Source organism: Nonomuraea sp. NPDC003754 (genome assembly GCF_053605785.1).
This window is the reverse complement of the sequence record NZ_JBSGJX010000008.1, coordinates 1-113,727: the sequence shown is the minus strand read 5'-3', so window position 1 is coordinate 113,727 and position 113,727 is coordinate 1. Positions and strand designations below refer to the sequence as shown.

The window sequence follows — 113,727 nt, the reverse complement described above, 5'->3', positions numbered from 1 at the left end:
GCTCATGCATGGCGCCCTGCAGGCCGGCGGCGGATGGGCCGCGTTCGCCCACCGGCCGATCCGCGTGGCCGACCTGCCCGATCAGGCCATCGTCGGCAGCCTCTCCCGGGCTCTGGCCCTCGGCCGTGCCATGCTGGCCCTGCCGGAGCGGGCGCCCCGAGCCCCGGCCCTGGGCGGGCACCTGCACGGAGCCGGGCGCGTCGTCGAGGTGGTCAGGTCGGCAGCCGGCGGCGGCAGGGTGACGATCCTCGACGACGACGGCGCGGTGTTGCGCGTGGAGATGGAGAACGAATACCAGGTCGTCTTCGCCGACGGCGTGCCCGTCGCCACGACGCCGGATGTGATCTGCCTGCTCGAAGCGAGGACGGGCCGTCCCCTGGCCTGCGACGAGATACGGCAGGGCCCACGCGTCGAGGTGCTCCAGCTGCCCGGCCCTGCCTTCTGGCGGCGCCCCGACCGGCTACCGCAGGTCGGGCCGGCCGCCTTCGGCATCGACGTGCCGCCGCGCCTCCTGCGAGGCCGGCGGCCATGAACCCGGCTGTGAACCCCGCTATGAACCCGCCATGAACCCGGCCATGAACATCGCCGGCCTCCTGGACCGAGCCGAGCTGACCGTTCTCGGCGGGCCGGCCACGCCAGGACGGCAGGTGACCGGCATCCGCATGACGGTGGCCGCGGCCGGCACCGGCGACCTGGTCGTCCTGCTCGATCCCGACCGGACCAGCTGGCGGCTGGACGCCGAGCTCAGCAAGGCCGTCGAGGCGGGCGCCGCGGCACTGATGGTGCCGGGGACCGATCCGCTGCCGAGCAGCACCGTCCTGCTCGCCGAGCGGCTGGCCACGCCGGTGCTCGGCTGCCCGGGCGACCCGCTGGAGACCGCCGTACGGCTGGCCGTACAGATCGCCTCCTCCGACGTGGATGTGGCCAGGCGGGTGCTCGCCGCGCACCAGGCGCTCGACATCGGCACTCCCACCCTGGAGGAGATGCGCCGGCTGGCCGGCACCGTGGTGCGGGCGGAGATCACAGTGCTGGCCAGGGACGGCGCCCTGCTGCTCGGCCCGCCCATCGGCGAGCAGGTCCGCGTGTCGCTGCCGGTACGGCAGCGGCTGGCGGACGGCGGCGTCGCCGTACCGGTGCTCGCGCCCGACGCGCGCAGCGCGGAGTTGTGGCTCGTCGTGGCAGGGACGGCCGGCGCCGAGGAGGTGCTCGCCGTGGCCGCGGCCGCCGCCCAGCGGTCGCTGGCCCTGCGCAGGCTGGAGCTGGAACGCGACGCCAGACGCAGCTCCGCCCTGCTCGGCGAGCTGCTGCAGGCCGGCGACGACCCCGGGCCCTCCCTGCGGCGGCGGGCGGCGGAAGCTGGCTGGCGGCTGGACGGCTGGCACACCGGCATCCGTATCGACGTGAGCCGTCCCGTCGACGTGGTGACCCTGACCGGCGACATCGTCGCCACCCTGTCGGCGGAGTCCGTCGAAGCCGTCGTCGTCGCCGAGGACGGCGGCTGGGTCGCATGGGTGAGCACCGACGTCGAGCCGGACGCCGACGCGGTGAACCGGCTGGCCCTCCTGGTACGCCAGGCCCAGCGCCGCATGGCCGACCTGGACCCGCTCGTCGGCATGGCCCGCCCGCACCACGGCCCCGGCGGCATCGCGCGCAGCCTGTCGGAGGCGCGTGACGCCGCCCGGCTGGCCGCCGCCCGCGCCGAGACAGGCAAGTTCGTCCACGTCGACCGGCTCGGACTGGCCCAGCTGCTGCTGGCCTGGACCAGGACCGACACCTTCGTCCCCGCGGCCAGATCCCTGCTCGCCGCGCTGGCCGCCGAACCCGGCGACCTCACCAGAACGCTGACCGTGTACCTGGACACCGAGTCGTCCCTCATCGACACGGCGGCCGTGCTCGGCGTTCACCGCAACACCGTCACCCGCAGGATCGACAAGATCGAGCGGCTGCTCGGCGTCGACCTCGCCGATGCCGACACCCGCCTGGCCCTCCATCTGGCCTGCCGTGTCGCCGCCTCGTGACGTCGCCGGTCCTTACCCGGCGGGCTCCCCGCGCCCGCCCTGACCGGCGAGGACCGTCAGGGACTCCTTCACGTAGTAGAGCAGAGGGCGCGCGCCCATCGAGGTGCCACTGCTCCAGCGAGCCGAAGTAGACGCCGAACCAGTAGGCCCTGGCGGTGACACGGGCCCTGGCCGGGCTCTCCCCCTGGCTCGCAGCACCTCGGCCAGGCGCTCGGCCGCGTTGTCGAGCGAGCCGTAGACGGCGGCCCGCACGGCCGGCAGCCTACTCGCTGGCATTCTTCGACCGCCACCTGAAAGGCGCTCCCGCCCCACTCCTGGACGCGCCGCCCGGACAGCACTACCCCGGCGTGCGCTTCGAAAGCCGCGCGTGAACCTACGACCGCGCGGCCGCGCACAGCCTTACAAGGGAAGAACTCATGGCCCTCTCCCTCGATCATCCTGGGTGCGCGCCGGAGGGCGTGGCCGGGGACGGCACCGCCCCGGCCACGCGGACGGCCTCTCCCGGCGCCAGCGTCGCGCCCCGCTGGAACGCCGCGGCGAACGCCGCCTCGCCCAGGATGGCGGTCGCCGCCGCGGTGATCCGGTCGACATCACCGCGCTCGGCCTCGGGCAACGGGGCGCCGACGCTCCGGCGCGCCGCGTCCGCCGCGCCGAGCAGCAGCGCCGCGCGCCCGGCCGCGACACCGTCCGCGGCATCGTCAGCGGGGATGCCCGTCGGCAGCGCCGCGGCTCCCGCCAGCCCCTCGAAGGACAGGGCGAGGGCCCGCGGCTCGCCGAGGGAGGCGGCGATCTCCAGGCCACGCAGGTGGCAGGCGGTCGCCTCGGCCGCGTCGCCACGGAGTTCGGCGGTGAAGCCGAGCTCGGCGAGCACCAGATGCTCCCCGATCTGCGAGGACGGGTACTCGTCGCGCAGGCGGACGAGGTAGGACCGCGCCGCGTCCAGGTCGCCCGAGCGGCGCGCCCCGAGCGCGAGCCCCATGAGAGCGTGGACCTCGCCGTAGAGGTGTCCCTGCTCGACGGCCAGTTGCCGGGCCCGCTCGTGCAGGTCGTGGGCCCGGTCCCACTCGTGGGAGAGCAACGCCAGCCGGCCCAGCCCGGAGTGCCGGGCGGAGACCTCGCCCGCCAGGTCCAGCTCCTGCGCGATGCGCAGCCCGTCGTACTGCAGGCGCGCGGCCTCGGCGTAGTCACCCCTGATCTCGGCCAGCGTGGACAGCGGAGTGACCGCCTGCAGCTCGCCCCAGCGGTCGCCGAGCTCGCGGAAGGTCGCGGCGCTGCGCAGGCCGTCGGCCTCGACGCCGTCGAGGTCGCCGCCCACCAGCGCGTGCATGGCGCGCAGCCCGAGCACGGCGGCGCCGCCCCACCGGTCACCGGTGACGGCGAACAGGTCGAGCGCCCGTGCGTTGACCTTCTCGCCGGCCGCGGGGTCACCGGCGTGGAACAGGGCGTAGGCGTACAGCCAGACCGCGCGGCCGCGCCGTACCGGGTCCTCGATCGCCGCCTCGTCAGGTGCCGGTGCCGCGGGCCGCCCGCCGGTCAGCAGTGTGAAAGCGTGCTGCGCCAGGTGGAGCTCGGCGGCGTCGGGCGCGACGGCGAGAACGGGCGCCAGGGTGCGGTGCCCCTCGCCCAGCCGTCCGCGCAGCAGCCACCACCACGACAGCGCGGTGGCGAGACGGACGGCCCGGCTGCTTCCCTCGCCCGCCGCGGCCTGCCGTACCGCCTCTTCCAGCGCCGCGCGCAGGTTGGCGGCCTCGGCGTCGAGGCGGCCGAGCCATGCCCGCTGCCCGGCGTCGCGCAGCCGCGGCTCGGCCCGTTCGGCCAGGTCGAGGTAGTGCCGCAGGTGCCGGTCGCGCACCTCGGCGGTCTCGTCCGTCTCGGCCAGGCGGTCGCGCGCGTAGGCGGCCACCGACTCCAGGAGCCGGTAGCGAGGGCCCGCGGGACCGTCGGCCCTCACGACGAGTGACCGGTCGACGAGCCGGAGCACCAGCTCGACAACGTCTTCGGGGGCCACGCCGGCCCCTGCGCAGACCGCCTCGGCGGCGTCCAGGTCGCAGCCGTCGCTGTGCACGGCCAGGCGGCTGAGCACCGTGCGTTCCGGCGCGCTCAGCAGCTCCCAGCTCCAGTCGATCACCGCCCGCAGGGTCTGCTGCCGCGCCGGCAGGCCGTGCTGCCCGGAGGCGAGCAACCGGAAGCGGTGCTCCAGGCGTGCCGCCAGCTCCCGCACGCCGAGGCCGCGGACCCGGGTGGCGGCCAGTTCGAGGGCGAGCGGGATGCCGTCGAGCCGGCGGCAGATCTCCGACACGGGCTCGCGGGTGTCCTCACCCAGCGAGAAGCCGGGGTCGGCGGCGGTGGCCCGTTCCGCGAACAGCCGTACGGCGTCGGCGGGCGGGAGCGGTTCGACGACGAACACGGCCTCGCCGGGCAGGCCGAGCGGTTCCCGGCTGGTGGCAAGGACGCGCAGGCCGGGCGCGGCGCCGAGCAGCGCGTGCGCGAGGGCGGCCACCGGCTCGACGATGTGCTCGCAGTTGTCCAGGACGAGCAGGATCCGCCGGTCACGCAGGGCGGCGGCCAGCCGGTAGACGACGCGGTCGGCGGCCTGGACGGCGGCCGGCTGGATGACGGCTGGTTGGACGGCGGCGGCCTGGTCAGGGGCGGCCTGGTCAGGGGCGGGCGCGGCGGGCTGGTCGGCGGGCGCGGCGTCCGCGCCCGGCCCGGAGCCCGGCGGTGTGTCGTCCCTCACGCCGAGCACGTCGGCGACCAGCTGAGCGACGTCGGCCACGCCGCCGTGCTGCGCGGCGAGCTCGACCAGCCACACCCCATCGGGCGTGGCCGATCCGAGCCTGGTCCCGGCCGCCACCGCGAGCCGGGTCTTGCCGACTCCTCCTGGCCCGGTGAGGGTGACCAGGCGGGCGCCGCCGAGCAGCTCGCCGACCTCGTCCAGGGATCGCTCGCGACCGATCAGGGCGGTGAGCGGGGTGGGCAGGTTCGAGCCCGGGCGGGCCTCCCCCGCCACGGCAGGACTCACGGCGTCCGTGGGCTGCCGGTCCGGTGCCGGAGCGGGCGAAGCCTCGACACTCGGTGCCGACGCGCGCACATCGTCCCCGCCCCCAGCCGGGGACAGCAAGGCGGACCGGGCCCGGGCCGGGGACAGCCAGGAATCCCGGGCCTGCTCCGGGATCAGCGAGGCATCCTGACGCAGGATCGCACGGTGGAGCGCGGCCAGCTCGGGGCCCGGGTCGAGGCCGAGCTCGTCGGCCAGGCGGTCGCGCAGGTCGGCGTACGAGGCCAGTGCCTCGCTCTGGCGACCGGCCAGGTACAGAGCGCGCAGCTGGACGGCGCGCAGCCGTTCCCGCAACGGATGGCGGGCCACCAGGTCGGCGAGCTCGCCGGTCAGCAGGATGTGCTCGCCGGACTCCAGGCGGGCCTCGGCCTGCTCCTCCAGGACGGCCAGCCGCTGCTCGGCCAGGCGTTGCGCCGCCGTACGCGCGAACTCCTCGTCGGCGACGTCGGCGTAGGCCGGCCCGCGCCACAGCCGGAGCGCCTCGGTGAGCAGCGCGGCCCGCGCGCGGGCGTCGCCGGCCGAGCGGGCCGCGGCCACCAGGGAGCCGAACCGGTCGGCGTCGACCTCGTCGGTGCCGGGGTCGAGACGCAGCCGGTAGCCGGCCGCCTGGTGCTCGACGCGGTCGCGGCCGATGGCGCGGCGCAGCTGGGAGACCTTGGCCTGGAGGGCGTTGGCGGGGTTGCCCGGCAGGTCGTCGCCCCACAGGTCGTCGATGAGCCGGTCGGCCGAGACCGGCCGCCCCTCGTGGACGAGCAGATCGGCGAGCAGCGCCCTGACCTTCGCCTCGGGCACCCTCACCGGGTTGCCCGCGCCGTCCCACACCGTCAGGGGACCCAGAACACCGAACCGCATGGCTTGCACCGTACACATCGCTGATGGGCGGGGCGTCAGCGGACCGTCAGCGGCTCCGAAGCGCGGGCGAGCACAGTGATCCCTGTCAAGGACATCAGTACCGGATGGAAGGCACGATCATGGTTGACGCAGAGCAGACCCACCGCCTGTTGGAACCCGCCCGCCTCGGCGCGCTGAGCCTGCCCAACCGGCTGGTGATGGCGCCGATGACACGCACCAGAGCCGGAGCCGACGGCGTGCCGGGGCCGCTGATGGCCACCTACTACGCGCAACGCGCCTCCGCCGGGTTGATCATCGCCGAGGCCGCCACGCCGAACGCGGTGGGCAGGACCTATCCCAACATTCCGGCGATCTACGACGACGCGCACGTGGCCGGATGGCGGAACGTCACCGGCACCGTACGGGCCGCCGGTGGCCGGATGTTCCTGCAGCTGCAGCACGGCGGCCGGATCGGCCACCCCGACACCACCGGGCTGACGCCGGTCGCGCCGTCGCCGGTCCCGATGCCCGGCACGATCTTCACGCCCGGCGGGCACCAGGCCACCGTGGTGCCGCGGGAGATGACCGCGGACGAGATCCGCGCCACCGTCGCCGACTTCGCCGCCGCCGCCCGCAAGGCCGTCGAGGCGGGGTTCGAGGGGGTGGAGGTGCACGGCGCCAACGGCTACCTGATCCACCAGTTCCTGTCCGCGGCGACCAACCACCGCACCGACGGCTACGGCGGCTCGGTGGCCGGCCGCATCCGGTTCGCGGTCGAGGTGGTGCGGGCCGTCGCCGAGGCGATCGGCCCCGAGCGGGTCGGCCTGCGCGTCTCCCCCGGCGTCACCGCCAACGGCATGCACGAGGACGACGCCGACATCGAGGCCGTCTACCCCGCGCTGATCGGCGCGCTGGCCGACGCCGGACTGGCCTACCTGCACGTCGTCTTCGCCGACCCCGGCCGGCCGCTCTTCCACCAGCTCCGCCAGGCCTGGCCGGGCGCGCTCATCGCCAACCCGATGCTGCCGTGGCCCGGCCCGCTCCCGGCCGACGGCGGCCGGCGGGAAGCCGAGCGGCTGCTGGCCGCCGGAGCCGACCTCGTCTCGCTCGGCCGGGCCTTCCTGGCGAACCCCGACCTGGTCGAACGGCTGCGCGCCGGGGCGCCGCTCAACCCGCTGCGCGACAACCTCATGTACGTCGGAGGGGAGACCGGATACACCGACTACCCGGCACTGGCCGACACCCGCCCAGTCCTGCCGGAGCCGGCCGCCGCCTGATCATCCGCCCGGTCGGGAGCAACCCGGGTCCCGACCGGGCGGGATCGGTCCGGGGGTCCAACCGGCCTTCGGGTCCGGCATGGATCTGGCCCTGGGGAAGCGGTCCGCGGTCGGGGGGCCGCGAGTGGGCGCGGTGAGCGCCTTCTCGGTCTGCCGCCGGCAGGCCGCCTCGGCGAGCGTGGACGGACGCTTCACAGGTGAGTCGGCGCTGAGCGTCTCCGACGAGGCTGTGCCGCATGCGAGAGATCAGCGCGATCATGCAGGCTGCAGCCGCCCTGCAAGCGACACCTGATCAACTATCGGCGTCGGAACGGACAAGGCCGGCCCACCAGGCTCCGCCCTTCAGCGTGAGGAAGAACGATGGCATCGATCGTCTTCGGGACACTCGCCGTCATTGCATTGATCGTGGGCGTGGTGCTGTTCCTCGTGCTGCGGCGGAAGCCGCACACCCGGGTCGGGGCGTACGTCAGCGCGGCGTTCCTCCTCCTGGGCGCGGGGGTGCTCGCCATGGGCTCCATCTCGTTCGCGAGCCTGGAATCCGCTGCGCTGCAGACCTTCACGCCGGAGGAGCGCGCGGCGGCGGTGCCGTGCAACGCGGCGGTCCTGGGGGCCGAGGAGACGTCCAACAAGCTCAACGGACGCTACATCTGGCTGTTGCGGCTCCGCGTGACCCCTCAGGCCGGCAGCCCGTACGAGATCGAGCGCACTGCCCGGCTCACCCCGTCCATGGGGGAACGCCTGGAACGGGGCAACGTCGTGCTTTCCTGCCTGGTTTCCCCCACCGACCCCACCCGGATCGAGATCTCGGCCCTGGCCTGAGCCGTCGTAGGCGCGTAGCTTCTTGCATCTCACTCGCAAGACCGTGACCAAGGGGACTGACCAGGTCGCTTTCAAGGTGCTGCGAGCTCGGGAACCGTCACCGTATCCCGGCTGGACTCGGTGATCTCCTGGAGTTCATGCGGACTGAGGGGCTCTGAGACTCAACCCGGGGATGTTCAGTGTCTGTTGGGTAGTTCTGAGCCTTGGGTTCGTGGGAATCGGCGGGATAGGCCAACCAAGGAGACCGTAAGATGCAGGCGACCGACAAGCCACGCCACCACAGCCTCCACGTGGACGGGCTCGAGGTCTTCTACCGAGAGGCCGGCGCGGCGGACAAGCCCTGCGTACTGCTGCTGCACGGCTTCCCGAGCTCCTCGCACACCTTCCGGCACGTGCTCTCGCCGCTGGCCGAGGTGAGCCGGGTCATCGCCCCGGACCTGCCGGGCTTCGGGTTCTCCGCGGCGCCCGGCGTCGATGAGTACGAGTACACGTTCGCCAACCTGGCCGACACCGTCGAGGCGTTCCTGGAGCAGATCGGCGTCGACGAGTTCTTCGTCTACCTGCACGACTTCGGCGCCCCGGTCGGCTACCACCTCGCCACCCGGCGTCCCGAGCGCATCCTCGGGCTCATCGTGCAGAACGGCAACGCCCACGAGGACGGCCTGGGTAGCCAGTGGGACAGCACACGGGCCTTCTGGGCTGATCCTTCGGAGGCCAACCGTGCCCGGCTGCCCGAGTGGCTGAACTTCGAGGGCACCCGCGAGCAGTACCTGGGCGGGCTGCCGGAGCGGGTGCGCGACCTTCACCCGCCGGAGACGTGGCACCTGGACTGGGAGCGGATGTCGCGGCCGGGCAACATTGAAGCCCAGTTCCAGCTGTTCTGCGACTACGCCAGTCACGTCGCCCGCTTCGGCGAGCTGGCCGACTACCACCGGACCCGCCAGCCACCGTGTCTGCTGCTCTGGGGCCGCCACGACCCGTTCTTCGACCTGTCCGAGATCATGGGCTACGCGCGAACGCTCGACCGGCTCGAGATGCACGTCTACGACGCCGGCCACCTCCTGCTCGAGACCCACGCGCCCGAGTGCGCCGCGGCAATGGGGGCCTTCATCACCGATGTCACCGCCGAGCGCGCCATGGCTGACGGCATCGCCAGTCGTCGACGCTGACGTACGGCCGGGGACCACACGGTCATGTGCGGCATGCGTGCGCATCCGCTCCGGTGTCGGCGAGGCCGCCACCACAAGCATCCGGACCGCGTACGCACGTTACCTGCCACACCACGCTTCGTCGGCGGCCGGGGCGGGGCGCCGGGAGCGTTCGTGCCCGTGGGCCCTTGCGCGTCGCAGCCGGCGCAGTAGACGTCGCGTCGTCAGACGCGAGCATCGGCATGCCGGCTTGCTCAGTACAGCAGATCTGTGTGGCGGGGTCCCTCTCGTGATCTACGTCATGAGCCGTTCGGGCATGCCCCTCCGCCAGGGTCCGGCCACGTCAGCGGCTTGCGCTTCATCGTTATGGCTTCAGGCTTCTGCTGCCCACGATCGGGTGGCCAGGCCAAGCGAAAAGATCCAGCATTGACGGCGCAGCTCGTGTCAAGATGCTCCGCATGTCGAGTCGCGCACTGAGTTTCGGAGTGATGGCAGAAGCATACGAACAGTTCCGGCCGGGATATCCCGTGGAGGTTTTCCACAGAGTGATGGCATACGCGGCTCAGCCGGTTCGGACTGCCCTCGAAATCGGCGCCGGGACAGGTAAAGCCACCCGCCTGTTTGCTCAACAAGGAGTCACGGTCACCGCGACCGAGCCTGATGGGGCCATGCTCGCCGAGTTGCGTAAGCACGTACCGGCAAACGTCAGGACCGTGCAAGCCCTGTTCGAGGACTTGCGGCCGGGCGAGAGGTACGGACTGGTTTATGCGGCAGCGGCGCTGCATTGGACAAAACCGGAGGGGCGGTGGTCGCGCATGGCGGCGCTCCTGGAGCCTGGTGGCGTTTTTGCTTCGTTCGGCGGGCCGGTCCAGCTGGCTGACCCGGCTGTGGAGGAAGCTGTTCGCGTGGCACGGTCACCGTTTTTGGCGAGCGACGAGATTCCGTCTCCGGATGGGACGCCTCCGGAGCATGACATGCAGTGGCGGGGTACGGAGCTCCAGCGGTCGGAGTGGTTCGCTGATGTTCAGCAGTCCGTGGTCGAGCGGCGCCTGACGATGAGTGCTCGCGAGTACGTCGGCTATCTCTCGACGGTCTCGGCTTACCTCATGTTGCCGGCCTTGGAGCAAGAGCAGGTGTTCGGCCGGATCATGCAGGTTCTGCCCGCGACGGTGGAGATCACCGCCGACATCACCGTCCATGTCGCGCGCCGGCGCCGCGAACAGTAGTGCATCGCGTACTCCACCGCGTCCAGGAGGCTGCGCTCGGCGTTGGTCGACTCCGAGCCGATCGACTCGATCAGCGCGAACCCTCAGATCTCACCGACCCGTGATCAAGCCCGTGGCCCGTTTCTGCCGCATTCAGGTGGCACCCGTTGCCGGCCCCCATGCCGTGGTTGCGGATGGTAGGACTACTGCGCAGCGACCCTGCCAACGCGTCGACCGCCGCGATCACCGTGGTTCCCGGGGCGCCGTCAACCAACGTGACACCAGCCGCCATATAGGACCTGACCTGGGGAAGAAGCTTCCCGCGTCCAGCCCGGCGATTGTCCGTTGAGAGATCGCCTCATCGGACCCCGGCCGCATTACACTCACGTCCATGACCGCGACCATGATCGAGTTGGACGACGGTGCACAGCTACGTACGTGGACCGCGGGCTCGGTGATTCCGCAGAGATTTCCCGTGGTCATGGTGCACGGCGGTCCAGGGGTCCCCGACTATCTCGCCCCGGTCGCCGGCATCATCGACGACCTGTGCCTGGTCCACCGCTACGACCAGCGCGGCACCGGCGGCTCGTCCTGGCAGGGAGAGCACACGATCGTCCGCCACGTTCACGACTTGGCGCTGTTGCTCGATGCGTGGAAACACGACCGGGTCGTTCTGCTGGGGCATTCGTTCGGAACCAATATGGCCGGCTACTTCTTGCTGGCCCATCCCGAGCGCGTGGCCGGACTGATTCAGATCGCCGGGCCCTTCCTGGATCCATGGCGGGAAGCCGACCGAGCAGCACAGCGAGCACGACGCACTGACGAGCAGCAGACCAGGCTCGACGAACTCGATGCGATCGAATCGCGCACAGACGCCGAGGAGATCGAGTACCTCACGCTGTCGTGGTTCACCGACCACGCCGACCGAACGCGGGCATGGGATTGGGCGCTGGCATCAGCCCATACGCTGCGGCCCGTCAACTACGCGATGAACACCCAGCTCAACGCAGCGAAGAAAGCCGACCCGCTCGAATCACACGTGGACGAGCTTCGCGAGCACCTGCCGCCCGGCGCGGTGATCATCGGCGGGGCCGGCGACAGTCGCCCTGCTGATGCCCTGCGGCGTCTCGGAACACGCCTCAACTGCGAGGTCATCATCGTCCCGAACGCGGGGCACCATCCATGGCTGGAAGCACCAGACCAGTTCGGTGCGGCGCTCCGCGCTGCAGTGGAGAGGCAGACCCAAAGGGCCGGCTGACGGGTCAACGATCCCCTATGACGGACACCCTCCCGGCCCTCGACTCGGATCCACGTGTCGTACCAGTCACGGTCCAGGGTGTGGGCCCGACCCGTGGAGGTCAGACAGGCCAGTCCTGGCCGGTGCCACCGGCCGGGTCGCCAGGAGAACCAGCGTGCCGGAAGGACATCCTCCAGTCTCGCCCAATGCGACCAGATGGAACACACCGACCGACCTGAAAGAATCACCCTCACCGACTTCAGCGTGACGTGAGCAGACCGTTACTCAACAAGGCGGCGATTTCGACGCGCTCGGCCACGGCAAACGCGCCGTACGGCTGTGCCGCCCGAGACTGGTGGGCCAAAATGGCCCGCATGCCTACCGTGCCGGAAAATCACGTTGAGACCGCACATCCGTCCCGATTCAACGACTACGACAGAATCGCCGAGGGGTACACGGCCGAGAACGAGACCAGCCTCCTGAACGCGTACTACGAGCGGCCCGCGATGCTGGAGCTCGCCGGGGACGTGACCGGCCGGCGCATCCTCGACGCCGGCTGCGGCTCGGGCCCCCTGTTCCACGCGCTACGCGATCGAGGCGCCATCGTGACCGGCGTCGACGCGAGCGCCGGGATGCTAGAGCTGGCCCGGCGGCGGCTGGGCGCCGACGCGGACCTGCGGGTCGCCGACCTGGCCAGCCCACTGCCCTTCCCCGACGACGCGTTCGACGACGTCATCGCGTCCCTGGTGCTGCACTACCTGGAAGACTGGGGAGCGACACTGGCCGAGCTGCGACGCGTGCTGAGGCCTGGTGGCAGGCTCCTCGTCTCGGTCGAGCATCCTTTCGCCATCGCCCTCATGCGTCACTCGGCGGGCGACAAGATCCACTATTTCGAGACCCGTAACCGGACCGAAGAATGGACCATGGGTGGGCAGACCGCGCAGATGCGCTTCTGGGACCGGCCGCTGCACGCGATGACCGACGCCTTCACCGCGGCCGGCTTTCGCGTCAGCGTCATCAGCGAACCGCCGCCCGTGCCGGAAGCACGCGATGTGTTCCCCGAATTTCGCGAGTTCGCGGGCACGAGGATCCTGGCCTTCTTGTTCTTCGTTCTGGAAGCCGGCTAACGGCGCCTCGTAACAATCAATTGTGGTGACTTGGCGTTTCAGCAGGCGATTCCCGCCAACTGAAGCGCTCAGTCACAGCGATCAGCTCGGCCCGCTCGTGTCCCGCGCGGTCTACGGCCACCGCCTCACCCGACTCTCGCTCCGACCAAGAACGCGCGGTGCTCATCCCGAAGCGGACTTCGAGGAGTATGTGCAACTGAAGCGGGAGCGCGAGACCACCGCCGGCCGCGGTGAGATCGAGATGACGGTCCACACCTCCCCTAACTACGCCGATCGCGGGTTGGACGACACCCACCAGTGAAGCGCCCTGTCCATTTCACCCCCGGAGCCAAGGACGCCCTGCGCCTGGCGGTGCTGGTCCTGCGCGCGTCGATCGTCGATGTGCTGCCGAACTTGGCCGACGACCCGATGCCGCCGGGCGCCGTCCCTGACGCCGACATTGGTCACGCCCGCCTTCCGGGCGATCTACTCGTACGGCCCAGACCTGGAGTACGTGTCGGTCTGGGTCCCGCACATTCGACACCTGACCTGAGATCAGGGTGGGTTGAGAGCCCGGTGAGGTGGCCTGCCGGCGGGATTGGGGGGCTGGCAACGCCCTTGTCACCAGCCTCAAACGGGCGATCTTTGCCGAGGTTCCCAGCCGCGGCGCCGTGGCCAGCTTTCTGCTGCTGATGGCCGAGCGGTTCGCCCGCAAGCGCCTGCACGTGGTGGCCTACGCGGAGGGCAAGGACACCTCCGGCACACTTCCAACTGGCGAGCCAGTTGAGGCAGCGGCCCGTGGCGGAGCTGGTCACGAATGTGCTGAAGCCGCTACCCCGTCCTGTAACTGAAGAAGCATCAGCCAGGGATTGGCCGTTCGTCACTGAGCTGAGCGGCCAAGATATCGGCGCAGGGCTTCTCGCCCACCTGGAACGAAGGGCCCTCGATTGACCACCTTCCACAGTTCGAGCTCCGTGAGCCAGGCATGCCAAGCGATCTCGGACGGATCTGGAGCCAATGGCTCGGCGATCAAGGCCTCGTGCACCCCGAACCAGACAGGGCTGATCCCGTCCTGGCACAGGAACTTGAACAAAAAGCGGACCGGGACGCCGGCGCCCAGTTCCTCGACCAGTTCGCGGGCCGCCGCGTCCTCATACGATTCCCCTACGCCCGCGGCGCCGCCGACCATCACGTCATAGTGGCCGGGAAAGCGAACATGCCCCTCAGCTCGGCGCAGCACGAGGATCCGCCCCATCGGATCGCGGCAGATCGTCGTCGCGATCCGATGCATCCACCGCCGACGCACCGCCTCCGCGCGCTCCACGACTTCCAGCACGCGGTCCTGTTCATCCACCCGCTCGATCAGCTCACCCATGCAGCAGACGGTCGCAGACGCCACTGACAACCTCACCCGGTAGCCCACCCAGATGACCCCGTATCTGGGTGCGGTGGTACTCGATCGTGCTCCCCTCATACAACCCAGCTCCGCCGCGCCGCGCTTGCCTGATACGAGGAGCATCTCCTCCTCGAGAATCGTCCAGTGCTCGACCTGGTCGTCAATGCCTAACGGCATGCGCTCCAGGGCAGGTGATCCACTACAGCGGATGGACCATTACACACCGCAGCATCAAGCATGATCATCCGCGTTTGGGGCTGGTGACACAGCCGTTAACGGCACCCCGGATTGTGTCTCGCGTTCCGCACCCGACCCCACGCCGAAGGCCTCAGGAAGCGTTGCGGTACAGGTCCCGTCTCTCGTTCAACTGCTGGAGGCCGGCCGACTGGTAGGTGGCGACGGCGCCGACGTTGGAGCTCGGGCAGCACACGATCACGCTGGACGAACCCAACTCCTGGAGTGCGCGTGCCGCGGCGACCGTGATCGCTCGACCGTAACCGTGACCGCGGTGTGCCCGGTGCACCCCCATCGGCTCGATCAGCCCTGGCTTGCCCTCACCCGCCGACCACACCGTCACGGCCGCCACCGCCTCGCCCTGCTCATCGCGAACGGCGAGGCACCGCGCGTCGGCATACGGCGCACCTGCCGCCATCGCGTGCCAGCGCTCGTCGGTGAACGTCGACCCGTCGAACGACGCCCGCAGGACCGCGGCCCACTCGTGCGCCTGTTCCGGCCCGATCACCTCGACGCGAACGCCGGGATCCGCCACAGGCGCGCCGAGGTCACGCCGAAGTAGTGTCCACGGCTCGCCACTCCTCCAGCCGTCCTTGAACAGCAGGTCATGGACCAGCGCACCCATCGGCGCCTCGACGTACACCCTGCCCTCGAGGAGCACACCGCGTTCAGGCGCCGACACGTCGTCGACCACCTGCTGCGCCAACTCCTCGTCCCGCAACGCCTCCGGCGCGAACGCCAACCTCAGCAACTCCGCACCATCCAGCAGCCCGACCGCCAGAACCTCCCCGGCCCGACTCCAGGTCCGCGTAGCCTCCGCAGTCCGCTCCACACCGAACCGCCAGAACCACCCCACATCCCCCGGATGCAACTGCATGGGCCCTCCGTCGTACTGCCACTCCCCCAACACCCGCACCACGTCGCCGAGCCCGTCGACCCCCGGCCTACCCATCTCGATCGCCATCTCTCGATCACACACCACCCCACCGGCCCGCCGCACCCGCTTTTCCCGCCGGCAGTCAGTCATCGGCGTCGCCGTGATCACGTACTCACCTGCCGCTGACCTGCTCGAACGCGCTCGGTTGCGGCCGGTGACACGTTTTTGACGGCACATGCCTACCCGGAAACGACCACGGTGGAGCGGCAGGAGTGCAGTGCCTCAACGAGTGTGCATCGGGTCGGTCATCTCGTGCCGGCAGTTCCGTTCCGGGTCCTGCCCAGGTGTGGCGGGTCGACGTACAGCAGGCTGCCGCGAGGGAACACGATCACCGCCCGGCTGCGCGGATCCAACCCGCTCCGCCGACACCGCCCCGGCCGGCACCGTCGCGCTGCCATCCTGTCGCCGGTGATCGGCAGGAGACAAAATCGATTGTGGCGCTGCCCGGTGAACCACTAGCGTGCGGCAAGCACAATCGGACTCGTCGTGGGGACTGTCGCGTGACGCCGCCTGCTCTCGCTGCCTGACATCTTCTTCTGCGCTTTCTCACCGACCTCGCGGTCGGTCTCGCCGGGCTGCTCTGAATTCTGAGTCGCCCTGGCTGCTCAGCGTTCTGTGTCAGGTCTTAGAGAGATCATGTCTTCACAATCCCATAGAGATCATTTCGTGCTGCCCTGGTCCGTGCGGAGGACTCGGCTGCCGCTGCTCGCCATGCGTTGCCTGGACTGCCGCGCGGAGGCGGCCACCGTCGGCGAGGGCAGGTTCCGGATCAACGCCAACGGCAAGCTGCTTGACGTGTGGCTGCTCGTCCGATGTGTCTGCTGCGATCGGACCTCGAAGATCACAGTCCATGAGCGGGTGCCGGTCCGATCGGTGGATCCGGCCAGGCTGTGCGCCTTCGAGAACAACGATCAGGAGCTCGTCGCGCACGCGCTCCTGGACCCCGCGGTCGCACGGCGCAACCGGTTCACCCTCGACTGGCGTGGCGCGTGGCAGCTGGAGTCATCGGCCGTCGATGCGGCTTGGCCGTACCGGGTGGACGTCGGTTTCCTCGATCCCGTGCCCGTCCGCCCGGAGCGGCTGATCGCCCAGGGGCTCGGGATCAGCAGGGGCGAGGTCGAGCGCCGGATCAAGTGCGATCTCCCCCTCAACCGCACAACGAGCACGGGTTTCTCGTTCGTCGTTATGCCGGCTGCATAGGGTCGGGAGGAATGGCGGGACCGAGGTTACGACTGGCGGTGCGGTGCTTCTGCTTGCCGTCACGACGACCGCCTCGGTCCCCGCTCGAAGCGTCTCCCGCGCGGAACCGGCCGTACGCAGCCGGATTCGATCGGGATGCTCTGGCCTGGCGGACCGGCGGGTCGCCGGGCCGAAGGACCGGAGCACGGCGCGGTCAGTAGGAGTCCGGTCTGGGGATATGGATGCCGGCGGCGCGGAGCTTGGTCTCGACGAGCGCGACCCCCCGGGCCGCGGCCGATCCCTGCTCCTCGCCGTGGAGGGCGATCAGCTTGTACCGGGTCGCGGCCTCGGTACGGGCTTGCAGGCCGGTCACGATCTTCAGATGTGCGGGATTGGCGAGGAAGTGGTCGGCAACGGCGGTGGCGAGCTCGGCGATGCGCGGGTCGTCCGGTTCCCAGGCCGAGGCTTCGGCGGCGCGCTTGATCAAGGCGACGAACCGGGTGTCTTGCAGGGCGTGCTCGACATGGGTCAGGTAGTCGTCGAAGCCCTCTGGGACCAGGGCCCTGGCCAGCACCCAGCCCTCCCTGGTGGCCGCCACCTCGTCAGCGGGGAAACCGAGGCCGGACAGCCGTTCCAGCAGCGCCACAGCGCGGTCGGGCAGCAGGGCCCGGTCGCCGTCAGCGAGCCGGTGCAGCGTGTCCCGCCTCGTGATCAACTCCTCGATCCGTTCGGTGAGTTGCCGCTCGATGTCGGCGAGCGCGGCGGCGAACAGCGCGGCGTCGGCGTCGAGCAGGGGCCCGATCTCGGCCAGCGGCACCCCGGCGGCGGCCAGCGTCCGGACCTGCACCAGCCGCAGCAACTCGGCCGATCCGTACCGCCGGTAGCCGGAGCTGTCGCGTTCGGGCTCCGTGACCAGGCCGAGCTTGTGGTAGTGCCGCACCGTCTTCACCGTGACGCCGACGAATGCCGCCGCCTGCCCGATCGTGACTCCGTTCATCATCTGCTCAGCCTGCCTTGTGCTCGAGCCCGGCCACGAATTCGTCCACCACGGCCGGGCATGTGGACTCGTCGAGCTCGGCGTGGCCCGGTTCGCGTTCTACCTGATGCACGACCGGAAGGGGGGCGACCCGCGAGGCGTACGGTCACAGGTGTTCAGCCCGTCGGCTGGGCCGGATCGGCCTGCCCGCCACAGAACACCTCGTTGACGAGCTTCTGTCGGGCGTTCTGGAACGCTGTTGCCACGGACAGGTCGGCGTCGTCCACACAGTTCAGCGCGGCGGTCAGGGTCTTGCTGCCGTCGGGCGTGCTGTACATCAGCGTCGCGTGGCCGGCCATGCCGCCGTTGTGGGTGATGACGGTGCCGCCGCGGTCCGTTTGCTGGACGAACACCCCCAAGCCATAACCCATGTCCGGAATGACCGTGGGGTACGGCGCGCACATCTCGGCCAGCAGCTCGGCCGGCAGGAGCTTGCCGCCCATCAGCGAGGAGATGAACGTGTGCAGGTCCCGGGTGGTCGAGATCATGTCACCGCCGGTGGAGATCCAGGAGGGGTTGTGGCGGGTGACGTCGACCGTCTGCTGCCGGCCGGCGTCCTCGTACCGGTAGTAGGCGTGGGCGTGCGGCTCGGGGATCTCCGGCGAGGCGTCCGGCACCACGGTGCCCGACAGCCCGAGCGGCCCCAGGATCGACCGCTGCATCTCGTCGGCGAGCGAGCGGCCGGTGACCTTCTCGATCAGCAACCTGGCCAGCACGTAGTTGGTGTTGGAGTAGCTCCAGCCCGTCCCCGGCTCGAACCGCGCCGGCTTGGACAACGCCAGCCGTACCAGCTTCTCCGGCCGGTAGGTCTTGAACCGGTTGTCCGCCCACTCGTTGCCGGTGGTGCTGTAGGGGATGGGGATCCCCGGCGCGACCGTCCCGTCGTCGTAGACCTCGCCGCTGAAGTTGAACACCCCGCTGGTGTGCTGCAACAGCATCCGCACCGTGATCCGCCGGTCCAGCCCGAACTCGGGCAGATAGTCGGCCGCCGGGATGTCCAGCCCGAGCTTGCCCTCGGCCACCAGTCGCAGCACCAGGGTCGCGGTGAAGGTCTTGGTGTTGCTGCCGATCCGGACGTGTCCGTTGATCGGCGGCTTGGCCGTCCCGCCCAGCTCGGCCACCCCGGCGCTGCCGACCCACTCCCCTCGCTCATCGTGCACGCGCAGGGACACCCCGACGAAACCGGAGTCGACGATCTCTTCAATCGCCTTCTGCAGCTCCGGACGATCCTGCCCGGCAGCCGCCTCCTGCATGACCTCGCTGTCGGCAGCGGCTAGCATGGCGGCGTCGAGGGCTTCGGTGATCTTGCGGGCCATCTCGGCGGTGGTGGGGCTCGGCCGGCTCTGGCGAACCTGGGCGGTTTCGACAGCGACGAGGACGGTGCTGCGGAAGTTGTCGGCCTCGGCCGGATCCTGCTTCTTCAGCAGGTTCATGGCCGCGGTCAGGGCCGGCAGCACGCGGTCGGCGATCTCGGCCACGGACTTGCCGCCCAGGTCCTTGCCGTTGGGGTACTCGGCGAGCACGTGCCCGACCAGGCCGGTGGCCGAGCCTAGCGCGATGCTGCCGTTGGTCGCGATCGTGTGGGGCTTGCCGGCGGCACCGGCGGCGGCCATCAGCGACACGGCACCGTACGCGGCAGTCCGCAGGATGCTCTTGTCCTGATCGGAAAGGATGATCGTCATGGTGGTTTGCTCCGTCGAATCTGTCATCGTGGCGGCGTCGTGCCGCTGCGGCGAGCTTCCACCCTGACCCAAGGTCAACCTCAACCGTGATCTGTCTCACAATGTCCGCCGATCGCAGTATCACCCCCGGTTATGGGCAGCGGTCGTCTAGCTACCGGCGGATACGAGTCGGCGTCCCTCATCGGCGTGTTGAGCGTTCTGGATGACGGCGCCCACGCAGCAGCTCGCCGCTGAGTAGGGCCACGCAGGACCCGACGGTCAGCAGCCCGCCGGCGAGGAAGGTGCCCCGTACATCGGCGAGCGGCAGGACCAGTCCCCCAAGCGCGGCACCCGCCGCTATCCCGGCGTTGTAGGCGCCGGAGTTCGCCGCCAGGGCGATGTCCGTACGGCCCGGCGCGCAGTGCAGCATCGCGTTCTGCGTGGTCATGAACACCGGCCCGAGCGCACCGCCCATCAATACCAGGAACACCACCGCCGCCACCGGATGAGCGCCGAACGCGTACAGGCCGAGCATGCCCACCGCCTGCGTGGCCACGGCGGTGGCCAGCGCGGTCTGCGGAAAGCGGTCCAGGAACGCCCCGGTGATGCTCACCCCGGCCAGGCACGCGACGCCGAAAACCACGAACAGGGCACTCACCGCGCGGGGGGAGAACCCGCTCACGTCGCCAAGGAACGTGACGATGTAGGTGTATCCCGTGAACGCCCCGGTGGCGGACAAGGTCCCGGCCGCCAGCACCGTCCTGAACCGCCGCACGTCGGGACTGCTCGCGTAGGCGGCGGGCTCTTCTTCCGGACGCGAAGTCGGCAGCAGAACGGCGATCGTCACCAGACAGACGAGCCCCAGAGCCGCCAGCGTGGCGATGGGTACCTGCCAGTTGCTCTGCTGGCCCAGCCAGGTCCCAGCGGGAACGCCAAGCACGAGGGCCAGCGAACCAGCCACGGACAGCGCCCCGACCACACGCCCCCGGACCTTGGGCGCGAACAGGCCCACCGCGACCGGCCCCATCACGGCCCAGAACAGCGCCTGGGCGAGCGCGGTCAGCAGCCGCGCGCCGAGGAGCAACCAGTACGAGGTGGCCAGCGCCGCAATGAGACTGGACACCACGAGTGCGGCCAGCAGTCCTGTGAGCACATGACGTCGGGGCACGGCCCGCACGACGTGGGCAATCGGCACAGATGCGACGGCGACCGTCACGCCGTAACCGGTGACCAGGAGACCGACCGCCGACAGGGACACCCGTAGGTCCTCGGAGATGAGTTCCAGGAGGCCGACCGGCAGGTTCTCCGCGGTGTTGAAGGTGAGGGCGGCCAGCATCAGGGCCCCGAGTACCGCCAGCCTGTGCCATGGAGCCGGTTGCCGCGTGATCGTCGTGTCTGTTGCTGTCCTCGCGCGTTGTACTTGCTCAGTGGCACCGTCCATGCAGGGACCTCACCAGGCGCACCAGCGCCGCCGCAACTGGATTCATCCTCGAAACTCTCGCGGCAAGTATCAGAGCCGTCGTGAGTTCGCGTCTCCTGCGATTCGCGACGGTTTGAGATCAAGACAATCTCTGAACCGCGGCTACGCCGTCCTGCGGCCCGTTTCTGCCGTATTCCGGTGGCACCCGTACCGGAGGTGTTTGAGGGGCCGTCGCTCAGCTGAACTGCCGGCCGGTGCTTCCGTGGGGCGGTGGCGGCACCGGCCGGTCAGGGAGGAGCGTCAGGTGGCGAGGGTGGCCACCGGCTCCAGGTCATAGGTGCGGGCGTAGCCGTTCTCGGTGCCCACGAGCAGGTCCACCACGTCGAAGTAGCGGTCCCAGAAGGGGGTCTCGCGCAGTGCGTCGATCAGCAGCCGGTAGGCGTCGTGGTCGTCCGCCTCCCAGACCCAGATGTCGGTGACCCGCGCCGAATAGAACTCCGTGTCGTAGAAGCGGGAGCGGACGCGGCGGGTGCGGGCCTCGATCACCGGGACGACGTGGGTGGTGAAGGCCTGGACGCGTTCGGCCACAGTCATCGCCAGCCACTCGGGCGTTGTCTTGACCAGCATGAACGCTGTGACCGGCGGCTCGGTTCGGTCAGTGGGCATCGACTGCCTCCGGCGTGGCGAGGACGGCGGGCCTGAGAGTCTGCGCGCACCACTGCGCGAATCCGGTGGCCGGGCCCGCCTGCGGCGAGCGGTCGACGCCCGAGTCCAGGCCCTGGTCCTTGGCGCGCTTCATGTCGACGATGCCCTCGACGAACGCCTCGTTGAGGCCGTAGCCGAGCAGGGTGGACCGGAGCTCGTCGAGCGGCTGGCGCTGGTAGCGGACCGGACGGCCCAGCTCCTCGGTCATGATGCGGGCCAGGTCGTTGGGCGACAGGTCCTGCGGGCCGAGCACCGGAACACTGCCGACGCCGGTCCAGGAGCGGTCCAGCAGCAGCCCGGCCGCCGCCGCGGCGATGTCGGCGACGGCCACCAGCGGGGCCGGACGGTCCGCGGCGACGGTGTCGGTGAAGACGCCGTTCTCGCGGATCGAGTCGGCCTCCTCCAGCAGGTTCTCGAAGAAGGACGGGCTGGCCAGGGCGCGGTAGGCGACGCCGGAGCCGGCGATCAGGTCGTCCATGGCCAGGGAGGCGGTGACCAGCCCGGCCTGGGCGGCCTGCGGGGTGCCGCGGCCGAGCGCCGAGACGCCGACGACATGGCCGACGCCGTGGGCGGCGAACGCCCGCGCGGCCGGGCGGGTGAAGCCGCTGAACGCCTCGTCTGGCGCGGCCGAGGCGTCCGGCGGTACCAGCCAGAAAACGGCGTCGGCCCCGGTGAAGGCGCGCTCGACGGTCGCGGCGTCGCCGTGCGAGCCGGTGACCACCTCGACCCGTCCGCGCACGGCCTCGGGGAGCCGGGCAGGATCGCGGACCACGACGCGCAACTCCTCTCCGCGTGCGGGCGCGGCCTCGACCAGCAGCGACAGCAGCCGCCGGCCGATGTTCCCGGTGGGGGCGGTAATGACGATCATGAAAACCTCGCGGTGTGTGTCGGGTCGATACAGCCTCTTGATCGTGCAGACCCGAACCGCATTGCCACAATGGGAACTTCAGCATCCAATCATTGCCCGAAACGGAATCATGCAGGTGAGCAGCCCATCCCCGAACCTCGACGCCAACCTCGCCGTCGCCCTCGACGCCCTGCTGACCGAGCAGAGCGTCACCCGTGCCGCCGCGCGGCTGCAGACCTCCCCCGCGGCGATGAGCCGCACCCTGGCCCGGCTGCGCCGGGTGCTCCAGGACCCGCTACTGGTGCGGGCAGGACAGGCCATGGTGCCTACACCCCGCGCCGAGGCGCTGCGGGACGAGGCCGCCGCGGTGGTGCGCCGGCTGGAGTCATTGCTCACCCCGAGCGGCGGGATCGACCCCGCCGCACTTCGGCGCACCTTCACCGTCCAGACCTCGGACCTGGTCGGCGCGGCGCTGGCGCCGGGTCTGCTCGGGCTGGCCCGGCGCCGGGCGCCGGGCGTCTCGCTGCGGGTGCTGGCCGAGGAGTGGGAGGCGGGCCCCGCGCTGCGCGAGGGCCGAGTCGATCTGGAGATCGGGGCCATCGACCACGTCGACCCGGAGACCCGGGTCGAGGAGCTGGTCACGCTGCGGATGGCGGCCGGCGTCAGGGCCGGGCACCCGCTCACCGAAGGAACCCTGACGCCCGCCAGGCTGGCCGCGGCCGAGCACGTGGCGGTCAGCCGCCGGGGACGCTTCACCGGCCCGCTTGACGCGGCCTTGGCCGAGCAAGGGCTCAGCCGGCGGGTCAGCGCCGTCCTGCCCGGACATCTGGCGGCGATGGCGCTGGCCGCAGTCGGCGACGTGGTCTGCCTGGTGCCGACCGCGCTCCCGGGCGAGCCCCCTTCACCACTCGGCGACGCGGCACACGCGCTGGGACTGCGCCTGCTGGAAATCCCGCTGCCGCTGCCGCCACTGACGATCGGCATGGCCTGGCACCCGCGCCACACCGCCGACGGGGCCCACCAGTGGCTGCGTGGCGCCGTGCGCCGGGTACTCCGTCCGGCCCGGGAGGAACAGGGTGTCGTGGCGTAGCCGGCGGGGCGGGCAAGAGGCGTCAAGGGGGAGGCCGCCCTCCTCGGTGTCCAGTTCGATGGAGGGAGGCGCATGAGCCCGGTGGACAGTGCCCCGGCGACGTCGTCCAGCGTCATCGGGGCAGCGGCATTCCCCGCTGCCATGTGGTGGCGAAGAAGGTGTCGTCGGGAATCAGCAGCGGCAGTGCCTGTTCCGTTTGTGAGTGTCAATTAACGGATGTGTTCCAGTAGCGCAGCAGCCGGGCGTAGCAGGGGGAGGCTGTGCGCAGCTCTTCGTGGGTGCCCCACTGCACCTGCGCGTCGTCAATGACGATGACCATGTCGGCGCGCAGTGCCGAGCTGAGGCGATGGGCTATGACGATGAGCGTTCCCCCGCGCTTGGCGAAGGCGTCTTCGGCTTGCTCCTCGGCCGCTGAGTCGAGATGGTTGGTGGCCTCGTCGAGGATGACCATGCGGGCGGCGCTCGCATGGGCTCGGGTCAGCGCGATGAGCTGCCGCTCCCCCTCCGACAGCCGGCTCGGCTCAAGGGCTGCGTCCAGACCGCCAAGCCGTTCGATGAGCGCGGCGGCGCCCACAGCCTCGGCCGACCGCGTCAGCGTGGTGGTGCTCGCCTGCGGCGCCAGATAGGCCAGGTTCTCCCGGACCGTTCCGGTGAAGATGTAGGCGTCCTGCGGCACCAGGGTGATCGCCTGGGAGAGCTCGGCGCCATCGAGGCGTTGTATGGGCTGCTCGCCGAGCAGAACCGCGCCGGCGCTGGGCCGCGACAGACCGCACATGAGCCGGGCCAGGGTCGACTTTCCGACACCGCTCGGCCCGACGATGGCGACGTGACGGCCGAAGGGCACCGTGACGCTCAGATCACAGACGATGGGCTCGGCGACACGACCGTAGGTGAAGGCGATCCGCTCCAGCCGCAGATCCGGTTCAGCTGGTACGGCGACGCCACGGCATGAGGTGACCTCGTCGACGCGGGTCGCCTCGCGCAGGCGGCGCACGGTGATGAGCAGGGGCAGGCCGACGGAGTTGGCGTTCTGGACCGTGGCGCGCAGCATGGGCAGCAGATGGGCGAAGATGTAGGTCGCCACGCCCAGCAGCACGCCCGTCTGCATCCCGCCGGTGGCGTGCTGCCAAGCCGCCAACCCCACCAGGGCCAGCAGGGGCAGGTAGCCGCCGATGGCGAGAACGGCGGCGCGCACCGTGCCGCTCCTGGACAGGCCCCGAGTGGCGCCGGCCAGCCGTTCGACGGCCGCGTACATCCGTTCGGCCGCGAGCGGCTGCGCCCCGCAGGCGAGGATGTCGCGCAGCCCTAGCAGGAGCGCGGCGGACTCCTGCGCGACCTCCTCGTTGGCCGTGATCGTCGCCGCCTGCCGGGCCGCCAGAGTCCGCAGCGAGGCGATGAGCAGTAACAAGGCGGCGGTCACCGGGACCGCCGTGGCCAGGGCCAGCACGGGCTTGAGCGCGGTCAGGCCGATCAGGACCGCGCCCGTGATGAGGACCGTGTCCCTGACCGCGAGAACGGCTGCCCCGGTCAAGGCGCACACCGCATCCACCTGCGAGGTGATCTGGGCGATCGCCGAGTGCCGGGTCTTGCCCGGTTCACGCACCGCCTTGCTCACGGTCGCGCGGACGACGCGGCGGACCAGGTCTACCCGGATCGGCTCGACAAGATCGGCAAGCCGTTCGTTGATCCGCCGGGCCGTGATGGCGCGCACGGCGAGAGCCGCGCCGAGGGCGGCGATCCACACCAGCCCGACGTCCCGGCGTCCGGACAGGAAGCCGCGATCCAGCGCCATGGTGACGCAGATTCCCGACAGCAGGACGGGCAGGCTGTCGAGCGCGGACCAGGCCAAGAGGGCAGCGGTGTTCCGGTTGCGCAGAAACGGGCCGATCATGCTCTGTCCTCCGGCGTCCTGAACAGCTGCCGGTAGTGGGCCTCGGCCCACAGATCACGGTGCGTGCCGACGGCGTGGACCGTACCGTCCTGCAGCCAGACGACCAGGTCGGCCGCTGCCGCGGCAGCGGGGCGGTGGGCGATGACCAGGCGGGTCTTGCCGGCGAAGGCGGTTCGCAGCGCGTCCGACACCGCGGCTTCTGTCGCGGTGTCGAGGCTGGAAGTGGCCTCGTCGAGGATGACGATGGGGCTGTCGTGAACAATGGCGCGGGCGACGCCGAGGCGTTGGGTTTCGCCTGCGGAAAGCACCAGCCCTGTCAGCGGCGTGGCGTAGCCGTCCGGTAGGCGCCGGATGAATCCCGCCGCGCAGGCGGCCTCGGCCGCACGCGCGATCTGGGCGGGGCTTGCGTGCGGTCGTCCCAGCGCCAAGGCCTGGCCGATGGTGTCGCCGACCAGCTCCGGCTGCTCGAAGGCGTAGGCGGCGTCACCGGGCAGGACGGGCTGTCCGCGAAAGGTGACACTTCCCTCATCCGGTACGAGCAGCCCTCCGGCGACTCGGGCGAGCGCCGACTTGCCCGACCCGGACCGGCCCACGATCGCGACCGTGCTGCCCACGGGCACGGCGAGATCGAGGCCGTCGAGCACCCGGCGGCCCTCGTCCAGCACGATGATCCCGTTGAGGAGGAGTGCCTGTGGTGCGGTGGTGAGCGGCGTGCGGGACCGCGGCCGGGCAGTGTCGAGCACCTGTGAGATACGGTCTGCGGCGCTGCGGACATGGCTGAGGTAGGTCACCGCGGAGAGCTGATGCACCGCGTTGATGCCCAGCGTGACGTAGGCGACGGCCGCGACCATGTCGCCGGGCCGCAGCCATCCGGCGGCGATCCCGAGACCGGTCAGCGCCAGCATGGCGACCTGGGCGGCCGCGGTCAGCAGGCTCAGAGCCTGGCCGACGCTCCCCTGTGTGCGCCAGTTCGCGCGGCCTGCCGCGGTCAGCTCAGGCAGTGAGGCGAGGATGCGGTCGACCTCTCTGGCCTGGGTGCCGCTGGCCTCGATCGTCCGTGCGCCGGTGAGCGTCTCGCTGAGTCTGGCCGAGATGCGCCCCTGCGCGCTCTGGTAGTCGGCCGAGGTCCTGCCGACCGCCTTCGTCCCCCGGCGCAGGACATAGATCGCACCGGCTGCGGCGGTAAGGAAGACAAGCGCGCCGAAGGGGACCACCAGCCACAACGCGATGGCCGCGCCGGCCGCGGTGACGGCGGTGAGAGCTACCGTGACCGCGGTGAAGGAGCCGTCGGCGGCGGCCGACGCCCCGCCCACCATCCTGGCCGCCAGATCTCCCGCGGCCCAGCGCCGGGTGACGGGCAGGCCTACGGCGAGTATGTGATCGACCATGCTGCGCCGCAGCCAGGCCCCTGATCTGGCGACCGAGGCGTTCTTGGTGGAACTCGTCACGACGGTGGCACACAGGTCGAGGGCGGCCAGGCAGGCCAGTTGCACGATCGCAGGCGCGGGGCTGCCGCCTCGCGCTATCGCATCGACGATGGAGCTGAGCGTGGCGGGCAGCGCCAGGGCGACGATGATCCCTGTTGCCGCCGCGATCGCGAAGACGGCCGTGTCGCGGCGGGCGGCCCGTGCCGATCCCCAAAGCAGGCGCCGGGTTCCTGTTGAACCGATCATTGATTTTCCGAATCGAGCGCTGGTTATGCGCGAAGGCGCGGGCCTGGGCCCGCGCCTCCGCTGGATCACACAGGGATCAGATGGTCCACGGACGGCTACCGTTGATGAGGGTAGCGGTGACGCAGGGACGCTGTCCGTGCGCGGACGACCCCTGCTCCTGCGGGAGACGCTGCAGGGCTTCCAGCTTGATGTCGTTGCTCATCGTTTCTCCTATGAAGTAGCTGTTAGGAAGCAGCTGTTAGATGGTGTGCGGGCGGCTGCTGTTGAGGATGGTGGCGCTGCCGCAGGGACGCTGTCCGTGCGCGGACGACCCCTGCTCCTGCGGGAGACGCTGCAGGGCTTCCAGCTTGATGTCGTTGCTCATCGTTTCTCCTATGAAGCAGCTGTTAGATGGTGTGCGGGCGGCTGCTGTCGGACACGCAGGCCCAGTTGATGCACGCCTCCCGGGCGTCGGTCGAAGGCCCCTGCTCGTCTCGCATCCGCTGCGGAGCGGTCAGAGTCTGGGGAGCGGTCATAGTGGTTCCACCTCCTTCCGGTGGGAGAAGGATCGGCACGGCTGTCGCCGTGGGTCAGTGAGGCCCGTCCGGCATGAACGGGCGCGCTCCCCCGTGTCGCAGGCGAAGAAGGAAGCTCAGGGATCCGGCGAGTCCGCCGGCGTAGCCGGCGCTCACCTGACGGCCGGAGGCGTCCCCGATCAGGTGGCGTCCATCTCGTTCGACGGAGCGTACGGCCAGCCCGGTGGCGTGTTCACCGGCCCACGCGCGGTACTTCTCCTCCTCCAGGACGTCGGCGAGATCAAGGAGGAAGTGTCCCTCCGCCGCCAGCCCGTGGCAGGCCCCCGGACAGGAACGCGCGGTGTCTTCTCGCACGGCGACGGCGGCTTTTCGCGCGAGATCGAGATAGACGTCCCGGCCGGTGGCACGCCACAGGCGCAGGAGAAAGGTCCCGATGCCGGAGGAACCGTGGCACCAGTTGGGCAGGCGCCGATCTTGGCGGTCCAGCCGGTCGCTCCACCAGGCCGCCTCGCCGTCGATCTGGGCGGTGGTCACGAGCAGGTCGGCCGCGGCGACCGCGGTCTCCAGATAGTCGGGCCGGTTCCAGGCCGCCGCGGCCGCGACGAGAAAGGCCCCGACTCCCGCGTTGCCGTGCGCGAACCCCAGATAGGAGCCCTTCTCCAGTTCCGAGGCGACATCGACCGTGAGCGGCCAGCAGACCGCATCCTTGATCGGCTGGGCCGACTCGACCAGGCCGTCGGCGAGGATCTGGCCACGGTGCGAGAGCTCGGCCTGACCCGTTCTTCGCCACAGGTGGACCAACGCCAGTCCGCCGCCGGCCAGGCCGTGCACCACATCGGGAATGGGCCAGCGCATGGGCAGGCGGCGCGCGAGCCGTAGCGCTCTGTCGGCGACCCGCTGGTCACCGACGACGGTGGCCACCTCCCACGCGGTCCAGGCGACGCCCGCGTGACCCACGTACAGGCCGGGGATGACGCGCGAGACCGTGTCCAGGTAGCGATCGAGCCAGCGACAGCCGTGGCGCATCGCCTCCAGCAGCCGCCCTTGGTCCACTTCCACCTGATCGCGCACAGCCCAGGCGGCGGCGAGAGCGGACAGGCCGCCGCCGGCTCCCCACTGCACGAGAGCGGGGTCGGCGTGGTCCAGCCCGGGTTCGGCCGGCCACAGCCACGACTCGCGCGGGGCCATCGTGTCCAGCAGATGCTCCAGCGAGGAGCGAATCATCGCGTCGGCATCGGGAGGCGTGGCCGACGCCGGAGCCTCCCGCGCCGCGGACGCGTTCAGGAAGCGGCGTGCACGGTTCAAGGACCAGCGCGCTGCGGGATCGTCCTTCATGAGCCCGCAGATCAACGGAGCGAGAAGGCCGGCGGAGGGATGCCACGACGCCGCCTGCTTCAGCCAAGCCGCCATCCGGCCGTCTGTCGGACGGTCATCGGCGACCAGGAGGGGATCTTGCCCCAACGCGGCGAACGCCAGCACCGCGCCCAGGCCGAACAGGTCCCCGGCCTGGTCAGCGGGAGGTGGAACCTCACCCGCGGTCTCCGGAGCGGCGTAACCGGGCGTGCCGAGCCGCACCGCCTCACTGCCTGCTACGGTCGCCGCCTCCAGATCGATGAGACGCAACTCCCCCGCGTCACTGAGCAGCACGTTGGCGGGAGTCAGATCGCGGATCACCACACCCGCACGGTGGATCTCGGCCACCAGCTCGACAGCGGCGCGAGCCACCTCGACCACACGTTCGTCCGGCAGCCGCGCGCCCTTGGCCCCCGCCACCCAGTCCTGGAGTGATCGCCAGGGGATCTCTTCCTCGACGAGGAAAAGGTGATCCTCCAGCTCGAACATCTCCACGAACCGTGGGACGAGTCCCGACGGAGTCAGCCTGGTGAGCATCTCGGCTTCGTTGCGAAGCAGGTCGCGTACGTCGCCGTGAACGTTGGCATCGATGTGCGGACGGCCCTGCTTGATGATCACTCGCTGACCGGTGTCCTCGGCGACCGCCCGGAAGACGCCACCTTTGTTGGAATGCCGGATGGCCCCGGTGACGCGATAGCGACCGATCAACGGCTCGACGTCGGCCACGACCTCCTCCCGCGCCACCACCGGATCCCGCGCCCACGGCGGAGGCGCGAACCACGCCACCCGGAGGTCCGGAACCAGCGACCCGTCCGGAGCGACGAGCATGTCGCGATGGACGCCGTTGTCGCCGAGCATGCGCACGCTGGCGAACGAGCCGTAGCGGTACTGCACGATGCCATCGCGGTACCGGCGATCGGAAAGGATCTGCGGCCCGGGCAGCCCTCTGGTCGCCTGATGAAGGATCTCAAGAAGACGGACGAACTGCTCGTCGTCGTCCGGGTACGCCGTGATGAACTTCCCGCTGAACGCGCGATCGTTCTCCCTCGACAACGACCGGGCGAGCCGGTCAGGAGAGACCACGAACTTGAACGGGCACGATTCTCCGACCAGCACTCCGGCCGCGGCCTCCAGCACTGCCACCGCGTTGTCGGCCCGCGCGGACACGTGGATTTTCCAGCCCTGCAGCCGATTCAGGTGACCGGAGGGCTCGACCTGGCACCAGTAATCGCCCCCTATCACCTCCCAATCACGACGTCCAGCTCCGACCAGAGCCTTTTCGACAATCCGCCCGTACTCCGAGGACTGCAATTCCCTCATCGCCTCCACCTTCGCGCCCGCTGATCAGCGGCACGTCGACGAAGCTAGGGACCGTCAATTGACGTGTGATGGACGATCCGGCGATGGAAAGTAAATGCTTACACGAGCCGTGCGCGACCTCGGTCTCGGTAAGGCAGTCGAGACCATCCAGGCGCTGGGCGCACACGGGAGATGAACCGGCTCGGCGGGCGTAAGGTGCCCGCCGGGGGCGCCGGCCGGCTTCGTGCCCGCGAAGTATGCCGACTATCTGACCCAGGCCATCATTGCGGCCGCCCGTCGGCTGAACGACGCTCGCGGGCGGCCAAGCCTGTGCGAAGCCGCCCGGGAGATCAACATTCGTCCGTGAACCGGCAGAGCTGTTTCATAAGCGACCGTTATCTTGAGCCGCTGATCGTTGCGGAGCCTCTGACCTGGGCGGCCTCGTTGGAGACGGTGTCCGCAACGAGGCCTCAGTCGGTCTCAGGAGCGCCGGTCAGCAGGGGCCGATCGTTACCGAAGAGCGGCGCGCGGGAGCCGGTGCCGGAGCGATGGGATGGCCTGGGCGCGATCGGTGGTGAACCTGATCTGCTGTGTCGGGACGCCGACCGCGCGGATGGCGCTGACCTGGCGGGCCCACCTGCTCAGCGACGAACTCGAACACCCGCCGGCGGAATGAGCCGACCCAGGACGGTGATCCGGCGTCGATCGCGCCGCAATCTCGTCGATGGACGCATCGGGTGACCTCAGCGATCGCAAAAAGGTCGGGAGAGCACGAGATCGGCGTCCACTCGGCGCAACCCGTCGAAACCCCAGGTGTTGACGCCCTCCAGGTCGACCTCGTCGTAGATGCGAACTGCAAGGTCGCGCAGCGAGCGGGCGAGCCGGGCGTACTCGAGGTGGGTGAGGTCGAGTCCCTCCGCGCCGTAGGCGCGCAGGAAGCGCACAGGGTCCGGCCCGCACAAGGCGGCGAACACATCGTGCTCGCGCGGCGCCAGCATCGCGCGACCCCAGTCGAGCAGCGTCGCGATGCGACCGTCGCGGTCAACGAGGACGTTGTGAGGGAACAGGTCGTGGTGGCACACGACGTGGGGCACGTCGATCGCGCGTGCCCGTTCGATCACCGCTTCGAGCCGGTCGACGTTGGCCATGACCTCGTCGCGGCGGTCGACGATCCAAGGGTGGTCGTGCCGGTCGCGCAGCACCTCGATGCACCACTCGTCCATATCGGTGCAGGACAGGACGAGGTCGGTGATCTCGTGCACGGCGCGCATCGCCCGCGCGATCGCGTCGGCGTCGTTCCACGTTCCCTGGCGGCCGTCGACGAACGGGAACAGCGCGTAGCGCCGGCCGTGATGCTCGGAGGTGTACGAGCCGTCAAGTGCTCGCTCCGCCGCAGGAACGGGGATGCCCCGAGCTGCCAACTCAGCGGTCAGCGCCAGAGCGGCGTCGCTGTCGGGCTGCTGACGCCAAAGTTTCATGAACCAGCGCCCGTCGGTGAACGCATCCGCTTCGAACCCGCCCGGATGCGGCCGCAACTCGCCCACCTCGACACCGAAGGCGTCGCGGACCTGAGTCGTCGTCGGCGGTCGCACTTCGCTCCACATCGACCCAGGACGTTACCGCTGCCGAGGGCAGCCGGTCGACGTCTTTTTGCGAGCACCGGCTCGACGCGGCCTGCCTGTGTTGAACGCCCGGCCCGTCGCGCGCAGCCCCGCCAGGTACGCGCAGACCTCGACATGTAGGTCCAGGTCCTCATCGACCATCACCCACGACACCGACTCGTCGGCGGCCACCGCCCGCTCAGGCCGGTAGTAGCGAGGCAGTACACCTGACATGACTGACATCCTGCTGCCGTTCACCGCCTACTGCGACGGCGACCTCGCCGAGATCATCGCCGTCCCCATCCGGGCCTTCCTCGCCGACCTCGGCGCGCCCGTCGGCCGCCACCCGCAAACGCGAGCGGGTCGCGATCGTCTGGGCTATCGCTCTACTTTGCCTTTCGCCGTGGGAGTTCCCGGCCGTCCGTACTTGATGCGATGGATGCCGGCCGCTAACGCCACGCCCCGTTCCCATTCACTTCGAGTCCCACAGCCATTGTTGGTGCCAACGGCTGTACCGCCGTTCCTCGAGGCCGTCAACGAAGCCTGAGCTCGGCCGTCACTGCTCGTTCACGCAGTTGGGCTGCCTCCGCTCGCACCGCCTCCAACTCGGCACGGAGGTCCATGATCCGCGCCTGCTCGAGCCGCAGTTCCAGACGTAGCTGATCCCGCTCCTCCGCCAGCGCGCCGCCCTGCTGCGCCGCCGCCACCGCGAGGTCCCGGTCGCGCTCGGCCGCCTTGACCGCCGCGTCCCGCTCCTTCCGGACTGCCGCGATCGTCAGGCCGCGCTCCCTTTCCACCGCCTGGATCCGCGCCTCGGCCTCGGCCGCCAGCCTGGCGTTCGCCTCTCCCGCCTGAGCCGCGCGCGCCTCGGCGGCCTCGGCACGCTCGACCGCCCGCCGCCGCTCGGCCTCCACACGCTCGGCGATGCGATCACGTTCGGCCTCCGCCGCCGCGGCCCGTGCCTGCGCTGCCGCGACGTCCCGCTCGGCTCGCTCCCGCGCCTTCGCGGCCTGGACAGCGTCTGCTCTGGCGGCGTCACGTTCCGCCCGTGCGGCCGTGACCGCTCGTTCCGCCTCTTCTTGGGCGTGCCGTACGGCGAGCTCGGCCCGCTCCACGTCCTGCTGAGACGCGCTGACCTGTGCCTTCGCTTCCTCCCGAGCCTTCTTGACCTGGGCCTTCGCCTCAGCCCGGGCCGTCTCGACCTGTGCCCGCGCTTCCTCCTGGGCCTCCGTGGCCCGCGTCTGTTCCTCGCGCACCATCGCCTCAGCCGCTTCTACGCGCTCGGCCAGTTCTCTGGCCGCCTGGTCGCGCGCCTGCTCGGCCTGCTCCGCCCGCTGTTCCGCCGCGGCCGCCGCCTGCCTGGCCACACGTTCGGTCGTCGCCGCCTCCCGCAATGCGGCCAGTGCCTGCTCGCGCGCGGTCTCCGCGTCGGCCAGCGCCGTGTCGCGCTCGGCCTGCGCTTCCTCGGCCACCTGACGCATCTCCGCGGTCTGCTTGCGTGCGTGCTCGGCCGCTTCCCTTGCCAGCCGTACCTGCTCGAAGGCCTGCTCCCGCTCGGTCCGCGCGATGGCCACCCTGGTGTGCGCCTCGGCCTGCACGGCGCTCAGCTTCGCCTCCACACCCGCCGGGCTCAGCTCCTCGGCCAGCGCCCGTGCCAGCGGCTCGATAGCGGCCGCCAGCCCGGTCTCCATGCGTTCGTACAGCTGTTCGGCCCTGGCCAGCGCGCCCTCAAGACCGGGGGTGGCTCGGCGGAGCTCGCGTTCACGCTTGGCCGCCGCCTGGCAGTCGGTGCCCGCACAGTACGCCCGGGGACGGCCTCTCCCCTTGCGCTGCTCGATCGGCGCCCCACAGTGCACACAAGGCGTCACGACTGTCGTCTCCGCTGTCACGGAAACAGCTTAGCATTATTGGTTTTCTAGAAAATATAAATCAGAAAATGAGGTCTGTTGTGTTCGATGGTCGCGACGAAACTTGCGAGAAGTGCAGTTCCCGCAGGGAAGGGGCGGCCTACTCGACGCGTTGGGCCGCGACCTCGTCGACATGCGAGGGCCCCCACCTCGAGGCCCGGCGCTCGGGTCGCCGTCACCAGGGGCAAAGTAGCTCTGTGCAATCGTGGTTCGAATGGCTCGCAGTATGGAAAGCCAGTTTGAGACGGGGGCAATGTAACTGAGCGTTGCGTCTCAGGTCCGCTACGTCGCGATCACGGCTCGGGCATGCCGATCGGTAGTCGGGCGGTTACAAACCATGCTTCTCCTGCCCCTCCGTTGGAGATCGGGAGAAAGGGTGCGGGCGGGCATGCGACGTGACTGGGAGTTAGAGGACCTGATCGAGTGCTGGACGCTGGATGAGGAGGAGTTCGCGCCACTGGCGAACAAGTCCGGGGCGACGCGGCTCGGCTTCGGTCTGATGCTGAAGTTCTTCGAGCTGGAAGCGAGGTTCCCTCGCCGGGAGGACGTGCCTCGCCCGGCGGTGGAGTTCATGGCGGGGCAGGTGAAGGTCGACGCGCAGGCCCACCAGATGCTGCGCCGCTTCACCCGCGGCGGCCCCAAGCACCCCACCTACCGGGCGATCGAGGAACTCGGCCGGGTGATCCGCACCATCTTCATCTGCGACTACCTCGCCGCCGAAGAACTGCGCCGCGAGATCCACGAAGGCCTGAACGTGGTGGAGAACTGGAACTCCGCCAACAAGGACCTCTTCTACGGAAAGGCCGGCGACCTGACCGGCGACGACCGCGAAAGCGTCGAAGTGTCCGCCCTCGCACTCCACCTGGTCCAGGCACCGCGATCGTCTACTTGAACACCCGCATGGTGCAGATCGTCCTGGCCGAACCGGCGTGGGCCAAGAAGCTCACCGATGCCGACCGGCGCGGCCTTTCGGCCCTGTTCTGGACCCATCTGAACCTGTACGGCAAGTTCGAGCTCGACATGAGCAAACGGCTTGACCTCGGCCCCGACCTGGACACCCCAGACCCCGCCAGCCCGGCCCGAGAGCCGGGTCCGGAGTTGGAGGCGGGCCAGGGCGCCTGACCACGCGAGCGGAGCCGCCACTGAGAAGAGGGCTGCAGCCGGGCCGTCTGCGTCGCTGGACGCGTTCACCGCTCGGGTAGATCGGCCAGCTCCTGGATCACCTTGGCCACGGTTGCGGTCTCGCTGGTCGTTTCGAGGATCCGCCGCGCCTCTTCCAAAGCCTGGCGTGCTTCCTCGAAGCGGCCAGTCTTGGTCAACGCGACTCCCAGGTTGCGGTGCGCACGCCCCAGGACCACGGCGATGGGGTGCGCGCTCAGCTCAGGCAGCGCTTGCTGGAAGGCGTCGATCGCCTCGTCCCATCGTTCCGTCTCGGCGTAGGCCCTTCCCATGTCGTGCAGCGTCACGCCGATGCTGTAGGCCACGATCGACGGATCGCCGCCGTAGCCGGGCTCCCGTAGGGTGGCCAGGCAAGCCCGGCCCTGCTCCAGCACCTCTTCCATCCGCCCCAGCCGGCCCAGCGACACCATGACGGTGGTCGCGGCCTGTGGGTAGCCCTCCGGGTCTCCAGCCCGGCGCAGAAGGTCTGCGCTCTGGCGGGCGTATTCCAGCGCGCTTTCCTGCCTGGTCGGCTCCAGCTGCTCGGCCCACGCGGCGTAGAGCAGGGCCCAGCCCTGCTGGCGTTCGTCGCCCGCGGCCCGCGCCAGCTCCACTGCCCGCAACGCGGCCGTCCGCCCCTCCGCTTCGCGGGCTTCGCAGAAGATCAGCGCCCACGACAGGTAGCCGAGGTGCACCGATTCCTGGAGCTGGTCGCCCATGGCCCGCGCCGCGCCGGAGGACAATTCGAAGATCTCGCGCCAGTGGCCCCAGGACATCCACTGGTCGGAGAACCAGTGCATGGATTCGGCCACTTCGACGACCGTCGCGTGCTCGCCCTGATGGGCCGCCGAGCGCAACGCCTCCAGCCAGGCCGTCCCTTCCTCCCGCAGCCAGTTGCCAGCCTCCTCCCGGCTGCCGAGCTCGATGAGGGAACGCCAGCCGGGAGGGGGCGCGCCGTACCCCGGCTCGAACCAGCGTCCCGCCACGACCGCCATGTCCAGCAGCCAGCTCTCCATACGCCGTCGCGCGCCGTGCTGCGCCTCGATCGACTCCTCCTTGGCCAGCTGTGCGCGGGCGTACAGGCGGACCAGGTCGTGGAAGCGGTAGCGGGCGATGTACGGCGACTGCAGCAGGCCCAGCTCGACCAGCTCCTCCAGCGCGTCCTCGGCCTCCTCCGGCTCCGTCTCGCTCAAGATCGCGGTCAGCGCCACCCCGAAGTCCGGCGCCGCGGCGAGCGCCAGGCGACGGAAGACCAGGCGGGCCGTACCGGACAGCTGCTCGTAGGAGAGCGCGAACGCCGCGGCGACGGCCAGGTCGCCGGCCGCCAGGGACTCCAGCCGTCGTTCCTCGTCGTCCAGCCGTCCGGCCAGCTGGCTGGGCGTCCACCCGGGCCGGCTCTGCAGGCGGTTGCCGACGATGCGCACAGCCAGCGGCAGACGGCCGGAGAGCTCGGCCAGCCTGGCCAGGCCGGTCGCGTCCGACCCGGAACGTTCCTCGCCCACGATCGCGCGCAGCAGGCCGACCGTCTCCTCGCCGGACAGCGGAGCCAGCGGGATCTGCCGCACGCCCTCCAGCCCGGCGAGGGTCCTGCGGCTGGTGACGATGGCCATCGCGGCGCCGTCCGGCGGCAGCAGCGGGCGGACCTGGCTCTCGTGGGCGACGTTGTCGAGGACGATCAGGCAGCTGCGCTCGCGCAGCAGCGCCCGGTAGTGCCCCGCCCGCTCCTCCTCCTCGCCCGGGATCGCGTTCTCCGGGACGCCGAGAGCCTTGAGCAGCCGCGACAGCGCCACCGCGGGAGGCAGGGGCGTGGCGTCCATGCCGCGCAGGTCGAGGTAGTAGCGGCCGTCGGGGAACAGGCCGGCCAGCTGCCCGGCGGCGTGCACGGCCAGGGCAGTCTTGCCGATGCCGCCGGTGCCGGAGACGGTGGCGATGCTCGCGGCCGGGGCGCCAGCCTGCTCGGCCAGACGGCGCAACTGGAGCAGTTCGGCGGCTCGTCCAGTGAAGTCGCCCACGCCGCGCGGCAGCTCGCACGAACCCGGCGCGGGACCCGTCGGCCTCGGACGGCCCGCCTTCGCGGCGTCGGTCAGCGCCGTCCGCCGCTCGCCGTCGAGCTTGAGCGCGTCGGCCAGAGCATCCACCGTGCGCCGTTGCGGGCCGCGGCTGTGGCCGCGCTCCATGTCGCTGATCGCCCGCGCGCTCACGCCCGACACAGCGGAAAGCTCTTCGAGCGTCAGCTCTGCCTCTTGCCGCAGCCGCCGTAAGAGCAGACCGAACTCACTGACCATGCATCCTCCCCACTGACGATGAATCTACGGCTTGCGCCAGTTGTGGATCAACGTGTCCGGATCGTGGATCCGCGCTACTTCTGCATGCGGTTCTGCATGGTCGCCCCACGGCCACGCGACTTGGATGAAGACCACAAAGCCCACGTCAACCAAGGAATCCGACATGCCTTACGTGACCACCAGCGACGGAGCCTCGATCTTCTACAAGGACTGGGGAACCGGCGGCTCGCCGGTCCTGCTCAGCCACGGCTGGCCGCTCAACTCCGACGCCTGGGAAGCAGCCGCCCTTTTCCTCGCCGAGCACGGGCACCGCGCCATCGCCCACGACCGGCGCGGGCACGGCCGCTCGGCGCAGACCTGGCACGGCAACGAGATGGACACCTACGCCGACGACCTGGCCTGCCTGATCGAGCAGCTCGACCTGCGCGACCTCACCTTGGTCGGGCACTCGACCGGGGGCGGGGAGGTCGCCCACTACCTCGGCCGGCACGGCAGCGACCGCGTCTCGAAGCTGGTGCTGGTGTCGGCCGTGCCGCCGCTGATGCTGCGCAGCGAGGACAACCCCGAGGGTCTGCCGATCGAGGTGTTCGACGCGATCCGCGCGGGCGAGGTCGCGAACCGGTCGCAGCTCTACCGTGACCTGGCCGACGGCCCGTTCTTCGGGCACAACCGCAGGCAGGACGTCCCTCAGGGCTTCCGGGACGCGTTCTGGCTGCAGAGCATGGCGTGCGGGCACCGGGGCGCGTACGAGTGCATCGCGGCCTTCTCCGCCACCGACTTCCGGCCGGACCTGGCCAAGATCGACGTTCCCACCCTGGTCATTCACGGTGACGACGACCAGATCGTGCCGTTCGAGGTCGGGGGCAAGCGCTCGGTCGACATGATCAACGGCGCCGTCCTGAAGGTGTACGAGGGCAGCGGGCACGCCCTGCCCGACACCGACCGCGACCGCCTGCACGCCGACCTGCTCGCCTTCGTGAACTCCTGAGGAGCATTGCGTGACCCTCCTACGCCGGGCCGGCCGCCTGCTGGGCGCCCTCGTCACGAGCTGTGCCCTGATCCTCGGCCTGGGCGGAGCGACCGTCTCCGCCTCCGCGGCCCCCGCCAAGCCGACCGTGGTCCTGGTGCACGGGGCGTTCGCCGACGCCTCGGGCTTCAACCAGGTCATCGGCCTGCTGCAGCGGGCCGGCTTCCCCGTCATCGCCCCGGCCAACCCGCTCAGGGACACCGCCGGTGACGCGGCCTACATCTCCAGCGTCCTCGACACCATCACCGGGCCGGTCATCCTCGCCGCCCACTCCTACGGCGGCATCGTCATCACCAACGCCGCCCGCGGGCACGACAATGTCAAAGCCCTGGTCTACCTCGGCGCCTTCGCACCCGACGAGGGCGAGAGCGCGCTGCAACTGGCCCAGCAATTCCCCGGCAGCGAACTCGGCACAGCCCTGATCACGCGGAAGTACCCGGTGCCGGGCCGTACCGAACTCGGGACGGACGGCTACATCGACCCCGCCAAGTTCCGCGCGGTCTTCGCCGCCGACCTGCCCGAGTCCACCACCCGGCTGATGGCCGCCACCCAACGGCCCGGCAGCGTCGAAGGCCTGTCGGGACCCAGCGCCGCACCCGCCTGGAAGACCATCCCGTCCTGGTACCTGATCCCGGCCCAGGACAAGGTCATCCCGGCCGCCGCCCAGCGCTTCATGGCCAAGCGCGCCGGCAGCAAGGTCACCGAGATCAACTCCTCGCACGTGGTCATGATGTCCCACCCCGCCGCCGCCACGGCCGTCATCCTCGCCGCCTACTCCGCCACCCGCTAGGAGCAGCCGATGAAGCCCGACACGATCGTCCTGATCCATGGCTTCTGGGTCACCCCGCGCAGCTGGGAGAACTGGATCGCCCACTACGAGGCCAAGGGGTTCAGGGTGCTCGCCCCCGCCTACCCCGGCTTCGAGGTCGAGGTCGAAGCGCTCAACGCCGACCCCACGCCCATCGAGCGGGTCACCGTCCCGCAGATCATCGACTCCCTGGAGAAGCTCGTCAGCGGCCTGGAGCGGCCGCCGATCCTCATGGGACACTCCGCCGGCGGCGTGTTCACCCAGATCCTGCTCGACCACGGCTACGGCACGGCCGGCGTGGCGGTCAACTCCGCCCCGACCGAGGGGGTGAAGGTCATCCCGCTCTCGCAGGTCAAGGCCACCTTCCCGATGCTCAGGAACCCGGCCAACCGGCACAAGGCCGTCGGCCTCGACTACGAGCACTGGCGCTACGCCTTCACCAACACCTTCCCCGAGAGCGAGGCGCGGGCCGCCTACGAGCGCTACCACATCCCGGCCTCCGGCCACATCTTCTGGGGCAGCGCCCTGGCCAACATCCACCCCGGCAAGGACGACACCTACGTCGACTACCACAACAACGACCGCAAGCCGCTGCTGTTCATCTCCGGTGAGCACGACAACCTCATGCCGCCGAAGATCCAGCGCTCCAACGCCAAGCACTACAAGGCGCCGGACACGATCACCGAAGTGGCCGAGTTCCCCGGCCGCTCCCACCTGATCCCCGCCCAGCAGGGCTGGGACGAGGTCGCCGACCACGCCCTGAACTGGGCGCTCAGGCACGCCGGCTAAGGCGAGCAGGTCCGGCGTGACGGCACAGCCACGCCGGACCTCACTACCCGGCAAAAGCCCACGACAAGGCACGGACATGACACAGCTGAACCTGCACTGGGCCGAGTCGGCGGCGTGCGGCGCCCAGGATCCGGACGTGTTCTTCCCGCTGGACTGGAAGACCGTCCCGGCGGCACAGACCGCAGAAATCCGCCGGATCTGCACCTCCTGCCCCGTCAGGCTCCCGTGCCTGGAATGGGCGGTGACCACAGGCGAACCGGACGGCATGTGGGCCGCAACCACCCCGGCCGACCGCCGCCGCATGCGGGCCGCCCAAAGGCCGGCATCTCCCTCAGCGCGCCCACCCTCACGGGCCCATCCACAGAGCTGACCGCACGGGAACCGCACTGCAGAGGAAGCGATGAACCTCGTTCCAGGCGGCACCCTTCTCCCCGCTACCGGCTTGCTGGCCCTGATCGGCACCACACCACACAAGGAAGCGGTCACGTGACGAACGTCCACTTCACCCATATCGGCGGGCCGACCGTGCTCATCGAGTTCGGCGGCTGGCACCTGCTCACCGATCCCACCTTCGACGCTCCCGGGCAGACCTACTCCTTCGGGTGGGGCACCTCCTCACGCAAACTCACCGGACCAGCCGTGAGCGCCGCCGATCTGCCACCCATCGACGCCATCCTGCTCACCCACGTCCACCACGGCGACAACCTCGACCACGGCGGCCGGGCCCTGCTGCCGGACGCGGGAACCGTGGTGACCACCCGGTCGGGAGCCCATGCCCTCCCGGTGGCGGCTCGCGGCCTGCTCGCCGGCGAATCGACCCGCCTGGAAGCGCCCGGCCGCCCGCCCATCGACATCCTGGCCACACCCTGCCGGCACGGGCCGCCGCTGAGCCGCCCGATCACCGGCGAGGTGATCGGATTCGCCCTGACCTGGCCAGGCCAGGCCCACGGCCCGCTCTGGATCACCGGCGACACCGTCGACCATCGGGCGCTGCGCCGGGCCGCCGCCGCGATCCGGCCCAGCACGGTGCTGCTCCATCTGGGCGGCGTCGGCTTCCCGCTGACCGGGCCGTTGCGGTACAGCATGACCGGGCGCCAGGCCGTACGGCTGTGCCGGACCTTTACCCCGCGCACGGTGCTGCCGGTCCATTACGAGGGCTGGGCGCACTTCCGGCAGGGCCGCGACGGCGTCGAGCGCGACCTGGCGCGAGCTCCGGAACAGATCAGGGGCCTGTTCCGGTGGCTCCCGCGAGGTGCGGCAGCACAGTTCCAGATCTGACCCATCGGGTTGAGCGGGCGTCGGGCTCCTGCTTAACCCGAAGCCGTTGGCGTGAGCCGACGAACTGGGGGTGTCAGGTCGGCGTGCCCTCGTTGTCTGCGAGGATGCGGTAGACGCTGGCCACGGAGGGGTTGTTGCCTTTGTTCTTGCCCGTGGGGATGATCAGCTTGGACGCGATGTCGGGCACCGCCACACCGCGTTCGCGTAGCGTTCGCGCGTAGGCGATCATGTCGTCGTCGAAGACCTTGGGGCGGCCTCCGTGGCGGCCGCCCTCGCGGGCCGAGGCCTGGCCCTCCAGCGATTTCTCGCGCACGTACTCGCGCTCGGACTCGGCCATGCCAGCGAAGAAAGCGAACAGTGCGGCGCCGTGCCCGGACGGGTTGTAGATGCCCTGCAGCGGGCCGGTGAGCAGCTCCAGTTCGATGTCGTAGTGGCGTAGGTCTTCGGCGATGGTGAGCAGTTCGGCGGCGCCGCGTCCGAGGCGTTTCATCTCGTGCACGGTGAGGATCACGCGCTGGTGCGGGACGGCTTGCTTGATGGTGCGGGCGTACTGCTGCGCCTTGGCGAATTCGGGCCGTACCTTGATCCGGGTGCTGATCCTCTCGGAGAAGACCGGGTCGCATCCGGCGTCGGCCAGGGCGTCTAGCTGACTCTGGAGTTCCTGCTGGGCGGTGCTGCAGCGGGCGTAGCCGACGCGGGCCGGCTTCGTGGCGGCTTGCGGCGCCGGGGCGTGGATCGCCGCGCCTGCCGCCCAGCTACGACCGGGGCCGCGATCGGCCGGAGTGCGTACCTCGAGTTCGGCGCGTAGCTGGGGCGCCAGGGTGAAGCGCGAGGTGTGGTACTTCGGGGCGACCTTGCCGCCCCGGGTCCGGCAGGGGCTGCCCGCCGCAGCGGCGCACATCGGGCAGGCGAAGGCTTCGACGGCGGCGGCCGCCGACCCGAGAAGGGGCCCTCGACATCGAGGGTGTGTCCGACCCGACCCATCCGGCCTGACGAACGGCCCGGTGTCAGCGGCTTCACCGCTCAGAAATCCTCCGCCACGTCGTCTGTTCTGGTGTCCCCTCGCCACCTGCGGAAGGATTGACGACCATGACCGACGCCAGACTGCTAGGCGACGACGAAGCCGCGTTCATCGCGGCGGCCCGCTCACATGACGCAGCACAGTTCGCGCTCATCACGGAGCGCTACCGGCGTGAGCTGCAGGTGCACTGCTACCGGATGCTCGCGAACTACGAGGACGCCCAGGACATGACGCAGGAGACGTTCCTGCGGGCGTGGAACAAGCGGGAGTCGTTCAAGGGCCACGCTGCGCTGCGGACCTGGCTGTACCGGATTGCGACGAACGCCTGCCTCGACTTCCTGGACAAGCGCAACGACCGCACACCCGTGCCTGCCGAGCTGCCGGGAGCGGGCTCGGAAGTGCACTACCTGCAGCCCTACCCGGACCGGATGCTCCCGGAGGACCCGCAGGAATCGGTGGTGGCGCGGGAGACGATCGAGCTGGCGTTCATCGTCGCCGTCCAGCACCTGCCGCCGCGGCAGCGGGCGGTGTTCATCGTGCGCGACGTCCTCGGCTGGCCGGCGTCGAAGGCCGCCGACGCCCTCGAGCTGACCGTCGCATCGGTGACCAGCGCATTGCAGCGGGCGCGCGTGACGATGCGCGAGCAGCTGCCCGACCGCCGCCTCGACTGGCGGCGCCCAGCCACGCACGAGCTGTCGGATGACGAGCGCGACGTGGTGAAGTCGTACATCGACGCCCATGAGCGCAACGACCTCGACGGGCTGATGGCCCTGCTGCGCGACGACCTGCGCTTCGCGATGCTGCCCGACCCGGGCACCTTGATCGTCACGGCCAAGGACGCGGTGGACGGCTGGGTCTCCAGTGGGCTCTTCCAGTGCGGCTACGACGACTGGCGCTGCATCGCCACGACGGTCAACCGCATGCCTGCCGCCGCGCTGTACCTCCGCACCCCCGACGACCCGGAATACCGTTTGTTCACCATCGCGGTCCTGCACATCGTCGACGGGAAGATCGCCGAGCTCACCGGATTCGACGCCACCGACAAACCATGGCTGGGCCTGCCCGCGACGCTGTGATCAGGCAAGTCCCCATCGTCGACGAGTCCTGCGCACGGGCCGGCCTTACCGAAGTCACCGCGGAATGAGCACCCCGACCAGCTGAACACCAACGCGGCAACGTGAACACCACCGCCCCGCCGGCGTTGCCGGCGGGGCATCTTCATGCCCGAAGAACATCGTCACGATCAACGGCGCCGTCGTCCTCCTCTTCAGCGAGTCGGTCAACAACTCACTCGGAACGCAAGGAAGCGCCGGGAGAAGGTTCCCTCATCGCCGCGTCTCGTATCGGGTCAGCATCACGCCGCCGGGAAATGTCCGCGTCTCGACCAGGTTCAGGTTCACCCAGCTGTCCAGCGCGGTGAAGAACGGCGTGCCGCCGCCCACCAGGACCGGCACGGTGACCAGCGCGTACTCGTCGATCAGCCCGGCCCGCATGGCCGCCCCGGCGAGCGTCGCGCCGCCGATGTCCATCGGGCCGCCGTCCTCGGCCTTGAGCCGGGCGATCTCGGCGACCGCGTCGCCGGTGACCAGGCGGGTGTTCCAGTCGACCTTGTCGATCGTCGATGAGAACACCACCTTCGGCATGTCCCGCCAGAGGCGCGCGAACGCGATCTCCGCCGGGGTGGCGTTGGGCCGCTGGTCGCCGGTCGGCCAGTGGGAGCTCATCATCTCCCACAGCTTGCGCCCGTACAGCGACAGATCGCTCGCCCGCATCTGGTCATACCACCACTGGAACAGCTCGGCGCTCGGCGATGAGTCCGGCCCCTCTCCCCCACCCCAGCCGATGTCGTCGCCGGTCGCGGCGATGTAGCCGTCCAGGGTCACGTTCATGCCGAAGATCAGTTTCCGCATCCTGCCAGCCTCCTGTGAGTCGATCTCACACGTACAGACGGGCGCGGTGCGGAAACCTAATCGGTGCGCGATCTGCGTCCGCGGGTAGCACTCGCGTTCCTGACTCAGCACCCGGCGTACTCGGCGGGCTCGAGACCGCCGACCGGATCTCGATTTCACCCTCGCGAACGCCTGGTCACACAGCTCACAGCGCCGGGCCCTCTCACCGCGCTGGAGATCGCCAAGCAGTTCCCGACGCTGGGCATCTCGCTCGGCGACCAGCGGCCGCAAGATCCGCGAGTACCTACCTCTCTACCAGCGCCGACGCATGTGCCCAAGGCCTGGACCGAGGCGATCACCGATGCCGCCAGCGGCCGGATCGAGCGCATCCCGTACGAGTTGTGCGTGCTGATCGCGTTGCGTGAGGCTTTGCGCCGCCGGGAGGTCTACGTTGAGGGCGCGGGCCGCTGGCGCAACCTAGATGAGGACCTGCCCGGCGGACACCCGCGACGTGCACTACGCCGCGCTGGCCAGAAGGAGAACTGGAACGGCGCCAACGACAAGATCTTCTACGGCAAGGAAAGGCGTGCTCACCGGCCCCGACCGCGAGCACGCCGTGGTCTCCATGCTGGCGCAGTCCTGCCTGGTCTACGTCAACACCCTGCTGCTGCAGGCGTGCTGGCCGACCCGGCCTGGGCCGAGCGGCTCACGGCAGAGGACCGGCGCGGCCTATCGCCGCTGTTCTGGTCGCACATCAACTCCTAGGGCTGCTTCCACCTCGACATGGCCAAGCGTCTGGACCTGTCCGGCGTCGCCTGAAAGCAGCTTCTGGTCCCCCTGTCCCTCGTCACCGCCCGAGCGCCCGCCACCACGACCCTTTGACGGCTTTGCCGCGGTAGACGACGTCGTGACGGCGCGCCGCCACCCACGCGGTGACGGCCTGCTCAACCTTGTCGCGCGGGCGCCTCGTCGTAGGCACCGCCGAAGCTGCGGCTCTCCCAGAGCCATCTGTCCCCGCCGGGATGGGCGGTCAGGCCCCCGTTGCCGGTCCCGGTGACGAATTGGGACAGGTAGCCGCCGTCCTTGGCAGCCTGTCGAGGACCGCCAGCTCGCCACCAGGGTTGAGCGTCACACGCAGGCCGGGATCGACCGGGCCGTCACGTGGCTGAGGGCGCGTGCGTGTGCCGTACCCGACATGTCTGTCGTGATCATGACCCGTCGGACGCGTGCAGGATGAAGGCCAGCACATCGGCGAGCAGTGCCTGCTCCTGGTCTCTGGTCGAGCCGGCGCCATGCCAGCCGTGCTCCTCGACGCGCATCAGCACCGGCCGGCCGGAGGCCGTGGCTGCCTGCAGGCGAGCAGCCAGCTTCGCCGGCTGCCACGGCGGCACCCGCGCGTCGCGCAGGCCGGCGGTCAGCAGCACCGCCGGGTACGGCACGCCGTCGTGAACCCGCAGGTAGGCGTCGATGATCAGAAGGGCACGCAGGCCCTCCTCGGTGGTGATGCTGCCGAACTCGGGCACGTTGATCGGCCCGCTCTCGGTGAACTCGTTGCGCGTGGCGTTCACCGTCGGCACGTGCATCGCCATGGCCGCCCACAGATCGGGGCGGCGCACCAGCGCGCCGCCGGTGGGGATGCCGCCGCTGCTGGCGCCCTCGGCGGCCAGCCGTCCCGGGCGGGTGTAGCCGAGGGCGATGAGATGTTCGGCGCAGTCGATGAAGTCCGTGATGGTGGCCTCCTTGCGCTCGCCGCGCCCGGCCTCGTGCCATTCGCGGCCGTAGGTGCCGCCGCCGCGCAGGTGGGCGACGGCGTAGACGCCGCCGCGCTCGTACCAGGCGAGCATCTCGGGACGGAACTCCGGCAGGTCGATGAACCCGTGGGAGCCGTAGCCGGTGAGCACGGTCGGGTTGTCGCCGTCCAGCTCCAGGTCCTTGTGGTGGATGACGGTGAGCGGGATCGGCGTCCCGTCCTGCGCGGGCGCGTACAGGGTGCGGGCGTGCACGTCGCCGAAGTCCACCGGTGAGCGGGGCGCCAGCCCGGTGTCCTGGAGGGACTGGCCGTCGTAGCGGTAGAGCCGTGGCGCGTCGGTCCAGCCGGCCACCAGCAGCAGGGCTTCGGGCCGCGTCGGGTGGGTGGTCCACTCCAGGATGGTGCCGTCCACTGGCATCGGGAGGTCGGCGGGCTCGCCGCCGGAGAGGGGCGCGTGCCGTATCCGGCTGACGCCGCCGTCGAGATCGCGCACCAGCAGCCGGTCGCCCACCACCCGCACCGTCTCCACCGCCCGCTCACCCGCGGGCACGACCACCCGGGCTCGGGACAGATCTGGTACGGCAAGCGGAACGGCCAGCACGCGGGAGCGCGGCGCGTCCCGGTGGGAGACCAGGTAGAGGGTGTCGTGGCTGGTGGCGAAGGCGGTCACGCCGTCCGCTGCGCCCGCGACCGTCCGCCACGGGCAGGCGTCCGGGTCGGCCAGCCCGGCGCGCGGCGCCACGTATATCGTGCAGTCGCTCAGCTGCTCGCTGGTCCAGGGCCAGGGACTGAGCGCGCCGTGGGAGATGATCGCCAGCATCCACTCGCCGTGCGGCGGCACCACCAGGAAGGGCCGGTCCTGCGGGGTCAGCTCGATGTGGGGATTGAGTCCGCGGGCCAGCACCACCGTGTCCTGCGCCGGGTCGGCGCCCAGCTGATGCAGGAAGGAGCGGCTGTCTAAGCGGTTCTGCTCCACGTAGCGGTGATAGACGAACGACCGGCTGTCCTCCAGCCAGCTCAGGAAGGCGAAACGCGTCGTGGGCGGGATCGTCTCCTGGAGGACTCCGGAGTCGGCGTCGATCACGTGGATGGAGCTGTCCTCCGACCCGGAGTCGGAGACGGCGCAGGCGACGTGGCGGCCGTCGGGGGATGGCACGTACCAGTCGATGGCGTGGTGCCCGTCGCCGGGCACCGTGCCGGGGTCGAACAGGACCCTGCTCGCTCCGTCGGCCTCGGCCACCGTCAGCACCGGCACGCGGGCGTCCGGCTCGCGCACCAGGGCGAAGACCTTGTCGGCTGCCATCGCGAGGCCGAAGTACTGCGTGAGCGCGCTGCCCAGTTCGCGCATCCGGGTCAGCAGGCCGGCGCGGTGCGGCAGGGCGTCCAGGTGCTCGCGGGCGTGCCTGGCCTGGCCGTCCAGCCAGTGCTGGAACTCCTCGCCTTCGGTTTCCATCCACCGGTAGGGGTCCTCGAGTGTGATGCCGTGGAGGGTCTCGCGCACGACGTCCACCCGGGCGATCGGGGGTTCGGTGATGTCGCTCATATGCGCATGATCATATGCCGGAGATCCAGTGACTTATCGGACATTGGATCGCGCGCCCCTCCGCCGGGCTCGCCTGACTGCCTGGCTGCGGAGGGGATGTCGCACTCGCCAACCTCTCAACAAACGGCCGTCGACGGTTATTGAAGGGGTTTTTGACGGCCCCAGCGCCGCTTCCGAGGTCGACTTCATGATCTACAAAAAACGCTGCGAGTTACTTTGCCCCTCGCCGTAGCTTCGGGAGCACTGGGCCCTTTTGTATGAAACGCGCGGATGCCTGCGCCGATGCACCCCGCGGTGCTCTTCCGCCGTCTCCCGGTCGCCACTCGGAGGCTAACCCTCCTCGCAGGCCGACCCTGGCGCCAGAGCACCGCGGTAGATGCTGCCTCCAGCCTTCCGATGGTCAGTCGCTGCTGGCCGTTCCGATCCTTCTCACGGACCTTTTCGGTTGCTCAGGCGACATCAGTTGGCGGGCTTGCCGAACCAGCGGGAGAGATGGTCGTCCAGGTCCTGCTGATCGTCGCCGATCCAGGCGACGTGGCCGTCAGGGCGTAGCAGGACGCACGGGACATCCAGTTCCGCAGTGTGATCCGCGAGGTAATCGACCCGGTCTGACCAGCCGCCGACGGTCAGACGTTCGGTGCGGTCCAGCAGCAGGCCGCGGCCGCGGTGCAGCAGACCGTAGAGGTGGCCCTGTTTCACGTCGATGTCGGGCAGGCGGCGGCCGAGCAGGTCGGGGCCTTCGCCGAAGTCGTAGCGGATGCCGATCGCGGTGATCTTCTCGATCAGATGGCGGTTCACCTCGTCGAAGTCCATCAGTTCGGTGAGCAGCCTGCGTACGGCCTGCGGGCCCGGTTCGGTGGACAGCAGTTCCATCTGGGCGCGGGTGTTGTCCAGCACGTCCTCGGCGACCGGATGACGTTCGGCCTGGTAGGTGTCCAGCAGTGTTTCCGGGGCCCAGCCGCGGATCTGTGCGGCCAGTTTCCAGCCGAGGTTGAATGCGTCCTGAACGCCCAGATTGAGGCCCTGTCCGCCGATGGGTGGATGGATGTGTGCCGCATCGCCGGCCAGTAGCACCCGCCCGACCCGATAACGTTCGGCCAGCCGGGTGGCATCCCCGAAGCGGGACATCCAGCGCGGGGAGTGCACGCCGAAATCGGTTCCGGCGATGGTGCGCAACTGTTGTTTGAAATCCTCGAGGGTGGGCGGTTCCGCGCGATCGCCGACTCCCGCGGCGGGGACTACGACGCTGTAGACCCCTTCGCCGAAGGGCCGAAGCCACAATCGCTGATGGGTCTCGCGGATTTCGGTCACCTTGGCGGCGATCTCCTCGTGCGGCACACCCACTTCCATCTCGCCCATCAGCGTGTCGGTCCGCGAGGGCTCGCCGGGGAAGCCGACACCGAGCAGTTTGCGCACCGTACTGCGCGCGCCGTCACAGCCGACGAGAAAGCGTGAACGCAGCTGTTCCCCGTCGGCCAGCTCGACGGTCACACCCTCGTCGTCCTGCTCGAAACCGGCCACCGCACAACCGCGCCGGACCTGCGCACCCAGTTCGATCGCGTGTTCTTCAAGCAGACGTTCGATGACCGGCTGCGGGATACCCAGCAGATAGGCGTACGCGGAATCCAGGCTCTCGGGCGCGGGTTTGTTGATGGCGGCGAAGAAGCCACCGGCCGGACGCTGTCTTCCATGCTGGAGAATGCGCTCCAGCAGTCCGCGCATCGCCATCAGCTCGAGACTGCGAATATGCAGACCGACTATGCGGACGAACGACGCAGGTTCGGTTTCCTTTTCCAGAACGAGTACCCGCACATCGTGCAGCCGCAGTTCGGCGGCCAGCATCGCACCGGTCGGCCCGCACCCGGCAATGATCACATCGAACGTGAGGGGCGCGCGATCGGCGCCGGAGGCCGGCGACCAGAGAACTCCGGGGACGTCGCCCACCGTGGAGTCACGCTCGGCCCTGTCGTTCGACGACAGCTCGGCGGTGAATTGCGAAGAGTTCATAGGTGTTGCCTTTCAGGAGTGCCTTGGTGGCGAGGCGCTCCCGGCGACACCTACCTCAATCGCCCGACCGTGACGGGAAGAGGGAGCACCCACATCGATACAGCGTTCATGGGTCTCACCTCCTCGGGCGGCGTCACGATCAACTGCAAGCTACAAGCCCGAGCATCATCCCGTCCAATCCTTTCCCAGCCACGTGATCACGACTCCAAACGGGCTCGTGCGGCTGCAGGGCGAATCCGGCGTGGCGGCCCGGCTGGTCCCGGTCACGGTAGACGGTCTGATCCTGGCTGCCCCCATCCCGCCCCCCGGACGCGATGATCGAGCGAACAGGACGACGGCGGCCTGGCCCTGATGGTCAGGCTGCGAGGTCGAGGCTGCGGCCCATGTCGATGTCGATGGTGCCGTAGAGGTTGGCCTTGGACCAGAACAGCAGCGACCATCTGGTCGTACTGCTGGGCGATGATCTCCCCGTCGATCGGCTTGTCGGCGACCATGCCGGTCAGGCAGGACGGGACCTGGTCGTCGGCGTCGGCTTTCACCCACCAGCCACATCCACCCGTCCGCAACGGTCATGACCCGCAAGCGCGATCTCTCACTCGGCTACCTGACAGCTGGGGACACGTTCGGGAGCGGAGGCCCCTTGCGGCGGGGAGTTCACGGATGCCGGTGGCGGAGTGCTCGTTGCTCGGCGGCGTCGAGTGCGGGTGTGAGGGGTGCGAGCGTGGTGCGAAGGAGCTCCGGGAGCGAGCTGGACGGCACGACGAGTCCGCTGGTTGTGGAGGACGCGGCAGTCGTCTGCAGCCATTGCTCGAGCGCCACGCGAACGGCGGCGGCCACGCTCGCGGCGAGCACACGGGCGGTGTGCGGGTCGGTGTCGCCGAGGCGTTCGGCGATCGCGTCGGTGAGGGGATGTTCGATCGCGGTGGTGGTTTCGACGAACGCGTCGCGCAGCGCGGGGCGGGTGGTGATCAGCAGCAGCGCGTCCCGGCCGGGCTCGCCTGGGGCGGTGTACTGATCCACGATCGCCTCGACGACGGCGTCCGCGAGGCCGACGCCATCGGGCCGGTCGGCCACTGCCGCCGCGACCCGCGCTTCCCGTTCGCTGGTGACGGCGGCGACGATCGCCTGCTCCCGGCTGGAGAAGTAGTTGTTGTACGTCCTCGGCGAGACGCCGGCGGCCTCGGCGATGTCATCGACGCGCACGTTGTCCGGTCCACGCTCAAGAGCCAGCCGCAGTGCCGCCGCGCTCAATGCCTCTCGGGTGGCCTGCTTCTTCTGCTCGCGCAACCCCGTTCGTCGTGTCGTCACGGTATCAGCATAACGTGGGTGCGTGCACGCAAATTTGCGTGTACGCACTTTTGTGCCTAACCTGGCGGCCTCACTCCGTCAGGAAGGACCCAGAACGATGAGGGCCAAGGGCATCAGCTACGACACCGGCTTCGTCAAGAACGGAGCGATCTCCCGGAAGCACTTCGACCCGGACGAGGTCAAGCGCGAGTTGCGCATCATCCGCGACGACCTGCACTGCACCGCGGTCCGTGTCATGGGCGGTGACGCCGATCGGATCGAGCTGGCGGCGGCACACGCCGCCGAGCTGGGCCTGGAGGTCTGGTTCTCCCCCTATCCCCTCGAACTGACCGCCGATGAGATGTTGTCGCTGTTCGCGGACTGTGCCGAACGCGCGGAGCGGCTGAGGCGGCGGGGAGCCGAGGTGGTGTTCGTCACCGGTGCCGAGCTGAGCCTGATGAATCCGGGGTTCCTGCCCGGAGACAGCACCGACGAGCGGGTCGCGTCGCTGAGACAGCCGGATCGCGTGCGGGAGCAGATCGGCGAGGTCAGCGCACGTGTCAACGAATTCCTCGGCACAGCCGTGGCACTGGTCCGCGAGCGCTTCGGCGGCAGGGTGACCTACGCCTCCGTGCCGCTTGAGCGCGTCGACTGGGCGCTCTTCGACATCATGTCCGTGGATCTGTATCGGTCGGCCGAGATCGCCGACCGTTTCGCCGAAGGCGTCCGTGGCCTGGTCGCGCAGGGCAAGCCGGTCGCGATCACCGAGTTCGGCGCGGCCTGCTACCAGGGTGCCGGTGACAGGGGCGCTCTCGGTCTGGAGATCGTCGAGTACGACGAAGCCGGCCCTGTCCGGTTGAACGGTGAGTACGCCCGGGACGAGGACGGGCAGGCCAGGCATGTGCGTGAGCTGCTGGAGGCATTCGACGCCGGCGGCGTCGACAGCACGTTCGTGTTCACCTTCGCGCTGTACGACCATGTGCACCGCCCCGACGGCGCTCCCCGCGACGACCTGGACCTGGCCAGTTACGGCATCGTCAAGGTCTACGAGGACCGGCTCGGAGCCGCCTACCCCGACATGCCCTGGGAACCCAAGGCCGCCTTCACCACCCTCGCTGAGTACTACCGCGGCTGACCACGTCCCAAAGACCGCAACCCGGAGCGAGCCGCACCGGCACCGCCCACGGCCCTGCGCTTCAGCGCTCCATCCGTCCCGTCCCCTTCCGTACGAATCAAGGAGAACACGTGATCACAGATGTCGTCATCGCCGGCGGCGGCCCGAACGGGCTGATGCTGGCCTGCGAACTGAGCCTGGCAGGGGCCCGGCCGGTCGTGCTGGAGCGGCTGGTTGAGCCCAGCGAGGAACCGAAGGCGAACGGATTGCTCGGCCAGGTGGTGAAAATGCTCGACCACCGGGGGCTGCATGAACGTCTCAGTGGCAGCCCACAACCTCCGCAGCCGAACTCCGGCTACTTCATGTTCGGCGCGATGGGCCTGGACCTGAGCCTGCTGCAGGGCAGCCCCGTCTATGCCCTGGCGGTGCCGCAGCGACGCATAGTGCAGGTCCTGCAGGAGCGCGCCATCGAACTTGGCGTGGAAATCCGGCGAGGACACGCGGTCGTCGGCCTGTCGCAGGACGACGACGCGGTGACCATCGACGTCGCGAGCCCGGGCGAGGCCTACCAATTGCGGGCCCGGTACCTCGTCGGCGCGGACGGCGCACACAGCACCACGCGCAAGCTCTCCGGCATCGCATTCCCCGGCATCACCTACGACCGGATGACCGTCCGCTCAGCGCACGCGACGGTCCCGGCGGACTGGGTCGATCCCGCGACCGGTGCGCTGAACGTGCCCGGCCACGGCGCTGTTCTGCCGTTCCTGCCCCACCGCACCGAACACGGAGGGTTCTCCTACGCGCCGATGCCCGGCCACCCACCGCTGGTCAGCACCACAGAGTGGGACCGGCCCGAGACCGACGCCCCAATGAGCCTCGACGAGTTGCGGGCGAGCATCCGCCGCGTGCTCGGCGTCGACGTGCCGCTCGGTCCACCCGACGGCGCAGGGCCGCACGTGCTGCGCCGGCTGGCCGGCGGGAACACCCGAATCGCCGAACGGTTCGCCGACGGCCGAGTGTTCCTGATCGGTGACGCCGCGCACGTGTACGCCGCCACGGGAGGTGGTCCAGGGCTCAACCTCGGCCTGCAGGACGCGGTCAATCTCGGCTGGAAACTCGCCGCCGAGATCCGGGGAAGCGCCCCGTCCGGACTGCTGAACAGTTACGAGACAGAGCGGCGATCGGCCGCCCAGCGCATGGTGCTGAACGCGCAGGCACAGGCGGCCCTGATCGCCCCAGGCGGCGATGTCACCGGACTGCGCGAGGTGTTCACCGAACTGCTCCGCGACCCGGACACCGTGCAGCGCCTGGCCGAACTCACCGCGGGCGCCGACGTCCGCTACGACATGGGCGAACGCGAGGCGCACCCTTTGACCGGCCGGTTCGCCCCGAACATGGAGCTGCACACTCCGACCGGGCCGGTCCGGCTGGCCGAGCTGACCAGAACCGCACGCCCTCTGCTGCTCGACCTGACCGAAGATGCGTCACTGGCGGAGACACTTGCCCTACGGCACGACCAGGTCGATATCGTCACGGCGCGCTCCCAGACCCCCGCGCCCACCGCCCTGCTCCTTCGACCGGACTGCTACGTGGCCTGGGCATCTGCATCCCCCCGGCCCGATCCCATGGAGATCGAAACACTCCGGGCAGCCTTGCAGCGGTGGTTCGGAGTCGTCGAACCCGCCCACACCTGAAGTCGTACGCGCTGACTCGGGCACGTACGTGGGCAGTCCCACGTTCGTTCTCCTGCTCACACAGACCGAGCCGTGAGCTTGGTGGCGGTCCGCGCCGTGCGCGGGCCGCCCCCGCCCACGCCTCCTCCACCTGGCGGCGCAGGGCCAGTCAGGGCGTCAGCCCCAGCTCGCGCAGTTGCGCCGGCCGCAGCGGCCGCCATCCGCTGGTGTCGAGCTTGACGTGGCAGCGGCCGGCCAGGGGCGCACCGACCTGCTCACCCGTGGCCAGACCCGCCGCGACCTGCGCCTTTCACGGCGACTCGAAGCCGTGTCAGCGCGATGTCAGGTCCGTGTTAGGTCGCGGGGCCACCATTCTCGGCATGGATACAGCAATGCAGCCCCCGGCCGACACCCAAGGCGCCCAGCCGAGAGGCTTCGTCGCGAAGCTCCTCGCCGACCGTCACTCCGTCCCGTTCTCCATCGCACTGCACCTGGTGCCCGGCGCGGTCATCGTCGCCGTGTACGCGTTCATCGCCGCCCCCCTGGTCCGGGCGATAGGCTTCCCGATCTTCCTGGCCTGGGCCATCGCCCTCGCGGTTGTGCTCTTCCCGCTCCAGCTGTTCCTGCTGTGGCTGGGCAAGAAGCAGACCGGCCGCTTCACGATGAAGGGCGTCGTCCACTACCGCGACAAGCCGGTCTCGCGCGGCAAGGTCTTCTGGCTCGGGGCCGCGTGCCTCGTGTGGATGACCGTGGTCGCGCTCTCGCTGACCGCGCTGGACAACATCGTCTACGACTGGTTCTTCACCTGGGTGGACTACCAGGGCGCCGGCCCCGACGGCACCGCCTACCTCCAGGGCTACTCGCAGGAGCTCGTGCTCACCACGCTGCTCATCTGCGCACCGTTCACCGGCTTCACCCTGCCCCTGCTCGAGGAGTACTACTTCCGCGGCTTCCTGCTGCCCCGCCTCCCGCAGCTCGGCAAGTGGGCCCCGTTCTTCAACACCTTCTTCTTCTCGGTGTACCACTTCTGGGCCCCTTGGACGGTCCTGTCGAAGCTCGTCTTCCTCTACCCGGGCGTCTGGCTCGCCTGGAAGAAGCAGGACATCCGCATCTCGATCGCCATGCACCCCGGCTCGGCGCTGCTGATGACCGTGGTCGGCGTCATCGCCCTCGCCTCCGGCGCCTACTCGATGTAAGACCGCCCGGAACGAGGGGCGCCGTCCGCCGGGAGGGCTGGATGCGTCGATCCGGAGCGGGCCGCAAGCGCGCCGAGCAGGTCGACCCTCGGCTGCCCGCGGTGCTGGATGCGCTGGTGGAGCCGGTCACTCGGGGCGATCCGGAGTCGCCGCTGCGCTGGACGGCGTTGTCTTGAACACGCTCGCCACCGAGTTGACCTGCCAGGGGCAACCGGTCAGCAGGCCCGCGCCGACGGCCTCGCCGGGGCCGCGACCGGCCAAGCTGCTTCACATCGGCGTCGCCCTGGCCGTCACCCTCCTCGCCGGCGGACTGCAGGTCGGCGCCCTGGCCTGGATCGGCCTGCCGCCCAGGCTCGACGAACTCACCACCGGCAACCTGCTGGAGATCATCAAGATTGCCCGTGCCGTGGTCGGCGGCGCTGTCGCCTACCGCAAACAGCGCCTGGCCGAGGAGGACAACCACCAGGCCCGCGACAGGCGGTCTTCGGCCTGCTGGACCGCTGCGGTGAGAGCGTCCGCGTGGACGTCGGGGAGGCTCCTGGCCCCGAGACTTGCGACGGCGAGCACGCCCGAAGAACGACAAGCACCTGTTCGCCGCTCTTGATGCCGCATTGCTGGCCGCCGTCGTCGGCCTTACCCTGAGGGCCCTACCACCCGCTCTGGCCGTAGAGCCCGATCACGTCTCATGAACGGCTCACCGTCGTCCGGCCGGAGCGCTGTCCTTGTCGCAGGTGGTGGCGCCGTCGGGCAGGATGCCGTCCACCAGATACCGGTTGACGGTGGCGTCCACGCAGGCGTTGCCCGCCGCGAGGTAGGCGCCGTGGCGGAAGGCGCCGCGCAGGGTGACCATGCGGGAGCCGGTCAGCGCTCGGTGCATGGCCCGCTGGCCGGGGTGGGGGGTGACGGGGTCGCCGTCGGCGCCGACGATCAGCATCGGGGTGTCGTTGCCGATCGTGGTAGGCGCCTCCACCGGTGTGGTCGGCCAGAAGGCGCAGGGGCTGATGTTGCGGGTCATCGGCCCGAACAGCGGCTCGCCGGCACGGTGGGCCTGGATCGCGCGGAAATAGGTCTCCAGGTCGCGAGAGGCGGCCCGGTCGGCGCAGAGGATCGAGGTTCCCGCCCGGTCCTCGGCCGTCCCCGAGCCGGTGAACAGGCCGTCGAGGGTCTCCTTCAGCGAGGCCGGGACGGCAGTGACCGCCTCTCCACGGGCGGCGTCGGCCAGCACCCGAACCTCCGCGGCGAAGCCGGCGTACGCCCTTGCGCTGTCGTCGTAGAGGCGGATGAACAGCAGATAGGGGACGTGGTGGGCGTCGATCCGGTACCCGCCGACCCGCAGCGGGCGCCGGGTGGCGGCCTGGTTGACGCGCTCCACAGTGGCCAGGACCTCGGCCTCGGTGGCGCCCAGGCCGTACTCGGCGTCGTGAGCGGCGGCCCATGAGGCCCAGTGCTTCAGTGCGGCGGTGATCGCCGGGCCGTTCTCGGACAGTAGATCGGGACCGTAGACGTCCGGATCGACCGCGCTGTCCAGCACGACCCGGTCGGCCCGGCCGCCGAACATCTGCGTGTAGACGGCGCCCAGGTAGGTGCCGTAGGAATAGCCGAGGTAGGACAGCTTGGACTCGCCGAGGGCGGCGCGGATGACGTCCATGTCGCGGGCGGTGTTGCGGGTGCTGGCGTACGGCAGCAGCCCACGGTTGCCTTGGACGCACCCGACCGCCAGCTTCTTCATGAGGACCACGCTCTCGTTGAAGGTGCGGCGGGTCGGGCCCGCCGAGCGGGTGGGGGTGTCGGTCGTCCACCGGCAGTGGATCGGCGTGCTACGGCCCACGAAGCGAGGATCCATCCCGATCAGGTCGTAGCGGGCCGCGACGGCGGGCATGAACGTGCCGAGGAGCGCGCGTTGCAGCCCGCGCCCGCCCGGACCACCGGGATTGATCAGCATGACGCCCCGGCGCCTAGCGGGGTCGGTTGCTTTGATTCGTGAGATCGCCACCGAGATGGTCCGCCCCTGGGGCCTGCGGTAGTCCAGCGGGACGGTGATCTCGGCGCACCGGGCGCCCGCCGCGTCCAGCTCCTCGCCGGTCTCGTCGTTCGGTCCGGTCTTACAGCCGTGCCAGTTGATCATCTGGTGCTGAAACCGGGCCAGTACGTCGGTCCCGGCGTCACCCGCGACGCTTGCCGATGCTTGGCCGGTGACCGCCATCCCCGCCAGCAGAGTCGCGCTCGTGGCGACGGCCGCGGCGATCTTTCGTGCACGCACAGGAAGCTCCTTTGTCCGGATGATCTCGTCACCCGACGCTAGGGTTCCGCGCGGTTGATCTTGATCGGCCATATGGCCGACCGGGATCGACCATACGGACATTCCCTCGTCGCCTCCGGCAGGAGGCGTTCGTCGAAGGGCTCTCAACGGAGGACACGTGATGGCGTCCTGCTGCTTCACGCTGCCTGACAGCGCCCTTTCATGCGGGCCTTCTCGTCCCGACGCCGGGCGTTGATGCACGTCACGCACGGTCACACAGCTCCGTGGGCGAGCGGGGTTTCGGTCCGGGTACGGCGGGATGGTGAGGCGCCGGTCCGGAGATGGGCCGCACGTGATGCTGGACGCCGAAGACTTCCGCACGCCGTTCCTGCCCGGCTGGACGACGCCGTCCGGCGACCACGCACCTTGCCGTGCTGCGAGTTCGACACCCCAACCGGGGTGGACGCCAAGTACGCCGAGCTGGTCGAGGCCGGCCATCGCGGGATCGCCGAGCCGTTCGATGGGTTCTGGGGATGCGCCACGCCACGGTGGCCGACCCGGACAGCGGCGGCGCCGGCCTGTACGCCGTGCTTCCGGCCAGCTGAGCCCAGGGCTCCTCGACTGGTTTGGCCGCAGCCCGTGATCAGGTTCGTCCTCCGGGGCGCACGTCGAGGTTCCGCTCGCGCCCGTCCCCGGCCGGACGGGGTCAGGCGGGCGGGTCGGCGTAGACGCCGTGCAGCATGCCGGTGGCCTGGCCGACCTCGATGAGGTGCCCGTCCGGGTCGCGCATGTAGCAGCGGATCTCGGCCTTGCGGTCGATCGGCTCGGTGAGGAACCGGGCGCCGAGCGACGTCGCGTGCGTGTGGAAGGCGGCGATGTCGGCGACGCGGACGTTCATGAACGCGGTCACCGGGTCGCCGGGCTCGGGCGCCCGCAGCGTGACGTCCGGTTTGTCCGGGGTAGGCCCGCCGCCGGGGTTCATGATGATCCACGTGTTGGCGACCTTCACGATCGCCGGGTTCTCGTCAAGCACGACCTCGCCGCCCAGGACGTCCGCGTAGAACGCGCGCGAGCGGGCCACGTCCCGGACGGTCAGGAAGTGCGTGACCACGAGCCCTTCGACGGGCGCGGGCAGCTGTTCGCGGTCGACCATGCTCATCCCCTCACAGGCTGTGGTGCGCTTGGTGCGCCCGGCGGGCGGGGTCGCTCTCCAGGGCGTCCCGGTCCCAGCGGGCGAGTTCGGCGGTGGCCTCGCTGCAAGGTGGCGCGCATCTTGTGCCAGTTGGCCACGCGCAGCCGCGGCCGGACCTGCCGTCCCATCGCCGTCCCCCTCGGCCGATCGGTCGTGCGCCGTTCTCACGCAAGGGGGTCATGCCCGGCCGGACGGGGGGTTAGTCGGGCAGCGAACGTCACATATCGACCGGCCCCGCTCGGCGCCTTCGCGGCGGTGAGGTGCGAGAGCGCCATCAGCCGGCGGTCGAGCTGGTACGGCCTGCGGCCGAGCGCTGGTTCTTCTCCCAGCGGTGGTGAATCACCAGGCTCTTCCCGGAGTCGCGGGTGATGGGTGCCGATCCGGTGTCGAGCAGGTCGCCGATGTTGCAGATGAACGTCGATCCGGCTGCGCGGTGTGCACCTGGAGACCGCCGTTGCCGTCCAGGAGCGGCAGCGTGCCGTGGTCGGTGTGCTCCTTTGACGCGCCCGGGCGATGCCGGTCATGTGCCCAGGTAACGCGGCACCCCTGTCGCATTAACGACATGGCAGACAAACGGCAGGTCTGCGCACTGGCGGGCAGGACCCGCCATCGCCACTCTCGTGATCACTAGTTGTTGATACGAGAGGTTCACCCCCCATGCACTGGTCCGCACATGTGGCGGCGGTGGGAATATCCGCCGCCGCCCTGCTGAGCTCTCCATCACCGGCGACGGCACAGCCTGCCGCCTCCGGCGTCCACCGCGTCACGTTGATCACCGGTGACGTGGTGACCGTCAGGCAGGCGGAACAGGGCAGGACCGCGGTAGAGGTGAAGCCGGGGCCCGGCCGTGAGCGGATGGGTTTCCACACCACCGAGGAGGACGGCGAGCTGCGGGTTCTGCCGGTCGACATGGTGCCCTACCTGGCGGCCAAGCGGCTGGACCCGAGCCTGTTCTCCGTGACCGACCTGATCGAGCAGGGCTACGACGACGCGACGACGGACAAGCTGCCGCTGCTCTTCGTCTACGACGCCATGGCCACCAGGACCGCGGCTCCGCTGGAGAGCGTCAACGGGCGGGCCGTGTCGGCGGACAAGCGCACGATCGGCCGGCTGTGGAAGTCTCTGGACGGTGAGCGGGCGAGCCTGGCCCAGGGCGTGGCGAAGATCTGGCTCGACGCCAAGGTCAAGGTCTCGCTCGATCACAGCGTGCCGCAGGTGGGCGCGCCCGAAGCGTGGCAGGCCGGGTTCGACGGCAAGGGCGTCAAGGTCGCCGTCCTCGACACCGGAGTCGATGCGGCCCACCAGGATCTCGCGGGCCGGGTGACGCGGACCAAGGTGTTCACCGGCGACCCGGACGTGAACGACGCTCACGGGCACGGCACCCATGTGGCCGCCACCATCGCGGGCGGGGTCGGTAAGAAGGGCGTCGCCCCGGGCGCGGAGCTGATCATCGGAAAGGTGCTCGGAGACGACGGGTCCGGCACTCTTTCCGGCGTCATCGAGGGCATGGAATGGGCCGCCGCCGAGGGAGCGTCGGTGATCAACATGAGCCTCGGCGGTGACGTCACCGACGGCACCGATCCGCTCAGCGTCGCCGTCGACAATCTCACCGAGCGGACCGGCGCGCTCTTCGTGGTCGCGGCCGGCAACGACGGCACGGCCTACTCCGTGGGCAGCCCCGGAGCGGCCACCTCCGCGCTGACCGTCGGGGCCGTGGACGGCAAGGACGCCATCGCGGACTTCTCCAGCAGGGGTCCGCGACTGGACGACGCGCCCAAGCCGGACCTCACGGCGCCTGGCGTGGGCATCGTCGCTGCCAGGGCGACGGGGACGGGGATGGGCCAGCCCGTCGACGAGCAGTACACGGCCGCGTCCGGCACCTCCATGGCGACCCCCCACGTGGCGGGGGCCGCCGCGATCCTCAAGCAGCGCCATCCCGAGTGGAAGGCGGCGCAGATCAAGGACGCCCTGGTGGGCTCGGCCAGGACGGTGGACGGCCAGCAGGTCGACGACGCGGGCGGGGGCAGGCTCGACGTGGCGCGCGCCCTGCGGCAGGGCGTGACGGCCACGGGCGTGGTCAACCTCGGCAGGCACGAGAAGGGTGAGGGGACAGGCACGGCCGAGGGCACGATCACCTACACCAACGGCACGGCGGCGCCGGTGACGCTGGAGCTCTCCAGCACCCTCACGGGCGCCGTGCTCAGCGCGCGGAACGTCACCGTCGCCGCCGGCGGCACCGCCGAGGTCCAGGTCCGGGTGGATCTGGCCAAGCTGCCCTTCGGCAGGTACGGCGGGCACGTCACCGCGACCGCGGGAACCGAGAGCGTGCACACGACGCTGGCGCTCACCTGGAAGGGACCACAGCACACGGTCCGCTTCACCGCCGTGGACGCGGCCGGCAAGCCCACCGGCACCGACACGCTGTCGATGTTCGGCGCGTCGCAGCAGGACGACGTCTTCACCTGGGTGCCCGAGCAGGGTCTGACCGTGGAGGTCTCCGAGGGCACGTACATGACGCAGGCGATCAACCTCGCGAACGGGTGGGGCCGCATGCACCCGCGCGACGGGCTCGTCGTCATTCCGGAGCTCAAGGTCGACCGTGACCTGGAGGTGGTCCTCGACTACCGCAGGACCAGCCCCGTCACCGTCAAGGTGAGCGAGCCGGTGGAGCAGGTGGGCATCTTCACCTACTTCACCCACCGTGCCTTCGGCTCGCGCAAGATCTCCCAGGGCGTCATGAACTTCGACGTCGTCGAGGGGCTCAACGTCTCGCCCACCCAGCCGGTCAGCGAGGGCACGTTCGAGTTCGCCTCCCGCTGGCAGTTGGTCGCGCCGAAGATCTCCGCGCGGGTGGCGGGCTCCGCGTACCCGATGGGCTTTCTGGGCGGCTCGCCCGGCGTGGAGGGCCGTCACCTGTGGCGGCTCGCGGAGGGGGCGGGCGCCGCTCGGGGCAAGGTCGCCGTGATGGGCGATCCGTCAGTGGCATGGGAAGACGCCGCTCAGGCGGCGGTGAAGGCCGGGGCGGTCGCGGCGATCATCGTGATGACTCCCGATGACGCGCTCGGGCGTGGCTGGAACCCGGTCCAGGTCTCACTGCCCATCCCGGTCATGCTGATCGCCAACGATCATGGCCAACGGCTGCTCGAACGGGTCAGGAAGGGCCACGCCCTGCTGGACATCAGCGGGACGATGGCGTCGCCGTACCTCTATGACGTCATGCAGGTCTCCAGCGGGCACGTGCCGGACGAGATCGTGCACGAGGTGAGCAACCGCAACACCGCACGGGTGGATACGAAATATCAGGACACGGGCGGTTTCGGGTGGGCCAAGGAGCAGCGGTTCGGCTGGCGGCCCTGGCAGGCCTACTCCCTGGGCAACCAGATGGAGACGCAGCGGATCGTGCGGACGCCGTTGCGGCGGGCCGAGTACATCAGCGCGGACGGCTCCTTGTGGCAGCACATCGTCAACCACCAGTTCACCTGGGACGACATGAACCGGTTGCGCGACGGGCTGACCGAGCCGCCCCGCACCTACCAGCCCGGTCAGCAGGTCAGCGAGAGCTGGCACGCGCCCGTCGTACGGCCCGCCATCCCGGACTGGCTGGCCCCCTCCACCCGCACGGGCGACACCCTGGAGATCCGCGTCCCCGAGTTCGTCGACGCCTCCGGCCACGCCTCCCGCGCAGGGGTCGACAACGACAGCGCCTCGGCCAGGTTCCTGAGAGACGGCAAGCTCGTGGAGGAACGCGACGCCGCGTGGGGCGCCTTCCCCGCCGTGCCGCAGGAGGCCGAGTACCGCCTGGAGCTGTCCACCAAGCGAACCTCCGAGGAATGGACGCGGGCGATCGCGACCGAGACGGCCTGGACGTTCAGGTCGAAGCAGGGCCAGCAGGTGCTGCCGCTGCTGCAGGTCGACTACGACGTACGGCCCGGCCTGCTCGGCTTCGCCGTACGGCACCAGAAGGGCGTGAGCGGGCTGACCGCCAAGGACCTGCGGCTGGAGCTGTCCTACGACGACGGCGTGACCTGGCGCAGGCAGCCCGTTCTCACCCTCGGCCATGGTCGCTACAGCGCGGTCGTCCTTCGCCCGCATCCGTCGCTTCGCGTCACCGCCACCGACTCCGGCGGAAACCAGGTCACGCAGACGGTGATCAGGGCCTACTGACCTTCACAGCCAGTTCTCACGGGCAGCGTGCCAGGCCAGCTGCATTCTGGTCTGGGCGCCCGCCTGCTCCATCAGGTGGGTGATCCGGCGCTGGACGGTCCGCTGCGACACCTTCAGCTGCGTGGCGATCGACTTGTCGGGCACGCCCGCCACCAGCAACGACAGCAGGTAGAGGTGATCGGAGTCGAGCGGGCTGCCTGGCGTGGTGAGACTGACGGGGGTGGCCCGCTCCCAGAGGCTCTCGAACAGCGCCTTGAGCGCGTCCAGCAGGCTGCTCGGCCTGATCAGCGCCGCGGTGAGCTGGGTCAGCCCGCCGGTGTGCTGGATCAGCGGGAGCACGCCCAGCTCGCCGTCCGCGACGATCATCCGCACCGGCAGGGTGGGCAGGGCGCGCGCCTGCTCACCCAGCTTGATCCCCTCGGCGAGGTTGACCAGCATGCCTGGCTCCTCGAGCAGGGCGCGTTCGTACACGACGCGGTAGCCCACCCCACGTCGCAGCGCGGCCAGTTCCTCGGTGTTCTCCTGCGAGGTCATCGCCACGTGCCCGGCCCGGCAGAGGCAGACGACCTCGTGACGGGCGTTGTCCTGCAGCAGCCGCAGCTGCTCGCGCAGCGCCGTCCTGCTGGTGATCACCTCGACCAGCTGGGCGGCCTCGCGACGCCGCGCATGGGCCAGGTACTCCCCGGTGAGCTGCTCCACGGCCTGCCTGGCCCGGTCCACCTCCTCCTGCCGCCTGTGCAGCCGGGCCGCGAGCGCCACGTCCGGCGCGACGGCGCAGAACCTGTCGTGCTCTCCAGGTACGGCGCGCGCCAGGCCCTTGGCGAGCAGGGAGCCGAGCACCCGCCGCGCCGCTCCGCTCTCGACGCCGAGCTCTTCCGCCAGCTCGGCGGGCTCGACCCCGGCGGTCCTGACCAGGAGCCGGTAGGCGGCCTCCTCCTCGGCGCTCAGCCCCGCGGCGCTCAGCACGTCGCTCGGGAGACCCGGCGCGCGCCCGCCAGGCCGACATGAGCCACCGCACACCTGACGCCGCGCAGGTCGAACGCCGTCAGCTCCTCGCGCGGGAACACCCTTCGGGTCGGGTTCCGCCGGTTGGCCGGCAGCGGGATGCCGCATCCTGTCACATCGGGCTCCTCGAATCGCCAGGAGTCGCCGCGTGGCGGCATCGGGATGGACACGATCGGGCGGTCGGCCCCGGCCCGCGTCTCGAGGAGAAGCGGGTGCGCGGGGGACGTGCGAGGCCACCGGCTCGCCGGGGCGCCCAGGCGGGAAGCACGCCAGGACTCGCGTCAGCCCACTTCACCCCGCCACGTCGTGTCATCCGGCCATTGTAGGGAGACCGCTGCCCGTCCAGGCGCGCGTACGATGCCCGGCTGGCTGGAGGACAGATCGCCCATCAGCCCGCGCCGAAGCGGTCCGCGCCTTCTGCGGCCAGCTCGGCCAAAGGTTCACTGCGGAGGTGTGGCCGCACTGGTGGAATGCGGGCGACCAACGCAGATCGACTGGGAGATGAGCGAAGACGGTCACCCCACGCGCGAGGAGGTGGCCGCCCACCGCGGCACCCGCACGCACGTCGACCACATCACCCTGTCCACGCGGGTGGGCGAGATGATCGGTGGGTGCGCCAGTCCCTGCGCTCGCCGTGCTGCTGCGCCGCAACGGACAGCCCGCTTCTCACCGTGGCGCTGTGGGACGCGGTCACCAGCCCGCCCCGATCCGCCGGCCCGGCAGCCACCGTTGTCATGCCTGCTCCACTGGTCTGCCAGATGCCGCTTCTTTCGCTACGAACAGCCCTCCCGCTCGGGCGGCGTGGCCACGATCGGGCGTCGGCAGACGTACGTGCGCGCGGGCGGCAGGTTGCGCCAGACGGTTCTGGTCGTCAGCACCTCGTCGAAGGCCGCGCCCAGCCGCCCGCGGAACCGCCTGCCTGGGCCGAAACGGGTGCCGGTCAGATAGGCGATCGTGGCGAAGCTGCCGCCGGGCGCCAGGACGCGCGAGACCGCCTCGAGGATGCGCCCCTGAGCCCGTTCCGGGATGAGCGTCCACGGCAGCGCGCTCACCACGGCGTCCACCTCGCCCTCGCCGATGCGTGAACCCAGATCGGCGGCGTCCATGTGCAGAACCTCCAACCACGGACGGGTCTCCGCCAGATGATCGACCATCGCGGGGTCGGTCTCCACCGCCACGAACCGCGCATGGGCCGGTAGCCGCGATCTGATCAGCCCGCTGATCACACCGGTCCCTGGACCCAGCTCCAGCACGGTCGGCGCGCCCCGCTTCGGCACCACCTCGACCAGTTGCGCGGCCAGCGTTTCCGAAGTGGGGGCGAACGCGCCGATCACCAAGGGCCTGCTCACAGCCGCCTTCAGGAAGACGCCAAGATCAGATCGCATGCTTCGACGCTAGTGACGCGGCGGTCCGGCCGACTCCTGCCTGGCGGCGATCTCTTGTCTCCGCCCACGAGCCGGGGCCCGGCGGCCGACAGGCCGGACCTGTCCTCCTGAGGGAGGACCCACTCACGCCTACGGTAGGCCGCCCGTCCTACCCGATGTACTCGATGGCGAACTGCGGAGCCGACGTGTGATCGGGCTTGTCCCGGTCGGCGAGGACCACCAGAATCTCGGCCCGGGCCGGCGGCTGGTGCTCACCGCGTACGCCACCGCACCCGGCTACGAGTGGACCACCAGCCCGCACCGCCCGCGATGCTCTTGTCATCGGAATCAGCTGACCACCCCGCTGACTTCAGGAACCGGCGCCGGCCCCATTCCGGTGAAGCGCATTCGTGCTCGCGTGAGACCTGGCTCCACCCGCTCGGGTCTCGGACTGGCCGCCTCTCCCCTATCCAGGCGACGAACCCGCCTTGAACGGCTGGATGCGGACAAGGGCTCATCTACCTGGCCATATGATCGGCGGCATGGCATTGAGACTCGTTCAGGTGAACTTCAAGGCTCGGGACGACTCGGCGCTCGGCCGGTTCTGGGCGGAGGCGCTCGGTTGGGGTGTTTCCAGCGAGGGGCCCGGCGTGACCAACCTCGAGCCCGAGGGCTTGGTCTGGCCGGACCCCGCCGGCTTCTACATCGATGTCGTGACCGTCCCGGACCCCGAAACGGTGAAGTACCGCGTACACATCGAACTCGCCACCACCTCTGCGGCCCATCAGGCCGAGTTGGTCGCGCGCCTCCAGGATCTCGGCGCTACGCCCGCCGATGTGGGTCAGGGCGACGTGCCGTGGACGGTTCTGGCCGACCCGGAGGGCAACGTGTTCTGCGTGCTGGAGCCTCGGGAGATCTACCGGGACACCGGGCCGATCGCCGCGGTGGTGGTCGACTGCGCGGACCCCCGGGCCATGGCCCGGTTCTGGGGCGAGGCGGTGAACTGGACCCTGCACGAGATGACCGACGATCATGCGGTGCTGCGCTCCGCCGAGGGCGTCGGGCCGTATCTGGAGCTTCGCCGCGCCTCCGACGGGACGACCGTGTGGAATCGCGTCCATCTCGACCTGCTGCCGTACCCCGTTGACGACAAGGAGGCGGAGGTGGCCCGGCTGCGGGCTCTGGGCGCCACCAGCGCCGACGTCGGCCAGGGCGAAGTGTCGTGGACGGTCCTCGCCGACCCGGAGGGCAACGAGTTCTGCGTTCTCGGCAAGGGCTGAAGCAGAGCTTCTTCACCTGCGGGTCGTACAACGGCTCCTCAGCGGCGTGGTCGGGCATCTTCCCGTGCAGCGAGGCCATCGCCGTCCGGTCAGCGCGGTCCTGACGGTGACCTGCGGCGAGCGGCGGCCATCCTCGGCAGCGAGGTGGGCCAAATCTCACTGACGACCATGGAGCACTGAAGATCGACAAGTGGGGTTACTTCTCGCCCGTGGAATCACCCCACCGCTGTCCCGCGTGAGGCAGCGCCGGGCGGAGAAAGAGGAGTTTCCGGATGGCCCCGGGCCGCTACAGCTTTCCATCCTGATCAAGGACGCTGCCCGGGGGCTCTCCGGTTACTTCGCCCCTGATCGCATGAACCCGAGTGGCGGGCCGGGTAGGGGCGGCGCATTACTGCGCCGCCCCTACCCGGTGAGCGCCAGCCCTGACTTGACGCCCGCCGCAGCCGGGCCGGCCGCTGGCCGAACGCCCGGCAGGGCGGGGTGCGCTCCTGACGGGGCAGGGCAAGCTATCGACTCTGGTCTACTCCTGGCTGCGCCGTTGATCAGGCGTCACAGACCTGCATGATTCCATGGCCGGCGTCCACGCCCCAGCCGATTCGGCCTGACGGCCATGCAGTGCCGTCGGTGAACCAGATGTGGGACACGGGCGCGTCGCCGGGCACGTGTCCGCTGGACGCGAGCCAGGTGAATCCTGAGTATGGGTTTTCGTCGAAGACGAGGTTCACCAGGCGCTCGCCGGTCTGGCTCTCTAGCTGCCACTCCATTCTTGCGGTCGCGTAGTTGCTGGGGACGTAGAAGTAGAAGTTGCAAAAGCGCGAGGTGGTCACCGGGTAGTAGTCCACCCGCAGGCACGGGTGGTCTTCGTTCGTGGCGTTGGTCCAGTTGATCTCGACGTTCTGGTAATCGCGCGCATTGAAGTACTGCGTTGCGCCGCGGCAGCCGTCGGTGTTCGCCTCCGTTACCGTCACGTGAGGGGCGATGTAGAAGACCTGCGAAGGCTCCGCCGATGCGGGCGCGGTGATGGCGGCCGTTGCCAGGGCCGTGCTGACGGCCAGGACCGCGATGCGCTGAAAGGATCTCACGAGAGGAACTCCTGTCGGGGACGAGATGGTGTGCCGTGATGGCGTGAGATCACTTTCGGAAGGCCGATGCCGTGTCCACCACCAGTGGACAGCGGGTGCGGACGACAACCGGACACCCACCGGGCGTGGACAGCCGTTGACCAGCGCAGAGAAGAAGCATCGGCGAGTGTCCGAACATGATGAGCCGGTCGCCGGGCACGGCCATGGACACCGCCTTGGGTCGGGCGAGGACCCGGTGGCCGCCTTCATCGCGCACTTACGGGTGCTGCGTCAGCGGCGGGGGCCGTCGGTGCGGGAGTTGGCGGACAGGACCCGGCGCGCCCGGATGCCGTATCCGAGGTCGGTCATCGGCCAGGCACAGGGGATCGTCTGCCCTCGAAAGGCGTGGGTTCGATCCCAGCCCTGGGGTGGAGCGCCGCGCCCAGGTCCTCGCAGCCGCCAGGACCCTTTCAACGGCGCAGCGAGAAAACCTTGTCAAGCAGACCCTCGGCGAGGGCGACAGCGCCGATGAACAGGCGGCCTCAGCCTGGAAGAGGCCTGCCCGGCTTCATGCCAATGACCGCCGCACGCTCCTGTCGGGCCGGCCCTCCCCGCGATAGATGGTCGTGGCGGCGGTCCGGGATGTCGCTCTGGGCGCACGGATACAGGCGCTGGCCCCCGGCCCACCCGGACACGGTCCGGAGGCCGGCGTGATGATCAAGAGGTGTGTCGGGGCTGGTTTGCGCAGTCCCGGGCACGCTCACAGCGGCTCGACGCGGCCGCCGTCCAGCCGGGCGCGGGCGTCGCTCTTCCCGGAGGGACGCGGTGGCGGGGACCGGCCGCGCGTCAGCCACACCGGTTGATGTACGGGCGGCTCTCGGAGGCGACGATGCCATCGGTGCCTGCGATCTCCAGACGCCACACGCCGCTCTGACCCATCGGCGCGGTCCAGGTCTTGCTGACGGTTTGACGGCCGGGCGAGTTGGAGGTGGTGAAGGTGAGGGTCTGCCAGGGGTCGCGAATCCATTCGTCACCCTCGTCGGGCACCTGACGGGACCACGCGTAGGAGATCTCACCCAGCCCGTTGCTCTCGATGGAACCCGTGAATGAGTACCTGAAGGGCGCGCCGGTGCGGCAGTTGCCTGACAGCCAGGTCAGCTTGGTGAACTCCGCGCTCACGCAGGTCGTCCGGTAGTACAGCTGGCCGCTCTCCACCTGTGACGGGCTGGTGGTCCGGATGTATGCGGCGCCGCCGTACGGCGCGTCGGGCAGGGTGACCCGCTGGAACGGCGCGCTGACGGTCTTGCTGCCGGGCTCGGTGAACACCACCTCCCGATCGCCGTCCAGGCCGGGAAGCGGCTGGCCGAAGCCATCGACCCAGCGGTAGCGGACGGCCTGGGCGACCGGGGAGTCGATCCGCGCGTTGATCGTGTGAACCACGTCGGCGCCGCAGCGGCCGATGTAGTCGTTCGCGGGCTGGATCTGGGCAGTCTGCGGGACGGCGTCCGTGCACGACAGCTGGTAGGTGACGGTCGCCTGCGCCTGGTTGGCGCCCGTCACGGTGATGGTCCGGCTCTGCGAGCCGCTGCCGCCCGCGTAGTGGGACATGACTTCGGTCACCGTCTTGGTGCCCGCCTCGGTGAAGGTGACCGATTCAGGCCTCCGCCCCCATTGCCAGTGCGACCAGCGGTAGGAAACAGTGCCAGGACCGTTGGCGGTGACCTGCACGGTGGCGGTGAACTGCATGGACGGCGCGCAGAGTCCGGTGTAGGAGGGAGGTGCGACCCCCGTCGGCGTCACCGAGACCTCCACTCCGTCGGCGGCCTGGGCTGGGACCGTACCGGCCAGCATCAGCACGATCGCCGCAAAGAGAACGCTCCACAAGCGCATGTCTCGTCCTTTCACATCAGATGACGGGAACGGATGGTGGCGGGGAGCGCTTGGGTTCCACTTGAAACGTTTGGAAGCGGCTGGGAGCGAGACGTCGTGAGGCGACACGAGCGACCTCGGCTCGAAAGCACTCCGCATCTGGACGGCTCAGGACTTACTGCGAGCACCACGCAGATGCCTGGACATGTCCAGCATTCGACCTGCTCTCCGAGCCGCTTGGTGAAAGGCGAACGCCGTGCCACGACGATGATCGGCAGGGCTGGCCGGAGCTCGCGGCGAGCAGGGATTTCTTGGTGCTGTCCTGCTCGGGCGGCCGCGCGGTCAGGCCCGCCTCCGCGGCCCGCAGCCGCGCCAAGTCCGCCCGTTCATCATGCAGGCTCTCCACCTGCTGGCGCGCCGTCGCGTGCTCGCGTGCTCGCGTGCGGCGTTCTCCCATTCGGTCTGCGCGCGGGTGAGCTGGACGGCCGCCGCGGTGCGGGGGCTGGCCGCTATGTGGACGCTGTTCCGCGTCTACAAGGCGACGTTCGGACGCCCGAGGCGCGCAGGTTCCGGGCGCTGGCGGCTGAGGCGGACTGCGCCTGGACGCGGTACTGCCTCGACGCCCGATAGCATGTGCCGCCCTCGAGGAACTGGGTGTGGGGCGCCAGCGGCTCCGGTGGCCGCCCACGCTCCACACCCTTCCGGGGCCGGCCCCGCTTCGGCGCGTTGCTCGGACGCCGGCCGGCCTGCCCGGCAGGCTGGCTCACGAAGGAGAGCTGATGAAACTGAGTGACCTACTCGCCGGCTACCCCCATGAGGTCGTGCAGGGTGAGCCGGACAAGACCGACGTGCGAGCCGGCATCGCCTACGACTCGCGGCGGATGACCGCCGGGTCGATGTACGTGGCGATGCGAGGCCGCCAGGCTGATGGGCATCAGCATGTGGCCGACGCGGTGCGTCGGGGCGCGGTCGCGGTGCTCGTGGACCAGCCGATCGAGGCCCTGCCCGAGCCGGTGTGTGTGGTGCGGGTGGCCGACACCCGCGCCGCCGTACCGCGGGTCGCCGCCCGCTACTTCGGCGAGCCCAGCCGGGAGATGGACGTGGTGGCCGTCACCGGCACCAACGGCAAGACCTCCATCTCGTACATGGTGGAGGCGGTGCTGCGGATCGCCAGCCTCGCGCGGGTGGGGGTGATCGGCACCGATGGGTACCGGATCGCCACAGAGACGATCGCAATGGACCGGACCACGCCGACCACGCCGGAGGCGGTGGACCTGCAACAGCTCCTGCGCACCATGCGGGATCGAGGTACCGGCACGGTGGTGATGGAGGCGTCCTCAATGGCGCTGGAGCTGCATAGGGTCGATCACACCGACATCGACGTGGGCGTTTTCACCAACTTGACCCCGGATCACCTGGACAATCACGGCAGCATGCAGGCGTACAAGGAGGCGAAACTCCTGCTGTTTCGGGGGCTGTGTCGGCGGGCGGTGGTCAACGCCGACGACCCGGTCAGCGCCGACATCGCCGCCCTCATGCCGGGCGCCACGACGACGTATGGACTGGAGGACGCGTCTGCGGACTTCCGCGCGACCGACCTGCTCATCGAGGCGACCGGCACCCGGTTCGTGCTGCACCACGCCGGCCGGATGCGCCCGGCGCGGGTGCCGCTGCCCGGCCGGTTCGCCGTCTCCAACGCTCTGGCCATGCTCGCCGTCTGCCACCTGCTCGGCCACGACATGGACGCCCTCGTCGCCGCCCTGGCGGAGCTGCCGCCGATCCCGGGCCGGTTCGAGACCTACCAGACGCCGGATGGGGTATCGGTGGTGGTGGACTACGCCCACAGCAGCGACTCGCTGGAGGAGGTGCTGACCACGATCCGAGGCTTCGCCGGCGGTCGGGTGATTACGGTGTTCGGCTGCGGCGGCGACCGGGATCCCAGCAAGCGCGCCCCGATGGGCGAGATCGCCGGCAAACTGTCCGACATCGTCATCGTCACCAGCGACAACCCGCGCACCGAGGACCCCGGAGCGATCATCGACCAGATCATGCCCGGCGTGGCGGCCACCGATGCCTCGGCCGTGCGGATCACCGATCGGCGCGAGGCCGTCGCCCGGGCCCTGCTGGAGGCCCAGCCCGGCGACATCGTGCTGTTGGCGGGCAAGGGCGCCGAGCCGTACCAGATCATCGGCGAGCGCAAGGCGCCGTTCGACGACATGAGCATCGTCCGCGAGCTGACCGGCGACTCCTCGCCGGCCCGGTGACCCGCGAGGGCGCCCGCGGACCTGCGCTCCGCGGGCACGTCAGGCTTGTCGTCGGTTCTTCAGCACCGTGAGGAACAACGGCTATGGCCTACTGCATCGCCGTACGACCACCTGGCGGCGCGCGAACGTGGACGGTGATCGATTCCACCTTCGCCACGGTGGGGCCAGTCGAGGAATGGCTGGAGGCCCATCGCCTGAGCTGGTCGCCCAACACGGTGCGCAGCTTCGCGACCGCGCTGTCGCAGTGGTGGACGTTCCTGCAGCACCGCGACGAAGCCGAGGGCTGGGATCGGCTTGGCGTTCCGGCGATGGCAGCCTTCGTGCGCTGGCTTCACGACGGCCGGCACCGTGAGACTGTGCCCGCCGTGCCCATGGTCGCATCCGGGGCGGGTGGTGGGCTGTCGGTCAGCACGTTGGAGGCCCGGCTGGCCGCGGTGACCTCGTTCTACCGCTGGCAGGAGGCGGTGCATCAGGTGACCGTCACGCACCGCCTGCTCAAGGGCGTCTCCCGCCGCGCTCCTGCGCGGGGTCTGCTGGCGCACCTGGCCAGCAGACGTCCCGTGGTCGCGGCCAGGCTGGTCCGCGTGCGCCGTACGCGCCGGAGCGACCGGTGACGATGGCGATCAGGCGGGTCAGGATCTGGTCGTGGCGGTGGAGCGGCTTTGCGGCGTCAGGAGTCGTGCGGGGCGGCGGTGGCGGTCGCGAGCAGGGTGAGGGCGGCGTCGCGGGCCTGGTCGGCGGTTCCGGCCGTGCGGTGGTGTGCGGCGACGACGGTGGCGCCCTCGACCAGGATGAGCAGTTGGCGGGCGAGGGAGGCGGGGGCGGCGGCTCCGGCGCGGGTGGCGATGTCGGAGAGAAGGTCGAGGTAGCGGTCCAGGTGCCGTGCGGTGATGGCGCGCACGGTTTGGTCGTGGTGTTGGGTGGCCGCGTTCACCACGGCGCAGCCGCGGAAAGTCGGTTCGTCATGCCACTGTTGCAGGGCGTCGAAGATCGCAGCCAGCTGGTCGGCGGGGTTGTCTCCGGCCGCCGCGACGGCCGCGGCGAGCCAGTCGGACACGCGCTGGCTGCGTTTCTCCAGCATGGCCGCGACGAGGCCGTCCTTGGTGCCGAAGTGCCGGTAGAGCGTTTCCTTGGACACCCCGATGCGCGCGCACAGCTCGGCGACGCCGATGCCGTCGAGTCCGCGCTGGTACAGCAGCGGGGTGGCCGCCTGGAGGATGGCGGCGCGGGTGCGCACCGGGTCGATCGTCGTTCCCTTGGTCACTGGCACACACAGATGGTACCGCTCGGTTCGATTACTGCTAGGCTCCGAAGGCCGAACCGATCGGTTCGATCTCTTGGGTGGTGTCAACATGATCATTGTTCGTCGGCGCGATCGTCGCAGTGGGGCCGTCCCGCGCAGGGCCCCCGATCGCCGGGTCCTGGCGGCCGGGTCGGTGTGGGGACGGTGAGGCCGCCGGTGTGGCAGGCGGTGCAGCTGGCCGCGGGTACCGCCTCGGCTCTCGGCCTGGCCCGCTTCGCCTATGGTTTGCTCCTGCCGGCCATGCGCGATGATCTTCGCTGGAGTCTGACCCAGGCCGGCGTGATGAGCGCCGCCAACGGGCTCGGCTACCTGTTCGGCGCGCTGGTGACCGCCGCCCTGGTCCGGCGGATGGGCAGCGCGGCCGCTTTCCGCTGGAGCATGGTGCTGACCGCGGTGGCGCTGGTGGTCACCGCGGTCAGCGGCCACTATCCGGCGCTGCTGGCCGCCAGGGCCGCGGCGGGCGTGACGGGGGCGGTGGTGTTCATCACCGGCGGTGTGATCGCATCGCGGATCGCCACTCGCGCCTCCTCCGGTGCCCCCATCGTCGTCTACTTCGCCGGCACCGGGCTGGGCATCATCCTCAGCGGCGCGACCATTCCGGCACTGGGCACCCACTGGCGCATCGCCTGGGTCGGCATGGGGCTCGCCGCCGGCCTGGCGACCCTGGTGAGCTGGACGGCCGCGAGCCCTGGGGGGGAGGAGAGGGCCGTCACCGCCGGACGAGCGCGACTGCGCCCTCTGCGGCGCATGCTCCTGGCCTACCTACTGTTCGCAACCGGATACATCACCTACATCACTTTCCTGTCCGCCTACCTCGCCGAGCGCCAGGCCCCCCTCACACAGGTGACACTCATCTGGACGGCCCTGGGGACGGCGGTCCTGGCGGCACCGGCGCTGTGGAGCCGTCCCATCACCCACTGGCGCGGCGGCAGCGCGCTCGCCGCGCTGTTGGTCCTGCTCGCCGGCGGAGCGGCACTCGCCCTGGCATCCCCTGCCCCGCCCCTCGTTCTCGCGTCCGCGCTCGTCTATGGCGCGACGTTCATGAGTGTGCCCGCCGCCGTCACCGCGCTGGTCAAGGCGGAAACCCCACCCGCCGACTGGACGGCCACGCTGGCGGCCTTCACCACCGTGTTCGCGGTGGGCCAGACCGCCGGTCCGTGGATCGCCGGCATCCTGGCCGATCACACCTCGACCAACGCCACGCTGGCCTGGACCGCGATCCTGTGCGCCGCCGCGGCAGCGATCGCCGCCACCGTAGGCCACCACCGGTCGCCCGCGCCGCCCGCCACGGCCACCACCGCAACGCACCAAACCGGCACCTGAGATCACCCGCACGCCGGCCTTCGCCGGCCACCAGACAAGGAGAACGACAGTGACCACCTTCGTGCTGATTCCCGGCATGTGCCACGGCGGCTGGTGCTTCCACGAGCTCACCGAACAGTTGCGCTCCCGCGGGCACCGCGCATACCCCCTGACCTTGAGCGGGCTGTCCGAGCGCAGCCATCTCCTGCACGGCGGCGTGAACCTGGACACCCACATCCAGGACGTGACCGGCGTGCTGGCGGCCGAGCAACTCCTGGACGCGGTGCTGGTCGGCCACAGCTACGGCGGAATGGTGATCACCGGAGTCGCCGACCGCATGCCCGAGCGCGTCAGATCACGGGTCTACCTGGACGCCGTCGTACCAGGCGACGGCGAATCCATGTGGAACCTGGTCTCCGACAACGAACGGCAGTGGTACCTGGAGGTCACCGAGACCGGCAACGCGGTCCGTCCGATGCCGTTCTTCGACCCGCGAGCCACACCCCACCCCCTTGCCTCCCTGCTCCAGCCACTGCGCGTCACCAGCAGCCCCACCCACAGCCGCCGCGACGTCTACGTGTATGCGGCAGGATGGCCGACCCCATCACCGTTCACCACCACCTACCAGCGGCTACGCCAGGACCCCGCGTGGACCACCCACGCGCTCGACAGCGGGCACAACCTCATGCGCGACGCCCCACAGGACCTGCTGAAGATCCTGCTCGAAGCCGGCGAAACCAGCTGACCCACCGATCTCGGCTACCCGACCGGACTACAGGCCAGTCCTCTACATCATCCTCGTCAACCCCGAGCGGGGCACCCGCCACCATCTGACGACGTCTCGTACCTCGGCTACCTGGCCGAGTTCGCTCATAGTGGGCGATGGCCTCCCCACGCGGGGTCGGGTTGCCGTCCCGCTGGATCATGCGCATCACGCCGTAGGCGCGGATCTCACCGGTGTAGATCGACACCACGACACGCAGGGATGTCGCTCCAGTGCCGCTTGATCGTTTCCAGGCCGATCTTCCCGCGGGCGAACCGGGACAGGCTCCCGTAGGCGGCGTCCTGGATGCGCCAGCCCTTCTGATCGGAGAGATCGACAAGGTCGCCCACCGCCGAAATCAGACGCCTTCGCGCAGGTACAGGTCGCGCAGCAGGCCGATCTCGCCGCCGTGATGTGTGACCTCTTTCAGAGCGTGCAGCGCGAGCTTCAGATAGGTCTCATCGGCCCAACCGCCGGGGCCCATGCCTATCGGCGCCAACAGGCGCTTGTCGCCGAGGGCTGCGATCCGGGAGATGAAGTGCTCCCAGTCCTCGGCGAGCGCCTGGATGCCCTCTTTGGCGGTGCCCGGCCACACATCGCGGTCGCCGTAGTCGGGAACGTCGTCGAAGAGGTAGATCACGTAGCCTCGCAGGCAGAGGTTGCCGATGTGCCAGATGCGCCAGGCGATCGTCGTGACGGGGTCCGGCGCCTCCGGACTCGATTCCGGAAAGAGCGTGGCGACGCGGAAGAGGCCGTCGTCGCCGGGGCGGATGCCGATGCAGTCGCCGACCGGCTCCCAGTGGTACTCGGCGTCGGTCAGGCCCTCCAGGCGGCCGAACAGCTGGTAGCGCACGTTTTCGAAGGTCGCGAGAATGTCCCGCGTGACGGGGTCGGGCACGATCATGTCAGCCATGTCAACTCCAGGGCTCGGTGGTTTCGGGTCGGTCGGGATGATCAGGGTCGACGGGTCGGCGACTTGGTCACGTGCCGCCGCCTCGGCGTGTGTCGCCGGGTGCGAGCAGGCTGGTGAGTTCGGCGATGGCGTCCGGCGACGGCTTGAAGTAGCGGCGAACGTTCTCCGCCTTCTTGTGCCGCGACTTGGCCATCAACATCAGCAGGCTCGCCCCCTGCTCTCCGAGGTGGGTCAGCCCGGAGTGCCGGAACTCGTGCAGATCCCAGCCTGTGCCCGCCCCGTGCAGCGCGGTGTGCTCGTCCAGCAGGGCGCGGGCCTGGCCGTACGACAGCCGGGCCAGCCCGGAATCCGGGCACACGTCCCGCGACGAGACCACCTTGCCCGGCCCAGGGCGGCGGTGAGTGACGAACACCGGGCCGCGGGTGCGGTTCTTCAGCAGCCGCGGCAGCAGCCGGGCGGTGCCGGCTTCCCAGTACACGGGCTCCAGCACGAAATCCTCGCGGGCCTGGCAGCGGCGGCGGGTTTTGGACTGCGCGCCTTTGGCCTTCACCAGCGCGCGGCGGCCGGCGAAGTCCAGGTCCTCGATGTTCAGCGGCAGGATCTCCTCCGCCCGCGCCACGGTCTCGTACAGCATCCGGTAGAAGCACTTCTCCCGCAGGTGCACCTCGCGGCGGGCGATCAGTCGGTCGATCGCCATCTTCGAGCGCGCCGGCGTCTCGGAGTCCGGCGGGGTCAAGCGCTTGGCCCAGGCCGGCACCTCCGGGCCGTCGAAGCCGCGCTCGGCGCACCAGGCGAGCCAGGACAGCACCGCCGCCCGGCGGGCGTTTCCAGGTGTTCACCGCCGTCGAGCCCCACAGCGCTTCGAGGGCCTCGCCGATCTCGTCGTCCGCGACCTGCCCGAGCGGACGGCCCTCACCGACCCGTTCGGCGGTCTTGCCGACCCCGATCGCGTAGTTCCGCACCGTGTTCGGGTTGCCGAGCGCGTCGAGGAAGGCGTCCGCGGCGCCACGGATGGTGAGCGCCTTCCCGGCGGGCAGCTGCGCGACGGTGGCCACCGCTTCCCCCTCGCCACAGATAACAGGGCCGCTTCGCGTAGCGGCCCGGAACCGTCGCCGCAGGTCGCGATCAACGATGCCCCAGATGATAGGGCGTTATCTGCGGCAAGGCTTCAGCATCCCCCGACGCCGCCGGCGTCACCGACCGCCCACCAGGCCGATCAAGGTTTAGCGCCGGCTTTCGTTCCGATGTTCCTCAACCCCCGTCCAGGTAGTCGAGTTCGTGGGCGGTCAGCCGGGCCAGACGAGCTTGCCCTCCTTGGCCGCCATCGCGAGCGCGGCCCGGAGCCGACAGGCTCGATCAGCCGATCGGTGGTGCGAGGTACTCCAGCGCATAACCGTCGCCGGAGGCGGTTACGCGGGCGATGCCGGGTGAGTCGAGGTGGGCGCCGGCTACGAAGTGGTGTGGTCGGGTCAGTTGTTCGAGGAGGGCCGCTCGCGCGGCGCGGGCCTGGGACTGGTTGCCGTCAAGCTCCCAGGACACCTTCGGCTGATCGAATTGGAGCGTGGGAACGTGAACGGTGTCGCCCCAGGCGAGAAGGTGGCCGGTGCCGCTCCTGACGTCGTAGACGGTGTGACCGGGTGTGTGGCCCGGTGTCGGGATCGCGGTGATCCAGTCGTTGATCGCGACCTTCTCCGACACGGGTACGACCCGGTCGCGGATCGGCTCGAGCCGCCCCGTGAACACCGAGGTGTCGCCCGCGCCGATCCACACGCGCTCGAGTTTGGCGAACGCCTCTGAACCGTCCGGCGCGATCAGGCCGCTCACGTGGTCTTCGTGCTTGTGGGTGATGGCCACATCGGTGACATGCGCGCGGTCGATTCCCGCTTCGTCGAGCGCGTCGTAGATCAATCCCATGGTGGGGTCGTGCCAGGCGTTGGACGCGCCGGTGTCGATGAGAACCGACCGCGTGCCGTCGGTGACGAAGAAGGCGTTGACCGACAGCCGCAAGTTGTCGCCGGCCAGCGGGACGGCGGCCGGCAGCTCGTCGAGCGTGCGCCCATCCTCGTCGCGGAGCCGTGTCGGCGGCATGTCGATGTACCCGTCTCGCAACGAGATCACCTGCAGATCGCCGAATTCGAACGTGGCATGGTGCTGGCCACTCGAGATCAAACGCATGGAACCTCCGCCGTGTTGGGCACACATCTCGTGTCTTCGATCGAAGACCATATCTTCTTTAGAAGAAACCCTACACTGTGGGCAGCGAAGTACCCATCGATCGAGGAGCACGGTGCTCGAGCAAGACGGAAACGCGGCCGGACCACAGCACGGTGACGACCTGGCCGGCGCGTTCGGCGGTAACGTGCGGCGACGCCGCGAGGAGGCGGGCCTGACGCTGGAGCAGCTGTCCACACAGTCGTCGGTCAGCCGGGCGATGCTGTCCAAGGTCGAACGCGGTGAGAAGAGCCCGACGATCGGCGTCGCGTCCAGGATCGCCCACGCGCTCGACGCGTCGCTCTCGGACCTGATCGGTGCGCCGGCTGCTGCCGCATCTGGTGTGGCCATTGTCATGCGCAAGAACGATCGCCCCGTTTTCCGTGACCCGGAAACCGGCTTCGAGCGGCACATGGTGTCAGCGGCCCCGGGCGCGGGAGGAGCCGAGATGGTCGTCCACTACCTCCCCGCGCAGGTCTCTACCGGACTGCTGCCCGCGTATCCGCCGGGTACGGAGAAGCAACTCGTGGTGCTCGAAGGCACCCTCACCGTCGCGATCGGCGGGATCAGCGAGACCCTGAACACAGGCGACTCCCTGTTCTTCCAGGCCGACGCGGACCACGGCTTCGCCAACCGAACGAACGCTCCCTGCGAATACATCATGGTCATCTCGCGCAGAACCTGATCGGCCGCAGCTTGCGGGGCTGGACAAAGCCGGCTAGGGCATCGCCAAACTCACGGCATTCTCCGGGAAAGCCGACTTGCGAGCATCGCCCGCCCTTCCATGGTGGCGGTGTCGATGCCCTGCTCGATGACGTGCAGTCCGATGCCGCGCTCGCGCAGCTCGGCACCGAGCGTCACCAGGTGCAGCACGGAGCGGGAGAGCCGGTCGAGCCGGGTGACCTTCAAGGTGTCGCCCTCGCGCAGCAACTGCATGACGAGGTCGAGCTTCGGGCGGGACGCCTTCGCGCCGCTGGCGACGTCGACATGGATGTTGTCGCGGTCCACGCCGTGGCGGAGAAGCGCGTCCATCTGATGATCGGGGTTCTGGTCGGCCGTCGAGGTGCGGCAGTAGCCGATGAGCATTGTCGGAAACTACCCGAAGGGCCGGTCTCCGACGTTGATGTCCGACGCGAGTTGCCGACAGTGCCCACCTGCGGGTTCACGATGGCCTGCCAGTAGGAGTGGAACGGCCAACCGGGTTTAGTGTCACATCTGTTGACAGTGCTCCATGATGGAGCCGACACCCTCGCTGGGCTCATGGCGTGGCAGGGGAAAGCTGATGTGCGAGGAGGCCATCCATGGCGGTACCGACGTTGACCCCTGAGCAGCGGGCTGTGGCGGTGGTTAAGGCCGCCGAGGCGCGGAGGGCGCGTAGCGAACTGTTGGCTGGGGTCCGGGCCGGGACGGTCACGGTGGCGCAAGTGTTCGCCCGGGCGGAGGAAGAGATCGTTGTCCAGAAGACGAGGGTCGTTCAGGTGCTGCGAGCGGTGCCTGGTTATGGGCCGGCGAAGGTCGCCGCGTTGATGGCGACGTGCGGGGTCGAGGCGAAGCGACGCGTCGGCGGACTTGAGGAGGCGCAGCGCGAGCGGCTGCTCACAGCGTTTGCGGGGTAGTTCCTGATCCTCCGCCTGGGTCGGCCCGATGGGCGGGCTGCAGGACCTGGTCCTGCAGACGCTGTCGAAGCTCGGCTTGTTCGGGCGTGAGCGGATCGTCTGGGCGTCGGATGCGGGTTCGGCGGGGGCGGGGGATGTCGTCGGCGTCCTGGAGGCTGGCGAAGTCGGCGTGCGCCTGGGCGACGGCCTCGGGGTATGCCTCCTGCTTCTCGTGCTCGGCGAGCGCTCGGTAGATGCTCGCGACGCTGGGGGCCAGGCCCTTGCGTTTGCCGGTGGGGATGATCAGGTCGGGCTGGATCTGCTCGACCGATTCCCCGTTCGCCCGGCGGCGGAGCACGGTGTGCAGCATGTCGTCGGTGATGACGGGCGGCCGGCCGCCGTGCTTGCCCTTGCGGGCCGCCGCGTCGAGTCCTTCGAGGGTCGACTCGCGGACGTTCTCCCGTTCGGTCTCGGCCATCGCCGCGAAGAACGCGAACAGCAGGCGGCCGGGCCCGCTGGGGTCGTACATCCCGGGCAGGGGCCCGGCGAGCATCTCCAGGACCAGGCCGTGCGCGGTGAGGTGATCGGCCAGGGCGGTGAGTTCGGCGGCGTCGCGGCCCAGGCGCTTCATCTCGTAGACGGTGAAGATGACCCGGCAGTGCGGGGCGTGGGCCTTGATCTGGCGGGCCAGCGCGAGCGCGGCCTCAAACTGTGGCCTTACGCGCACCCGGGTGCTGATCTTCTCGGAGAAGATCTTCTCGCGGCCGATGCCGTGCGCGGACAGCGCGTCCAGTTGCGATTGCAGCTCCTGAGTGAGCGAGCTGCACCGTGCGTACCCGATGCGGATGTCGGCGGTCGGAGCGTCCGGTGCGAGGGCGAGCGGAACCGGGGTGCCGGGGCGCCACGGCTGGCCGGGTCCGCGGTCGGCGGGGGTCGGCACACGCAGGAGCTTGGCGAGCCGGGGCACCTTGGTGAAGCGGCCGGTGTGGTAGGTGCCTGCGACCGCGCCGGAGCGCGCGCGGCACGGCGAGCCGGGCTCGGCCGTGCAGCGGGGGCAGGGGTGCCGCTCGACCTCGTCGGCATCGCGGTCGGCATCGCTGGGGGATGTCTCTTGAGGGGCCGTCATGCCCATGGATACTTTCACAAACATTTCTCAGAAGTACCCCGAACCCATCTTTGCGTGAGAACGAGTTCTGCGAACCGAACCGGGGCTTCGCGATTCCCGCGCAGCTCTTTTTGATCTTGCTCTGGGAATGGATCGTTTATGAGAACGCCGACAGCAGTCGTCGTCGCCCGCCGTTGCCGAAGGAGTGGCTACGCGCCGTGCCCTGGGCGATGCTCTCCGGTGCGGCACTCAGAGAGATTTGGAACGGAATCCGGCGTTAACACGGATCCCGCTGGTCAGCGGGGTCTCGCTCGCCCACCTGAACGTGGTGAATGCCGGATTCCGTTAGGGCCGGCCGGGTAACAGCCACCCCCGCTTGCGTCACAACGCCGGGCCCCGGCACGCCCGGACCAAAATGCTCACGAACCGCCATTGTCTTGAACAGATCACGGTTCCTTTGATTGGCGTTATGTGCGCCTTTGTCGACGACCGTACCCCGGACGACGATCGGGCACCGGTGGAGATTCGCCGGGACACCGTGAGGCTGGCCGAGGTCAGGGTGCGCCGGGGCAGCCCGCCGCTACAGGTATTGGCCCGCTTCGGCGCTGGCTGTCTTCGACACACGCACCGACACCACGTTGGCGAGGTTGATGACCACGCTGTTCACGTCGGTCTCACGGTCATATCTTGCCCGCATCAGCACGAGGCTGCGCCGCTCGTCCACGGCACGAGCGATCGCCCCTATCGCCTCTGCCTCCTCGCCGAAGTCTCCGCTCATCACGGAGACGTCTTCGCCGCCCATCAGGTGGAATCGTAGGATCAGCGCGATATTCTCAGGCACGGCCGGCTCCTTTCGCCAGGATCCGCAAAGGGATACCTGCCCAGCGTCGAACGCTGTAGGCAACCACCCTCCACCTCCGCCTGCCGTGTCCGGCGGACGCGACGCCCTCCAAGCTGGATACAGGCAGTGACAAACCCGTCATCCACCCCGAACCGGATTTGTGGTCAATGGTCGGCGATGAGGGCGTCCAAGGCGGCGGCCTTGTCTGCCTCGGTCGGCAGGGCGTAACGGCGGGTGGTGTCCAGCGAGCCGTGGCCGAGGAGTTCAGCGACCAGGATGGGGTCTTTGCCGTCGCGGATGAGCTGGGTGGCGAAGGTGTGGCGCAGGACGTGTGGGCTGAAGGGTTCGGTGGGGTCGTCACCCAGGCCGACGGCGTCGCCGAGGCCGGTGATGATGTCGCGGGCGGCGCGGTCGCTCAGGCGGCCGCCACGGTGGTTGAGGAACACCGCGGCGTGGGTGCCGGCCCCCTTCCAATCGGCGCGGGCCTCCAGCCAGTCGGTTAGGGCCTGGCGCAGGTCCGCATGGACGGGCAGCAGGCGGATCTTGCCGCCATCGCGGCCCTTGCCGCGGATGCGCAGTTCGCCCCTGCGGGCCGACAGGCGGACGTCGGCCAGGTCCAGGCCGACGACCTCGGAGATGCGCAGGCCGGCGTAGTAGGGCAGCAGGGCGATGGCCTTGTCGCGCGGGGATGCGGTGAGCTGGACGTGGCGGACGTAGCGGCGGGTGCGCCGGGCGTCCAGGGCGCGGGGGGCGGTGCGGCGCGCGTCGCGTTCGCGGCGGACCTGGGGCTTGCCGAGGCCGCGGCGAGCATAGAAGTCGTCGATGGCCGACAGGTAGGTGTCGATGGTGTTGGGGGCGCGGCGGCCGTTCTTCAGATGCCGGCGGAAGTCGCGTACGGCGCCGGTGGCGGCGATGGGGTCGGTGAGCGGGTCGCCGTCCAGGGCGTCGGCCTCGGCTTGGCCGGCGATCCAGGTCAGGTAGCCGCGCAGCCGGGAGGCGTACTTGGTCTTGGTGGAGTCGGCCAGCGGGGCGCGCGCGAGTGCGGCGGTGTAGCCGGCCAGGACGGCGGCGTGGGGGGCGGGGAGCGGCACGGCCCGCGACCGGCTGGTGTTTCCGGAAGCTGCTCCGGCCGATTGCGTGATCCCTGACAGCGTGTTTCCGGAAGTCACCCGCTCAGTCTACTTCCGGAATTGCGTGATTCCGGAAGTTATGGCGTACACTGAAGGTACCGAGGTCTTTTCGAGCGTTGGCATTCAGGTCTGCGTCGCCCCCGGCGAACCACCACCGGCCTCTTCGGGCCTGGACAGGTCAGGCGACCATGACGCCGACACTTCTTTCTCAACCCGCACCGCTCAGCTCCGCCTCGTCCGCGATCCCTCGGGCCGATTCCGCGCTACGGCTCAGTCTCCGCCCGGTGCCGAATGGGCGAGCGGTGGTGGACGGGGCCTGGTGGCCCTCCTCCCGTGACGCGGCCGCCGAACTGCCCGGCCTCATCGCCGCCGTGGACCGGCTGCTCGATCGGGTCACGCTCCGCGTGGGCCTGCACTGTGATGTGTGGCAGAACATCCCGCGCCGCATCCCGGCGCGCGGGCGTCAGGTGCGCATCGGCTGGTTCCGCCACACCGACCCGCGTGTGATCGCTCTTAGCTTCGCCGCCGGCGAGCCGGTCGTCCTGCTGGTCGTCCCTTCGGGTACCGCCGCCGGCGCCGCCGGGGCCACGCTCAAGCTCACCGCCCAGGACATCGCCGGCTTGAGCATCGACGCCATCCTCACCCTCGCGCAGCTGCCACCAGACCCCGCTCTGGGGGCCACGGCCGACGGCTCGGCCCGCTGGGAGGACGAGGGCGGGTCGGTCGTCGGGCAGATGGCGCAGCCAGCCATGGGACGGCCGACAACGTCGCAATGACCCCGTGTGCCGCCTGCCGGCCGGATCGAGCGGTCCTGGCACCGCCCGTACTGGCGGCGGGCCGATCTTCGGCCGGCAGGCATCTCATCACCTTTCAGCTTCTCCCGTGAGGAGACATTCCATGACCGTCATCGACACCGCCCCGCTCGCCGGGGTGAGCGCCTCGGCGCCGACCCTGGTGCATCTGTCGGGGGACATCGACATCTTCACCACAGCCCGGCTGCGCCAGAGGCTGATCAACGCCCTCGACCACAGCACCGACCTGCTCATCGTGGATCTGTCCCAGGTCACCTTCTGCGGGGCAGGCGGGATCGGCGTGCTGGTCGGCGTGCAAGGCCGTGCTCGGACACGGGGCATCACGCTGGCCCTGACCGGCGTTCCCCCGCGCGTGGCCCGGCTGCTGCGCATCACCGGGCTGGACCACCGATTCCCGGTCATGGCGTGACCGGCATGCCGAGCACCACCCGCACCGCCGCCGAGGCGGGCTATGACGGCCATGCGCCGTTCCCCCGCCCCGCTGCGCCCGCGCGGGCCGGCATCGTCCCGGTGACGCTGACCGCGGCGATCGTCATCGCCCCGTTCCTGGCGCTGGGCGCCGGCATCTGGCTGGCCTGGGGAAGCGGGATCACCCTCACCGACCTGCTGCTGGCCGCCGTCTTCTACGTGGTGACCGGGCTGGGGGTGACGGTCGGCTTCCACCGGCTGCTGACCCACCGTTCCTTCACCGCCCGCCCGTGGCTGCGCGTTGTCCTGGCCGTGGCCGGGTCGATGAGCTTTCAGGGCAACCTCATCGACTGGGTGGCCGTCCATCGCCGCCACCACGCCTTCACCGACCGGCCCGGCGACCCGCATTCCCCCTACCGCTACGGCACCGGCCTCGGAGGGCAACTGCGCGGCCTGGCCCACGCCCACCTGGGCTGGCTGCTCTCCGCCGAACCCACCTCGGCCGGGCGGTATGCCCCCGACCTGCTGCGCAACGATCCGGCCATGCTGCGGATCTCGCGCGCCTTCCCCGCCTTGTGCGCCGCCTCCCTGCTGCTGCCGTTCGCGGCGGGCTGGGCGATCAGCGGCGGCCTGTACGGCGCCCTGACCGCGTTCATCTGGGCCGGCCTGGTCCGCATCGCCCTGCTGCAGCACGTCACCTGGAGCGTCAACTCCCTGTGCCACATGATCGGCGAGCGGCCGCACACCACCCGCCGCCACGACCGCTCCACCGACCTGTGGCCGCTGGCCCTGCTGTCCTTCGGCGAAAGCTGGCACAACGGCCACCACAGCCAGCCCAACTGCGCCCGGCACGGCCGCGGCCCTCGCCAGATCGACCCCTCCGCCGCGCTCATCAGCCTGTTCGAACGCCTGCACTGGGCCACCAACGTGCACTGGCAGCCCGCCGACGGCCTCGGCCACCATCGCACGGTGGCCGGCAAACACCCGCTGCGAGGCCTACCGGCTACCCGCCCGGCCGAGGGCCAGGGCGCCGCGGTCCGGCGCAAGCACCCCCGATGATGCCCGTCATCCGCCTCTGACAGGGCCGTTCATCTCCTGCTGGCCGTCAGTCCTCATCGTCGGCGTCGTCGGCGTCAGGTTCACGCAGCGCCCGCCGCCCGCCGCCCAGTTGCGGCCGCTGGAAGGAATACCGGCCGTGCACATTAATGTGTTTCCTGATGAACGGGCTGAGCCGGGCGATGTCGTCATCCAGCACCGGATAGCCCTGCGCGCACAGCTGACGTAAAGCGTCATCGATGTAGACGGTGTTCCACAGCACCAGGCAATTCAGAACAATGCCCAGCGCACCCAATTGGTCCTCCATTCCCTCGTAGTATCGCTGGAACACCTGGCTTTTGCGGCCATGGAAGACCTTCTGCGCCAGATCGTGGCGGCCCTCCTGGAGGTTGCGGATGCCCTTGATGCCGCGCCGCATGCCCTCATCGTCGATCAGCGCCAGCACATGCAAGCTTTTGTAGATGCGGCCGTAGATGTTGATCGCCTCGCCCATCGCGGTCGGCCGGCCGTCGCGTTGCAGCATCCGCACCACGTCGTAGGGGTTGACGGCGCTGGTGTAGATGGAGCCGACCAGACGCAGGATGTCCGGCCACCAGCGGGCGACCTTGCCCAGGTCCAACCGCCCGCGCGCCAGCGCGTTCAACGCCCCGTAGTCGGCGTCGGCCTGCACCCGCCACAGCTTCTGATCGGGCAGATCGGCCAGCGCGGGCCGGTACTCCTTGTCCAGCAGATGCGCGAGCCCGAATACCAGATCGCTGTAAGATCCGGTATCGGTGACAATCACATCGGCCCGGCGGCCCTCGCCCGAGCCGAAAATGACATCCAGCGCGTGCAGGCAATCCCGGTCGGTGCCAGACACGATTTTCGACGCGATCCCGAACGCCTGATCGTTGATCATATTCAACCAGGTTATTCCGCGCTTCGGACCGAAATACTTCTTATTCGGCCGGGCGTACGCCGACGGCACCGGGACGACGAACCGCATGCCGTCAATGGCCGCGACCAGGCCGCCGCCCAGCGCCTGGGCGAAACCGATCCCGGTCTGCTTGGCGATCAGGTGCGGGTTGGCGGCGGCGTAGTTGTCGGCGCGCAGGTAGGTGTGGTCGACGTAGCCGAGCCGGTGCCGTTCCAGCGCGGGCACGCCCTTGACCGCGATCGGCCCGTAGGTGATGTTCAGCGCTTGGGCGGTCAGGCACGCGGCCACCGTGATGTCCAGGTCGTCCAGGTGCGGGCCGGTGCCGGCGATCGAGGTGGAGGCCTCCATGAACTTCGGGCACCAGCTCAGTACCTCCACGACCGCCTCGGAGATGTCCACCCGCGGCATCATCGCCTCCACCCGCTTGCGCAGGTCGATCAGCGACGGCGGCTCATCGATCGCTTTCACGCTGGCCACGTGGATCTTGCCGTCGTCGTCGATGGTGACAGCGGCATTCGCGGCCAGCCCGGCCCGCACCACCCGGTAGGCGCGATCCAGCCGCTCGGCGTGCTCGGCCAGCAGCCCGGTGGGGTCTTCCGGCAGCCCCAGGTCGGTCAGCACGCTGTCCTTGACCGCCGCCCACGCCGAGCCCTTGAGTAGCTGCGCGTCCGGGTCGCGCCATCGGCTGGAGGCGGGCGCGTAGATCTCGCGGCGTTTGAGATGGCGGTGGAACTGCTCGAGCGCGCAGAACACATACGCGTTACGGTCAACCAGCCCGTCCGTGCGGGCCGGATGGCCGAACACCAGCCGCTTCCACGCACCCGTCACCACCAGCGCATCGATCAGCCGCAGCGGCAGCACCGTGACCGGATGGTGGCGCGAGCGGTAGGCCAGCGCCTCCGGCAGGGCCTTCATTGCGGCCAGCACCCGCGCTCCCTCGGCGTTGGCCTCGAACGCGATCACCGCGGTCAGCAGCTTCACGAACCCCGACACGGTCGCGTACTTGCTCGCCATCTCCGCCCGCCAGCCGCCGTCGTCCTCGGCGTCCGGCGGCGGCACCAGCCCGGTCACGGTGGCCACCGCCGAGCGCAGCTGAGCGCGCGGCACCACCGCGTCGATCATCTCCCACACCTCGAACAGCCGCACGTCCTCGCTCCACCCCTCGGCCTCCAGCAGCACCTCCACCGCCTGGGCCAGCCAGGCCGAGGCCCTGGCCAGCCGGGGATGCTTGACGACCTTCCGCTTGTCGGCCTCCCGCTGCGCGCGCCCCAGCAGCTCCGTCACCATGAGCAGGTCCAGCAGCTCCAGCGTGTCGTCGATGGTCTTGGTCTCCAGCCGCTGCGCGGTGGCCAGCAGCGTGGCCAGCCGCCGCGAGGCGGGATGCTTCTTCAACTGGGAGGAGTGGGCGGTCAGGCCGTAGCGGGCCAGCTCGTCCAGCCGCCGCTGCGGCACCGCCGCATCCAGCTCCAGCCGGCCCAGCTCGGTGCCGCCGATCTCGGCCACCAGATCCAGCGACTTGACGATCTGCGGCCCCGACGCCTTCGACGGGCCGCTCCGCCAGCGCTCCAGATCCGAGACCTTCTTGCCCGGCGGCACCTCCAGCAGCAGGTCCAGCACCGCCCGCTGCTGCGCGCTGAGCAGCGCGACCAGGGTGTCATGCAGCTCCCGCGTGGCGCGTTCCCGCTCGCGCGCCACCAGCCGGGTCAGCGTGCTGATCCCCGGCAGCAGCACATCGTTCTGCCGCAGCCAGCGCACCGCGTACTGGAACAACGCGGTCGGCCCGTCGCCGGTGTTCCACGCGTGCGCCCGCACCTTACCCGCCAGCTCAGCCTCGGCCGAGGCGAAGTCCTTCAGCCCGAACGCCTTGGCGATCTCCCAGGTGTGCTCCAGCCGCGTCTTGTCCCGCTCGGTGTAACGCTTCACGCAGGACGGATCCTCGATCCCCAACTGCGCGGCGACGACGTCCAGGACCTCGTTCGGCACCTCCAGCGGATCAGCCAGAAAGCACCCCAGATAGCGAACGGTCACGAGCTGAAGAGCGAAGCCGCACCGGATGTGCCGGCCACGATGCCCCTTGATCAGGGCCATGTCCTCATTGTCGAGGAAGAAGATCTTCTCCATCTCGGCCCGGGTGGGCGGGCCGTAGTAACGGCCGTACTTCGCCGCTTCTGAGTCGCTCAGGAAGTCGACAGGCATGTACGCAACGTATGACTCAACAGGCACAGGGTCATCAGGGCGACCCAACCGTTACCAACGGCTACCTATCGTCACGCAATGTAGATCAAAGTCGCGCTGTGAAACCGAACCGAATCCGGCGCTGGCCGCGTTCAGAGGCAGCGAAGGGCTCGACTCGCTGACCAGCAGGAACCTCGTTAACGCCGGATTCCGTTCCAAATCTCTCTGACCCCCGGTGCTTCGGCGGGAGCTCGGTGCACGGCAGGGGCGTGACGGTCGGGGCGGCGTCGTTCGCTTTTGGCTGGCCGTTCTTGCGGCTGCGCCGTGTTCTGGCTCCGGCCCCGGATCTTGCGCGATCTTCACGACGTCGAGCCCGGCGGCACGGGCCTGCGTGGACATCCGCGCCTGGATGGACCAGTGAACGAGGCCCCAAGCCGTTCGCGTGGACCAAGACAGCCGAGGAGATCCTCGAATCCCCCGCTCAATATTGCCGACGAATTTCAGGTGGATGACACTAGCCCCAGCTCAGGGCGGTATCCGACGGTAATCCTGCCAGTGCGGGACCCTGGAGGACCTCGCGGGCGCCGCCGTCTTCCTGGCCTCAGCGGAGTCGGTCTGGGTGACGGGCGGTGATCTGGTCGTGGACGGTGGCGACGCGGTGGTGTGAAAGCAACCGCACCGGCAGGCCGCGCTATCCGGTGGGCGGGTTCCCGGTTACCTGGCGGGCGGTGACCAGGCCTGATTCGTAGGCCGCGATGACCGCCTGGGCGCGGTCGCGCACGGAGAGCTTGTCGAAGATGCTGGTGATGTAGTTCTTGACGGTAGAGAGGCTGAGGCCGAGGGCGCGGGAGATCTCGGTGTTGTCGAGGCCCGTGGCCATCAGCCGCCATACCTCGACCTCGCGGGGTGTGAGTTCGTCCAGGCCCGTGGGTGTCGGCCGGGTGCCGTGAGGCGCCCGTACGTAGGTGGAGATCAGCCGGGTGAGCAGGCGTGGAGCGACGGCGGCGTCGCCGGCGTGGACGGTGCGGATCGCCGCGCTCAGGTCCTCAGGTGAGCTGTCCTTGGGCAGGAACCCGTAGGCTCCGGCGCGCAGGGCGCCCACGAGGTACTCGTCCATGTCGAAGGTGCTGAGGGCCAGGACCCGGCTGCCGGGCACGGTGGAGGCGAGTTCCCTGGTCGCGCCGACTCCGTCGAGGACGGGCATCCTGATGTCCATCACCACGACGTCGGGGCGTAGTTGGCGGGCAAGGGTGACGGCCTGCGCGCCGTTCTCGGCCTCTCCCACGACCTCGAAGGACGGGTCGGGGGAAAGGATCAGCGACAGGCCGCGCCGTACCAGCAACTGGTCGTCCACGATCAGCACTCTGATCGGCGGCGCGGTCATGGGTGCGCCCCTTCGTGCTGGACGGCCTCGTCCGTGGTCAGCGGCAGGTCGGCCACCACGGCGAACCCCCCGTCGGCCTGCGGGCCCGCGGTGAGGGTGCCGCCGTGCAGGGCGACGCGTTCGCGCATGCCGATCAGGCCGTATCCGCCGGCGCGCGCCCCCTCCTGTGGCGGGCTGCCCCCGCCGTCGTCGCGTACTTCGATGGTGACTCGATCCTGACGGTAGGTCAGCTTCATGGACGCGCGGGCTGTCCCCGCGTGCTTGCGGGTGTTGGTGAGGGCCTCCTGGGCGATCCTGAACACTGTGAGGCCGATGGTCGGCGGCAACGGGCGCCACTGTCCGTGGACGCTGAACTCGGTCGGCACTCCGGCGAGGCGGGATTCGGTCGCCAGGCGGTCGAGGTCGTCGGCGTCCGGCTGGGGCTGGGACGGCGCGGCCGGGGGTTCGTCGCCGTCCCGTAGGACGTCCAGGAGCTGGCGCATCTCGCGCAGCGCGAGCCGCCCGGAGGACTCGAGGGTGACCAGGGCGTCCTTGACCACCTCCGGTTCTGCGAGGTTGGCCCGCGCTCCGCCGGCCATCAGCTGCATGGTGGTGATGTGGTGGGCCACGATGTCGTGCAACTCCCGTGCGATGCGGCGGCGTTCGTCGGCCACCGCACGGTCGGCGAGGAGTCTGCGGTTGGCGTCCACTTCCCGCTGCCAGCGGTTCATCGCCATGGCGGCGCCGACGACGATCAGGGTGGTGAGGGGCGGGGTGATCGCGTCCTGCCAGGGCGGAATGCGGCCGTTGCTCTGGCTCAGCAGCGTCACCGCTACCGTGACGACGGCCGCGAGCGCCGTCACGCGGCCGGGGCAGGCCCTGGCGACCGAGTACAGGGCGACCACCAGCACGGCGCCGAAGTGCCAGGGCAGCGGCACGGTCAGGGTGGCAGTCGCGTCGAGTGCCAGGACGGCGGCGAGCGTCGCCACCGGGTAGCGACGCCGGGCCAGCAGCGGCAGGGCTGTCAGCGCGACGAAGAGGAACCCGGTCACGCTCACGGTGTGCCGGCCGTCGGAGGCGTTGAAGAACACGTAGCTGAGCAGGTTCATCACGCAGGCGCCGCCGATCACGAGCGCGTCGTTACGGCTCCACGGCAGCTCCCGGGCATCGCCGGACCCGACGTATCGGCTCCTGGACATGTCTGACTTCCCCCTGTACCAGGCCTCTTGGCCCCCGAACCAGGGTTGCACAGCAGTCGGAATGCTCTCACCGCGCGGACCCGGACTAGGACCAGGGTCCTGGTCGCGGCCGCGGGGGAGGACTCAGGGCCCCGGTCAGGATCATCCGCTGCCAGGAGGTTCGCTGCTCTTCTGACTGATGGTCTGGATACCGGCCGGGAACCCCGGCACCAGGTGAATCTGCCAGGAGGCAAAAATGAGTGTTGGCCAGCGCCGATTCCATGCGGTCGTGGCGACAGCGGCCGTGGCCGTGTCGGCCGGTGTGCTGGCGGTGAGCCCGGCGCACGCTTCTTCCCCCGGTTACGACCGGGCGGCCCTGCAAGCGGACCTGGACGCGATCCGCGACGCCGGCACGCTGGGAGTGCAGGCTCGGGTGCTCTCGCCCCGCGCCGATCTGGCCGCATCCAGTGGTACGGCGGTGCTGGGCCGTCAGGTGCCGGTCCCGAGCGGCGGGCATTTCCGGATGGGCAGCAACACCAAGACCTTTGTCGCCGCCGTGATCCTGCAGCTCGAGGCGGAAGGGCGGCTCTCCGTCAACGACAGCGTCGAGCGGTGGCTTCCCGGGCTGGTGCGCGGCAACGGCAACGACGGGCGCGCGATCACCGTCAAGCACCTGCTCCAGCACACCAGCGGCCTGCACGACTCCGTAGGCGACATTGAGAAGAAGATGCACACGGAGCGGGGTTACCGCACTTACCGGTTCCTGCGCATGAGCCCGCGGCGGCTGGTGGCGCTCAGCGTCGGCCATCGACCGCTGTTCGCCCCCGGCTCCCGCTGGAGCTATTCCAACATCAACTACACCTTGGCCGGGATGATCATCGAGAAGGCCGTCGGCAACTCCTGGCGCGAGGAGGTGACGCGCCGGATCATCAAGCCGCTGAAGCTGCGGAACACGACCCTGCCCGGCGACTCCCCGCTCCTGCCCAAGCCGCACGTGCAGTCCTACACCGAGGACGCCAAAACCGCGCGCCCGTTCCGCTCCACCCTGCTCAGCCTCGGCTGGGCCGGCGCGGCGGGCGAGGCCGTCACCACCACAGAAGACCTGGCCAGGTTCTGGCGTGCACTGCTGGGCGGGCAGGTGCTGTCGCAGCAACAGCTGAAGAAGATGATGACCACGGTCCCCGTCGGCGTGCCCGGCAGGGAGTTCGGGCTGGGTATGGCCAAGCAGCGACTGAGCTGCGGAGTCACGGCCTGGACGCACCCCGGCGGCACCCCCGGGTTCATCACCGACAACGCCGTCACCCAGGACGGCCGTACCAGCGTGATCGTCTCCCGGACCACCTACCCCGGCACGCGAGAGCAGGGCCAGGCTACGGCCCGCCTGATCGACAACGCACTCTGCGCCGCCTCCGTCCGCAGGAGCACGTCGTGATCCGCGCCTTGACCGGATATTCCACCAGACACCCATGGAAGGTCATCGCCCTCTGGGCGGTGCTGGGCGTCGCGTTGAGCGCCCTGACCCCGACCCTGTTCGACCGGGTCACCCAGAACCAGACCGGGGACTTCCTGCCTCGCAGCTACGACTCGGCCGCCGCCCTGAACATCGCCAAGGAGCGGTTCGGGGTGAATCCCGACGCGACCACGGTGACGGTGCTGGTCGCCCGCTCCGACGGTAAGGCCCTCAACGCCGCTGACCAGGAGCGGGTCGAGGCCGAGGCGGCGAAGCTGGCCAAGCGCCGGGTGATCATGCCAAGGGAGGACGACGGTCCGCAGCAGTACCTGGTCCCCGACCGCTCCCAGACCCCCACGATCGCCCCGGCGATGACGGCGCCCGACCGGAGTTTCGAGCTGCTCTCCGTCGAACTGATCGGCAATCGTGCGGATAGGGGCGTCCAGGGCGTCTACCGGACCTTCAGGGACGCCGCCCGGACGCAGTTCTCAGAGGCGGGGATGCGTACCGGTTTCGCCGGGCCTCTCGCCGACGCCGTCGACACCGTCGATTCCCGCAAGATCGCCACGACGGTCGGGGGCGGGCTCATCATGGGGCTCATCATCCTGCTCAACGTGCTGGTGTTTCGCAGCGTGCTGGCGGCCCTGCTGCCGTTGCTCGCGGTCGCCCTGATCGGCTTCGTGGCCGCGGGTGCCGTCGCGGGCGCCGCGATGATCAGCGGGCTCAAGCTCGACGCGAGCACCCCCGGGCTGATCAACGTGGTCTTGTTCGGCATTGGCATCGACTACCTGTTGTTCCTGCTGTTCCGCTTCCGCGAGGCACTGCGGGCCAGGCCCGAGCAGTCAGCCCGCGAGGTGGCCGGGCAGGTCTCCGGCCGGGTGGGCACCGCGATCACCTCGGCGGCGCTGACCATCGTGGCCGCCTTCGCCACGCTGGGACTGGCGACCTTCGGGCAGTTCCGCTCGATGGGCCCCGCGATCGCCGTCGCGATCCTGGTGATGCTGCTCGGCAGCCTCACCCTGCTGCCGGCGCTGCTCGCGGCCACCGGCCGCAAGATGTTCTGGCCCTCCAGCACGGCCTTGCACCGCGAGACGCGCGAGGGCCGTGCCGCCCGCTTGGGTGAGCTGGTCACGCGACGCCCGCTGATGATGCTGACCGCCTCTGTCGCCCTGCTCGCCGCACTGGCCGCCGGGCTGATCGGCATCCGCATGGACTACGGCCAGGGCAGCCCCGGCACCCAGACCCCCGCCGCAGCCACCGCGGCCGAGATCTCCCATGCGCTGCCGGCCGGCGTGTCGGACCCGACGAGCGTCTTTGTTACCTCCAAGGACGACGGCGCCCTCACCGCCGACCGGCTGGACGGTCTATCCCGTGCGCTCACCCAGGTCAAGGGTGTGGGCGGAGTCGCGAAGACCGTCCTGAACAAGGACCACCGCGCCGCCAGGATCGACCTCTATCCGACCGCGGACCCGCAGAGCCAGCAGGCCCGCGACCTGGCCTCCGGACCGATCAGGGCCACGGTCGCCCAGCACACGCCCGCCGGGACGACGGCACACGTGGGCGGGACCCCGGCGATCATCGCCGACATCTCGACGGCCGTCGAGCACGACCTCACGATCGTGTTCCCGGTCGCGGCCGCGCTGATCGCGCTGATCCTCCTGCTGCTCCTGCGCAGCCTGCTCGCGCCGGTGATCCTGATGCTCTCCGTCGGGCTCGGCTTCGCCGCCACCCTCGGCACCGCCACCCTGCTGTTCCAGCACATACTCGGCAAGCCGGGCGTCAGCTTCACCCTCCCGCTCGTGTTGTTCCTGTTCGTCGTCGCCCTGGGCACCGACTACAACATCCTGATCACCGACCGGATCCGGGAGGAGATGCAGCGACCAGGTCCGGCCCGCGCCGCCGTGGCCCGCGCCGTACGGCACACGACACCGGCCATCACGACGGCCGGCGTGGTGCTAGCCGCTTCCTTCGCCAGCCTCGCCACGTCCTCGGGCAACGAACAGATCGCCTTCGCGATGACGCTGGGCATCATGGTTTCCGCGCTTGTGGTGTCGCTAGTGCTGGTCCCCGCACTCGCCGCACTGCTCGGTCGGGCCGTCTGGTGGCCGGTCCGCCCTCGACCTACCACGAACCCGCAGGACCGTGCGCCCGAACCCGCCCCGGAACCCGACCGGGCCCCAGCCTCTTGGGGCTCGCCATAGCCGCCGCCCCTGACGGCATGGAAGGGGTACGGCCGGAGTACGCCAGAAACACACCGCTTGGTGCAGGTATCTCGCCTGGTGTCAGCAGCCGTGTCGTCGTGCTCGGAGGTGATGCGGGCAGAGGTCTCCCGCCGAGACTGTTCCGACCCGAGGGAAAGCGCGTACGGTACAAACGGTTCCGGTGCAGGTTCACCCCCGATTACCGCTGACCGGGGGTGCGCAGCGGCCGGAAGTTGCCCTCGCGCACAGCCTCGGGCAGGGAGAAGTTGTAGCGGCCCAGGAAGTTGAGCCACTCGAAGCCGAGCGGGGACAGGCGGGCGATATCGGCGGTGGCTATCTTCTTGCCCTCGGCGCGGATCTGTTCCAGCGCGCGGGCCGTATAGACGGTGTTCCACAGAATGCAGACGTTGGTTAGCAGGCCCAACGCCCCTAGTTGATCTTCCTGCCCTTCCTTGTACCTCTGGCGTAGCTCGCCTTTCTGCCCGTGGAAGATCTTGCGGGCCAGGGTGTGGCGGGCTTCTTGCCGGTTCAGCTGGGTGTTGACCCGCCGGCGCAGCAGTTCGTCGTTGAAGTAGGAGGCCAGGTAGACCGAGCGATCCAGCTTGCCCAGCTCCATCAGAGCGCGGCCGATCGGGGTGGGGGTGCCGCCGCCGGTCAGGTAGCGAAACAGCTCGGCCGGGCGGACCGCACCGGTCTGCAGGGAGCCGGCCACGCGCAGCAGGTCGTCCCAGTGGTCGTTGATGAGGCCGATGTTCACCCGGGTTTTGATCATGGTGTTGAGGCGGCCGTAGAAAGCAGCAGGGTCAGCCCGGTACAGGGTTGAGCTGCCGACGTCAGCCAGGCGCGGGGAGAACTGCCAGCCCAGCAGCCGGAAGACGCCGAAGGCCAGCTCCGAGGCGCCGGCGGTGTCGGAGACGATCTCGGTGGGCCGCAGCGAAGTCTCCTGTTCCAGCAGGCCTTCCAGGATGTAGTACCAGTCCTTGGGGGTGCCGGGGATGACGATGCCATGGAAGCCGGTGAACTGATCGGAGGTGAAGTTGTAGTAGGTGACGCCGCGCGCGCCTTTGCCCTTGCCGAAGTACTTCGTGTTCGGCCCAGCGTTGATGGTCTTGACCGGGACGACGAAGCGCAGCCCGTCGGCCGAGGCCAGTTCGCCGCCGCCCCAGGTCTGCACGATCTCCTGGGTGGCGTGGTAGTCGACCAGGGTGGCGTTGGCGGCGGTCAGCGTGGCGGCGCGGATGTAGTTCTGCTCGGCCCAAAACAGCCGGTCCAGAGCGAGCGCCGGTTCGTGGTCGCTGGCCATGGGCCGCATCCCGACATTCATGGCCTGGGCGACCAAGACGGCCGCGATCGACTTGACCATGTCCTCTCGCCGGGAGGGCGCCTCGCCGGACACGTGAGTGAAGGCGTCCAGGCAGCCGGTCCACGAGTGCACTTCCAGCAGCACTTCGGGCAGGTCGACGACGGGCATGCGGGCCTCGACGTCGGCGCGTAGCGCGGTCAGTGAGGCGGGTTCGTCCAGCGCTTCCAGCCCGGTCAGGACGAGGTGATCCTTGCCTTCGGGGGATTTTTCGATGCGCAGCCACTCGTTGCGCACCGATTCCTCGCCCGACAGGCCCGCGGCCAGCTGCTTGTAGGCGAAGTCCAGGGTGCGCGCCCACCGCTGCGTGTCGGCGCCCGGCTCGGCCGACAGGCCCAGGTCGCGGCAGACCATGGCGCGGGCTTTGTCCCAGGCCGCTCCGGCCAGCAGCCCGGCGGTGGGGTCGCCCCATTTGGGCAGGCCGGGCACGAACACCTCGTGGCGGCGCAGGCACTCGCGTAGCCGCTCGACAGTGGCCACCGTGTAGGCCAGCGTGTTGACCTCGCCAGCCTTCTCCCCTCGCTGGGGAAGACCCGCCGGTGCCAGGCCGAACTCAGGTGCGCCGACGGCACCTCATCCGGGCGCACGGGGCTGCGGCGCCGTTCCAGGCCTTTGAGGAAGTCGATCGCCTCCAGCAGCTCAAAGCCGCGGCGCGCGCCCTGCCCGCCGCCGGAGCGACCGGCTTCGGCCGCGCCGGCGTGGAAGTCGATGACCTTCAGCAGCTTGGTCAAGAACCGGCGGATGGTGGCGTAGCGCTGCAGCAGCTGGTCGTGGAAGTCCTCATCGGGCTCTTGGGCGAGCTCGCCGATGACCTCGGCCGCGGCGTGGATGGCCAGCAGGTCCATGCCGTCCAGCGCGGCCCGCACATCACCGTCCGGGTCGGCGGCCACATCCCGGATCGCCAGCCACACCTCGCGCAACACGATCGCGGCGCTGTCCAGGTCCTTGAGCGTGCGCAGCCGCTCCTTGCCCGCCTTGAACGCCGACGTCCGCACCAGATCACCCATCGCCAAGTCGAACACCTCGATCGCCTCGTCAGCTGAGACCGGCTCCATCACCGCGGCGAAGGCGACCAGGGTGGCCAGCTTGCGATCCCCAGCCAGGTCGGCGACCGCCTTGGCCCTGGCGGCCTTGGCGAAACGGGCCAGCGTGGCGACCTTCCCGGCCGGGACCGCCGATAGATCCCACGCTGAGGCGCCCAGGCCGCGTAACTCCACATGCCGCTCCAGCGCCTTGCCCACCCCGGCGCCGGACACGTCGGTCGGGCTCTTGCGCAGCCGGTCCAGGCCCGAGATCCGCCGTCCCTCGGCCACCGTGACCAGCTCTTCCAGCGCGTCCTTCTGGTTCGGGCTGGGCAGCGAGGCCAAGATCTTGTACTGGCGCAGCGCGACCCGCTCACGGATCTCCGACACCAGTCGTTCCACCGTGCTGATGCCGGGTAGCAGAATCTTCGCCTCGACCAGGCGGTGGGTGAGAAGGTCCAGCAGCACGATCGGGCGTTCGTTATTCGACCAGGCCCGCCGGTAGATCCAGCACGCCAGCGCAAACGCGTGCTCCTCGAACACCTCAAAGCCGTAGGCCTCACGGATCTGCTTCTGGTGATCCCAGCGCGCCTCCTTCTCCCCGTACCCCTTCAGCGCGGAGGCGTCCAAGCCGAGTTGCTCGGCGACGTAGTCGACCACCACGGCGGGCACGTCCTCGGGATCGGTCAGGAAGCAGTTCAAGAACCGAGCCGTCCCGAGCTGGACGGCATAGCCGAGCTGGTTGCGGGCCCCGTTGGCGGCCATCGCCCGCCGCCGGTCAGCGGCTTCCAGGTGGAAGAACCCGCCCAGCTGGGTGAAGTCGGGGACCTCGTTGAACCTGCCCCACCGGCCACGCTGGTCCTCGGTGAGGAAGTTGACCGGCATCACGCACTCCCGCTGCTCGTGGGCCAGGCCGGGTCACCGGCCCGCTATCAGCTGAAAGTGTGGCACCTAAATGATCTTCGAGATGTCCGGCCAGAGCTCGCCGAGATATTGATCATGAAATGTAATGTTCGCCGTTCCCCGATCTCGCCATCCCAGCGAGGTTCAGGAGGGCCCCGGAGCGGGCGACAGCTCGGCCAGCATGCGCCGTACCTGCTCGTGTGACATCCCCACCTGCCGGCCGATCCGCCGCAGTCCCCACCCCTCATCCCGCGCATCGGCCATCGCCTGCGCCGAGGCCGCCGCCACCACGCCTTCCAGCATCACCCGCAGCTCCGCCAGCCTGGCCAGCCTGATCGCCGGCGCCACCCCCACCAGCTCCGCGCAGAACCGCTCAACATCCGCCCGGACGAACGCCACGCCCTCAGACTCCGCCATCGGGCAAGACTTGTAAGCCCGGTTCGCCGTACCGCTCCTACTCGGGGCCCACGATCACAGACGGAAGTGTCGGCAGACGATCGTTTGCCGACACTGAGGGTTCTCTAGGCCGGTCGTCGTTGCACGGCGTCGGCGATGACCGCTGTCACGAGCTTGTTGACGACTGACGTGGTAGGTGGGCCGGGGTCGCGGTCTGCGAACAGGAGATGCCCACCGCCGACCAGGGAGAGGGTGAGTGAGTCGATATCGGCGTCGGCCGCGATGCGGCCCAGTTCACGCTCGTCGGCGAGATAAGCGGAGATCGCGGTCGTGGCCTGGGCGAGGATCGCGATGCCCCCTCCTGGTCTGGCTTGCCGCAGCCGTGTGCGCAGCTCGTCCCGGAAGGTGATGAGCGGGATGATTGCCACCGGAATCGGTCCGAACAGGGTGGTCAGTGCGCTGGTGAGGTTGTCGGCCACCGTGCCAGTTCCAGCGGACTCGCGCAGCGCCCTCGCCTGCGTCTCAAGCTGCGCGGCCCGGTCGAGCACGAGGTCGGTGAGGAAGGCGTCGAAGTCGGTGAAGTGCCGATGCAAGACGCCTTTGGCGCAGCCTGCCTCGTCGGTGACGGCCCGGCTGGTCAGCCCGTTCGGCCCGTCCCGCAGAAGCACACGTTCGGCAGCGTCGAACAGTTGCTGCCGCGCGTCGCGGAGGTGTACCCCAGTTGGCACTCGCAGATCCTCTCGTGCGGTCAGCCCGATGGCATCCGTTGCCTTAGTGGGCATGCGCCCACTAAGGTGGGCGCATGCCCACCTTACCGCGAGAACAACCAGAACCATCCCCAGCGGAGCCGTATAAGGCCCGGCGGACGGCCGAGTCGTTCGGCATGGATGCTCAGCGCTACGACCAAGCCCGGCCTGGCTACCCCGATGCGCTAGTGGCGCGGATCGTCGCAGGCAGCCCCGGGCCTGACGTGCTCGACATCGGCTGCGGCACCGGCATCGCAGCCCGACAGTTCCAAGCCGTCGGGTGCGCCGTGCTCGGCGTCGAGCCCGATGCGCGGATGGCCGACTTCGCGCGAGCCCGTGGCCTGGAGGTCGAGGTGGCGGCCTTCGAAGCCTGGCAGCCAGCCGGCCGGACGTTCGACACGGTTATCGCGGCCCAGTCGTGGCACTGGGTGGACCCGGTCGCCGGCACCGTGAAGGTCGCACGTGTGCTGCGTCCAGGGGGACGGCTGGCGATCTTCGGGCACGTGTACGAGCCGCCTGCCGAGGTGGCCGAACCGTTCGCCGCTGCCTTCCGGCGGGTGGCGCCCGACTCCCCGCTCAGCAGTCAACCGGCCCGACGCCCGCTCGACCTCTACCAGGCGGGATACGCGAAGTTCGCCGACAAGATCCGGGAGACCGAACAGTTCAACGATCCCGAACAGTGGCGATTCGACTGGGAGCAGTCCTACACGCGCGACCAATGGCTGGACCTGCTACCCACCACCGGCGGCCTCACCCAACTCCGTCCCGATCAACTGGCCGAAATACTGGACGCGGTCGGGAACGCCATCGACTCCCTGGGCGGACGCTTCACGATGAACTACACCACCCTGGCCGCGACCGCCGTGCTCGTCGGCACCTCCTGAGTCCATTCGCCAAGTCGCGGCCGACCTAGAAGTCCGCGCGGCCGTTCGATGCTCCGCCGGGCGCAAGCAGAGTGCGGCCAGGAGTTGACGGCGGGCGGGTTGCCGGTGACGACCGGGATGCCGATGGGGCCGGGATGCTTTTTCGGTGCAGTGCGCGCAGGCGGTCGATAGGCGTGCCGAGGCCGCCTCACGGTGTTGAGCGCAGCGACCGTGTCGGGGTGTCGGCCGCTCGGCGGGGTCCGGGCATGGCCAAGGGCAACAGGTCGAGCCGCTTGTCCATGTCGAGGCGAAAGGTGCCGTACGGGTTGACGTTGGACCAGAACAGCGCGGTCAGGCCGCGCCGGTCCTCGGCGGTGAGCTTCTTGGCCCACTTCGGCTCCGCCAGGACCTGCTGGAGCAGCAGCGTGTTGACGTGCACGAGCGCGGACTGGAGCAGGTGCAGCGCGAGCATCGACGTCTCGGCGTGCTCCTTGTCCGGGCCGGTCAGGGCGCCGTCCTTGCCGTAGTGCAGCACAGTGTTCGCGCTGTTCCAGTTCTCCACGACCTGGAGGCCGCCGTGGATCTCGCGGCGCAGGTCGGGGCTGGCGAGGTAGTCGCACGCGAAGATCGTGCGCACGGCGCGGCCTAGCTCTTCGAGGGCCTGGTAGGTGGGGTGTTTGGGGCCGCCGCGGGTGAAGCGCCGCAGCACCTGCTCGGCCTCAGCCGTCCCCAGCCGAAGGGCGGTGGCGTACTTGACCATCTGGTCGTACTGCTGCTCGATCAGGTCCCAGCGGATCGGCCGGGTCAGCGAGCCGCCGAGCGCCGGCCAGCCGGGCGGGGCGTCGTCCGGACGGTACAGGCAGATGCTGCCGATGTTCTTCAGCCGCGGCAGCAGGCGGAAGTTGAGCAGCTCGGTGAAGGCGAATCCGACGACGCTCGCGCCGTGGGTGTCGACGTAGTTGGACTCGATCTCGGCGTCCGTGCAGTGTCGCAGCAGGCCCTCGATCATCGCCGCGACCTCGGACGACGGACAGGACTTCAGCTGGGAGTAGATGCAGACCATTCTTCTTCTCGACGTGCCAGTAGATCATCACGCCGTTGCCGCCGTAGCGGGCGTGGTACTCGGTCATGAAGTTCGAGGACCAGGACCCGAACTTCTTCGAGTCCGACGCGCACGAGGTGCCTTGTCCCCACCAGGCGGCATCCCTGGCGGCGAAGGTGCCGTTCACCAGCCGGGTGACGGCCGAGCGGAGGTTGTCGACGGTGATGAAGTGCCGGCGGACGTGCCGCAGGGCGGCCTCGGTCTCGCCGTGCTCGCCGGTCGCCACGATTGCCCGGATTCCCATGTTCGTGCCCAGGGCGAACAGAGCTAGAGCAGGCGCCGCTGGAGGGTGGCGCGGTCAATGCGCTCGTACGCGGCGACCGAAGAGAACTCGTCGGTGAAGCCGGTGAGGAAGTCGGCGTTCTTCAGCACGTCCAGCAGGTCGAGCACGCCCCACCGTCGTACGACCTCGTCCTTGAGGGCCTGGAGGCCGGTGGGCTCGTCCAGCGGCTCCAGCTTCGGCACGGTGATCCACGACTCGCCCTTGCGGGTAGTGACCTTCACTCCGCCCGCCGAGCCGTCCGCGAGCGCCGCCGACAGCCGATTTAGGCCGTCCGTCATCCGGCGCTTCAGGCCCGTGACGAACTTCTTGGGGTCCTCGGGCTGGCGGATCGCGGCGTAGTGCACGGTGCGGGCCGACTCGAAGTCACCGGGCAGGTCGTCCTCCGGATCGCCCCACCGCCTCCCGCCCTCGACGTAGATCTCCCGGCGCCGGATCGCGTCCCGCAGCGCCACCAACACGCACAGCTCGTACGGGATGCGCTCGATACGGCCCTTGTCGTCGACAACCGCCTCGCGCCAGTCCTTGCGTACGACGCCGTCCATCGGCACCGCGTCGCCGGCGTCGTAGAAACGGGCCTTGCCGTCGACGTCGGCGTACTTCGCCAGCAGCGCGAGCGCGTCCATCACCGGCCGGTAGGCGGTGTTGTTGCACTTGAAGCCCAGCGTGTTCAGCAGCGGCGGCAGCATCTGCCGGTAATACGAACTGTACGACGAGCGCAGTGTGGTGCGGACCTTGGCCTTGAACGCCTTCTCGTTCGCCTTCGCCTCCGCGACCAGGTCGCGCAGCGTCTTCTCACCCACCACCGGGTACAGCACCGCGCGTACGGTCCCCTCCGGCCGTCCCACCGCTGCATCCGCGAGGCGGAAGAGGATGCCCTCCTTACCCCTCACCTTCTTCAGCTCCGCCGTCAGCTGCCGTTCCACCCGCCGCTCGGCACGAGCGTTGATCTTGTTGACGAGGGCAACAAGCAGTTCCACCAGGGCATCGGTGATCTCCGCCTGACGGGACGCGCACAGCGCGGCCAGCAGCGTGATCCGTACGTCCTCGCCGGCATCCCGCAAGTCCGAGGGGTACATCTTGATCGCCCGTGCCCGCCACGCGGCCACCAGCTTCTCCGAACAGTCCGCGAACAGGCCCTCCGGCAACCCAAATCGCCGTACGGCGGTCAGCTTGGTGATCTCCGTCAGCAGCGAGTCCAGACCCACCGCACCGGGGTCCCGCTTCAGCGAGGCCAGTAGCGCGGTCCCGTCCTCGTTGCCCTCCGCCACCAGCTCCAGCAGGCGCCGGGCGCATACCTCCCCCAGGCGCGCGACGGTCTGCATGCAGAAGACCCGGTCCGCACGTGCCCGCGCGGCGGCCACGATCCGCTCGATACGGCCCGGGGGCTCGATGCGGTCACTGCGGCACTGCACGAGCAGGGCCTCGCGCAACCGGTCCTCCACCAGCTCCACCCGGCAGACCTCATCGGCGAGCCAGCCGGTCAGCCGCTCCTCATCGGCCCGGGTCGCCGGGCGGAACCCCAGGGCCTCGCGGATCTGCGTACGGTGGCCCTTCGCCGAGCGGGACGACACGTCGTACTTCGCCAACTCCTCCGCCGGCACCTTGACCACGTCGGCCACGTAGTCGACCGCGGCCTGCGGGAACTCCTCCAGGAACTCGGGGAACCGGCCCTCCAGCTCGAAGAACTTCAGCATCAGCACGAACCCGAGCCGCGTCGGGCCGGACTTGTTCGCGACCAGGTTCCAGTCGCTGCCCACCGGCGTCCAACACGCCACCACATCCTCGGGCGACCACCCCCTGCGCATGAACGGCCCCGCCCCTCCGTCGACTACTCGTTCGGCCTAACGAACAGGCCGGGCACGAAGCAACGGGGCGGGAAGGAGGGCCGGTGGCCACTTTGCACCGTGGGTCAGAGATAGGAGACCGGGGCCGTTTCGTAGAGCATTCGCCACAGCGCCCGCTCACGCAGCGGGATGTCGCGGCGTGACAGCAGCCGGTGGATCGTGGTCTTGGCCACTGCGCGGGTCTCGTCGGCGCTCTCCTTGTGGCGTTCGGCCTCGGCCGGGACCGACGGCGCGGCCCAGTGCTTCTTGCTCTGGCACCAGAACAGCCAGGCGGTGACGGCGGCGCGGTTGCGGTTCCAGGTCGCCGGCGCGCATCGGCCCCACAGGGTTGGCGGTGCGCGAGGTGGTCAGGAAGGCGTCGGCGGCCGCGGCGAGGCTGACGCCTCCACCGTGCAGGGCGGTGACCTTCGAGGCGGCGCTCATGCCGCCCGCCGGGCGACGTCCGGCGCGACGTACCGGATAACGTGCCAGAGTCGCGCAGCGGCCGCGCGAGTGGAAAGCCTGGTCGGCGGACGGCTCTGATCGCTCATGTACGTGATAATGGATCATTATCTGGTACATGCTTCCGGCCTTGGCGTGCTCCTGGCGTACTCCGGCCACCTCCCCGCTCGATGAACGATCTCGTATTGCACCGACTGATGCAAAACAGGTAGCGTGCTCATATGGCGAGGCCGAGATCATTCGATGAGGACCGGGTCCTGGACACTGCGATGCGCACGTTCTGGGCGAAGGGCTATGAGTCGACCTCGACCAGGGACCTGTGCGAGGTGCTCGGTCTCGACCGCAGCAGCGTGTACAACGCCTTCACCAACAAGCGCGAGCTGTTCAAACGCGCGTTGACCCGCTACATGGACATCACCACCGCTGACCAGCTACGCATCCTTGACAATCACGAACTGCCGGCGATCGAACGGATCCGCGCGTTGTTCGCCAAGATCCTCCAGACGGAGGCGGAGAACCGGAGCGACGGCCACGGCCTCGGCTGCCTGACCGTCAACACCACGATGGAGCTCGCCGGCCGCGACCCGGAGATCGCCCTGATGCTCGCCCGCGACACTGAGCGCCGAGTCGCCAGCCTGAGTGCGGCCATCAGGGGCGGGCAGCGCGAGGGCGACATCGACTCCACCCGCGATCCCGCCGAACTCGCCAGGTTCGTCAACGCCGTGATCGCCGGGATCCGGGTGGCCGCTCAGGGTGGCGCCGACGACGCCACCATCGCGGCCATCGCCGCCACGGCCATGGACGCCCTGGCTTGACCTCTGCTTTTTCGTGCCCGAATTCTACACCGATTGATGCAAAAAGGAGTCCCGTTGCCCAGAGCCGTCTACGTCCTGGCCATAGGCATCTTCGCCATGGTGACCAGCGAGTTCGCCGTCGGAGGCTTGATGCCCGAGATGGCAGGCGGACTCGGCGTGACCATCTCCCAAATCGGCTATCTGATCACCGCCTTCGCGGTGGCCATGTCGGCGGGCGGGCCGCTGATGTCCGTCGCGCTGGTACGGATACGCCCGAAACCCGCACTCATGCTGCTTTTCGCGATCTTCCTGGCGGGCAATGTGCTCGCGGCGGTTGCGCCCTCGTACCCGATCATGATGGTCGCGCGCGTCATCACCGGCGTCGCCTCCCAGGCGTTCTTCGGAGTCGCCATCTCGGTGGCGGTCCAGCTGAGCCGCCCAGAGGTACGTGGCCGGGCTCTTGCCATCGTCCTGAACGGATTGATGCTCGGCACCCTGCTCGGGCTGCCACTGTCCACACTGATCGGCGGGCAGCTCGGCTGGCGCGCCGCCTTCTGGGCCGTCGGTGCCCTGACCGTCACCGCCGCACTTGCCACGATGATGGGCGTTCCCAGGCTCGGGCGTACTGACGGTGCCAACGGCAACTTCCGGCAGGAGATGGCGGTCTTCAGGAACGGCAGGCTGTGGTTGGCGCTGTCGACCAGCACCCTCATCATCGGCGCGACCTTTGCCGCCTTCAGCTATCTCAGCCCGATCCTCACCCAGGTCACCGGGTTCGCCTCGAGGTCTGTACCCCTCCTGCTCGTCGCGTACGGCGCAGCCACCGTGATCGGGAACTACATCGTCGGACGCCTGGCCGACAAGCACACCATCAGCGTCCTGCTGTCCGGGCTGATCCTCAACGCTATCTTCCTGGCCGGTTTCGCGCTGTTCGCTCACCTCAGCGTCCCCGCAGTCATTGCCATGCTGGGCGTCGGGCTGGTCGGAGTGACCATGAACCCGGCGATGGCTGTACGCATCCAGCGCGTCGGCAACCCGGGGCCGCTGGTCAATACCGTCCACGCCTCCTTCATAACCCTCGGGGTGATCATCGGCTCCTCGATCGGCGGGCTGGTCATCGACGGCTTCGACCTGCGAGCCCCCCTCTGGCTGGGCGTTGGGCTGGCCGCACTCGGGATCGCGTCTCTCCTGCCCGAGCTCAGCCGCACCAGGGCCCAGTCATCGACGGAGAGCCTCACACAGGAGCGCGTCGAAGCCGCCACCACCCACTGACGCGCCACACAAACCGCATCCACCACCCACCGAAGCGACGCACGGGCCGAACCGCACAACGGGCGGCCCGTCCACACGAGAGCGCGGCATGCTGGGGTCTACTTGCCTGACATGGACCCTTCCTCACCACCTCCCTGCTGGAGCAGGCCCGCACCCACCCACCTGCCCTGTCGATGACCTCGACCTGCGCCTGGTCCTGGCACTCAACCACCTCATCGACATCGTCCTGGGTCGCTACCTGTTCAAGGCGCCATCGCCGACCGAGTGCGACCTCGACACCCTCATCGCCCTCGTCGCCCCCGCCGTCCAGAACTACCTCACCAGCCCGCTGCCCACCGCCTCCGCCAACCAGCCCGCCAAACGGCTGCGGCCGCGCATAACTCCGTTACCGCCGGCGACTTTCGCCAGCGGAGCGGGAACACTCGGTGCGGGGCCAGTGAACGAGGCCAGCGCAGTGGTGTCATGGCCGGTCTGAAGGGGGACGGGTGATGGAAGCAGCCGCATCAGATGGTGATCCCGCCCCGCTGACGGGCTTCAGCGACGCCCAACGCTGGACGGCGATCGAGCGCTGGCGGCTGCTGCGGCCCCATCTCGAAGAGGGTGTCCCCCTTTCCCAGCTCGCCTCCTCCTGCGGAGTACCCGAGCGGTCGCTGCGCCGCTGGCGCGCGGCCTACCAAACCGGCGGCCTGGCCGCTCTGGTGCGCCGTCCGCGCTCGGACCGCGGCCGGACGAAGATGCCCGAACCGTTGCGGCTACTCATCGAGGGCCTGGCGCTGCGGCCGCCCCGCAGAAGTATCGCGGTGATCCACCGGCAGGCCGCCAGCGTCGCCACCGTGCAGGGGTGGCCGATCCCCGGCTACTCCACCGTGCACGAGATCGTCCGCAACCTCGACCCGGCGCTCGTCGCGCTCGGGGTGGAGGGCACCAAACGCTACCGGGAGGTGTATGAGCTGGTGCATCGCAGGGAGGCGTCCAAGCCGAACCAGATCTGGCAGGCCGACCACACCGAGCTGGACCTGTGGGTTGTAGACCCCAAAGGCCAACCGGCCCGGCCGTGGTCCTCCGGCCCCGCCACACGGCGGGGCCGTGCCTTTGCCGGTCAAGGGATCATGTCTGGCCACGTAGCGCCAGAGAATCTCGGCCATCTATCGCCGGAATTTACAGGCTAACGATGCCTCGTAACGATCAATTCATGGCTTTGCGCTTCAGCGGGCGATTCCCGTCAGCTGGAGCGCTAAGTCACATGCGGCGATGTCCGAAGCGCGTCGCCGCGACGCTATGACTTGACGTCGGGCTCTTTGGGTGTCAGCCCCAGCTGGCGAAGCTGTGCTGGCCGCAGGGGCAGCCATCCGCCGGCGTCGAATCCGTCCCGTCTGCCTCAGTCGCCACGCGAAGATCATGATGGACGAAGCGTCAAGCATGTGCGCGAACCGTCAAAGCTCCCTAGGAACCAACCTGTCAAGGATGTCCCGGAACCACACAGTGACAGGCGAAAAAGCGATGACAGCAACAGGGCATAAGCGCCGCTCGCTCCCCGCGCCGTTCACACCCCACTGGCCCGGCAGCTTTGGGCCGGCTCGTCTACCCGGAGGTGGAGCCCGTCGAGCATGACGGTTAGAAGCTGATCACGGTGTGCGGGGGTCCGCTCCGCCGCCCAGGCGACTGAAGCGATCAGGGAGAAAAGGGCGGAGGCGTCGATATCGGGTCGGATCGTCTCTGTGTGCTGGGCTCTGGCCAGTAGTTGCGCCCCAGCGGCCTTGACGGCTTGGCAGGTGGCGTGGAGTTCGGATGTGGGGTCGGCGAGGCTCTCGACGAGGGCGTCGACCAGGCCGCGATAGGTCATGGCGTGCTCGACCGCGGCCGTCAGCCAGGTGGCCAAGGCCTGGTGCGGGGACGGGGAGGCGAGCAGCTCATCTGAGCGGGCTTTCAGGCTGCGCAGGCTTTCGCCCAGCAATGCCTCCAGCAGTGCCTGGCGGGTCGGGAAGTGCCGGTAGAGGGTCACGTTGCCGACGCCGGCGGTGCGCGCGATGTCGTTCAAGGAGGCGCCAACGCCGTGTTCGGCGAAAGCCGTCCGGGCGGTCGTCAAGAGCCGCTCGTAATTGCGTCGCGCATCTTTGCGCCCTACGGGCCGGGTCTGCGTTGATCGATCCGCCACGGGACCCTCCACACGTTTGCTAAAACGAGGAACCTCCTCATATGTTAGCTCACCGAAAGCGAGGAACTTCCTCGTTTCGTTGCGTACCATCCTGAGGAGTGCCATGACCGAACAGAGAACGCACGTGGCGACAGCGGGATCCGGGCCCGCCGGCGCCTCCCGCCCGCAGCGCCACCCCGGCCTGGTGCTCGCCATCGTGCTGATCTGTCAGACGATGTTCATCCTGGACACCAACGTGGTGAACATCGCCCTCCCCGACATCCAGCACGACCTCGGCTTCTCTGCCGCCGGCCTGTCCTGGGTGCTCAATGCCTACATGCTGGCCTTCGGCGGTCTGCTGCTGCTCGGCGGTCGCGCGGGCGACATCGTCGGCCAACGACGGGCTCTCATCGGCGGGGTGGTCATCTTCACCGTCGCTTCACTGGCCGGAGGGCTGGCCACATCGGCTGGAATGCTGCTGGCGGCCCGTGCCGGTCAGGGGATCGGCGCCGCCATCGCCGCACCGACCGTGCTCGCCCTCATCACCGTAGGCTTCCCGGAGCCTGCACGCAGGGCGCGGGCGCTGGGGGCCTACGCGGCAGTCTCCGGTTCCGGCGCCGCGATCGGCCTCATCGCCGGTGGCATGCTCACCGACTGGATCTCCTGGCGGTGGGTGCTGTTCATCAACGTGCCGATCGGCATGGTCCTGCTGATCCTGGCCCCGCTGTTCATCACCGAGACCGATCGCCACCCGGGCCGCTTCGATCTGGCGGGTTCGCTGACCTCGACGCTTGGCATGACCGCGCTCGTCTACGGCTTCATCCGCGCCGCTGAGCAGGGCTTTGGCGACGTGGTCACGCTCGGCGCACTCGGCGTGGCCGCCGTCCTGCTGGTCCTGTTCGTGGCCGTCGAGTCCCGTGCCCGGCAGCCGATCGTCCCGCTGCGGCTGTTCGCTGACCGCAACCGCGCCGGCGGCTACGTTGTGCTGCTGTTTGTCCTGGCCGCGGGCAACGGCATGTTCTTCTTTCTCACCCAGTTCCTGCAGCAGGTCCGCGGGTACAGCCCTCTGCAGGCGGGATTCGCCTTCGTGCCGCTGGCCCTCGCGATCCTGGCGTCTTCCGGCATGGCGGCCCGGCTGCTGCCGCGCCTGGGCGCCAAGACGCTGATTGCCGTCGGCGCCGCGGCGATCAGCCTGGCCCTCCTGTGGATGACGCAGCTGACGCCCCAGGCCGGCTACGCCACGGCGCTGCTCGGCCCCATGATGATCGCCGGTCTCGGCATGGGCATCTTGCTGGTAGGAGCCACCACCGTGTTGTCCTCCGGGATCCGAGCCGAGGATGCCGGCGCCGCCTCGGGCCTGCTCAATGTCATGCAGCAGATCGGCGGTGCGCTGGGGCTGGCCATCCTCGTCACGGTGTTCGGCGCCGCCACACGCGCTTCACGCGGACCGGCCCACCAGGTCCTCACCGAGGGAGTCACCACGGCCTTTACCGTCGCAGCTGCGTTCACCGCCAGCGCAATCCTCCTGGCCCTGACCATGAAGAACAGGCCGGCTCACACAGCCGAATCCGCGGAGGAGCTCACCCGATGACGTAGGGACCAACCTCAATCTGTGCCCCGACGCTCCGGACCTGCCAGGTAGCTGATCTACAGGTCTTCGGGGCTCGCTCGCCCCCAAAGCGGGAGTGCACGCCCTTGCCGGTCAGGAGGTGTGGTTCAGCGGCACAGGGCCGCGTCGACGGCTTTCTCCAGGTGCTCGATGGCTTGTCCGGTTTTCGGTTCGAGGGTCATCGTGACGCTGGCGGCGCGGCTTCGCGTGCAGAGCCATGTACGAATAGACGAGCAGAGCTGATCATCGAGACCCCACTACCGTTCTGTCTCATTCAGCGGAACGGATTCGGGTCCGCTCAGGTAAGGAGTTTCGCTAGCTGGGCCATCTCAGTGGGTGGGTCGATCACCGGCTGGATGAGAAGTTCGTCGATGCCGGCTTGTTGCAGGGTGGCGATGCGGGCGCGGAGGTCGTCGCGGGTGCCGACCAAGGCCAGGGTGTTCATCAGCGAGGGCAGGATCAGGTCGCGGTCCTGCGGTGCGATGCGTCCGAGGTAGTTGGGGTAGAGCTTGGTGTGCCGGTCGGGTGCGGTGGCGCTGGTGCCGCGCCGGTCCAGCAGTCGCCGCACCGTCTCGCGTTCGGCGGGGCCGAGCTGCTCGGCGAAGGCGGGTGTGTCGGCGGCGGTGTCGGCGGCGAAGGCCAGCAGCGACAGGACGAGGTGGCCGGTCGCGTCCCGGGCCGCGTCGCCGTGGGGGTCCTCGTCCTCGTCGAGCATGTGCAGCGCGGTGACCACATAGGAGTCCGCCCGAGGGTCCGTGCGGGAATCGGGGTCCCGGGGTGTCCCGCGGGCGGCGTTACGGCGGGCGTCGTGCAGCGCGTGCCAGGCGGTGGGGTCCAGCAGGCCGAAGGAGATCAGGCCGGTGCCGCGGCGGCCGGCGACGGCGGCGGCCTTCGGCCCCAGCGCGGCCACGACGAACTCGATCGGGTCGGCCGTGTTCACCTGCCCTCCTGCGTGCAGGAAACGGACGTCGCGAACCCGGTCACCTTCGCGGTACTCGATGGTGCGTCCGGCGCACAGGCCCTGCAATGCGGCGGTGAAGGTCTCCACCGTGGCCGCCGTGGTCGGCCGCATGCCCAGCGTGCGCCGGGCGGTGTTTCCAGTCCCGACCCCGCAGATGATGCGGCCCGGTGCCAGCGCGTTGAGGCTGGTGAGTCCACCCGCGGCGGCCGGCGCCGAGCGCAGCGCCGGTGAGGTCACGCCGATGCCGAGCCTGATGCGGCTGGTGGCCTTCGCACACAGGCTCAAGGCGACGAAGGCGTCGCCGTGGACCATCGGGGTGTCGTTGACCCAGAAACTGTGCAGGCCCAGCTCCTCGGCCTGTACGGCGAGGTCCTCCACGCCTGGCTGTGCGGTGACCACGACGCCTGCACGCATCGAAACCTCCAGGGACGAGGATCCCAACGTACTCAGCTTGACAGCTCACCGGCTCTGCACTTCCAGGAGTACGCCGACAGCTGGCGCACTGTCGGGGCGATCGCCACGGGCGCGCCGGGACCCGGCCTCACCCCGGCCGCGGCCTGCCCGCCGATCCGGAGCCGGAGACGGCACATGGATGAGCAGGCGCTCGGCAGCGGCCTCGAGCCCGCCTCCCGCCGCTGGTCCGTAGCTGCCGACGCAGCGCGAGGCCGAGGTGTACGCGCAGATCCCGGCTGTAGCATGCCGTTGCCTGTGCGGGCCGATGACTGCACCGACGACATCGGTATGAGAGCACGGGGGCCGGCGTGCCCGTTCGGCTGTCAGGTCATCGAAGCGCGCCCGCTCCCCCGCGCCGAGGCCTTCGCCTTGGCCGACGCGCACCGACTGCCAACGGCTGGAGAGCGAACATGGCCTCGGCTTCGGCTACCCGCTCCGCATCGCGGGCGAGTGGGGACTCCGGCACCCGGACCGGGCCGTGACCTGGCTGAACTCCGCCATCGCGGGCGACAAGGTGATGGACCTCGAACCCCGATGGCAGGCGGACGTGCTCGACGCGCGCCCGACGTGGTGTCGATCCTCGTAGGCGTCAATGACGTCGGCTGGCACACGTACGCCCCGGACGGCTACGTGATCCCCGCGGAGGACTACGCGGCAGGTTACGACCGCCTACTCGCGCCCCTCGCCGAGGCCGGCGCCGACCTGATCCTCATCGAGCCGTTCCTCCTGCCGATTCGCGGCCGTGTCGAGGTCGGCGACGCGCACCTCGGCGTAGAGGACCGGAAGAAGTGGCGCGCCGACCTGGACCCGAAGATCCAGGTCGTGCGCGAGCTCGCCCTCAAGTACGGCGCGCACCTGCTCGCCGCCGACGGCATGTTCGCCGAGCTCGCCGCGACGACCGGACCGGAGTACTGGGCTGTGGACGGCGTGCACCCGACGCCGGCCGGTCACGCCGCACTCGCGGAAGCCTGGTTGCGCCTGGTCGCGTGACCATGCCTCGCGATCCCAGGCGGGCCCGCCGCTCGACGGCCCGCGGCCGGCGCCTGGGACGCTCGCCGGCGATGACCGCCGAGCAGGTCCGGCACGCCCGCGACCTGCTCGCCCGGCCGGAGGACACCGTCTCCTCCATCGCCCGCCTACTCGGCGTCGGCCGCTCGACCATCCACATGTACGGACGTCGGCGAGGTCGACGTGACAATGGTCTGCCGGCGTGTTGGCAGAGCAGGACCCTGCTCCCAGGGCGAATTCCTCCCTCCGTCGGAAGATCCGCCGGATTTCGCGAGCGAGAGTCGGCGCTCGTTTGAACCCCGGTCCACAGGATGGACGCTCAGTGCCCGCGAGCCGCCGCGCCGCTTTCCTGCCGGTGAACGCGAAGAGCGGACGCGAGCACCTCGGGACAGACGGCCAGCGTGGTAGGCGGCGGGCCAGCTCGCCGACCCCTCTCTCCCATCCGGCCGGCGGCTCGGTCTCGGCGGCCTGATCGACGTCGCCAGCAAGGACTGGGCGAGCGTAGCGGCCAGCCGGCGGCCAGGCGGCCGCGCACCTGTCGACGAGGCTCGACGCCACCCGCATAGCGATGACCTGCACGACCACGGCTAAGCGCAGGATCCGGCTCGGATGTTCCTCAGCCCAGGGCCACGCGGCGGCTCGAGGGCATGGATACGGTGCGAGGATGGCGCGCCTTCCCGGCTACCAGCCGATGATCGCCCAGGCCGGGACCACTCCGCCGGGCGACGGGGATCGGTGGGCGGTGGAGATGAAATGGGACGGCATCCGCGCGCTGCTGTACGTCGAGGACGGCCGGGTGCGGATCCGCAGAGTGCCCTTGCGCTTTTCGACACGTCGGGACTGCATACCGATCTTGTCCAGCGCGTCGATCAGGTCGGGAGTGAGCTTGCCCGCCTTCCGCGGGCTGCGCTGCCGGCTGATCCAGTCCTTGAGATAGTCGTTGTCGGGCTCGAGTCTGCCGGTGCTGGCGTGTAGCGCCTTGGCCTGCTCGTAGGCCTCTTGCCATTTCGCTTCGGCGGGCTCCCAGATGATGTGGAGGCGGTCCAGCATCGCGATGCGTTCGGCGGACAGGGCGCCCGCGGCGGCGTTCGCTGCGGCGGTGCGGATCAGCAGCGCTTCGGCGAAGCCGGGGTTGACGGCGCTGCCCATCACCTCGCAAGTCCTCCCGATCCTGAGCGGAAACGCTTTTCGTCGCTCGGTCCAAGTACGGGTGTAAGGCGAACGACGAAAGGGATTGCAGGCGATGCGCCTCAACGAAGACCCTGCGGCCTATGAGGCCTTTTATCGCCGCCACGTGGATGCCGTACTGAAATTCGTGGCCCGGCGGGTGAGGGACCCTCATCTCGCCGCGGACCTCACGGCGGACATCTTCCTGGCGGTCTTGGACTCGGCTCATACCTACGTCCCCGGCCGGGGCAGCGAAATCGCATGGCTGTACGGCGTCGCGCGCAACGTCGTGTCGGCCCAGCATCGCCAGGCGGCCAGGGAGGCGCGGGCCAACGGCCGCGTCGCGGGTCGCCGGCTGATGGACGACGACGATCTCGTCAGGATGGAGGAACGGATCGACGCCGAGCGCCACATGCGCTGTGCCCTCGAGGCCATGGCCAGGCTTTCCGAGGGCGAGCGCGCCGTGCTGGAGCTCGTGGCGATCGACCAGCTCTCCGTCGCCGAAGCCGCCGCGGCCCTGGGCATCAGGCAGGTGACCGCGCGGGTCAGACTGCACCGGGCCAGAAAGACCCTTGAAAACGTCGCTTCGCCAGCACCTGTGTACGTGGAAGGACAGGCATGAGCAATTTCGAAGAGCGCCTTCTCAGTGCACTCAAGGACGAAATCACGACGAGAACGGCGGAGGACAAGATGACCACTGTTACACCGGTTCAGCGCGGCTCGCGGCGGCGCTTCGTAGGGCTGTCCGCCGCGGTGGCGGGGGTCGCGGCGGCCGCCACTGCGGTGGTGCTCATGACCGGTATCGCGGGCGCTCCGGCATACGCGGTCACCAAGGGCGCGGACGGCGCGGTCAGCGTGCGGATCAACTCGTTCACCGACCCCGAAGGGCTGGAGGCCGAGCTGGCCGCCAACGGCGTCAAGGCGGTCGTCGACTACCTGCCTGCGGGGCAGACCTGCCAGGAGCCGCGCGGCCAGCGCAGCAGCATGACCGGGAAGTTCGCGACGAGCATCGGCTCGGAGGGCAACGGGATGTCCTTCAAGATCGTGACCGGGCAGGTCCCGGAGGGCGAGACGCTCGTGCTGGCCGTGTCCAGGAGCAAGGACGGCGACGACAAGCCGCCGTTCGCGACCTCGCTGCAGGTCGTCAAGGGCGCGGTCGCGCCGTGCGAGGCCACCTCGGCGTCGGAGCCGACGGCCGACGGCTCCGGTGGCACCAGCGAGAGCAAGGGCGACGATTCCGGTCTGAGCTCCAAGAACGACGGCGAGGACAACGGTCCCAGCCTGAACGAGGAGACCAAGTAGCCCCTCTACTCACCAGGGCCGGCGGTCCTTCCCCACATCACGCATCGCCGGCCCACCCGGATCAGCGGCGGTTCTTGGCCGGCCACCGGAACGAGGCAGGGCGGCCAAGCGGGTAGGGGGCATCGCCGTCGGGCGTGGCGATCACCCCGATCGGCTCGTTCACCAGACGAGCCAGGTCATTCACGTCGTACCAGTCGGCTCGGTCCATAGTCGAGCAGCCTACGCCTGTCCATAAAAGAGGACGAGGAGGCGTCGATCTCCACGCATGGCGGATACTCCCTTGCTCGATTCGGTCGGTTCTGGTCTCGGGGGACCTGCGGCCCCAGGCCGTCCAAGGTCGGGTGGCCGGGGATCTCAGGTGAGGTGGTCGGTGGGAGGGCTGGTGTATTCGGTGTCGGTGACGTGGTCGAGCCAGGTGACCTCATCGCCTTCCCACAGGGCGATGTGGGTCATGAACTGGTCGGGGGCGGCGCCGTGCCAGTGCTCTTCACCGGGCGGAGTCCAGATGACCTGGCCGGGGTGGGCTCGGAGGATCGGGCCGCCCCGGGACTGGATCAGGGCGATCCCCTCCACGATGTACAGGGCCTGGCCCCTGCCGTGGGAGTGCCAGGCAGTGCGGGCGCCGGGCGTGAAGTGCAC

Annotated in this window: 103 protein-coding genes and 3 pseudogenes (1 of these 106 only partly in view); 50 read left to right on the top strand and 56 right to left on the bottom strand. The window is 69.6% G+C overall.

Going from position 1 to position 113,727, the window contains the following annotated elements:
- Window positions 1-532: the 3' portion of a DUF917 domain-containing protein gene (locus tag ACWEVS_RS12855; RefSeq protein ID WP_452551483.1), read on the top strand. 494 nt of this gene lie to the left of the window's left edge; the window shows 532 of its 1,026 coding nt (coding positions 495-1,026); its start codon lies beyond the left edge, outside the window; the stop codon is at window positions 530-532.
- 31 nt (window positions 533-563) lie between these two features.
- Window positions 564-2,018 carry a PucR family transcriptional regulator gene (locus ACWEVS_RS12850; RefSeq protein ID WP_449922966.1) on the top strand — a complete coding sequence of 485 codons (1,455 nt, stop codon included), beginning with the start codon at window positions 564-566 and terminating at the stop codon, window positions 2,016-2,018.
- A 12-nt stretch (window positions 2,019-2,030) separates the two neighbouring features.
- Here ACWEVS_RS12850 and ACWEVS_RS12845 read toward each other — a convergent pair whose 3' ends face one another.
- Complete coding sequence (locus ACWEVS_RS12845) at window positions 2,031-2,294, bottom strand: hypothetical protein (protein WP_449922969.1); 264 nt, start codon at window positions 2,292-2,294, stop codon at window positions 2,031-2,033.
- 157 nt (window positions 2,295-2,451) lie between these two features.
- On the bottom strand, window positions 2,452-5,928 hold the full coding sequence (locus ACWEVS_RS12840) for an AfsR/SARP family transcriptional regulator (protein WP_452551481.1): 3,477 nt from the start codon (window positions 5,926-5,928) through the stop codon (window positions 2,452-2,454).
- A 119-nt stretch (window positions 5,929-6,047) separates the two neighbouring features.
- Here ACWEVS_RS12840 and ACWEVS_RS12835 point away from each other — a divergent pair, with 119 nt between their 5' ends.
- The 7 genes from ACWEVS_RS12835 to ACWEVS_RS12805 all read left to right on the top strand — a co-directional run bounded on the left by ACWEVS_RS12835 (window position 6,048) and on the right by ACWEVS_RS12805 (window position 13,021).
- Complete coding sequence (locus ACWEVS_RS12835; RefSeq protein ID WP_452551479.1) at window positions 6,048-7,184, top strand: alkene reductase; 1,137 nt, start codon at window positions 6,048-6,050, stop codon at window positions 7,182-7,184.
- 360 nt (window positions 7,185-7,544) lie between these two features.
- Window positions 7,545-8,003, top strand: a complete 459-nt coding sequence (locus ACWEVS_RS12830; RefSeq protein WP_449922978.1) for a hypothetical protein — start codon at window positions 7,545-7,547, stop codon at window positions 8,001-8,003.
- Window positions 8,004-8,254: 251 nt separating this feature from the next.
- Window positions 8,255-9,172, top strand: a complete 918-nt coding sequence (locus ACWEVS_RS12825) for an alpha/beta fold hydrolase (RefSeq protein WP_452551477.1) — start codon at window positions 8,255-8,257, stop codon at window positions 9,170-9,172.
- 437 nt (window positions 9,173-9,609) lie between these two features.
- Window positions 9,610-10,377: a class I SAM-dependent methyltransferase gene (locus ACWEVS_RS12820; RefSeq protein WP_452551475.1), complete on the top strand. Its 768-nt coding sequence runs from the start codon at window positions 9,610-9,612 to the stop codon at window positions 10,375-10,377.
- A gap of 370 nt (window positions 10,378-10,747) precedes the next feature.
- Entirely contained in the window at window positions 10,748-11,614 is an 867-nt protein-coding gene (locus ACWEVS_RS12815) for an alpha/beta fold hydrolase (RefSeq protein WP_452551473.1), read from the top strand.
- A gap of 344 nt (window positions 11,615-11,958) precedes the next feature.
- Entirely contained in the window at window positions 11,959-12,720 is a 762-nt protein-coding gene (locus tag ACWEVS_RS12810; RefSeq protein WP_452551666.1) for a class I SAM-dependent methyltransferase, read from the top strand.
- A 25-nt stretch (window positions 12,721-12,745) separates the two neighbouring features.
- Window positions 12,746-13,021 (top strand): prevent-host-death family protein, encoded by a 276-nt coding sequence (locus ACWEVS_RS12805; protein WP_452551472.1) that lies wholly within the window; start codon window positions 12,746-12,748, stop codon window positions 13,019-13,021.
- Window positions 13,022-13,579: 558 nt separating this feature from the next.
- Here ACWEVS_RS12805 and ACWEVS_RS12800 read toward each other — a convergent pair.
- Entirely contained in the window at window positions 13,580-14,074 is a 495-nt protein-coding gene (locus tag ACWEVS_RS12800; RefSeq protein ID WP_452551471.1) for an NUDIX hydrolase, read from the bottom strand.
- Window positions 14,075-14,423: 349 nt separating this feature from the next.
- A complete protein-coding gene (locus ACWEVS_RS12795; RefSeq protein ID WP_452551469.1) occupies window positions 14,424-15,374 on the bottom strand; it encodes a GNAT family N-acetyltransferase in 951 nt (316 codons plus the stop codon).
- 558 nt (window positions 15,375-15,932) lie between these two features.
- Here ACWEVS_RS12795 and ACWEVS_RS12790 point away from each other — a divergent pair.
- On the top strand, window positions 15,933-16,466 hold the full coding sequence (locus ACWEVS_RS12790; RefSeq protein ID WP_452551466.1) for a DUF1062 domain-containing protein: 534 nt from the start codon (window positions 15,933-15,935) through the stop codon (window positions 16,464-16,466).
- A 193-nt stretch (window positions 16,467-16,659) separates the two neighbouring features.
- Here ACWEVS_RS12790 and ACWEVS_RS12785 read toward each other — a convergent pair whose 3' ends face one another.
- The 5 genes from ACWEVS_RS12785 to ACWEVS_RS12765 form a co-directional block, all read right to left on the bottom strand.
- Window positions 16,660-17,445, bottom strand: coding sequence for a MerR family DNA-binding transcriptional regulator (locus ACWEVS_RS12785; RefSeq protein WP_452551464.1), 786 nt, complete (start codon window positions 17,443-17,445; stop codon window positions 16,660-16,662).
- Between the two features lie 152 nt (window positions 17,446-17,597).
- Window positions 17,598-19,163, bottom strand: a complete 1,566-nt coding sequence (locus tag ACWEVS_RS12780) for a serine hydrolase domain-containing protein (RefSeq protein ID WP_452551463.1) — start codon at window positions 19,161-19,163, stop codon at window positions 17,598-17,600.
- Window positions 19,164-19,341: 178 nt separating this feature from the next.
- Window positions 19,342-20,478, bottom strand: coding sequence for an MFS transporter (locus ACWEVS_RS12775; RefSeq protein WP_449923007.1), 1,137 nt, complete (start codon window positions 20,476-20,478; stop codon window positions 19,342-19,344).
- A 384-nt stretch (window positions 20,479-20,862) separates the two neighbouring features.
- Complete coding sequence (locus ACWEVS_RS12770) at window positions 20,863-21,228, bottom strand: darcynin family protein (protein ID WP_452551462.1); 366 nt, start codon at window positions 21,226-21,228, stop codon at window positions 20,863-20,865.
- The gene (locus tag ACWEVS_RS12765; protein WP_452551460.1) at window positions 21,218-22,135 is read right to left on the bottom strand and encodes an NAD(P)H-binding protein; all 918 of its coding nucleotides are present in this window, start codon (window positions 22,133-22,135) and stop codon (window positions 21,218-21,220) included. The genes ACWEVS_RS12770 and ACWEVS_RS12765 overlap by 11 nt, the downstream gene beginning before the upstream one ends.
- A 115-nt stretch (window positions 22,136-22,250) precedes the next feature.
- Here ACWEVS_RS12765 and ACWEVS_RS12760 point away from each other — a divergent pair, with 115 nt between their 5' ends.
- Window positions 22,251-23,204 carry a LysR family transcriptional regulator gene (locus tag ACWEVS_RS12760; protein ID WP_452551459.1) on the top strand — a complete coding sequence of 318 codons (954 nt, stop codon included), beginning with the start codon at window positions 22,251-22,253 and terminating at the stop codon, window positions 23,202-23,204.
- Window positions 23,205-23,409: 205 nt separating this feature from the next.
- On the opposite strand, the gene ACWEVS_RS12755 is transcribed toward ACWEVS_RS12760, so the two are convergent.
- From ACWEVS_RS12755 to lanL, 6 genes are all read right to left on the bottom strand, one after another.
- Window positions 23,410-25,095 (bottom strand): ATP-binding cassette domain-containing protein, encoded by a 1,686-nt coding sequence (locus tag ACWEVS_RS12755; protein WP_452551457.1) that lies wholly within the window; start codon window positions 25,093-25,095, stop codon window positions 23,410-23,412.
- Window positions 25,092-26,768, bottom strand: a complete 1,677-nt coding sequence (locus ACWEVS_RS12750; protein ID WP_452551456.1) for an ABC transporter ATP-binding protein — start codon at window positions 26,766-26,768, stop codon at window positions 25,092-25,094. Before ACWEVS_RS12750 ends, ACWEVS_RS12755 begins: the two co-directional genes overlap by 4 nt.
- A gap of 76 nt (window positions 26,769-26,844) precedes the next feature.
- The gene (locus ACWEVS_RS12745; RefSeq protein ID WP_354908481.1) at window positions 26,845-26,970 is read right to left on the bottom strand and encodes a hypothetical protein; all 126 of its coding nucleotides are present in this window, start codon (window positions 26,968-26,970) and stop codon (window positions 26,845-26,847) included.
- A 36-nt stretch (window positions 26,971-27,006) separates the two neighbouring features.
- A complete protein-coding gene (locus ACWEVS_RS12740) occupies window positions 27,007-27,132 on the bottom strand; it encodes a hypothetical protein (protein WP_452551454.1) in 126 nt (41 codons plus the stop codon).
- A gap of 22 nt (window positions 27,133-27,154) precedes the next feature.
- Window positions 27,155-27,283, bottom strand: coding sequence for a hypothetical protein (locus ACWEVS_RS12735; RefSeq protein ID WP_354908484.1), 129 nt, complete (start codon window positions 27,281-27,283; stop codon window positions 27,155-27,157).
- 54 nt (window positions 27,284-27,337) lie between these two features.
- Window positions 27,338-29,956, bottom strand: coding sequence for a class IV lanthionine synthetase LanL (lanL, locus tag ACWEVS_RS12730; RefSeq protein ID WP_452551452.1), 2,619 nt, complete (start codon window positions 29,954-29,956; stop codon window positions 27,338-27,340).
- 532 nt (window positions 29,957-30,488) lie between these two features.
- Between lanL and ACWEVS_RS12725 the strand changes: the two genes are divergently transcribed.
- Window positions 30,489-30,611 (top strand): hypothetical protein, encoded by a 123-nt coding sequence (locus tag ACWEVS_RS12725; protein ID WP_452551450.1) that lies wholly within the window; start codon window positions 30,489-30,491, stop codon window positions 30,609-30,611.
- 67 nt (window positions 30,612-30,678) lie between these two features.
- Here ACWEVS_RS12725 and ACWEVS_RS12720 read toward each other — a convergent pair whose 3' ends face one another.
- Together ACWEVS_RS12720 and ACWEVS_RS12715 are read right to left on the bottom strand one after the other, a co-directional pair.
- Window positions 30,679-31,539, bottom strand: coding sequence for a phosphotransferase enzyme family protein (locus tag ACWEVS_RS12720; RefSeq protein ID WP_449923027.1), 861 nt, complete (start codon window positions 31,537-31,539; stop codon window positions 30,679-30,681).
- Between the two features lie 12 nt (window positions 31,540-31,551).
- Window positions 31,552-31,770: a hypothetical protein gene (locus ACWEVS_RS12715; RefSeq protein ID WP_452551448.1), complete on the bottom strand. Its 219-nt coding sequence runs from the start codon at window positions 31,768-31,770 to the stop codon at window positions 31,552-31,554.
- On the opposite strand from ACWEVS_RS12715, the gene ACWEVS_RS12710 reads away from it, so the two are divergent.
- A complete protein-coding gene (locus ACWEVS_RS12710; protein ID WP_449923032.1) occupies window positions 31,769-32,083 on the top strand; it encodes a hypothetical protein in 315 nt (104 codons plus the stop codon). The genes ACWEVS_RS12715 and ACWEVS_RS12710 overlap by 2 nt on opposite strands.
- Here ACWEVS_RS12710 and ACWEVS_RS12705 read toward each other — a convergent pair.
- On the bottom strand, window positions 32,070-33,425 hold the full coding sequence (locus ACWEVS_RS12705; protein WP_449923034.1) for a hypothetical protein: 1,356 nt from the start codon (window positions 33,423-33,425) through the stop codon (window positions 32,070-32,072). The genes ACWEVS_RS12710 and ACWEVS_RS12705 overlap by 14 nt on opposite strands.
- A 406-nt stretch (window positions 33,426-33,831) precedes the next feature.
- On the opposite strand from ACWEVS_RS12705, the gene ACWEVS_RS12700 reads away from it, so the two are divergent.
- Window positions 33,832-34,335, top strand: a complete 504-nt coding sequence (locus ACWEVS_RS12700; protein WP_452551445.1) for a Tn3 family transposase — start codon at window positions 33,832-33,834, stop codon at window positions 34,333-34,335.
- An 8-nt stretch (window positions 34,336-34,343) separates the two neighbouring features.
- Window positions 34,344-34,565, top strand: a complete 222-nt coding sequence (locus ACWEVS_RS12695; protein WP_452551444.1) for a hypothetical protein — start codon at window positions 34,344-34,346, stop codon at window positions 34,563-34,565.
- A gap of 65 nt (window positions 34,566-34,630) precedes the next feature.
- Here ACWEVS_RS12695 and ACWEVS_RS12690 read toward each other — a convergent pair whose 3' ends face one another.
- Complete coding sequence (locus tag ACWEVS_RS12690) at window positions 34,631-36,886, bottom strand: helix-turn-helix domain-containing protein (RefSeq protein ID WP_452551442.1); 2,256 nt, start codon at window positions 36,884-36,886, stop codon at window positions 34,631-34,633.
- A gap of 163 nt (window positions 36,887-37,049) precedes the next feature.
- On the opposite strand from ACWEVS_RS12690, the gene ACWEVS_RS12685 reads away from it, so the two are divergent.
- The 5 genes from ACWEVS_RS12685 to ACWEVS_RS12665 all read left to right on the top strand — a co-directional run bounded on the left by ACWEVS_RS12685 (window position 37,050) and on the right by ACWEVS_RS12665 (window position 40,788).
- A complete protein-coding gene (locus ACWEVS_RS12685; RefSeq protein WP_452551440.1) occupies window positions 37,050-37,874 on the top strand; it encodes an alpha/beta fold hydrolase in 825 nt (274 codons plus the stop codon).
- 10 nt (window positions 37,875-37,884) lie between these two features.
- Complete coding sequence (locus ACWEVS_RS12680) at window positions 37,885-38,703, top strand: alpha/beta fold hydrolase (RefSeq protein WP_452551437.1); 819 nt, start codon at window positions 37,885-37,887, stop codon at window positions 38,701-38,703.
- Between the two features lie 9 nt (window positions 38,704-38,712).
- On the top strand, window positions 38,713-39,510 hold the full coding sequence (locus ACWEVS_RS12675; RefSeq protein ID WP_452551435.1) for an alpha/beta hydrolase: 798 nt from the start codon (window positions 38,713-38,715) through the stop codon (window positions 39,508-39,510).
- A gap of 76 nt (window positions 39,511-39,586) precedes the next feature.
- A complete protein-coding gene (locus tag ACWEVS_RS12670; RefSeq protein WP_452551433.1) occupies window positions 39,587-39,880 on the top strand; it encodes a WhiB family transcriptional regulator in 294 nt (97 codons plus the stop codon).
- Window positions 39,881-39,996: 116 nt separating this feature from the next.
- Window positions 39,997-40,788, top strand: a complete 792-nt coding sequence (locus ACWEVS_RS12665) for an MBL fold metallo-hydrolase (RefSeq protein WP_449923084.1) — start codon at window positions 39,997-39,999, stop codon at window positions 40,786-40,788.
- A gap of 73 nt (window positions 40,789-40,861) precedes the next feature.
- On the opposite strand, the gene ACWEVS_RS12660 is transcribed toward ACWEVS_RS12665, so the two are convergent.
- Window positions 40,862-41,857 (bottom strand): recombinase family protein, encoded by a 996-nt coding sequence (locus ACWEVS_RS12660; protein ID WP_452551431.1) that lies wholly within the window; start codon window positions 41,855-41,857, stop codon window positions 40,862-40,864.
- Window positions 41,858-41,877: 20 nt separating this feature from the next.
- Here ACWEVS_RS12660 and ACWEVS_RS12655 point away from each other — a divergent pair, with 20 nt between their 5' ends.
- The gene (locus ACWEVS_RS12655; RefSeq protein ID WP_452551429.1) at window positions 41,878-42,885 is read left to right on the top strand and encodes an RNA polymerase subunit sigma-70; all 1,008 of its coding nucleotides are present in this window, start codon (window positions 41,878-41,880) and stop codon (window positions 42,883-42,885) included.
- 249 nt (window positions 42,886-43,134) lie between these two features.
- Here the strand turns inward: ACWEVS_RS12655 and ACWEVS_RS12650 are convergent, their stop codons facing one another.
- Window positions 43,135-43,719, bottom strand: coding sequence for a dihydrofolate reductase family protein (locus ACWEVS_RS12650; protein ID WP_452551427.1), 585 nt, complete (start codon window positions 43,717-43,719; stop codon window positions 43,135-43,137).
- A 63-nt stretch (window positions 43,720-43,782) separates the two neighbouring features.
- Here ACWEVS_RS12650 and ACWEVS_RS12645 point away from each other — a divergent pair, with 63 nt between their 5' ends.
- On the top strand, window positions 43,783-44,463 hold the full coding sequence (locus ACWEVS_RS12645; protein ID WP_452551426.1) for a hypothetical protein: 681 nt from the start codon (window positions 43,783-43,785) through the stop codon (window positions 44,461-44,463).
- Window positions 44,464-44,545: 82 nt separating this feature from the next.
- Here the strand turns inward: ACWEVS_RS12645 and ACWEVS_RS12640 are convergent, their stop codons facing one another.
- The 5 genes from ACWEVS_RS12640 to ACWEVS_RS12620 all read right to left on the bottom strand — a co-directional run bounded on the left by ACWEVS_RS12640 (window position 44,546) and on the right by ACWEVS_RS12620 (window position 50,306).
- Window positions 44,546-44,677: a hypothetical protein gene (locus ACWEVS_RS12640; protein WP_452551424.1), complete on the bottom strand. Its 132-nt coding sequence runs from the start codon at window positions 44,675-44,677 to the stop codon at window positions 44,546-44,548.
- On the bottom strand, window positions 44,643-44,732 hold the full coding sequence (locus tag ACWEVS_RS12635; protein WP_452419312.1) for a hypothetical protein: 90 nt from the start codon (window positions 44,730-44,732) through the stop codon (window positions 44,643-44,645). The genes ACWEVS_RS12640 and ACWEVS_RS12635 overlap by 35 nt, the downstream gene beginning before the upstream one ends.
- Before the next feature lie 174 nt (window positions 44,733-44,906).
- Complete coding sequence (locus ACWEVS_RS12630) at window positions 44,907-46,991, bottom strand: prolyl oligopeptidase family serine peptidase (protein WP_452551422.1); 2,085 nt, start codon at window positions 46,989-46,991, stop codon at window positions 44,907-44,909.
- Window positions 46,992-47,450: 459 nt separating this feature from the next.
- A complete protein-coding gene (gene rox / locus ACWEVS_RS12625) occupies window positions 47,451-48,998 on the bottom strand; it encodes a rifampin monooxygenase (RefSeq protein ID WP_452551421.1) in 1,548 nt (515 codons plus the stop codon).
- A gap of 654 nt (window positions 48,999-49,652) precedes the next feature.
- A complete protein-coding gene (locus ACWEVS_RS12620; RefSeq protein WP_449923099.1) occupies window positions 49,653-50,306 on the bottom strand; it encodes a TetR/AcrR family transcriptional regulator in 654 nt (217 codons plus the stop codon).
- A gap of 97 nt (window positions 50,307-50,403) precedes the next feature.
- On the opposite strand from ACWEVS_RS12620, the gene ACWEVS_RS12615 reads away from it, so the two are divergent.
- The 5 genes and pseudogenes from ACWEVS_RS12615 (at window position 50,404) to ACWEVS_RS12595 (ending at window position 54,872) form a co-directional block, all read left to right on the top strand.
- Complete coding sequence (locus ACWEVS_RS12615; protein WP_452551420.1) at window positions 50,404-51,420, top strand: hypothetical protein; 1,017 nt, start codon at window positions 50,404-50,406, stop codon at window positions 51,418-51,420.
- A gap of 110 nt (window positions 51,421-51,530) precedes the next feature.
- Window positions 51,531-53,093, top strand: coding sequence for an FAD-dependent oxidoreductase (locus ACWEVS_RS12610; protein WP_452551418.1), 1,563 nt, complete (start codon window positions 51,531-51,533; stop codon window positions 53,091-53,093).
- A 359-nt stretch (window positions 53,094-53,452) separates the two neighbouring features.
- A complete protein-coding gene (locus ACWEVS_RS12605) occupies window positions 53,453-54,268 on the top strand; it encodes a CPBP family glutamic-type intramembrane protease (protein ID WP_452551416.1) in 816 nt (271 codons plus the stop codon).
- 41 nt (window positions 54,269-54,309) lie between these two features.
- A pseudogene (locus tag ACWEVS_RS12600) lies at window positions 54,310-54,432 on the top strand (ISAzo13 family transposase); the annotation flags it as partial.
- A gap of 8 nt (window positions 54,433-54,440) precedes the next feature.
- Complete coding sequence (locus tag ACWEVS_RS12595) at window positions 54,441-54,872, top strand: hypothetical protein (protein WP_452551414.1); 432 nt, start codon at window positions 54,441-54,443, stop codon at window positions 54,870-54,872.
- Between the two features lie 90 nt (window positions 54,873-54,962).
- On the opposite strand, the gene ACWEVS_RS12590 is transcribed toward ACWEVS_RS12595, so the two are convergent.
- Together ACWEVS_RS12590 and ACWEVS_RS12585 are read right to left on the bottom strand one after the other, a co-directional pair.
- Window positions 54,963-56,528: an alpha/beta hydrolase gene (locus tag ACWEVS_RS12590; protein ID WP_452551413.1), complete on the bottom strand. Its 1,566-nt coding sequence runs from the start codon at window positions 56,526-56,528 to the stop codon at window positions 54,963-54,965.
- A gap of 685 nt (window positions 56,529-57,213) precedes the next feature.
- The gene (locus ACWEVS_RS12585; RefSeq protein WP_449923116.1) at window positions 57,214-57,666 is read right to left on the bottom strand and encodes a VOC family protein; all 453 of its coding nucleotides are present in this window, start codon (window positions 57,664-57,666) and stop codon (window positions 57,214-57,216) included.
- Between the two features lie 690 nt (window positions 57,667-58,356).
- Here ACWEVS_RS12585 and ACWEVS_RS12580 point away from each other — a divergent pair.
- Window positions 58,357-61,863, top strand: coding sequence for a S8 family peptidase (locus ACWEVS_RS12580; RefSeq protein WP_452551411.1), 3,507 nt, complete (start codon window positions 58,357-58,359; stop codon window positions 61,861-61,863).
- A gap of 3 nt (window positions 61,864-61,866) precedes the next feature.
- On the opposite strand, the gene ACWEVS_RS12575 is transcribed toward ACWEVS_RS12580, so the two are convergent.
- Together ACWEVS_RS12575 and ACWEVS_RS12570 are read right to left on the bottom strand one after the other, a co-directional pair.
- Window positions 61,867-62,829, bottom strand: a complete 963-nt coding sequence (locus ACWEVS_RS12575; RefSeq protein WP_452551409.1) for a helix-turn-helix domain-containing protein — start codon at window positions 62,827-62,829, stop codon at window positions 61,867-61,869.
- Between the two features lie 812 nt (window positions 62,830-63,641).
- Window positions 63,642-64,253, bottom strand: coding sequence for a class I SAM-dependent methyltransferase (locus ACWEVS_RS12570; protein ID WP_452419266.1), 612 nt, complete (start codon window positions 64,251-64,253; stop codon window positions 63,642-63,644).
- Between the two features lie 521 nt (window positions 64,254-64,774).
- On the opposite strand from ACWEVS_RS12570, the gene ACWEVS_RS12565 reads away from it, so the two are divergent.
- A complete protein-coding gene (locus ACWEVS_RS12565) occupies window positions 64,775-65,512 on the top strand; it encodes a VOC family protein (protein ID WP_449923907.1) in 738 nt (245 codons plus the stop codon).
- A 542-nt stretch (window positions 65,513-66,054) separates the two neighbouring features.
- On the opposite strand, the gene ACWEVS_RS12560 is transcribed toward ACWEVS_RS12565, so the two are convergent.
- Together ACWEVS_RS12560 and ACWEVS_RS12555 are read right to left on the bottom strand one after the other, a co-directional pair.
- Entirely contained in the window at window positions 66,055-66,594 is a 540-nt protein-coding gene (locus ACWEVS_RS12560) for a hypothetical protein (protein WP_452551407.1), read from the bottom strand.
- A gap of 825 nt (window positions 66,595-67,419) precedes the next feature.
- Window positions 67,420-68,463 (bottom strand): PKD domain-containing protein, encoded by a 1,044-nt coding sequence (locus ACWEVS_RS12555; RefSeq protein ID WP_452551405.1) that lies wholly within the window; start codon window positions 68,461-68,463, stop codon window positions 67,420-67,422.
- A gap of 758 nt (window positions 68,464-69,221) precedes the next feature.
- Between ACWEVS_RS12555 and ACWEVS_RS12550 the strand changes: the two genes are divergently transcribed.
- Window positions 69,222-70,706, top strand: coding sequence for a UDP-N-acetylmuramoyl-L-alanyl-D-glutamate--2,6-diaminopimelate ligase (locus tag ACWEVS_RS12550; RefSeq protein WP_452551403.1), 1,485 nt, complete (start codon window positions 69,222-69,224; stop codon window positions 70,704-70,706).
- 134 nt (window positions 70,707-70,840) lie between these two features.
- The gene (locus ACWEVS_RS12545) at window positions 70,841-71,320 is read left to right on the top strand and encodes a site-specific integrase (RefSeq protein WP_452551402.1); all 480 of its coding nucleotides are present in this window, start codon (window positions 70,841-70,843) and stop codon (window positions 71,318-71,320) included.
- A gap of 56 nt (window positions 71,321-71,376) precedes the next feature.
- Here ACWEVS_RS12545 and ACWEVS_RS12540 read toward each other — a convergent pair whose 3' ends face one another.
- Window positions 71,377-71,976: a TetR/AcrR family transcriptional regulator gene (locus ACWEVS_RS12540; protein ID WP_449923138.1), complete on the bottom strand. Its 600-nt coding sequence runs from the start codon at window positions 71,974-71,976 to the stop codon at window positions 71,377-71,379.
- 177 nt (window positions 71,977-72,153) lie between these two features.
- On the opposite strand from ACWEVS_RS12540, the gene ACWEVS_RS12535 reads away from it, so the two are divergent.
- Together ACWEVS_RS12535 and ACWEVS_RS12530 are read left to right on the top strand one after the other, a co-directional pair.
- A complete protein-coding gene (locus ACWEVS_RS12535; RefSeq protein ID WP_452551400.1) occupies window positions 72,154-73,332 on the top strand; it encodes a YbfB/YjiJ family MFS transporter in 1,179 nt (392 codons plus the stop codon).
- Between the two features lie 49 nt (window positions 73,333-73,381).
- Window positions 73,382-74,056 (top strand): alpha/beta fold hydrolase, encoded by a 675-nt coding sequence (locus tag ACWEVS_RS12530; RefSeq protein WP_452551398.1) that lies wholly within the window; start codon window positions 73,382-73,384, stop codon window positions 74,054-74,056.
- Window positions 74,057-74,262: 206 nt separating this feature from the next.
- On the opposite strand, the gene ACWEVS_RS12525 is transcribed toward ACWEVS_RS12530, so the two are convergent.
- The 4 genes from ACWEVS_RS12525 to ACWEVS_RS12510 form a co-directional block, all read right to left on the bottom strand.
- Complete coding sequence (locus tag ACWEVS_RS12525) at window positions 74,263-74,424, bottom strand: hypothetical protein (protein ID WP_452551397.1); 162 nt, start codon at window positions 74,422-74,424, stop codon at window positions 74,263-74,265.
- 8 nt (window positions 74,425-74,432) lie between these two features.
- Window positions 74,433-74,987 carry a DinB family protein gene (locus tag ACWEVS_RS12520; RefSeq protein ID WP_452551396.1) on the bottom strand — a complete coding sequence of 185 codons (555 nt, stop codon included), beginning with the start codon at window positions 74,985-74,987 and terminating at the stop codon, window positions 74,433-74,435.
- Window positions 74,988-75,054: 67 nt separating this feature from the next.
- Window positions 75,055-75,795 (bottom strand): site-specific integrase, encoded by a 741-nt coding sequence (locus tag ACWEVS_RS12515; protein WP_452551394.1) that lies wholly within the window; start codon window positions 75,793-75,795, stop codon window positions 75,055-75,057.
- A gap of 548 nt (window positions 75,796-76,343) precedes the next feature.
- Complete coding sequence (locus ACWEVS_RS12510) at window positions 76,344-77,213, bottom strand: MBL fold metallo-hydrolase (RefSeq protein WP_452551392.1); 870 nt, start codon at window positions 77,211-77,213, stop codon at window positions 76,344-76,346.
- Window positions 77,214-77,274: 61 nt separating this feature from the next.
- Here ACWEVS_RS12510 and ACWEVS_RS12505 point away from each other — a divergent pair, with 61 nt between their 5' ends.
- Window positions 77,275-77,883: a helix-turn-helix domain-containing protein gene (locus ACWEVS_RS12505; RefSeq protein ID WP_449923156.1), complete on the top strand. Its 609-nt coding sequence runs from the start codon at window positions 77,275-77,277 to the stop codon at window positions 77,881-77,883.
- A gap of 50 nt (window positions 77,884-77,933) precedes the next feature.
- On the opposite strand, the gene ACWEVS_RS12500 is transcribed toward ACWEVS_RS12505, so the two are convergent.
- Entirely contained in the window at window positions 77,934-78,284 is a 351-nt protein-coding gene (locus tag ACWEVS_RS12500) for a recombinase family protein (RefSeq protein ID WP_452551390.1), read from the bottom strand.
- Between the two features lie 215 nt (window positions 78,285-78,499).
- On the opposite strand from ACWEVS_RS12500, the gene mihF reads away from it, so the two are divergent.
- Entirely contained in the window at window positions 78,500-78,814 is a 315-nt protein-coding gene (gene mihF, locus ACWEVS_RS12495; RefSeq protein ID WP_354908654.1) for an integration host factor, actinobacterial type, read from the top strand.
- Here mihF and ACWEVS_RS12490 read toward each other — a convergent pair.
- The 3 genes from ACWEVS_RS12490 to ACWEVS_RS12480 all read right to left on the bottom strand — a co-directional run bounded on the left by ACWEVS_RS12490 (window position 78,795) and on the right by ACWEVS_RS12480 (window position 81,908).
- The gene (locus tag ACWEVS_RS12490) at window positions 78,795-79,919 is read right to left on the bottom strand and encodes a recombinase family protein (protein ID WP_452551388.1); all 1,125 of its coding nucleotides are present in this window, start codon (window positions 79,917-79,919) and stop codon (window positions 78,795-78,797) included. The genes mihF and ACWEVS_RS12490 overlap by 20 nt on opposite strands.
- Window positions 79,920-80,478: 559 nt before the next feature.
- On the bottom strand, window positions 80,479-80,739 hold the full coding sequence (locus tag ACWEVS_RS12485; protein WP_452551386.1) for a hypothetical protein: 261 nt from the start codon (window positions 80,737-80,739) through the stop codon (window positions 80,479-80,481).
- A gap of 164 nt (window positions 80,740-80,903) precedes the next feature.
- A complete protein-coding gene (locus ACWEVS_RS12480; RefSeq protein WP_452415935.1) occupies window positions 80,904-81,908 on the bottom strand; it encodes a tyrosine-type recombinase/integrase in 1,005 nt (334 codons plus the stop codon).
- 149 nt (window positions 81,909-82,057) lie between these two features.
- Here ACWEVS_RS12480 and ACWEVS_RS12475 point away from each other — a divergent pair, with 149 nt between their 5' ends.
- The 3 genes from ACWEVS_RS12475 to ACWEVS_RS12465 all read left to right on the top strand — a co-directional run bounded on the left by ACWEVS_RS12475 (window position 82,058) and on the right by ACWEVS_RS12465 (window position 84,148).
- Window positions 82,058-82,645 carry a DUF5994 family protein gene (locus ACWEVS_RS12475; protein ID WP_452551384.1) on the top strand — a complete coding sequence of 196 codons (588 nt, stop codon included), beginning with the start codon at window positions 82,058-82,060 and terminating at the stop codon, window positions 82,643-82,645.
- A gap of 121 nt (window positions 82,646-82,766) precedes the next feature.
- Window positions 82,767-83,090 (top strand): STAS domain-containing protein, encoded by a 324-nt coding sequence (locus tag ACWEVS_RS12470; protein ID WP_449923049.1) that lies wholly within the window; start codon window positions 82,767-82,769, stop codon window positions 83,088-83,090.
- 5 nt (window positions 83,091-83,095) lie between these two features.
- On the top strand, window positions 83,096-84,148 hold the full coding sequence (locus ACWEVS_RS12465) for an acyl-CoA desaturase (protein WP_452415938.1): 1,053 nt from the start codon (window positions 83,096-83,098) through the stop codon (window positions 84,146-84,148).
- 46 nt (window positions 84,149-84,194) lie between these two features.
- Here ACWEVS_RS12465 and ACWEVS_RS12460 read toward each other — a convergent pair whose 3' ends face one another.
- The gene (locus ACWEVS_RS12460) at window positions 84,195-87,257 is read right to left on the bottom strand and encodes a Tn3 family transposase (RefSeq protein WP_452551382.1); all 3,063 of its coding nucleotides are present in this window, start codon (window positions 87,255-87,257) and stop codon (window positions 84,195-84,197) included.
- A gap of 544 nt (window positions 87,258-87,801) precedes the next feature.
- Here ACWEVS_RS12460 and ACWEVS_RS12455 point away from each other — a divergent pair.
- Window positions 87,802-87,903, top strand: a complete 102-nt coding sequence (locus ACWEVS_RS12455; protein WP_354908887.1) for a hypothetical protein — start codon at window positions 87,802-87,804, stop codon at window positions 87,901-87,903.
- 24 nt (window positions 87,904-87,927) lie between these two features.
- Here ACWEVS_RS12455 and ACWEVS_RS12450 read toward each other — a convergent pair whose 3' ends face one another.
- Together ACWEVS_RS12450 and ACWEVS_RS12445 are read right to left on the bottom strand one after the other, a co-directional pair.
- Window positions 87,928-88,620, bottom strand: a complete 693-nt coding sequence (locus ACWEVS_RS12450; protein ID WP_306861057.1) for a response regulator — start codon at window positions 88,618-88,620, stop codon at window positions 87,928-87,930.
- Window positions 88,617-89,798 carry a sensor histidine kinase gene (locus ACWEVS_RS12445; protein ID WP_449923056.1) on the bottom strand — a complete coding sequence of 394 codons (1,182 nt, stop codon included), beginning with the start codon at window positions 89,796-89,798 and terminating at the stop codon, window positions 88,617-88,619. Before ACWEVS_RS12445 ends, ACWEVS_RS12450 begins: the two co-directional genes overlap by 4 nt.
- A gap of 268 nt (window positions 89,799-90,066) precedes the next feature.
- Between ACWEVS_RS12445 and ACWEVS_RS12440 the strand changes: the two genes are divergently transcribed.
- Complete coding sequence (locus ACWEVS_RS12440) at window positions 90,067-91,209, top strand: serine hydrolase domain-containing protein (RefSeq protein ID WP_452551380.1); 1,143 nt, start codon at window positions 90,067-90,069, stop codon at window positions 91,207-91,209.
- Window positions 91,206-93,428 carry an MMPL family transporter gene (locus ACWEVS_RS12435; RefSeq protein WP_452551378.1) on the top strand — a complete coding sequence of 741 codons (2,223 nt, stop codon included), beginning with the start codon at window positions 91,206-91,208 and terminating at the stop codon, window positions 93,426-93,428. The genes ACWEVS_RS12440 and ACWEVS_RS12435 overlap by 4 nt, the downstream gene beginning before the upstream one ends.
- Window positions 93,429-93,627: 199 nt before the next feature.
- On the opposite strand, the gene ACWEVS_RS12430 is transcribed toward ACWEVS_RS12435, so the two are convergent.
- The 4 genes and pseudogenes from ACWEVS_RS12430 to ACWEVS_RS12415 form a co-directional block, all read right to left on the bottom strand.
- On the bottom strand, window positions 93,628-95,268 hold the full coding sequence (locus ACWEVS_RS12430) for a Tn3 family transposase (RefSeq protein ID WP_452551376.1): 1,641 nt from the start codon (window positions 95,266-95,268) through the stop codon (window positions 93,628-93,630).
- 935 nt (window positions 95,269-96,203) lie between these two features.
- Window positions 96,204-96,695 (bottom strand): annotated as a pseudogene (locus ACWEVS_RS12425) (DUF4158 domain-containing protein); the annotation flags it as partial.
- 162 nt (window positions 96,696-96,857) lie between these two features.
- Window positions 96,858-97,130 carry a hypothetical protein gene (locus ACWEVS_RS12420; RefSeq protein WP_389946704.1) on the bottom strand — a complete coding sequence of 91 codons (273 nt, stop codon included), beginning with the start codon at window positions 97,128-97,130 and terminating at the stop codon, window positions 96,858-96,860.
- Window positions 97,131-97,234: 104 nt separating this feature from the next.
- Window positions 97,235-97,891 (bottom strand): TetR/AcrR family transcriptional regulator, encoded by a 657-nt coding sequence (locus tag ACWEVS_RS12415; protein ID WP_449923162.1) that lies wholly within the window; start codon window positions 97,889-97,891, stop codon window positions 97,235-97,237.
- A 20-nt stretch (window positions 97,892-97,911) separates the two neighbouring features.
- On the opposite strand from ACWEVS_RS12415, the gene ACWEVS_RS12410 reads away from it, so the two are divergent.
- Complete coding sequence (locus tag ACWEVS_RS12410; RefSeq protein WP_452551374.1) at window positions 97,912-98,739, top strand: class I SAM-dependent methyltransferase; 828 nt, start codon at window positions 97,912-97,914, stop codon at window positions 98,737-98,739.
- Window positions 98,740-98,926: 187 nt separating this feature from the next.
- Here ACWEVS_RS12410 and ACWEVS_RS12405 read toward each other — a convergent pair whose 3' ends face one another.
- The 3 genes and pseudogenes from ACWEVS_RS12405 to ACWEVS_RS12395 all read right to left on the bottom strand — a co-directional run bounded on the left by ACWEVS_RS12405 (window position 98,927) and on the right by ACWEVS_RS12395 (window position 101,908).
- Window positions 98,927-99,781 (bottom strand): Tn3 family transposase, encoded by an 855-nt coding sequence (locus tag ACWEVS_RS12405; RefSeq protein ID WP_452551372.1) that lies wholly within the window; start codon window positions 99,779-99,781, stop codon window positions 98,927-98,929.
- 67 nt (window positions 99,782-99,848) lie between these two features.
- Window positions 99,849-100,064: pseudogene (locus tag ACWEVS_RS12400) on the bottom strand (Tn3 family transposase); the annotation flags it as partial.
- Between the two features lie 23 nt (window positions 100,065-100,087).
- Window positions 100,088-101,908, bottom strand: coding sequence for a DUF4158 domain-containing protein (locus tag ACWEVS_RS12395; protein ID WP_452551371.1), 1,821 nt, complete (start codon window positions 101,906-101,908; stop codon window positions 100,088-100,090).
- Window positions 101,909-102,657: 749 nt separating this feature from the next.
- Between ACWEVS_RS12395 and ACWEVS_RS12390 the strand changes: the two genes are divergently transcribed.
- From ACWEVS_RS12390 to ACWEVS_RS12375, 4 genes are all read left to right on the top strand, one after another.
- Entirely contained in the window at window positions 102,658-103,203 is a 546-nt protein-coding gene (locus ACWEVS_RS12390; RefSeq protein ID WP_452551369.1) for a TetR/AcrR family transcriptional regulator, read from the top strand.
- Between the two features lie 54 nt (window positions 103,204-103,257).
- The gene (locus tag ACWEVS_RS12385; protein WP_452551367.1) at window positions 103,258-104,454 is read left to right on the top strand and encodes an MFS transporter; all 1,197 of its coding nucleotides are present in this window, start codon (window positions 103,258-103,260) and stop codon (window positions 104,452-104,454) included.
- Window positions 104,455-104,542: 88 nt separating this feature from the next.
- Window positions 104,543-104,929, top strand: coding sequence for a TetR/AcrR family transcriptional regulator (locus tag ACWEVS_RS12380; RefSeq protein ID WP_452551365.1), 387 nt, complete (start codon window positions 104,543-104,545; stop codon window positions 104,927-104,929).
- A gap of 13 nt (window positions 104,930-104,942) precedes the next feature.
- Window positions 104,943-105,623, top strand: a complete 681-nt coding sequence (locus ACWEVS_RS12375; protein ID WP_452551363.1) for a helix-turn-helix domain-containing protein — start codon at window positions 104,943-104,945, stop codon at window positions 105,621-105,623.
- Between the two features lie 374 nt (window positions 105,624-105,997).
- Here the strand turns inward: ACWEVS_RS12375 and ACWEVS_RS12370 are convergent, their stop codons facing one another.
- Window positions 105,998-106,609 (bottom strand): TetR/AcrR family transcriptional regulator, encoded by a 612-nt coding sequence (locus tag ACWEVS_RS12370; RefSeq protein ID WP_452551361.1) that lies wholly within the window; start codon window positions 106,607-106,609, stop codon window positions 105,998-106,000.
- Between the two features lie 103 nt (window positions 106,610-106,712).
- Between ACWEVS_RS12370 and ACWEVS_RS12365 the strand changes: the two genes are divergently transcribed.
- The gene (locus ACWEVS_RS12365; RefSeq protein WP_452551360.1) at window positions 106,713-108,179 is read left to right on the top strand and encodes an MFS transporter; all 1,467 of its coding nucleotides are present in this window, start codon (window positions 106,713-106,715) and stop codon (window positions 108,177-108,179) included.
- A 316-nt stretch (window positions 108,180-108,495) separates the two neighbouring features.
- Here the strand turns inward: ACWEVS_RS12365 and ACWEVS_RS12360 are convergent, their stop codons facing one another.
- Window positions 108,496-109,572: an LLM class flavin-dependent oxidoreductase gene (locus ACWEVS_RS12360; protein ID WP_452551358.1), complete on the bottom strand. Its 1,077-nt coding sequence runs from the start codon at window positions 109,570-109,572 to the stop codon at window positions 108,496-108,498.
- A gap of 174 nt (window positions 109,573-109,746) precedes the next feature.
- On the opposite strand from ACWEVS_RS12360, the gene ACWEVS_RS12355 reads away from it, so the two are divergent.
- Window positions 109,747-110,601: a GDSL-type esterase/lipase family protein gene (locus tag ACWEVS_RS12355; protein WP_452551356.1), complete on the top strand. Its 855-nt coding sequence runs from the start codon at window positions 109,747-109,749 to the stop codon at window positions 110,599-110,601.
- A gap of 699 nt (window positions 110,602-111,300) precedes the next feature.
- Here ACWEVS_RS12355 and ACWEVS_RS12350 read toward each other — a convergent pair.
- Window positions 111,301-111,768 (bottom strand): helicase associated domain-containing protein, encoded by a 468-nt coding sequence (locus ACWEVS_RS12350; protein ID WP_452551354.1) that lies wholly within the window; start codon window positions 111,766-111,768, stop codon window positions 111,301-111,303.
- Between the two features lie 94 nt (window positions 111,769-111,862).
- On the opposite strand from ACWEVS_RS12350, the gene ACWEVS_RS12345 reads away from it, so the two are divergent.
- Entirely contained in the window at window positions 111,863-112,408 is a 546-nt protein-coding gene (locus tag ACWEVS_RS12345) for an RNA polymerase sigma factor (RefSeq protein ID WP_449923188.1), read from the top strand.
- Between the two features lie 68 nt (window positions 112,409-112,476).
- The gene (locus ACWEVS_RS12340) at window positions 112,477-113,088 is read left to right on the top strand and encodes a hypothetical protein (protein WP_452551352.1); all 612 of its coding nucleotides are present in this window, start codon (window positions 112,477-112,479) and stop codon (window positions 113,086-113,088) included.
- A 61-nt stretch (window positions 113,089-113,149) separates the two neighbouring features.
- Here ACWEVS_RS12340 and ACWEVS_RS12335 read toward each other — a convergent pair whose 3' ends face one another.
- Together ACWEVS_RS12335 and ACWEVS_RS12330 are read right to left on the bottom strand one after the other, a co-directional pair.
- Complete coding sequence (locus ACWEVS_RS12335) at window positions 113,150-113,296, bottom strand: hypothetical protein (RefSeq protein ID WP_449923193.1); 147 nt, start codon at window positions 113,294-113,296, stop codon at window positions 113,150-113,152.
- 146 nt (window positions 113,297-113,442) lie between these two features.
- A partial coding sequence (locus tag ACWEVS_RS12330; RefSeq protein ID WP_452551350.1) for a cupin domain-containing protein occupies window positions 113,443-113,727 on the bottom strand: 285 nt, incomplete at its 5' end.

Coding starts and splice junctions, on each gene's coding strand:
- ACWEVS_RS12850 (WP_449922966.1), top strand. CDS start 564: ATGAACCCGGCCATGAACATCGCCGGCCTCCTGGACCGAGCCGAGCTG.
- ACWEVS_RS12845 (WP_449922969.1), bottom strand. CDS start 2,294: ATGCCAGCGAGTAGGCTGCCGGCCGTGCGGGCCGCCGTCTACGGCTCG.
- ACWEVS_RS12840 (WP_452551481.1), bottom strand. CDS start 5,928: ATGCGGTTCGGTGTTCTGGGTCCCCTGACGGTGTGGGACGGCGCGGGC.
- ACWEVS_RS12835 (WP_452551479.1), top strand. CDS start 6,048: ATGGTTGACGCAGAGCAGACCCACCGCCTGTTGGAACCCGCCCGCCTC.
- ACWEVS_RS12830 (WP_449922978.1), top strand. CDS start 7,545: ATGGCATCGATCGTCTTCGGGACACTCGCCGTCATTGCATTGATCGTG.
- ACWEVS_RS12825 (WP_452551477.1), top strand. CDS start 8,255: ATGCAGGCGACCGACAAGCCACGCCACCACAGCCTCCACGTGGACGGG.
- ACWEVS_RS12820 (WP_452551475.1), top strand. CDS start 9,610: ATGTCGAGTCGCGCACTGAGTTTCGGAGTGATGGCAGAAGCATACGAA.
- ACWEVS_RS12815 (WP_452551473.1), top strand. CDS start 10,748: ATGACCGCGACCATGATCGAGTTGGACGACGGTGCACAGCTACGTACG.
- ACWEVS_RS12810 (WP_452551666.1), top strand. CDS start 11,959: ATGGCCCGCATGCCTACCGTGCCGGAAAATCACGTTGAGACCGCACAT.
- ACWEVS_RS12800 (WP_452551471.1), bottom strand. CDS start 14,074: ATGGGTGAGCTGATCGAGCGGGTGGATGAACAGGACCGCGTGCTGGAA.
- ACWEVS_RS12785 (WP_452551464.1), bottom strand. CDS start 17,445: ATGATGAACGGAGTCACGATCGGGCAGGCGGCGGCATTCGTCGGCGTC.
- ACWEVS_RS12780 (WP_452551463.1), bottom strand. CDS start 19,163: ATGACGATCATCCTTTCCGATCAGGACAAGAGCATCCTGCGGACTGCC.
- ACWEVS_RS12775 (WP_449923007.1), bottom strand. CDS start 20,478: ATGCTGGCCGCCCTCACCTTCAACACCGCGGAGAACCTGCCGGTCGGC.
- ACWEVS_RS12770 (WP_452551462.1), bottom strand. CDS start 21,228: ATGCCCACTGACCGAACCGAGCCGCCGGTCACAGCGTTCATGCTGGTC.
- ACWEVS_RS12765 (WP_452551460.1), bottom strand. CDS start 22,135: ATGATCGTCATTACCGCCCCCACCGGGAACATCGGCCGGCGGCTGCTG.
- ACWEVS_RS12755 (WP_452551457.1), bottom strand. CDS start 25,095: ATGATCGGCCCGTTTCTGCGCAACCGGAACACCGCTGCCCTCTTGGCC.
- ACWEVS_RS12750 (WP_452551456.1), bottom strand. CDS start 26,768: ATGATCGGTTCAACAGGAACCCGGCGCCTGCTTTGGGGATCGGCACGG.
- ACWEVS_RS12745 (WP_354908481.1), bottom strand. CDS start 26,970: ATGAGCAACGACATCAAGCTGGAAGCCCTGCAGCGTCTCCCGCAGGAG.
- ACWEVS_RS12740 (WP_452551454.1), bottom strand. CDS start 27,132: ATGAGCAACGACATCAAGCTGGAAGCCCTGCAGCGTCTCCCGCAGGAG.
- ACWEVS_RS12735 (WP_354908484.1), bottom strand. CDS start 27,283: ATGACCGCTCCCCAGACTCTGACCGCTCCGCAGCGGATGCGAGACGAG.
- lanL (WP_452551452.1), bottom strand. CDS start 29,956: ATGAGGGAATTGCAGTCCTCGGAGTACGGGCGGATTGTCGAAAAGGCT.
- ACWEVS_RS12725 (WP_452551450.1), top strand. CDS start 30,489: ATGGCCTGGGCGCGATCGGTGGTGAACCTGATCTGCTGTGTCGGGACG.
- ACWEVS_RS12720 (WP_449923027.1), bottom strand. CDS start 31,539: ATGTGGAGCGAAGTGCGACCGCCGACGACGACTCAGGTCCGCGACGCC.
- ACWEVS_RS12710 (WP_449923032.1), top strand. CDS start 31,769: ATGACTGACATCCTGCTGCCGTTCACCGCCTACTGCGACGGCGACCTC.
- ACWEVS_RS12715 (WP_452551448.1), bottom strand. CDS start 31,770: ATGTCAGGTGTACTGCCTCGCTACTACCGGCCTGAGCGGGCGGTGGCC.
- ACWEVS_RS12700 (WP_452551445.1), top strand. CDS start 33,832: ATGCGACGTGACTGGGAGTTAGAGGACCTGATCGAGTGCTGGACGCTG.
- ACWEVS_RS12695 (WP_452551444.1), top strand. CDS start 34,344: ATGGTGCAGATCGTCCTGGCCGAACCGGCGTGGGCCAAGAAGCTCACC.
- ACWEVS_RS12690 (WP_452551442.1), bottom strand. CDS start 36,886: ATGGTCAGTGAGTTCGGTCTGCTCTTACGGCGGCTGCGGCAAGAGGCA.
- ACWEVS_RS12685 (WP_452551440.1), top strand. CDS start 37,050: ATGCCTTACGTGACCACCAGCGACGGAGCCTCGATCTTCTACAAGGAC.
- ACWEVS_RS12675 (WP_452551435.1), top strand. CDS start 38,713: ATGAAGCCCGACACGATCGTCCTGATCCATGGCTTCTGGGTCACCCCG.
- ACWEVS_RS12670 (WP_452551433.1), top strand. CDS start 39,587: ATGACACAGCTGAACCTGCACTGGGCCGAGTCGGCGGCGTGCGGCGCC.
- ACWEVS_RS12655 (WP_452551429.1), top strand. CDS start 41,878: ATGACCGACGCCAGACTGCTAGGCGACGACGAAGCCGCGTTCATCGCG.
- ACWEVS_RS12650 (WP_452551427.1), bottom strand. CDS start 43,719: ATGCGGAAACTGATCTTCGGCATGAACGTGACCCTGGACGGCTACATC.
- ACWEVS_RS12630 (WP_452551422.1), bottom strand. CDS start 46,991: ATGAGCGACATCACCGAACCCCCGATCGCCCGGGTGGACGTCGTGCGC.
- rox (WP_452551421.1), bottom strand. CDS start 48,998: ATGAACTCTTCGCAATTCACCGCCGAGCTGTCGTCGAACGACAGGGCC.
- ACWEVS_RS12615 (WP_452551420.1), top strand. CDS start 50,404: ATGAGGGCCAAGGGCATCAGCTACGACACCGGCTTCGTCAAGAACGGA.
- ACWEVS_RS12605 (WP_452551416.1), top strand. CDS start 53,453: ATGGATACAGCAATGCAGCCCCCGGCCGACACCCAAGGCGCCCAGCCG.
- ACWEVS_RS12585 (WP_449923116.1), bottom strand. CDS start 57,666: ATGAGCATGGTCGACCGCGAACAGCTGCCCGCGCCCGTCGAAGGGCTC.
- ACWEVS_RS12580 (WP_452551411.1), top strand. CDS start 58,357: ATGCACTGGTCCGCACATGTGGCGGCGGTGGGAATATCCGCCGCCGCC.
- ACWEVS_RS12570 (WP_452419266.1), bottom strand. CDS start 64,253: ATGCGATCTGATCTTGGCGTCTTCCTGAAGGCGGCTGTGAGCAGGCCC.
- ACWEVS_RS12565 (WP_449923907.1), top strand. CDS start 64,775: ATGGCATTGAGACTCGTTCAGGTGAACTTCAAGGCTCGGGACGACTCG.
- ACWEVS_RS12555 (WP_452551405.1), bottom strand. CDS start 68,463: ATGCGCTTGTGGAGCGTTCTCTTTGCGGCGATCGTGCTGATGCTGGCC.
- ACWEVS_RS12550 (WP_452551403.1), top strand. CDS start 69,222: ATGAAACTGAGTGACCTACTCGCCGGCTACCCCCATGAGGTCGTGCAG.
- ACWEVS_RS12520 (WP_452551396.1), bottom strand. CDS start 74,987: ATGGCTGACATGATCGTGCCCGACCCCGTCACGCGGGACATTCTCGCG.
- ACWEVS_RS12510 (WP_452551392.1), bottom strand. CDS start 77,213: ATGGTCTTCGATCGAAGACACGAGATGTGTGCCCAACACGGCGGAGGT.
- ACWEVS_RS12500 (WP_452551390.1), bottom strand. CDS start 78,284: ATGCTCATCGGCTACTGCCGCACCTCGACGGCCGACCAGAACCCCGAT.
- mihF (WP_354908654.1), top strand. CDS start 78,500: ATGGCGGTACCGACGTTGACCCCTGAGCAGCGGGCTGTGGCGGTGGTT.
- ACWEVS_RS12490 (WP_452551388.1), bottom strand. CDS start 79,919: ATGACGGCCCCTCAAGAGACATCCCCCAGCGATGCCGACCGCGATGCC.
- ACWEVS_RS12475 (WP_452551384.1), top strand. CDS start 82,058: ATGACGCCGACACTTCTTTCTCAACCCGCACCGCTCAGCTCCGCCTCG.
- ACWEVS_RS12470 (WP_449923049.1), top strand. CDS start 82,767: ATGACCGTCATCGACACCGCCCCGCTCGCCGGGGTGAGCGCCTCGGCG.
- ACWEVS_RS12465 (WP_452415938.1), top strand. CDS start 83,096: ATGCCGAGCACCACCCGCACCGCCGCCGAGGCGGGCTATGACGGCCAT.
- ACWEVS_RS12460 (WP_452551382.1), bottom strand. CDS start 87,257: ATGCCTGTCGACTTCCTGAGCGACTCAGAAGCGGCGAAGTACGGCCGT.
- ACWEVS_RS12450 (WP_306861057.1), bottom strand. CDS start 88,620: ATGACCGCGCCGCCGATCAGAGTGCTGATCGTGGACGACCAGTTGCTG.
- ACWEVS_RS12445 (WP_449923056.1), bottom strand. CDS start 89,798: ATGTCCAGGAGCCGATACGTCGGGTCCGGCGATGCCCGGGAGCTGCCG.
- ACWEVS_RS12420 (WP_389946704.1), bottom strand. CDS start 97,130: ATGGCGGAGTCTGAGGGCGTGGCGTTCGTCCGGGCGGATGTTGAGCGG.
- ACWEVS_RS12415 (WP_449923162.1), bottom strand. CDS start 97,891: ATGCCCACTAAGGCAACGGATGCCATCGGGCTGACCGCACGAGAGGAT.
- ACWEVS_RS12410 (WP_452551374.1), top strand. CDS start 97,912: ATGCCCACCTTACCGCGAGAACAACCAGAACCATCCCCAGCGGAGCCG.
- ACWEVS_RS12405 (WP_452551372.1), bottom strand. CDS start 99,781: ATGGTCTGCATCTACTCCCAGCTGAAGTCCTGTCCGTCGTCCGAGGTC.
- ACWEVS_RS12395 (WP_452551371.1), bottom strand. CDS start 101,908: ATGCGCAGGGGGTGGTCGCCCGAGGATGTGGTGGCGTGTTGGACGCCG.
- ACWEVS_RS12390 (WP_452551369.1), top strand. CDS start 102,658: ATGCGCACGTTCTGGGCGAAGGGCTATGAGTCGACCTCGACCAGGGAC.
- ACWEVS_RS12380 (WP_452551365.1), top strand. CDS start 104,543: ATGCTGGGGTCTACTTGCCTGACATGGACCCTTCCTCACCACCTCCCT.
- ACWEVS_RS12375 (WP_452551363.1), top strand. CDS start 104,943: ATGGAAGCAGCCGCATCAGATGGTGATCCCGCCCCGCTGACGGGCTTC.
- ACWEVS_RS12365 (WP_452551360.1), top strand. CDS start 106,713: ATGACCGAACAGAGAACGCACGTGGCGACAGCGGGATCCGGGCCCGCC.
- ACWEVS_RS12360 (WP_452551358.1), bottom strand. CDS start 109,572: ATGCGTGCAGGCGTCGTGGTCACCGCACAGCCAGGCGTGGAGGACCTC.
- ACWEVS_RS12355 (WP_452551356.1), top strand. CDS start 109,747: ATGGATGAGCAGGCGCTCGGCAGCGGCCTCGAGCCCGCCTCCCGCCGC.
- ACWEVS_RS12350 (WP_452551354.1), bottom strand. CDS start 111,768: ATGGGCAGCGCCGTCAACCCCGGCTTCGCCGAAGCGCTGCTGATCCGC.
- ACWEVS_RS12345 (WP_449923188.1), top strand. CDS start 111,863: ATGCGCCTCAACGAAGACCCTGCGGCCTATGAGGCCTTTTATCGCCGC.
- ACWEVS_RS12340 (WP_452551352.1), top strand. CDS start 112,477: ATGACCACTGTTACACCGGTTCAGCGCGGCTCGCGGCGGCGCTTCGTA.
- ACWEVS_RS12335 (WP_449923193.1), bottom strand. CDS start 113,296: ATGGACCGAGCCGACTGGTACGACGTGAATGACCTGGCTCGTCTGGTG.